Consider the following 97,283-nt stretch of genomic DNA (forward strand, 5'->3'; position numbering starts at 1 on the left):
TCCGGCGCCACCGGCAATGACTGGCGCGCTTTGAACTCCAGCCGGGACACGTCCACCGGCAACGACGCCTGTTGCGCAGCAAGAGGGCCAACAACACCCAAAACAAAAATGAAAACGAGTACAGCTTTCTTCATAGATATACGATCAGGGAACACTTCCATAGCACCAGCGAAAGCACAGCGGCAATTACATGCGACCGGCCTTAAACAACAGGTTGATCTCCAGCGATAATATCAGCGATACAATCAAAGGCATAGCAGGAAAGTGTGGTTAATAAATGGTTACCCAATGGCTACACTGCATCCGAAAAAGTTAACACAACTAACCAAATATAATCATTTTTCACGTGCACGATTATTCTTTTTTCCTGCCCGACATCATCCCAAAATGAATAAAATGAATAGCCTCCATATCCCCTATCCGCTGTACCTTCAGCGTCTGAAACAAACCCGTCCTATATTCATGAACAACCCGACCTTTTTCACCTGGATTACCCTCTGCTGCTGGTTCATATTTATCTGCTGCTGGTTCATGCTCCGCAACCGCACCAAAGAGAATATACAGTACAGGACCAACCGCCAACGCTGGCTGGCGGCCATCGGATACCTTCTCATCTTTACCGCATTATACCTGCCGCTGCTGACAGGCACCCGGCTGTTGCCCGCGTGGTGGCCGTTGCTGGCCGCCGGCACTGCACTTTGTATTGCCGGCATCGGGCTGTGTATCTGGTCGCGGCTATTGCTCGGAGCCAACTGGAGCGGCGGCGTGGCCGCCAAAAGAAACCACGAGCTGGTCATCAAAGGACCCTACCGGGTGGTAAGGCATCCCATCTATACCGGCTTCCTGATGGCACTGACGGGCACCAGCCTCGTTACCGGCGGAACACCGGCCATCGTTGTCACCGTCATTTGCTCGCTCGGATTATACCTGAAAATTGCCCGGGAAGAAACACTGCTCAACGATCTATTTCCGGGCGCTTACGCCGCCTACAGCCAACGGACACGCAAATTGATCCCGTTCCTACTTTGATACCGGTATCGAAATGTTGTATCTTCATGGCTCGTTCAACGACTATCTATGCTACAACTCATCAGAACAGACTCCGGCCATCCCGACTTTGTGTCGCTGGTACGGTTGCTCGACCAGGACCTGGCTATCCGTGACGGCAGCGACCACGCCTTCTACGCCCAATTCAACAAAATTGATCTGATCAAACAGGCAGTGGTAGGCTACCTCGACGGTCAACCGGTGGCCTGTGGCGCTATCAAGCCATTTTCAGCAGAACAGGCAGAAGTGAAGCGGATGTTTGTACGTCCCAATTACCGCGGCCGTGGCCTCGCCGGGGAAGTGTTGCGGGAACTGGAGCAATGGGCGCAGGAGCTCGGTTACAACGCCTGCGTACTGGAAACAGGCAAAAAACAACCTGAAGCCATCGCACTCTATCGGAAAAGCGGTTACGCCATCACGGAAAATTATGGTCAGTACATTGGTGTAGACAACAGCGTGTGCATGCGGAAAGAACTGCCGGCATAAAAAAACGGGCGCCTTTAAGACGCCCGTTCAATAAGCAAAGCCGGCTGCAATCAGGGTAAGCTGTTCAGGTTCACTGTTGGCGCTACGCCTGTGGCGGTGCGCGTAAAAGTAGTATTGTAGTTTACATAATTGGCGAAGAATCCACCGTTTTTCAGGAAGAAACGGCCGGTGGCATTATCTACGCCGCCGGCATAATCCCTGCGCTGGTCGCTGGTGGCGGTAGCATCTGCCGTAAATCTGGCGCTGGTGATCTCTGTCCACACACCGGCAGTGGAACGTATCCACTGGTTGTTATACTGCCCGCTCCTGCCAAGGTAACCGTTTTTATCGCTGAAATTTTCCAGGAAAGAATATAACCCTGCATGATAGGTGGTGGTATTAGGCCGCTTCCAGGTGGCGATAAAACGCCATGTACCTGTCTCCGGCGTGTACACCCACGCAGAAAAATTGGTAGCCCCTCCACTGTCTGGAAGAACGCGCGTCAGGAACTTGTAAGTAGTGCCTGCCGACCAGTTGAACACGAGGTAACTTTGTCCGCCGGTACCCTCGCCCCCGAAAGCATTGTCCACCACGCCCGGCCCTTTCCGCACCAGTGTCGTCTTACCTGTGGCAGGGTCCCAGATGGAAAACAGCACCCTTCTTTCGGTGGCGCTGTTCACCTGTATACCGAAATAACCACCGTTAAAACCATTGCTCATAAAGTAAGATCCGATCTTGTCTTCTCCCGCCGGCACAGTCACTTCGTTATAAAACCATTCGGCGTTCACCCCGGAAGGGATGGGATAGTTCAGATGCACGGAAGGACCGCGCCTGGACCAGTAATAGTTAGCAGCATCATTTGCGTACACCACATTGTTGGTGGTGGCGCTGCCGCTGATGATGATATGGGACACGTCGCCGAAGTAACTGCCGGTTTTACTAACACCCTGCAGATCTACTTTTACATATCCCGCGGCGGTAACATTTACCGTCCCGATCGTGAAATCCGTATAGGCGGTACCGGTAACCGTTTTGTTGAAAGCGGTACCGTTGACCGTCACTTTGATGGTACTGCTGCCGGAAGGTACTTTCATCCGCACAGCTACGTTGAGCTGACCGGTTTGGCCCAGCCGGAAATAGGCGCTGGTGATGCTGTTGGCGTTGGTCCAGTTGCCCAGGCCATTGTCCGTGATCACTTCCGCGCCACCTGCCGGCAACGTGGTCACAAAACCGTTGCCTGCCAGGGCTACGGCGTAACTGGAATCAGGAGGAACAAGCGATGCCTTTTTATCATTACCGGAAGCGGCATCGGCAGGAAGGGCGTCCTGCATATTTTTAGCGCAGGACGAAATGGCCATGGCAGCCATGAGCATAAAGATAAGGTGTGCTTTTTTCATTGGATCGCAATTTGATGGTTGCAGACTAACAGCTTTGCTTATACGATTTTTCAACGCACAAAACTTTCCGCAGCCTGCTTACAGGCCCGTCAGTACTAGTGCTGATGGTAATACTCAATAAGGTTAACAGCCACTATTACCCTTTCCATTGTTCACGCCGATAATGTTTGCACGGGAATATAATTCACTGTTGGTAGTAAAGGTTCAGCTATTTTGGTTGTATTGATGATCCTGTAATTTAAGACAGGATCATCAAATAAAATAATTTATTTATGGTCTGTTGCCGGTGCGATTTTCCGGCAGGCAACACAACATAACGGCGACTACCAGCAGGCACACCATACCCGCTGCCAGACCGTATTGCAGTGCCTCCGTATAGGCATTCGGGTGTATGTCCGACGCCAGCGCAGCAAAAAATACACCGCCGATAATACTGATGCCCAGCCCCGATGCCGTTTGCTGAAAAGTAGAAAATATACCGGAAGCGGCGCCGGCATCTTCCACCGGCACCTTGTCCAACACGATGTTCAACAGGAAAGGCAGCACCATACCATTGCCCAGCCCGTACAGCGCTATCAGCGAAATGGTCCCCGCAGCATCGCCGACACCCAAAAACTGTATCACAAAAGATACAAAGATCATCAGCAGTCCTGCCAGTAATACCTTCTTTCCATATTTTACCAGCAAACGGGAAGCCACTACCGACGACAACATAAACAACAACGCATGCGGTATAAAACCCGCACCGCAGGCCAGCGCCGACAGCCCCAGGCCATTTTGCAGGTATACCGCCATCATCAGCAGATAAGCCGTATGCAGCATAAAATGAAACAACACTGCCAGCAACCCGATGTTAAAGGCAGGCTGCTTAAACAACCGGAGATTGATCAGCGCACTTTTATCAGCCTGTTTTACCTGCTGTATCCGCAGAAACACCAGCGAGAGCACTGCAAACAACGCCAGCAATATAAAACTCCACACCGGCCAGTGCTGCTCCCGGCCTTCCGTAATGGCATAAATAAGGCATCCCAGCGCCCCCGTCAGCACCACCGCCCCGGCATAGTCGAATTTCACGCCGACAGTCCTCTCTGTCTCCGGCAGGTAACGGTGGATCGCCCACATAGCCGCAACACCTACCGGCAGGTTAATAAAAAAGGTCAGCCGCCACCCTTCAATGACGCCATGGGTCTCCGCCAGGTAACCACCCAGCATCTGCCCGATAATAGCTGCAATGCTCAGCGTAATACCATACCAGCCGATGGCTTTGGCCCGCTCCGCCGCTACGGGAAACAACACCTGTATCAGCGCAATGGACTGCGTCACCATAAACGCGGAACTAACCCCCTGGAAAAAACGGGCAATATTCAGTTGCAACGGCGTCTGCGCCAGTCCGCAGATACAGGAGGCAAGGGTAAACCAACCCATGCCGAGGAAGAATACTTTTTTCTTGCCAAGATAATCTCCCGCCCTGCCGCCGGTGATCAAAAAACAGGCGCTGCCCAGCAGGTAGGCGGCAATCACCAGCTGCACCTCGCCGTCGGTCGCATGCAGGCTTCCCTTGATAACAGGGATGGCAATGTTGATAATAAAAATGTCGATAACGTACAACATGGGCGCCGTCAGGACAATAAGCAGCGCATACCACCTGTTGATGGTGGATGTAGTGATGATCATAAAATAAAAAGGAAAAAGTTAGCGGTCGTTGTTCCTCTCAAATTCCAGCAGCCATTGTTTGCGCCAGATACCGCCACCATAGCCGGTCATAGAGCCGTCGGCCCCAATGATGCGGTGACAGGGAACGAGGATGGAGATCTTATTCATGCCATTGGCATTGGCCACTGCGCGGATCGCTTCAGGTTTTCCCAGCGCCGCCGCCTGGTCTTTATAGGAGCGGGTGGCGCCATAAGGCACCTCCTGCAATATACGCCATACAGACTGCTGAAAGGCAGACCCCGGCATGTACAATGGTACGGTAAAGGTTTGCCGCTGTCCATCGAAATATGCTTTCAGCTGGGCTTCCAGCGTGGCGAAGTGGGGATTGTCGCCCTGTACGATGGTAGCGTTCAGCACCCGCGATAAATACAGGAATTCTGTTTCCAGCATCTTGCGGTCGGTAAACTCCAGCAGGCAGACACCCTCTTCCACCGCGCAGGCGTACATAGTGCCCAGCGGCGTTTCCAGCCGTTTCAGGTCAATCACCCTTTGGGCCTTGCTTTTTTTGGGAGACACCCCGAAGATGTTCTTAAAAGAGTCTCCGAAACCACTGAGAGATTCGAAACCCGCGTCAAAGGCGGCGCCGCTCACGGACTCACCCTGCTGTATCTTTTTAAACGCCGAATTAATACGGAACATACGCTGGTAAGCATGGAAAGTAATCCCGTGGTTCTTCAGGAACCAACGCCGTATCTGGTGCGGCTCTATGCCCCGCAGCAGCAGGTCCGCGTCCTTTATTTTCAGTCCCGGTTCATCAGCCAGGTTCTGCAGCAGCTGCCGGATATTATCCGGCGTCTGGTCCAGCTGTTCCAGCGGCCGGCACACCTTACAGGGCCGGTAACCTTTCAGGATACATTCTTTGGAAGTAGGAAAGAACTCAATATTCTCAGGCTTCGGTTTCCGGGCACGGCAGGACGGCCGGCAGAAAATGCCGGTGGTCTTTACCGCCGTAAAAAATACGCCTTCAAAAGCCACATCTTTCTCCAGCGAAGCCTGGTACATCCTGTCAAAGCTCAATTGCATGGTGTATTGTATTAATTTCCCGACAAAAGTAGGACTACCCCGTCCGCCGGACAACCGGAAAATTGACAACTATTTTTTTCAATACAATTTTACGGAATAAAAGCGGCTCCGGGCACACGGAGAAGTTCCGCGCCCGGCAACGATGACCGCAGGTCCTTGCTACGACGCGGCAATGCCGTTATCTTTGCGCTTATGCACGATTTTACCGATATCGCTTATCTGCAAAACGGCCCCACCTTCCATCAACAGGTGTACGATCTGCTCACGCGCCGGCAGCTGCTCTCCGGCCTGAGCGCGTTCTCTCCCGTCTTCGCCGGCAGTATTCCCATCAACGTGCACACCGCCGGCAGCGACATCGATATCATTTGCTGTTTTGACAACAAGGAGTTGTTTATCACCTGCGTAACAGAATTGTTCCAACAATACCCCGATTTTGCCCTCCGGGAGATTACCATCCGGGAGATACCTGCCGTGGTGGCTAACTTTACGACAGACGGACAGCCGGTCGAGGTATTTGGCCAGGCTATCCCCGTGAAAGAACAAATGGCCTACCGCCACCTGCTGATCGAAGCGGCCATCCTGCAACAAAAAGGGGAAGATTTCAGACGGCAGGTCATCTCCCTGAAAGCACAGGGATATAATACGGAAGCGGCCTTTTGTCACCTGCTGGACATCCCTGGCGATCCGTTCCTGGAATTGCTGAAATGGAAGCCTTAAAATTTTAAGGGCCCCCGCCGGGAGCCCTTTGCTTAAAAACGTTCTTCGGGGCCGGACTGATGAACCGTTCCCAGAAACCCGCAGCTTTGGTATCCGGTGTTTTTTTCCTGTCCTCGCTGTACAACACGGATAAAATAAAATGCAGCGGTCCGCCACCGGTGAAAACCCGCCATTCACCGACAATACGCTGCCTCCCGCACGGGTACTCTTCTCTATCCCCCCGGGATGGTATTGTTTTGCAAAACAAATTAAAAGACATGAACATCCGGGAACTGGCAGCAATGTTAATTAACCCATATAACCATCAGTCTTTGCATCCTGTAGGAGAACAGCACCTGGAAGATGTTTCGGGCAACCGTATCCCTGTGGTCAACGGCATTCCTGATTTCCTGGCGCTGGAAAAGATCGGCGGCATGAATAAAAAACATCAACGCCTATACGATAATCTCAGTCCCTTTAATGATATTGCCGAACGGGTGGTTTCGCTTTTTGTAGATATGGACAAGCTCCGGCGGGAATGGCTGGCAGACGTAGAGGTGAAACCAGGCGATAAAATATTGGAGACCTCCGTAGGCAGTGGCTGGAATATCAAAGCCCTCCCCCGCTTCGGCGACTACTACGGGTTGGATATCTCCGGCGGCATGCTGCGGCAGGCCGCCCGCAACATGACCAAATGGAACCGTACCGTCCAACTGTTCAGGGGTAACGCGGAATATCTCCCTTTCAAGGACCATACCTTTGACTGTGTATTCCATGCAGGCGGGCTGCACTTTTTCGACAACCGCGTGCGGGCCATCCGGGAGATGGTAAGGGTAGCCCGTCGTGGTAGCCGTATTGTCATCATCGATGAAACGGCCCCGCATATACGAAAACAATACAGGCGTCTTCCATCTGTAAAAGGTTATCTTAACAACGGCGCCAACGAAGCCATGAGGGCGCTGGTGCCGCTGGAACTGATACCGGGCAATATGCGGGAGCTGGAAGTGAAACTACTGGACCATGGCAGGATGTACCAGCTCAGCTTCAGGACGGCATAACAACGGCGGGCGTCCGTGTGTTGCGGATGCCCGCCGGCAAGCTTTTATTTTCTGAGCAGTAACACTTTGGTTTCCATGCCATCCATTTTCTGATTGGCGGCATCGGCGGTAACAGCGTTGTTGCAGGCCCATTCCAGCAGGGCGTTATCATGTTTGGCGGCTGCCAGCTGCGCAATACGGTAATAGGTATACGCCAGCAGGTCCTGGGAGCGGGTGGCACTTTGCAGCGCATGCCGGTACCAGCTGATGGCTTCATCCGGTTTGTTCCGGATAGCGGTGATTCGCCCCATCATGTAATACAAGCCGAATTCCACGCCGTACTGATCGTTGGGAATACCTTCAGCGAGATAGGATTTGGCCAGCGCCATCGCTTCGTCCGGCTTCTGTTGTATACGCAGGTTGTATACCCGTGCCACTTTCGACTGTGCCAAAGCGATGGGTGTCAGTGCTTCGTCCCAGTGCAGCACCCTAAAGTAAGGGTCTATCTGAACGGAATCCACGATACCGTTTACCGGCAGCTGCAGCTGGCTGGTACGCTCTTCCACGGTGATATGTTGTAAAGCGGTGGCGCCGTTGCGATATACCACCAGCACTTCCAGCGGCAGCCGGTACAGGCTGTCTTTCTGGGTAACTGTGAGCTGCAGCGTGTTGCCCTGTTGTTTCCAGTTGCTTTCCCAGGCCGGCGCGCCGGTACGGTCAAACCACTGGCGGTAAAACCAATCGAGGCTGCTGCCATGCGCTGCGGACACCTCCTGTAAGAATTGCTGCCAGGTGACGCCATCATGGCTGTATTTGTCGCCGATATTGCGCAGTGCCTTATGAAATACCGGTTTACCTGCTACGGAAGCCAGCAGCTCCAGCGCCATAAAGCCTTTGCTGTCGCCGAGGATATGGCCGTTTTTGCTGCTGAGGGTGGCGAGCGGTTCGTCGTTGCCGGCGGCGGCATTTTTTAGGTAGCCGAGGCCGCTCTGGTCCGACAGGTAGCCGGGGTAGCCTTTTTTGCGGTAAAGGATGGCACGTGTGCTGTCGAAATGTTCTACCACCTGCAGCGAGCCATACTGGGCCATCGCCTCAGACATCATTTCAGCGCCCATGCTCCCCTTCGACAGGATCTTGTTGCCCCACCACTGGTGGCCTATCTCATGGCCGAACAATGCATAGTTGAATTCCCGCAGCGCCCCGGTAGGCATTACCACGCCGCCGAGGATACTGGCGCCGCCGATACCGGTTAGCTCCGCTACCGCCTCGGGAAATTCGATCACAGAAAAGTTAGGGATCGTCAGCGGCCCGAATTCACCTGTCAGGAATTCCAGCACTGATGAGGCTTTACGGGATATCTCTTCCCCGTTGATCGCCCTGCTCAGACTATAGGTGTAAAACGGTATTTTACCGGAAGATTCCTGCCGGGTATATTTTCCGATATACAGCGAGAAAATATCAGGCTGCGCATAATGAAACTCGAACGTCTGTGTACCGGCGCCTTTCGTGGTTTTGACGGTAGCAGCAGCCATCACGGCCATCAACGGCTGCGGCACTGTCACCCGCAGGGTACCGGTGCCCCGCATGTAATCATCCGTACCGTCATTGGCGCGGACCATCACCTGCGGATACCATGCGGAACCATAACCGCCGGCCATACAAAAGCTGCTGTCGACATAATATTGAAAAGTAGGGGCATCGCCGCGTTCGTAGGTGAAGGTGTACTGCAGGCGGGTGCCGGCAGGTACTGGCCTTTTAAAATGCCAGTGATAGAGAATATCACCGGAGGTGCTGAGACTTGTATCCATTGTGGCGGCAACGCCCCCCTGTAGTTGTAGTTTGGCCGGGCCTCTCCCCTTGCTGATCATTATCCTGACTGAATCGGCGGTAGCCGCAGTCGTTTCAAAAGAAAGGCTACCCTGAACGGCGAAAGTCTTTTTCTCCAGGTCAGCCTGTACCTGCAACTGGTAATCCACCTTTTGCTGGGCAACAAGCCATAACGGCGAAAACAAATATAAAAGGGTGATAAGTCGGCGCATGTTCTTCTTTTTTATGCAAAGTAACGCCGGCAGGAAGACAAAAAATAGTATCAGATTAACCATTCAGTTGCCGCCGGAACTGGTGAGGCGTGCAACGGTAAAAAGAGCGGAATACCCTTATCAGATGGGAGGTGTCGGAGAACCCGGCGGTAAAGGCGATATCCGTTACGGGCAGCCGCGTGGTAAAAAGCAGTTCCATCGCTTTCTCCGCCCGCATTTTTAACTGGTACGCCCCAATAGTCATTCCTTCCTTTTCGCGGAAGGCGCGCGCCAGGTATATCGGATGAACAAACACCCTGCCGGCAATAGATTGAATGGTATGATGCGTATCAAACTCATTTTGCAGGATCTCTTTGGCTTGTGTAAACCACGGCAGACGGCTGGCGATCTTCACGTCTGTCACAGCAGACAGCCAGTTGACGATATACTCTTCCGGCAAACAGTCGGCAGGCTTCTTCAAAAAAGCATATAGCAGCTGGTACAGTTCATTGAAAACACCCGGCTTGTAAATCATCAGCCGCTGCGGAAGAGAACCCTTCAGCGTAAGCGCTTCTATCCCCGAGGGCTTGAACTCGATATTCAGGCAGCGCCCAGGCACTTCCCGGAAATGGTTGGCATGCGTATACCCTGCAGGTCTGAACAGCAGCTGACCCGGCAACACCTCGTCGGTACGGCGGCTCACCTCACGATAACCACCCGCTACCAAAAGACTCAAATAAGCATTCTCATGGTAATGCGCGCCAATATTCGTATCCGGCTGATAAGCCGTGATATTCAGTTTGAAGAAAGCGTTTTCGTTGAATTGCTGCTCCTTACCAAAGTAATGCCCGGGTGAAAGAATGATACTCATAAGCCTGGCCCTGTGTAAACCGACAGTAAATATACGGTATATAATGGCATGATCTGTGAAAGACCGGATGATCAAAAAAATATATCTTGCAGGCATTCCATCACCCGATAATCAAATAACAGATGAATTTAATCAGGCCTTTCCGGCTGTCGGCCGGCGACAAAGTCGCCACTATCTCCCTCTCCTGGGGCGGAGCGGGTGAACTCCCGCACCGGTACCGGAAAGGCAAAGAACAATTGGAACAACAGTTTGGCCTTACCGTTACCGAAACAAAAAACGCCCTCAGGCCCGCACAATGGATCTACGAAAACCCGCAGGCAAGAGCGGAAGATCTCATGGAGGCTTTCGCCGACAATTCCATCAAAGCTATTATTTCCAACATTGGCGGGGACGACAGTATCCGGATACTGAAGTATATCGATATCGACGTTATCCGGAACAACCCCAAAATATTCCTGGGATTCTCCGACAGCACCACCACGCATCTGCTCTGCCTCAAGGCAGGGCTCACCTCCTTTTATGGCACTTCCCTCCTGGTAGGCTTTGCGGAAAACGGCGGCATGTTTCCCTACCAGGTGGACGATTTCAGGCAAACTTTTTTCTCCGGCGCGCCTGTGCGCCCTATCCTGCCTACCGGCGGCTGGACTTCCGAACGGCTGGAATGGTTCGATCCATCTCTACAGGACGTCAAAAGGAAGCTACAGCCCCACACCGGATGGAAATTCCTGCAGGGCGAAGGCGTAGTACAGGGACGGCTCATCGGCGGCTGCCTCGACGTGCTGGAGTTTCTGAAAGGTACGGCCTGGTGGCCGGAAGACGATCACTGGAACGACAGCATCCTGTTTTTTGAAACATCCGAAGAAATGGCCCGCCCGGAGCTTATCCGCTACTGGATGAGAAATTACGCCGCGCTGGGTATCCTCCGGAAGGCGAAAGCCATCCTGCTGGGCCGTCCTTATGACAACCAATATGCAGCGGAATATGAAACCGCCATTCTACAGGTGCTGCGGGAAGAAGGTTTAACAGACATGCTGGTGGTCACCCAAATGGACTTTGGCCATACCTGCCCCGCGTTCACGCTTCCCTATGGGGTGCTGGCAGAGGTCAACTGTACCGAAAAGACATTCACCCTGCTGGAGTCAGGCGTGCAGTAAAGGTTTGTAAGCGTGGCGCTTACAAACCTTCCGCTTACCGTTCATCCATCATTTCCCTTTTTCGCAAATCTTTCTCCGCTTTACATAAACGATCCGTTTCCTTCCCTGCTGATCTTTGCAGCTGACCAACTTATGTTACTGTAGCATGTTTAGGAAACCATCAGGATATCTTCTGTGGATAGTTATCCCTTTTACGACCGGCGCTTTTGCGCAGACTAACCCCGGCGCCTACACGGTGCGCGGCGTAGTAGCCGATTCCGCATCCCGGCAGGTCATCCCCTATGTCACCATCGGTATTACTGACGAGCAGCAGACACCCGCTGCCTCCGCCTACAGCGGCGAAAACGGCGCCTTTAAAATGTCGCTGGCCAAAGCCGGCCGCTATCAGCTGGTACTGTCGTCTGTGGGGTACCGCCCCGTCAGCCGGCCACTGCTGATCGATAAAGACAAACCCACCCATCAGCTGGACACTGTTTTCCTGAGCGGCAGCACCGTGCAGCTCAGCGGCATACAGGTGATTTCCCAGCGGCAGCTGATAGAGCAGAAACCCGGGATGCTGGTATATAACGCCGAAAGCGACATCAGCAACCGCGGCGGCACCGCAGCCGATGTGCTCCGCAAAGCACCGGCGCTGAACGTAGACCCACAGGGCAACGTGACCATGCGGGGCAGCGGCACGCTCAAGATACTGATTGACGGAAAATACTCCGGGCAGATCGCCCGCAGCCCGGCCGACGCCCTTAACATGATGCCTGCCAATATCATCCGTTCCGTAGAAATCATCACCTCCCCCTCCGCCCGGTACGACGCGGAAGGCGCCGCCGGCGTGATCAACATCATCACCAAAAAAGGCAACAAAAGCTTCAGCGGCAACCTGGAAGCGATGGCCAGCAACCGGGAACAGGCCTTTAATCCCCGCATCTCCATGTCGAGGAACAAATGGAACATGAGCCTGCACGGACACCTGCACCGCATACAGGACAAATCTTCCGCCGAAATGGAAAGGACCGTGCTCAACAACGGCCAGCCTGCAATGGTGATCCAACAGGAAACACGCCGCAACAATATTATGCCGCACAGCTCCGGAGAACTGGCACTCGGCTTCCTGCCAGACTCACTCAGCGAAATCTCCCTGTCTGTCAACGGCTGGCTGGGCAACTGGCCGGACAACAGCCGCCAGCATACGCTCATCACCCAGCCCGACGGCACCATCACCGATCAATACCAGCAGCAGATAAAATCAAAAGAGAAATTCACCGGCGCCGATATCGCGCTCGGCTATACGCGCAGACTAAAGAGAGACGGACAGGAAATTACCCTGCTGGCACAGTTCTCGCCCTCCAAAGAAAACACCTCTTACAATAGTGAACAGAACAGCGATGATAAAATCCGCTACCGGGAGGATAACGTTAACCACACTACGAACCGGGAATGGACCTTCCAGGCGGACTATACGCATCCGCTCACCACAGACGGCCGGTATACCCTGCAAAGCGGGCTGAAATCCATCTTCCGGCACGCCGACAAACAATACCAGGTGTGGGCAGCGGACGGTCCGCCACCGGCAGCCATGGTACCGCAGCAAGACCGCTCCGATCATTTCATCTACTCCCAGGATGTACTCGCCGGTTACCTGCTGTTGAAAATGAAACTGCCCCGCGGCTGGAACGCAGAAGCCGGCTCCCGGCTGGAAAACACACACATCAAAGGGAAGTTCAACGCACCTGGCTCCGCTTTCTCGAATGATTTCCTGAACTTCATCCCTACTGCCAACATCAGCAAAAAACTGAATGAAGCACAAACCATCACCCTCAGCTATACGCAGCGCCTTACCCGGCCGTATATCTGGGACCTGAACCCCAATGCCAACGCCAGCGATCCGCGCAACATCACCGTGGGCAATCCGCAGCTGCGTCCGGAAACGATGCACCAGGGAGAACTATCCTACGGCTGGACTTCCCCCGCCGGCACATTTATCAACGCTGCTGCGTTCCTGAAAAAAACAGACAACACCATCATCGACATGACCACCACCAATGCGGCCGGTATCGCCACCACCCGCAAAGAAAACCTGGCAGGCAATACCCAGTACGGACTGAATCTGAGCGGGTCCGTAAGCCCCGCCCCCAACTGGAGCTTCAACAGCAATGTCAACATCAACCATCTCAACTTCGAAAGTGATGCGCTGATGGTGGTCAACACCGGATGGGCGGCCGACTTTAATCTCAACGCACTCTATAAATTACCGGGCGCCGTGAGCCTGCAGGCCTTCGGCGAATACGATACCCGCATCGTTACCCTGCAGGGACATAAAACACCACGGTTCTACTACAGCTTCTCCGCGAAAAAAGAAATCAAAGCCACACGGATGACCGTAACCATGGCGGCGATCAATCCGTTTAACCAGACCATCCGGCAAAAGGAATACATACAGGCAGCGTCTTTCCGCTCAGGAGTGCTGAACAGGTATTATAACCAGGCGCTGAAAATTACGCTCAACTGGGAATTCGGGTCGATGTTCGAACAGCGGGAGAAAAAGAAAATCAGTAATGACGACGTGAGAGAGCAAGGGAAGGGATAATCAAAACAACAGCTGTTTGGCGGGAACATATCCCGCCAAACAGTAATAAAGTCAGACAGTTTGTTTTTGCCTATTGAGAGCCGGTTTCTTTTTCTTCTTTTTCTTTCCCCACCAGATATAAAAACCGGTAACCGGCAGGCTGGCCGCCACTAACGAGCCAAAGAAAAACAGTATTTTACCCGGAATCCCCCAGATAGACCCTACGTGCAAAGAATAGTTTAATCTCCGCAGCTTATCTCCTCCGTTGGCCTCCCGGAAAGGCATTACATCTACGCCGCCACCCTGCAGTTTTTTGCCGGTATACTGATCAAAATAGTGCGCCTGGTAATAAGCGCCTTCCATATTCGTATAGGCGTATACGGAAGCCTCTTTTCCCGGAGGCATGCCGATCAGTACAGCAGGACTCTTTTTATCCGCCAGCTCGTTCACACATTGCCGCCAGATGCCGTCCAGCACAACCCATTTGGGACCGGCAGCAGCCGTTGTGGTATCAGAAGGCGGTTCATAGTAAGCCGGCATAGACTTCCCGCCGGAAGCCACCGTGTATACGGAGCGCGACAGCCAGCCGAAACCCATGTACAATCCGGAATAAGCGATGATCAGCGCTACCGGGAGGGTATAAAATCCCAGCACGTTATGTAAATCGTAATTGACTCTTTTGAATTTCCCTTTCCATAAAATCGTGAAAGCGTTGCGGATATTATGCCGGTTCCATTTTGGGGGCCACCACAACACTATACCGGTAATGAGCAGGACCGTGAAAATAAGCGTGGCATACACCACGATGCGGGAGCCTATTTTGCGGGGCAGCCACAGGTGAACGTGCCCTTCTTCCACTTCATGAAAAAAATCTTCATGGTCTACCACGGCAGCCACTTCCGCCGTATAGGGATTCACGTAAACGATAGAATCAGACTGGAAGTTGACCTGGGTGGTTTTTCCCGGCAGACGGTATTCGATGGACCGTGCCGGCAGCCCGCCCATAGCCTTTTCTGCTGCGGAGATCAGCGCGGAGGGCGGCAGCATGGCGCCGTTATTGGTGATAGCCGCCTTTCGGTAGGGATACAGCAGGTCTTTAAGATCATGTTCAAACACCAGTATACAACCGGTGATGGAAACAATAAAAACGATGATCCCGGATATGAGTCCGAGCCACAGGTGTAGCCATGCGTTGATTTTTGAAAATTTCATGATACAGTATAAAAGACAATACTTTCCCGGCAGGCGGGAAAGTATTGTGGTTAAATGGTTGGTAGTTATTTCAGCTTGTCGATGCGCAGCAGGTAATCGTAGCCGCCGGCTATTTCCAGCCCGGTGTTGACAGTGCCATTGGCGATGTCATATATCCAGACATAATCTTTCCCTGTTTCAGCATTGACCATAATGTAGGCGTTGTTGCCCTCCACCATCACGGTTTGCAGCGACTCGCCCTTGTCCAGCGGTAGTTCGGTGAGTTTGCGTACTACCGTGGCGCGTACCAGGTCTACGATGGCATAGCCGTAAATATGGCCTTCATCGGTGTTGGCTTCTCCTGCCGCTTTGTATTTAACGATAGCGCGGCCGTTGCCAATGCTGTACATAGAGAAAGCAGGGCCGCCCAGCGCCTGGTTCATATTAAAGAAATAGGAAGCATCGTATTGCTGCTGGCCGGCGGATATTTTATACACCGCCGATGGCAGAGAGGGTGACAGCCAGCCGGGTGAAGAAAGAAGATAATAATCGCCCTTGTCGTCCAGTACTGTACCAGACATCCACATATTGGCCTGTCCCATGCCTACGGATCTGCCGTCTTCCAGTTGCGCCACCAGTTTCATGGAAGGATAGTCGAAAATCGCCACGATGGCTTTTGGGTAAGCCGGCGCCGGCCAATCGGCCGTATACACCAAACCAACGTAGAGTTTACCATTGATGTAATCCAGGCTGCGGGACATCATCCCCGCATAACCCGCCGGGACAGGGTTTACCGGCAGTTCCATATTTTTTATAGCGAGGGTGTTGGCATCCACCACTGAGCAAAGCAGCTTGTTTCCCCGGCCGTTGGTACCCATCAGCACGAGTGTGGCGTCGTCCACCCAGGTATAACTGCTGACACCTGTCTGATAGGTAAAAGGTACTTCTTTGATAGTCGTCAGCTGATTATCTTTCAGCGAGTATTTTGATAAACGGCCGTTGGTAGAGTTGGTGCTGGGATAATAGTAGTACCCTTTGTGCGGGATAATACCATAGTCCGCTTTGGACGTAACTTCCACGCCATTGCCTTTCAGGCTGACGGCGCCGGATGTGAGTGATGATGCGCCCACTACATATTGGGTAGTATTAGGCCAGGAACCCAGCTGCATCCATATGGCATAGTTGTCGGAACCGTTGCCGGGGTTGCCGGAAACGATATCGTCGTCATACTTCTCGCAGGCGCTGAAGCCAGTCAGCACCGACAACAACGCGGCCGCACAAAATAATTTTCTGGTAAGAATAGACATGATATAATAAGGTGATGATTATTTAATGAAGTACCGCATTTTTACATAATAAGCCCTTCCCGGCTTCTGCAGGCGGAAATTGTCATATGCCCGCTGGTCGGTGAAGTTCCTGCATTCAGCGGAGATATTGTATTTCCCGTTTTGCAGGGAGTAAGTAAGACCGAGGTTCTGAATGTATTGGTTGGGCACCCTGTTTTTCGTAGCGGCGGCGCCGTACGCCTCCCAGGTCAGGTAGAACCAATGTACGTACTGCATGTCCCAGTTGAGCTGCAACCTGGTGTCTTTGCCCAGCAGGTTATTCCTGCCGAGGCTGGCCAGCGCGTTGCCAAACAGCCAGGGCTGGTTGGGGATCTTGTTGCGATAGGTGGCTTCCACCGTACCGCCGTTGCTACCGGGAGCATACTTCGTGTTATTCAGCGCCTGCTGGTAGCTAACGTTCACGGTCGTATGAAAAATGTCACGGAAATCGTATTGTAATTCTCCTTCAACGCCATTGATCTGTACTTTGGAGGTATTTTCATAGCGGCTTACCCTGGAATTGGATTGATACACCACGGCGTAGATGAAGTCGGCCGCGTTGCGGAAGTACCAGCTACCTTCCGCATAGAAGCGGTGCTGTCCCTTTTTGAGCGTCACAAAAGCGCCGGCGTTCACGTTATTGCTGGATTCCGGTTTCAGTTTGGTATTGCCGATCTGATCATAGCCGTTACCAAACAACTCTCCTACTTCCTGCAGGCGGTAGGCCTTTTCATAAGAGGCTTTCACGCCCAGTACCGGCAGGATATTGAAACGGCTGGCCATACCGTATCCGAAGTAGGATTTGAAACCGGAAGCGGAGACATAGGAACCGTTACCGGAGAGCATTTCCGGCTGCTGTAACTGCATGCCGTACCATTTACCGAAGAAGGTGTTGGTAAGCCGGCTGTTCAACAGGGTTTGCTGATACCCCAGCCCTACCATGTGTTTCCCGATCTTGCCCGGGTTATGGTCTTTATCGGTCAGCAGTTCGTTGTAGTTTTTATTGGTTACCTGGTCGAAAGTATAGTTCAGATTGAAGCCATGCATGGGGTTCAGTGTGTAACTGAAATTGGCGCGGGCAAAGTTCCGGGGACGGCTGATGTGTGTCCTTTGTTTGATGGCGCCCATTTCGGCCTGGTTGCCAGGTACGCGGGAGCCGTCCCAGAAATAGCGGTACGCAGTGGTGTCGGTGATGGTATACTTATCTTCTGTATGCGCTGCAAACACGCTCAGGTTGAGGCCATCGGTGAAGAGATGATCTTTGCGGTAACGCAGCGTGGTGTTGAAGGCGTGGCCGTTCTGCATGGCGGCGCCGTACACATTGTCCTGGTTGCTGCCGGTCTGTATTTCGCGGTCGGTGGCGGAGAATCCTGCCCCCACGAAAAAGGCGTCCGCCCATTTTTTATTCATCACGCCCACTTCTGCCTGCGTCATATAAGAGCGGTACTGATCGTGGAAACGGCGCACATCCTTTTTTACATAGAGCTGTTTGTCCTCGTCCCACAGCTCCATGGCTTTCATGATGTAGTTGTTGTCTGAATAGTTGAGGAAAGCGCTCACGCGGGCTACGATACCGGATTTGCCTGTCACCTGACCTGTTACGGCTGCCCTGTGTGTGTTGAAGGAACCGAAGCTGTAGCTCGCGTCAAGGTAGTTTTTGATGTTTTGATTAGTGACCAGGTTAACCGCGCCCCCCAGTGCATCAGCACCAAGGGATACCGGTAATACGCCTTTGTAGATCTCTACCCGCTCTGCAAGGTTGACCGGAATGTTATTAAGTGTCATAGACGAACCCATGACTTCCGTAGGGATGCCGTCGATGAAGAACCGCACCGCCCTGCCGGAAAGGCCGTTGATGGAAAAGTTAAACTCTGATCCCATACCGCCCTGCTCGCGGACTTTCACGCCGGTGGTCCTGTTCAGCACACTGTTGATATCTGAAGTGGTATTGGCAAAACGTTTGGTATCGATGGCGTTTACCGCATAACCGCTTTCTTTCAGCTGGCGGCTCTGGGTTTTACCGGTAACGGTGACGCCCTCACGGGAAAGACTTTCTTCCGCCAGGGTAAAACGTAAAGTGATCGTTTTTCCGGCAGTTACGGTAACAGCCTGTTCCTGGCGGGTATACCCCAGCATACTGGCTACGACGGTATAGGAGCCCGCTGGCACCTGATCGACAAGATAATTTCCATCTTTTTTCGTATAGGCGCCCTTGTTGGTGCCCTTCAAGGTAATGGCCACATCGCCCAGCGGCTGACCCGTGGCCGAGCGCACAGCACCCGCGATACTGCCCGTCTGTTGGGCACTTGCTGATATTACCATCAGCATAAAAAATACAGTAAAAACAAAATGGTTGGATAGATGACGCATGATAATCGCTGCTACATGATTTGAGCGGCAAAGGTGGCTCAATGCAGATAGATAATCAGATCCGATGCGGAAAAAGTTTTATCAAATCGGAAAAACAAGTCGTATGTACTATCTGAGGTATTTTTTCCAAAATGCAACACCATTGCATTTGTACCATATTTGTTTTCTTATACTACAAACCATGACATCATTCGAAAACCATGCAGGGCTGGCAGCACTGGCGACCTGTATCATCCTCTCCTGCGAAGTAAATGCGCAGATGATCACCAACAAGAAAAGTATGGATACCACCCGCAACAGCCGGCTACAATATCACTCACTTCAGCGACTGCCGGAATGCCAGCGGAGACAGGTTGGTTTTGGCCTTAAAAAGTTTACTGAAAGATTGTGAGTGCTCAAACCCAAGCTCATAGGCAATTTCACTGACGGTCAGCGTTGTGCCGATCAACTTGTCCTTTGCTTTCCCGATCAGTTTTTCATGGATGTGTTGCTGGGTATTCAATCCTGTAGCTACTTTCAACAGGGAGCTGAGATAGTCGGGGGTGAGGTTCAGCTGCCCGGCCAGGTAGTTGACCGTGGGCAGGCCCTCTTTATGCGTATGCTCAAAATAGTCATCCAACAGCGTCTCCAGCTTTTCCAACACCTGGTGGTTGGCCACTTCGCGGGTAAGGAACTGTCGTTGGTAAAACCGCTCCGCATAACCGAGCAGGGCTTCAATCTGGGAGATAATAATCTGCTGGCTGAATTTATCAATGTTGCCCCGGTATTCCTGTTGTATATTCTGAACAATGCCGGTGAGCACTGCTTCTTCCTTTTCAGAAAGAAACAGCGCTTCCCGGACAGAATATCCGAAGTATTTATATTTTTTGATGTCCTGCGCCAACGGCCGGTTCCTGAAGAAGTCGGGATGTATCAGCAGCATCCAGCCGGATTTACCGGGTGCATCCTGTACGACTTCTATCTGAAATACCTGTCCGGGTGCTATAAAGAACATGGTGCCCTCATCAAAATCGTACTGCAGCTGGCCGTATTTCAACTTGGCATCCAGTCCTTTTTTCATGGCGATCATGTAAAAGTCATATACCCAGGCAACGTCGTTGAACTCGCGGGTATGCCTGATATCACGATAATCTATCAGGCTTATCAGCGGATGTTCCGGGGCCGGCAGGCTACGGGTACGGTGATACTCGCTGAGCGATTTTAGTCGCCGGATATTATTGTTTGTCATGAACCACGTTTTTAATAACGGTTACCAAAGCACTTCTCCTCCGTCCTGGAAGAATTTACCGGTGATCGTCCTGTCTGAAGACAGCGCCAGTTGCACAATGGGCCTTGCCCCTTCCTCCACGGTCTTAAAGCCACTGAAAGCATTCAGATCGGTAGCTGTATAGCCTGGCGTAACACTGTTGACCGTAATGTTCTGTGCGCGCAGCTCATTGGCCAGCATTACCGTAAACGCATTCAGCGCCGTTTTTGTGGCGCCGTAGGCCGAGTAGCTATTCCAGTTGGTACGTCTGTCTGGAGCGGAATGCATCGCCAAGGAACCCACTTCGCTGGACACATTGATAATAGCCGGTGCTGCTGACAACCTCAACAAAGGCAGCAGCAACTGTGTAGTCTGTACCGCACCGAAAAAATTTGTCTCGAACAGGTTACGCAGGTTTTCCATACTGCCATCCGCCAGCTGCTGCGGCTGCTCCCCGGCAATGCCGCTGTTATTGATCAGCACGTCCAGCACGCCGCTTTGCGCGCTCAACGTTTCTTTAGCGCTCCTGATAGAAGCAATGTCGGTCACATCTATCTGAACAGCCGCTACGTTGGTGATGCCCGCAGCCTTCAGCGTGTCTGCCGCCTTTTGGCCGTTAGTCATGTCCCTGCTGCCGATATAAACAAAATTGCCCTGCTGCGCCAGCTGCCTGGCTGTTTCAAAACCGATGCCTTTATTGGCGCCGGTGATCAGAACCGTCTTCATACAATTCAGTATTAAAATTAGAAAATCCATCGCAAATATCAGGAGGCGCAGCAAGGCAGCTGTAGTCTAATCCTGATAGTTTGTAGCCAAATGCGGGATCTTGCTTGATATACTAAATCGGATAGGCAGTATCGCTTTTCGCCTCCGACAGCACGAAAAAGCTTTGAATCGTTGTGATCGTGGAAATGGCCGCCAGTTTCCGGTAAAAAGTATGGTACTCTTCCATGTCTGTAGTAGCAATGCGTAAAATGAAATCAAAGGTACCCGTCATCTGAACACATTCCATCACCTCGGGGAACTGCACCACGGCTTCTTCAAAGGAGCTTAGCGTATGAGCGGAATGGTCTTTCAGCAATACGTGGCTGAAGGCGATCAGGCCCTTGCCGATCATCCTTCTGTCCAGGATGGCGACCACCCGTTTGATGTAGCCTTCCTGTTTCAGGCGGCGTATCCTTTCGTGGATCGTTGCCACGGATTTATGCAGTTTGACAGAGATTTCCTTGTTGGTCAGCTCTGCATCGACCTGCAAAAGGCGTAAAATTTCGATATCGGTAGAATCCAGTGCCATATGTCAATTGTGAGAAAATTCGGATTTGGTGATGACCACCAGCATTTCACACCCGAAAAATATCCGTTTTTCACCAAAAAACCGAATATTTTCTGGTTTTTTAACCAACTACTGTTTATATCACAATTTTTTTTGAATTTCACTGTAATAATTACAGCGATTCAAAAACCAGTCGTCGTACAAATTTCCGAGCAAAAACCGATAGATTTCAAAAACCAACCAGATGCATTACGGGCCCCCGTAACAGGGGGTCCTATGCTTATTCAGAAAAAAACACTTCAAATAAAATGGAACAAACCGTTTACCTTGATAATGCTGCGACCACTTGCCTGGACAAAGAAGTACTCGAAGCTATGATGCCTTATCTGACAGAGTTATACGGCAACCCTTCTTCTACTTATTCGTACGGCCGTACCGCCCGTCTCGCGATAGAAACAGCCCGCAAATCCGTGGCTGCTTCTCTGGGAGTAAAACCCAAAAGCATCCTGTTCACCAGCTGTGGTACGGAAAGCAACAATATGGCTATTGCCGCTGCTATCCGTGATCTCGGCTGCACTCACATCATCACCTCTCCTATTGAGCACCACGCGGTGCTGCACGCAGTGGAACATTTCACAGCGATACACCAGGTGTCATCTTCCTTTGTGACGTTGAAAGAAGAAGGATTGGTGGATTATGCCGACCTGGAAGCGCAACTGGAACAATACACCAAAGAAGGGAAGAAATGCCTGGTATCACTGATGCATGCCAATAACGAAATCGGCAACCTGCTGGACATGCAGCGGGTAGGTGAACTATGCGGAAAGTTTGCGGCTATTTTTCATGCCGACTGTGTACAAACCATCGGGCACTATCCGCTTGCATTCGATAACCTCGGCGTTCACTTTGCTTCCGGCTCCGGCCATAAATTCCATGGCCCCAAAGGAACAGGTATCCTGTATATCGCTCCTTCCCTGGAGATCCGGCCGTTTATCCAGGGTGGCGGCCAGGAGCGCAACCTGCGCGCAGGCACGGAGAACGTTGCCGGCATCGTTGGGTTTGCAAAGGCGCTGGCACTCGCCACCGCCAACTTCGAAAAAGAACAGGCTGCCATTGGCGCGCTGAAAGCCTATATGAAACAACAGCTACAGACCACCGTACCGCAGGTTTCTTTCAATGGTTCCGACGACACGCTGTATACCGTCCTGAGCGTATGTTTCCCGAAATCAGCAGAAAGTGATGCGCTCTTATTGCAGCTCGACATGGAAGGCATCTGCGTATCCGGCGGAAGCGCCTGCAGCAGCGGCGGCGGCGGTTCTCACGTAATGCGTGCGCTGAACAAAGGAACAGGATGCAACACCATCCGGTTTTCTTTCAGCAAGTATAATACACAGCAGGATGTAGACCGCACCATTGAAGTACTGGAGCGGGTGCTGACAGCCAATCCTGTAGCTACCGCTTAAACGATACCCCATACACCAAAACAGCCCGCCGGGCATTTCCTGTTACCGCATATCACATACAAAGGCGCCGTTAACGATGTTAACGGCGCCTGCTTTTTGGAAGGTCTGTTTATTTACGAAGCGATTTAAACGCCGCCCGCAGCTCTGCTGCATACAACCCCGGCTCTTCCCAGGATGCAAAGTGGCCTCCTTTATTGACTTCATTGAAGTAAACCAGTTTCGGATACGCGCGCTCTGCCCAGGTTTTAGACGCCTGGTAAATCTCGCCCGGGAACACCGTAATGGCGACCGGCACTTTTATGTCGGTAGTTTTCTGTTCTACCGCGTTAAAGTTGTTATTGTTATTTTCCCAGTACAACTGTGCGCTGGAAACAGCTGTATTGGTCAGCCAGTACAGGGTGATGTCATCCAGTATTTCATCTTTGGTCAGCGACTTCTCCGCATTCCCGCCACTGTAGGTCCATTCATTCATTTTATCGGGGAAGAAGTAATAATAATCCGGTAGCTATTTTGTTTTTCAGGTAGCTATTTTTGTTCTTCATGATGTCTGTTATTTTGTTGGGTGTAATGATTTACTGACCCAAAATAACAGCAGTCAGACCGGCCTGGCAATCAGCACTCAGTCGGAATGGACGAAAAGGGAGTTGAGCTAGTCATTCAGGCCGGCGGCTAAAAACTGTATCCATCGAAAAACACGAAACTGAGCCCTCTTTTTTCTTGCGCCGCTGCTACTTTTGTGAAGTCATTCTTAAACAATATTCGATGAGCGTCAGTATTTCAAAGGAAAATGCCGGAGGCGGCTGGCTTAATGGCTTTATGGGGGTGTTGTTATTCAGTGGTTCACTGCCCGCTACAAGGGTAGCGGTTTTATCCTTCAGCCCTGTATTCCTGACGACGGCCAGAGCATCCATTGCAGGCATGCTTGCCATGACGGCATTGTTGGTCTTCAGGGAGAAACGTCCTGCCCGGGAACATGTTTTACCACTGCTGATCGTCGCCCTTGGCGTAGTCATCGGGTTTCCGTTGTTGACCGCTATGGCATTACAATACATCACATCGGCGCATTCCATCGTGTTCCTGGGCTTACTGCCGCTTGCGACGGCCGTCTTTGGCATCATCCGGGGTGGCGAGCGCCCCAGGCCGGTATTCTGGGCTTTTTCCGTGACCGGCAGTTTGCTGGTGATGGGTTATGCCGTAGCACAGGGGCTGTCGGCTTCACCGGTGGGCGATCTCCTGATGGTGGCTGCGATCGTCCTCTGCGGTTTAGGATATGCTGAAGGCGCCAAGCTTACCAAAACATTGGGCGGATGGCAGGTGATTTCCTGGGCGCTGGTGCTGGCGCTCCCCGTGATGCTGCCGATAATGCTGATCGTAATGCCGCCCTCTTTTACAGGAATTCCTGCGGATGCCTGGGTAAGCCTCGCTTATGTGTCGCTGTTCAGCATGTTTATCGGTTTCATCTTTTGGTATCGTGGCCTGGCGCAGGGTGGTACTGCTACCGTGGGCCAACTGCAGCTGTTGCAGCCATTTTTTGGGCTGGCATTGGCGGCTTCCCTCCTCCACGAAAGGGTAAGTATGGGCATGCTGGCGGTAACGGTGGGCGTGATCCTCTGTGTGGCCGGGACAAAGAGATTTGCCAGATAATTTTTCCGGGACAATAAAAAAACGGCTTGCAGGTAATCCTTACAAGCCGTTTTTTTTGTTTTCCTGCGCTCTTGTCACGGGTCTATCCTTGTCTCCAGGCTGTCCTGTAAAGAAGGTCGGAGGCTGGACAATAAATTATAACCTGTCGCACTTTCAATATTGCGGACCGTCGTTTTATATTGGGTCCAGTCGGTATCGATATCGTTGCGGTTGGGCGTATTGACAGCGATCACGCGGGTATTGCCATTGATCCTGCTCAGGTCATTGCTGCCGTTGGGAATGACCACCACCACTTTCCAGATGCTGGCAGGAACGGTCACACGGCCGTTGTCAATGGTGGTGGTAACACCGCCCAGTGAGCCGGTGCCGCCTTGTCCGTAGGAACCGCAGATAACATACACTTCATTGCCAGCCCTTACGAGGTCGCGGGTGTAGTTCTCAAGGCTGGCCCAGGTTTGCTGGTTATTGTTCGGCGCCTGTGGCATCATGTTCGTCATCAGGAAAGTAGCGGAATTGGCGGCAACAGTGGCTGTTCTGTCGGCCGACGGACAATTATGCCCGCGATCAAAGCCGGAGCCTGAATAGCTGCTGTTCTGTACCTGGTACCAGCCGGCAGGCAGATCAGTGTCTGCCCGGAAGTCGTTGGTGCGGGATACGGAGCCCAGATCTGCCGACTGTATATGCCAGCTCACCCAGTTGGGCGTTCCACGGCCGCGGCTATACGATAAAGCGAAATAAGGTTTTACCATCAGGTAATTATTTTCAGAAGAGACATCCGCCAGCGCGTTGCTGGGGTTGCCCAGCAGCAGGTTGCTATCGTCGCCGGGATTTGAGCCGCCGGGATCGGTGCCACCACCGCTGCCGGCGGTAACGGTAACGTCGTCGATATTGATCCTGTTGGTGCCGCCGGACGTTTTACGGATGGAGATACGCAGGCTGCCGGTGGCCGAGAGGCTGAACGTAGCGGTCTGCAGGCTGTTGGAAGTAGTGATGGTGTTGCCCAGCTGTGCCCAGGTCTGCCCGTTATCGGCCGAGGTCCACAGCTGCCAGCTGCTGTTCCCGTCTGAACCGTAGGTGCCATGTTTCACGGTGATGGTAACAGCGCCGGTGGCGTTGCTGATACTGAAATTGGTAGTGACGGTACCAGTATTTCTCACACGGACAGATTTGGCGCCATTTTTCAGATCGCCCGCCAGGTTTCCGATCAACGCATCCTCCAGCATCCAGGAGCCGCTGCCCAGCGATACGCTGCCGGCAGCGTAGGCAGTCTTACTGCCTGATTCAAAGTCTTCATTCAGGAGAACAACGGATTCTGTAGCAGCGATTCGTGGATTTTCAATTTCCCGGGGTTCGATGACCGCTTCTTTTTTACAGGCAGAAAATAACAGTCCGCCCAGGCAAATGACAATACAATGCCTGATGAATAGTTTCATAATGCAGGTTTTTTTAAGGGTTTCTGTAATATGTGCTGATGGGTTACGATTCTATCGCCGTGGTAGCCAGCGCAATGCAGGTCCCATCCGGTTGATGACAAACGATGTACACCGGAATGCGGGTACCGTTCTCCACCCGGACCACCTGGAGGCTGGTAAAATGTTCGTTCAGAAACTGATGCAGGGCTTTAAACTTCTGCGCGTTCGCTGCAATGGGTGCGTCAGCAGGATCAGCTACCCGCTCTACCTCGTGGAAAAAAGCTGCTGTATCCACGGGTTTTACAACGTTGGCATCCACCCCGTGCAAGGCGGCGATCTTTGCCGGCACTGCCACTGCGGAAAGCACTCCCCATTGTTCGATGGTCAGCGGGTATTCCGATTCGCTGTAGTATAAGATACTATCGATGTTGCTGGCCAGGTTTTCCAATAAAGTTATCAGTTGCATGTAATGAAATTAGTTATTTCCCGGTAAGGATTTTTATCAGGATAAGAATGGTAACAATAGGTTAATGTGAGAAGAGGAAGCTCCCAGGTTTGAAAAAAATTCCCTATATTTAATAGCATAATCCGAGCCATAGCGCCACTGTTTGTGAAGTGCGTATATCCCTGTGCGAGACGCCGGTTATCATCGAATCTTTATCCTGAAGCTTTTTCTGACCTATACATTGTTGCTATGTTTTGTAGATCCCTCACTCCCGGTTTGTTCCTATGCATGTTATTTTTTCATGCCACCGCCCAATTTCAAAATGCCATCCCACAGGTCAAGCCGCTTTCGCCAGATGCAGCGTCACTATTTAAGATGCTGGAGCGCCCCGTTGGTAATTACACCGGAACAGTCCCTGTCAGTTTTCCTTTGATAAGTATACAGAGCGGGCCTCTGAGTGCGGCATTATCGCTGGAATACAACAGCACCGGGGGGATCAGGGTGGAAGAAGCGCCTGGGTGCGTAGGCCTGGGTTTTAGCCTCTCCGATGGGGCGGGGAGAATTGTGCAAACGGTCAATGGACTGGCAGACGACAGAACCGCCGGCCGGTTAAGAAATATATACAAGCCTTCTGCCTTTGGTTGCAGCGACATGCTGGACGTGCAGGCCGCCACCAACAGCCCCCGTGACCTGGAACCCGACATCTTCTATTATAACTTCAACGGTAAGAGCGGAAAATTCCTGTTCCGCGAAGACGGAAGCATCGCGCTGTCTGATAACTCCGGAATTAAGATAGAATATGATACCGCCAATATTCCCAACAACGGTATCCGGCAATGGATTATCACCGATGAATACGGCCGGAAATACTATTTCGGCAAAAGTAAAAATCAGGCAACCACCTATTACACCACCAGCAGCAACACTTACACCAGTGTTAATAACTCCGGCAATACAAAGCCGGGTGTCGCTTCCTATAGCTGGTACCTTACAGAAGTATATGATATGAACGAGGAAAACCTGCTGAAATACAGTTACGTATCTTCTGCCGGAATAATGACGACCGCCTCCGGCGGCTTCTGGCCGGTGGCGATTCTGGGAGACGTTACCGGGTTTAATACTACCGGGGATGTAGCAATGGTACAAACAGGGATCAATGAATATCAGCTTTCCCGGATTGACGGCAGCAATGGTTACATCCTGCTAAATACCGACACTAACCGCCAGGACGGACAGATCTGGGCGAGGAAGGTGAACAGTATCGAGCTATATGATTTAAACGGGACCCTCAGAAAGCGGGTGGCGTTTAACTTCGGCTATTTCAGTGCTGTTGCAGATGTTTCAGTCAGAAGGCTTAAACTGAACGGCTTTACGGAATCTGGTGGCGTGGGGTCTGACAGTGCAGTATATAAATTTGACTACAATGAGATGGACAATCTGCCCGCGAGAGGGTCCAATGCAGTGGATCATTGGGGGTATTTCAATAACAAATATAACCCCCACTCATTTTCCGGATTTGTATACCAGTACGGTGGTGTCACCTACAGGCGTTCAGGTATAGACAGGTCGGCCGTACCGGCCTATGCAGCAGCCAACATTCTCACAAAGATCACCTTCCCCACGGGAGGGTACCGTGAGTTTGTGTATGAAGGCAATACAGCGCTGCAGAACACTGTATTTGAACATTACCAGGACGAGCAGTATACGCCGCAACGTGGTTTCACCCGGACAGACTTCATTAACTATAACAACGATCCCCTCCCCTGTATGCGGCACGAATTCGCCGTTAACAGCACTGATGGGGGAGCCATATTCAACTACACCCTCAACAGCGCTGGTTGCAGCAACTATCACGTTAAGTTGTTTTGGCTCAGCTATCCCGGCGATGCTTCCGGCACTCAGTTATACGATCTTATCAATATGCCCGCGATGAAATGGGACCTGCCCAATGGATATTACCGGATAGAAATATATAAAAGCGACGCCTTCTGCACAATGGCCTCGCTTACAGGCAACTGGGCCGAATCCACTTTAAGCACAGCCAGCATTACCACCCCTAACGGCACCTTTAATAAAAACAATCTCCGCGTTGGCGGGGTAAGGGTAAAAGAGATAAGGGACTACGATCCGGTGAGCAATCAAGTCAATACCATACAATACAAATACCAACTCTACTCCACCGATTCAGCCTATACCAGCGGGTTGTTAATCACACCCCTGCATCTGATCACATTCCAGAATCCGGGGGCGATGAATGGTCATTTCCTCGCGTTACATACCTCTTCTGCTTATCCGCTGGCATCGCAGGGAGGGTCATACGTGGTGTATCCACAGGTAAGAACGATAGAAGCAGGCAATGGATGGGTAGACAGGACCTACAGCTTCACGCCCGACGGCCTCTCCGACGCATTCCCCCTGGTCCCTCCGGCGGACAATAGTCATTTGCGAGGATGGTTGCTGAAGGAACGCTTTTATAATGAGAGCGGAACGATGGTAAAAAGTACGACCTACAGCTATGAGGTCGGTTACCAGGGAGCGGCTCCCGGAGTAAGATTTAAACCGTATTACAAAGATATCATGGATAACGCCGGCACTTGCAGAGAATGGCCCCGCAATACGAGCGAGATACCCTACAATGCTACCTGCAATTACTACTACACCACCGTAAGCAGTTATCTGCCCTATAGCAAAACAGACTCTCTGTTTACACCTGCCGGTACTTTTGTGACCACGTCGACCAATAATTATGACATCTATAAAGACCAACGGCTGCTTCGTAAAGTACTAGCTACCCAGAGTGATGGTATGGTGAAAAGCAATACCTATCATTATCCGTATACAGTTAACAGCGCTTTTGTGTGGGGACTTACGCCCGCCGAGCAAAGTATGAAAACTACCTTGCTGAGCAAAAACTATCTGCAGCCGCTGGAAAACGTGGACTCCACAGGAGCATCCATCACCGGTGGCGGGAAAATCAGCCTCAGTTTATTCAACGGAACTAAAATCCATCCCGGTGTTTACCGTCAGTACAATACCCCTCAGGGTTACACGGAAACGAATTTCTCCGCTTACGATGTTAAGGGCAATCTCACCGAACAATATAAAACCGGTGACACCAAAGAAGTCTACCTCTGGGGCTACAGCAACAGTTATCCTGTGGCGAAAGTCACCGGCAGTACTTATGCAGCTGTAGCTGCATTGGTTAACAATGCAGTCCTGCAACAAAACAACATCACCGATGCTGCTATGCGCACAGAACTCAATAAGATCCGTACCGGTCTTGCCGGCACCGCCGCGCAGGTTACGACTTACACCTATGCACCGCAATTGGGCATGACATCGGTCACAGATCCATCGGGGAAGATCATCTTTTATGAATACGACAGCAATGGCAGGTTGAAACTGATCCGTGATCAGGACGGCAATATCCTGAAACAGCTGGGCTATCAATACCAGCAGTCCGTAACCCAATAAGGTTCACTGTTAACCAATCTGTATGCGTAAGTCCATTCTTTCCTCATGGCTACTGTCTTTATGCCTGCTGCCCGCCATTATTCTCCCTGCACAAAATAAGCCCGGAGGCACCAGAATTGAGTTATGACCAGGGGTTTACTGCCAAGCAGTTGAATGGCAATATTGCCGGCGTCAAATGGAAAAGCCGCAGCGATGGTATTGCCCGCGCCTACGGTTACAGCTATGACGCTGCGAGCCGGCTCACCATAACGGATTTCACCCAGCAAAATACCGGTAGCACCAACTGGGCCCGCGACCAGATCGATTTCTCTGTAAAAGATCTTTCCTATGATGCTAACGGGAATATCATGTCCCTGACGCAGAAAGGAATGGCCGCAAACCTGATACAAACGATCGATAGCCTGAAATATGGATATGCAGCGAATAGCAACAAACTGTCTTTTGTCACTGATCGCAGGAACAATGTTCAGAGCCTGCTGGGAGATTTCAGGGAAACCGACAACAACGAGCGTGTTGACTATAGCTATGATCAGAATGGCAACCTTACGGCAGATAATAACAAACATATCACAGGTATTACCTATAATCATTTAAACCTTCCGCAGACTATTACCATTCCCGGCAAAGGCAATATCCGTTATCAATACGACGCGCTTGGCAACAAACTGAGAAAGGAAGTAACGGATATCAGTAGTGGTGTTTCTAAAATCACCACCACCGATTACATAGCAGGCATGGTCTATCAAAATGATACGCTGCAATTCCTCATTCATGAAGAAGGCCGTATCAGGGCGTTAATAACGGAAGGAAACCCGGTAGTTTTCTGTTACGATTACTTTCTCAAAGACCATCTCGGCAATGTACGGACCGTACTGACGGAACAAACGGACTTTTCCATCTATACGGCCACCATGGAGGTCAGCGCCGCTGCAAAAGAAAACACCTTATTCAGTAATATCGACAATACGCGGGTAAACAAGCCCGCAGGCTACCCCGCCGACGACAGCGCAGGCGATAATGCTGCAGTGGCCAAGCTTTCCTCTGCAGAGGGCAGCCGGAAGATCGGCCCCTCTCTCGTACTCCGCGTAATGGCAGGCGATACCGTCCAATTAGGAGTAAAAGCATTTTACAAATCATTAGCTTCCGACAGAAAATCCCCCACCGAAATCCCGGTAGAAGTCACGCTGGCAGACCTGGTCCGTACCTTTACGTCCGGAGAACAGTTAACCGCAACACATGGATCGGCAACCGATCGCCCCTTCTTCCCTTTCAATGAAAATTTCTACAATAACCACTATCAACAGCTAAAAAACAACAACACCGATAAGAATCAACCGTCACGCCCACACGCCTATTTAAATTTTGTGATGTTTGACGAACAGTTTAAATTAGTAGAAAGCAACAGTGGTGTTCGACAAGTCCAGGCAATCCCGGATCAGCTCCAGACATTAGCTACCGACAAAATCGCCATTCAACGGAATGGCTATCTGTACGTATATACGAGCAATGAGACGCAAGAAGCATTGTTTTTTGACAATTTAGTGGTGAGCCAGATTAGCGGACCACTGCTGGAAGAAACGCATTATTATCCGTTTGGGTTAACGATGGCAGGCATAAGTTCGAATGCGTTGAAGGGAACGAAATATGCTGAGAATTACCTGAAGTATAACGGAAAAGAGCTACAGCATGAAGAGTTCAGTGATGGAAGTGGGTTGGAGTGGTATGATTATGGAGCAAGAACATATGATGTGCAATTGGGACGATGGCCGATCATTGATCAGCTGGCAGAAAAATATGACGCATGGAGTCCATATCACTTTGCCTATAATAATCCAATAAGGTTTTGGGATCCTAATGGAAAAGAAATAATAAATAGTAATCCTAAAGGGTCTGAAAACTATAAAAGAACTCAAAATGCACTTTCGATCTTGCAGCAAACAAATCCGGAAGCCTACAGAATATTAAATGAATCTGCCGTCAAGGTGTATGTATCAACAAGTTTATTGAATTCACCAGAAAGGTATGAAAAGTCATACACTGGTAATTTTACAAAAGGAGTAACAAATGTAAAAAGAAGGGTACCCAGCTCCTTTGGGGTAACTAACATCCTCAGAAAAGGAGGAAATCCCATCTCTGCTGATATAGAGGGTAGTTACTTAGGGCCTGAACGGCTAGAAAGGGACGCAAAAGGCATAGATCCTAAATCAAAGAAGATTTATACCATTCAAGAGGCTGATGAGTTTATTACCATGGACGATATAGATGTAATTATCGACGAATCGATTACTGACTTGAAAGCATTCACAATTGTTCTGGGCCACGAATTTGGACACGCCCGATATGCTGTTCAGAACAAAGTTGAGGCCTGGAAATGGGGAGAACTGGATAATGAGAACAACTCACTCAACCCAGGACATACACCTGGCAATCCCAGTGGACATGCGGCAAACATGGAAGAAAATACGGTGAAAAATAATTATACCGAGGCTTGGAAACAAATAATATCAAGAATTATGCAATACATAAATGCGGGCAAACCATGAAATATAGATTTTTCCTCCCAGCCGTATTGCTCTTATTTTCTAGTAATAAGACATCAGCACAATCCCTTGATCGGAAGAATCTTACTATATTGGAGCATAACATCATCAGTTATCACATTCGAAATGCCGTTCCGGCTGACCTCCCAGTAGGAAAAAACGACGTCCTTTTCCCCAATGGAAAACCGCTTTTTCAACAACTAATGCCGATCAATGGGAAATTGAGAATAGTAATAGAGCCTTACAAAGGAAATATCAAGTACCCCGATGCGGATTATCAGATATTTACGATTCTGCTCCCGGGTTTTAAATATGATCTTGCAGATAGTACTTCTTATTCTGTACACTTGTTAGGTTTTCCTTTTGACGAAAACTATTTAGTGGCCTATAATCATAAAAATTGCTCCATAAAATACATCAGCGGAAATTTTTTCAAATCGAGAGTGGCAGAAGACTTTAATCTCAACCCGGAGAACATTGCCTCATTCAATGATTATTTGATGCTGAGATGCTACAACATGCTTCCTGACAGCATATCTTATAACAGAAAAGACGCCACTGGCATCTATTTTAAACTACGTAGCAAAGTAGTGGAGTGCGACATGGAAGTTTTTATTAGTTACGATGACTACGAAGTTGTTAAACAAATTGGAAAAATAAAACAGAAAAATAAAAATCCCCTTTAATATTCTAACAGACCTTAAATTTAAATAAACGATGAAAGTGAAATGTTTGAGTGAGAGGATTGATACTCATTTCCCTAATGAGAAGCTCGTTGATTGGGCCAAGAGAAATGAACTAGAGAAATGCACGGGCAATAATTTCATTTATTTCTCATCACTGACATCACCCCCTCATGAACAAAGCAGAACAAATATTAAGAGATCATATGTAATTGACCTATCTTTAACCTCCAATTCAAAAAAACATGTCAGCTTCTCTTCCGGTCCAGCTTGCAGCAGGCACTTACGTGGGCACCAAGGTGAAAGAGCGTATATTCGGCGCTGTTATCACCAGCGAAACCTCGTTCGCGCCGCATATGGCGTCCGACTGGCACTTTCATGTAAACCCCCACTTTTCCCATATCCTGGAAGGCGGCAGCAAAGAAGCCCGGAAAGGCGGAACAGACCGGCAGTATGCCGGCACTGGCCTCTACTACCATCCCGGCGTTGCACATCAGAACGCAGACTATCTCCCCGGCACCCGCATTTTTAATATAGAACTGACCGGCGATTTCTTCCGGACCTTTGAACTGGCATGCCCTCCCCCGTCGCTGATGCTGGGAGACAAGGCGCAGCTCAACACCAACGGGCTGGTCCGGATCATGAAAGAACATTATCTTAATGATACGGCCTCGGCGATCGCGATGGACCAGCTGTGCATTGACCTCATCGCGCCCCGTCAGCAGGACTTTCACTGTTTCCCGGAGTGGACGGAGAAAATCAGGGATATCATGCACGACCACTGGGACACACCATTATCACTCCCCTTTCTTGCCACCGAGCTGGGACTGCATCCGGTGACCATCTCGCGTTACTTCTCCCGTTATTTCGGCTGCTCCGCAGGAGAATATCTCCGTAAAATAAAAGTCGAGCGGGCTATCTCCCTGATAAAAAAAGAGCAGACGTCGCTCACCGCCATCGCCTATGAATGCGGGTTTACCGACCAGGCCCATTTCATCAGGACCTTCCGGCGTATCACGGGTATGCTGCCCAACCAATACAGAAAGATCTGACCTCCGCCAGCAGAAGGTTAATCCCGTACAATTTTAGCTGCCAGCGGCTGACTAGCTTTGTGGCATGATGACCATCACTACCATAAGACCACTGCAGGAAAGCGATAACCAACAACTAGGCGCTATCATACAACAGGTGCTGGAGGAATTCAAGGCCAACAAGCCAGGCACGGCCTACTTTGATAAAAATCTCTTTGAACTGTACAGTGCCTTCACCATCCCCAACGCCGCCTATTGGATTGCGGAAGCGGCCGGCCGCTTAGTGGGAGGCGCCGGCATATTCCCGGTACCCGGCCTGCCGCCGGCACACTGCGAACTGGTGAAGCTCTATCTGTTGCCCGAAGCACGGGGGCTGGGGCTGGGCAGACAACTGATAGCACACTGCCTGCAATCAGCCAGCGCACTGGGCTACAGTCATGTATACCTGGAAACCATGCCGGAACTGAAACAGGCCATACCGCTATACGAGAAAATGGGATTTAGTTACTTACCTGCACCATTAGGAGCTGCCGTCCATTTCGGCTGCAGTATCTGGATGATCAAAGCCATATAACGACGATGAAAAGAGTAATCACCTGCCTGCTGATGCTGGCCGCTACCGCTGCTGACGCGCAGCAAAATAACCCGCAGCTGCACCGGCTGTTTGATAATTATTACAACGAGCGGATGCAACTGTTTCCGACAGACGCCACCGCCGCCGGCTTTCACCAATACGACGACCGGCTGGCCATTGAAGGCTCCGCGCCTCATATCGCCGCCACGAAAACATTCTACCGGAAATATCTCGGGGAACTGAAAAAATTCGGTCCCGTTTCCCTGAACACCGGTGACCGGCTTTCTCTTGAAACACTCATATATACGCTGCAGTCCGACCTGGAGGCCCAGTCGCTTCACCTCGAATATCTCCCGATGAACCAGTTTATTTCCACACCGCTGGTACTGGCTTCTTTTGGTTCGGGCGACGGCGACCAGCCGTTCCACACCGTGAAAGATTACGAGCGCTGGGCCAGGCGAATGACTGTTTTTACCGTGTGGACAGACACCTGCATCGCCAACTTAAACAAAGGCATACAGGCCGGTGTAGTGCTGCCCAAAGCGCTGGTAAAACTGATGATTCCACAGATGGAAGCACTGGCGGAAAAAGATACGGCGAAAAACATCTTTTACAAGCCATTGTCGAAATTCCCGGCCTCTTTTAGCGCGCCCGAGAAACAGCGCATCACACAGCTGTACCATACGGTGATTGCCACTCACATGCGCCCTGCCTACGCCAGGCTGGCCGCCTATCTGAAAGAGCAATATCTGCCCGCGGCACAGGACAAGGCGGGACTTTTTGCCCTGCCAGGCGGAGACCGTATCTACCGCTATTATGTCAACTACTTTACCACCGCGCCCGACCTGACGCCCGGGCAGATCTACCAAACCGGGTTAACAGAAGTAGCGAGAATTCGCGCGGCGATGGAACAGATAAAAACACAAACAGGCTTTAAAGGCGATTTACCGGCGTTTTTCTCCTATCTGAAGACCAACCCCTCCCTTATGCCTTTTAAAAAGCCGGAAGAGGTACTGGAAGCTTACAGGGCCATCTACCGGAAAGTGTTGCCTTATATTCCGCAGCTATTTGGCCACCAGCCCCAAACACCCATGGAAGTGCGCCGCGTGGAAGCCTACCGGGAAGCTGCCAGCGCAGGCCCTTTTTATATCAAAGGAGATATCGCAGGGAAAAGGGCGGCGATCCTCTACGTACCCGTACCGGATGCTACCAAAGTAAATGTCACCTTTTATGGCATGGAAGCCACCTTTCTTCATGAAGGCATACCAGGGCATCATTTCCAGATCGCTTTGCAGCAGGAAAACAAAGCGATACCCGCTTTCCGGCGGCAGCCCTCCTTCAGCGCCTACTTTGAAGGCTGGGCATTGTACGTGGAATCACTGGGCGAACAACTGGGATGCTATCAGGAACCCTACCAGAAAATGGGCGCACTGAACAACGAAATCCACCGTGCCATCCGCCTGGTACTGGACGTAGCCATCCACACCGGTAAAATGACCCGCGAGGAAGCCATCGACTACATGATGGCCAATGAAGCTGTCAGTAAGACTATCGCTACTGCAGAAGTGGAACGTTATATGGCTATGCCCGGGCAGGCACTGTCTTACAAAACGGGCGAGATACGCTTAAAAGCACTGCGGGACAAACTGGCGGCACAGCTGGGCGATCGCTTCAGCCTGCGCGACTTCCACGACGCCCTGCTGGCATACGGCGACATGCCACTGCAAGTGCTGGAAAAATATATGAATGACTGGGCAGCCCACTACGGGCAACGCTAAAATCAGTATATCAGTGTCATCTTTTTCTCCAGGAACCCGTCGCCATAAGCGACATCAATACGGTCCCCTTTTTTGATGACTACCTTTTCATGGTCCAGCAACAAGGACGACGGAGTCGTTTTCAGGATGCCTGTAAAAACCGTATCGTGTTCCTTCAGCAGGATTTCTCCTCTCCGCTCACCGTTGACAAACACGGTGAGCGGTAGTGTTCCGGTCACCGGCGCCTGCCACAAAACCTCCAGTCCTGCTTTAGAACGGGTAATGGACACCGGGTGATTGTCATACCAGTTCAGCACCGCCAGGCTCATATTCCACGCGGTATTGTGGGCAATCCATCCTTCCAGGTGGCGGTCTTTGCCCTGCGGGTTAAAAGGATACATTTCCGATCCGGGCAAACAGCTCAGTGATCCGCGACACAGCTCCAGCCGCGCGGTGACGTCATCAAAATAACCTTTGGGATAACCTTTGGAAATGCCCCGGAAGCCTTTTTCAGGATGATGCGCTGCATGCACGTTCAGCGGATTACGACCGTACAGGTTATCAAAATGCGCATACGCGACCTGCTCCAGCCGTTGTTTTTTCGCGGCATCTTTTACGGTAGATGCCGCCAGCAGCGCGGAAGCCGGAAAACCGGCCACATTGCCCACCTCATTGTATACGGGCACCGTCCAGCTGGTGTCTTTATCATCGTATTTGCGGAAATCCCACGCATTGTCAGACCGGCGGACCACTACGTCTGCCCACTGCGCGATCTTCTGTTGCAACCCTGCAGGCGCCTGGTCTTTGTAACGCAACAGGTAAACCGCCATGCCGGACATCAGCATATGCTCACTCATACGTTGTCCCTTCGTGACGATCGGATCTTCCATGTTCAGTGAAGCGATCATCCACGCAACCTGCCTGTGAGCCGCCTGCAGGTACGCGGCGGTATCGGGCAGGCGCTCCCTCCTGGCCACTTCATACATCAGCAGGTTAGGCAGCACCGAGAACCCCGGCGCATGACGCCCCTTGGATGTGCCTACTTCCCGCCGGATATCCAGCAAACCCACCCTCGCCCAGTGATCACGGGTGAACTGTAACGCCTGCTGATAGAACTTCCGGGAAAACCACTGATCGATATAGGGGTATGCATACAGGAAAAAAGCAAACTGCGCCAATGTTTGCGGATGCAGCTGTCGTGGCAGTGAATCTCCGCTGGGGTCCTGCGTTTCAGGGTTCATGAGATAGTACCCGATGCCCCAGTGCACATTCATCAGCAGGTCCGGGATATCGTTACGCAAGGGTTTATCTACTTCAGTAAAATACTTCCGGGCAGAACTCAACACGGTTGAATCCAACAGCCCCGGCACCAACCTGAAACCAGGGGCCATCACCATCGCCTTCAGGCTGTCGTAGGAAATGGTAGCGGGCATCGCGTTGTATGCCGCCGGATTGGAAAGATACATCCATATCATAGACGGCACCTCGTACGAATAATAGGTACCGTCTCTCCAGGGACAACCTCCATAGGCGGAATGATGCACGCCTGTCACACTCCGGCTGTCGTTCATGAACCATACGGAAGGCGCCAGCCCTTCTTTCTCTATCAGGAAAGGCGCGATGCGGAAAGGATAAGAACGGCCTTCCCGCAAATGCCCTCCTTTCACATGGACCACGTAAGATGCCTGCGGGCCTGCCGGTCTGAAACCGGTGAAATCACCCGTCCCCTGCCGGGTCTTGCCCTTATACAGCGGTTTGTTATCGCCGGCCCTGGTGATGTAAAAATCGACGCCGCCCTGCAGCGCAGTAGGCACTGTAAAACGTTTGGGCGCCCCGGTGTTGTAACCAGTCTGGTTAACACACACCCGATGCGCAGCGCTGTCCTGCGCATCAGCCGGTAGCACAGCGGATAGTAACGTGGAAACAGCCAGCACTGCTGACCGGAGTTTTTGTATCATATTGACGGATTAAAAAACATTTTTTCACAGCGCTCAGGTAACAATGATCTGGCTGTCTGCCAACAGCCGCGCGCTCAGCAACGCATAAGGCACGTCCTGTACAGCGGTATTCCTTTCTATGGCAAGGCTCGCCGCCGTGGCGGCGGACTGCCCCAGCACCATAAAAACGGGCTCCATCCTGACAGACCCATAGGCCGCATGGGTGACGGACACACAGACAGGCACCAGCAGGTTCCTGCATTCGCCCCGCTTCGGAACGATGGCACGGTAGCTGATGCCAAAAGGTGCGGGGATATGAACGAACATGCCGCCCTCACTGGTGACGTAACCATTGGGCCCCACAAAAAGTTTTATCGCATGAGAATCCATATGGTAGGAACCCAGCGCCACAGGATCAGGCGCCACCTCCCTTCCCAGCGCGGTATGCTCTGTGATCACCACATCACCCACCATCCGCCGCGCTTCGCGGATATACAGCTGAAACGGCCAGTGACCGTTATCGGTAAATTCATCTTTCGCCAGTCCCCACGGCGCATAACGGTGACGCACCTCCGCAGGGATACGCGGATGATGCTGCAACGTCCAGATAAAACCCCGCTGCCACTGCTCATGCATGACAGCGATCCGGGCGCGGACAGCATAGTCTGCCTCGGGGTAGTCCCAGTTCATGCCCACAAAATCCGTAGAGATATAACCGTTATTATTGGTATCCGTCTTCCTGTTGGGCAACGGGTCCGGCTTGAGAAAGCTACCGCCCAGCGCGTTCCTGAAAAAGTCGCTGTTCATACCGCCTGCTGCGATAAAGCGGAACAGCAGTTCATATTGTTCGTCCTGGTAACCGGCAGGCTTTTCAAAAGGCACGCGGTTTTCTGGCAGGTTGGTGAGGCATAGCCGGTAGTTGTATGCCTGCACACCTTTATCGCCTTCGCCCGGTTTACCACCCCAACCGGGATACACGCGGGGGAGCAGGCCGCTCCGGGGATCACCTTTTACCCGGTAAGGATCGACGCCATCGGGGAAACGGCCCGCCGCCGGCAAAGGCCGGATACCATTATTGACTTCATGATACCGGCTGTTGGGCTCGCGGCCCACCACATAGGAGACTTTTGCAGCAGCCATCAGGTCGCCTTCATAGGTAGCGTCGATAAACATTTTGGCCCGAAACACACGCCCCGACTCCATCGTCATGGCGGTGACCTGTCCGTTTTTCAGGTCCACCCCTGTCCGGCGGTCCAGCCTTTCGTTCTTTACTACCGTCACCCGGGCTTCGGCAACCATCTGATCGAACAACTGTTCAGCTACAGACGGCTCCAGGATCCACATGGTCTGATCATCAGGCGCCAGCGGTGCATGTTGCTCCGCCATGGTATGCCTTTTCTCCCATTTCCAGGCAGCGTCATCCTGGTAGTGTTTCCACACACGGTGAAAATACTCGCGTGCCAATCCGCCGATAGTCTTCGGATCACCCACGTCCACCCAGCCCAGGCCGCCGCTGGTAAGGCCTCCCAGGTGTTTGCCCGGCTCTATCAACGCTACGGTCCTACCCATGCGGGCCGCCTGCACCGCCGCCATCACACCGCCACTCGTTCCGCCGTAAACAACAATATCATATTCCGCACATTCTTCAAGAAAATGCTGTGAAAAGGACTTCCATGGAATGGCTGCGCCCAGCGCCAGCATTCCGGTCGTTCGTATAAAATGACGTCTGTTTAACGGGTCCATCTGTTAGTCAAAAGAAGAAACAAGCACACTATCGGTTCTAATTTTGACAAAGAATTTGATGGAACAAAATATTCCGGGAGATATTTTTCATGGGAACGCTCCCATTGTGCTGGGAGTGTTCCCAAAATGCTCCGGCTTAAAACCCGTTTTCCGCCAGGGAAAATAAGTATAGCCGTACCCGTAGCATGCTGTTTCCGGGGAAAATAAGGGAGAAGCGTTGGCTGGGAAACCCCGGTCACGCGTCCGTCGGCATCGGTTTGTTCTGTGAAGCCTGCCGGCGCAGCGCGGGCGTCGGTCACCTGCTTTTCATACAGCGGGATCGCCATCTGTTGTGCTATGACCTGCTGCCAGCCAACGATGGTCATACATAGCGCGATAAAACTTCCGGATTTAAGGAACGGGATCATCATACTTCTGGTCAATAAATAGCCGAAGGTACACGCGCCGGCACACTGGCCTTATACTGAAATGCTCAAATTATCCGTCCGCCCGGAAACGGGTGGGTTGTACACCGTAGGCGGATTTAAACGCCCTGCTGAATGCGGCCGGATTTTCAAATCCGCAGGTCCAGGCAATTTCCTGCACCGGCTCTTCTGTACGCTGCAGCAGGTCGGCCGCCTGTTGCAGCCGGATACCGGTCAGATAACGGTAGGGGGTGGTATGAAAAACAGTTTTGAAGTGCCGTACCAGTTGCGGCACCGACAGCCCTGCAGCGGCGCCGACTTTCCTTAAGTCAATATCGTCGCCATGCGCGGTATGCAGCACATCCTTTGCAATGCATAACCGTTTATATATCTCTTTCCGGGTACCGGCTTTCAACGCTTTTACCAGGCCGGTGCGCTTCATGTCCGACCTGTGTGCGTCCACCAGGTTACCCAGCAGAAAGACAAGATACTCGTCCGTCATGGCCTCGTTATACCCTTCGGTTTCCAGCAGGTGGACCAACCCGGATAGTTGCCGGTCCATGTCCGGCGTTACCGGGCGAAGGGTCTGAAAAAACTCCGGCATGGTACCGGCTTCCATAGCCGGATTGTCCAGCAAATAATCCTCATCATGGAGGGCGTCGGACAACACTGCCGAAGCAAACTCGTTTTTAAAGAACACTGATAAAGTCCGCGCCTTTTCCTGACTGCTGATACGGCAGGAGTAGCGCTGCTCATTATTCAGCAACAGGAACTGCCCGCGCCGGACGGGCAGTTGCCGCCCATCAACGCCATAGGTCTCCTCCCCCCTCAGCACTGTCTTAATGGAAAGACAGCCTACGTGATCATCACAATAGCTGTTGCCGCTCTCTGCATGAAAAATAATGTTGTGCTTTTTGAACTGATTAAAATGCTGCGCTTCATCGAAGCCGGGTTGGGTATGATCTGGCAAACGGGTAAAATACATGGTAATTGGCAAGCCGGGTTTGTGTCATACAAGGTACTACTTTAGTCCGACTTTTTCCTGTACCTTAAATTTGAGCATTTAAGCACAGTGTCACCGCACCGGCTGATCGTATTTTACGCACTATGAAACGTTTGACTTTTTTTATGCTGATGAACGTCCTGGCAGCAAATGCCGCACTTGCACAGGAAACCTGGATCACGAACGCCAGCCTTGTAGACCCTGCTAAACAGACCATCCGGCAGAGCATGACAGTAGTCCTGAAAGATGGCCTTATTACCGCCGTCCATAAAAAGAAAGCGCCTCCGCAGGCTACCACCATCGATGCGGCAGGAAAATACCTGATGCCCGGGCTAACGGACGCCCACGTACATTTTTTCCAAAGCGGCGGGCTGTACACACGGCCGGACATCATCGATCTTCGTAAAATCCGGCCCTATGCCGATGAAATAAAAGCAGTACATGCCGGCTTCGAACAACAATTGCGACGGTATGTTCAAAACGGCATCACCACTGTATTTGACGTAGGTACCACCCGGCGCTTCCTGACACGAAGACAAGCCATCGAAGGATGGGCTGCCGCACCACAGGTGTACATGGCCGGCCCTATTATCACCACTGGCCTGATCCACCGTTATGACAGCCTGCAGGACGACACCCCTTTTATTCTGGCCACCGACGCCGCAGCTGGTCGCAGGCTGGTACAGGAACAGCTGCCCTGGCAGCCGGACCTGATCAAACTGCTGATATCATCCGATAGCGAAGCACCGAAAAACTACCTGCCCATCGTGGAGGCTGTCATCGACGAAGCGCATCACCACGGTCTCCGGGTGGCTGTACATGCCACCACGCTGGAGACCGCCCGCCAGGCGGCGGAAGCAGACGCCGATTACCTCGTTCACAACGTGGAATCCGAAACTATCGACGACGCCTTCGTGGCGCTGCTCAAAAAGAAGAAAATAGTCGTCTGCCCTGCCCTGTCGGTTAAAAACGGCTACCTGCACACCTTCGACCAGTCACGCGTATTCACTACCCGCGAACTGAATTATGCCGAACCATTTGCACTGGGCAGCGTGTATGACATGAAACAGCTGCCGGATACCGCCATCGCCCGCCTGTATAAAATGAAGGCCGATGAGCGGCAGGAACGGACCGCAGCAGCAGTACGCCTCAACCAGCAGAACCTCAAAAAACTAAGCGATGCCGGCGTACACATCGTCAGCGGGTCCGATGCGGGCAACATCGGCACACTACACGCCGTCAGCCTCCTGCCGGAGCTGCTGCTGATGCAGCAAAGCGGCATGAGCAACTGGCAGGTAATACAGGCCGCCACCATCAACGCCGCTGGTATCCTGGACCGCCCCGGCTACACCGGCAACATCACGGCAGGACAACCCGCCAATATGCTGTTGCTGGAGGGCGACCCCACCACCGATCTCGGACAGTTGGAGCATATCCGCCTCGTTATCCGGAAAGGACAGGTAATAAGTCCGGACACCCTGGTGCATCATAGTACGGAATCACTCGTACAGCAACAGCTCAACGCCTATAATACGCGCAACATGGAAGCTTTCCTGGAACCCTACGCAGAAGACGTGGAATTGTTTGCCTTTCCCGACAAACTGGTATGCCGCGGAAAGGAACAAATGCGGAAAGTATATCACTTTTTTAACCTGGCCAGCCTGCTTCATTGCCGCATTGAGAAACGCATCATCGAGGGGAACTTTGTGATCGACGAAGAACATATTCTCGATGACCACGGCAGGAAAAGAGGTACTGCTGTTTACCACATACAAAACGGGAAAATCAGGAAAGTGTTTTTTATCAATTAATGGTCATTAATAGTCCAAATAACCAAAGGGATGCTGAGGCATCCCTTTTCGTTTATAAGCCTGTGGGTCGATATACAATTTGTCCCTTGCTGATCAGCGACCTGACCGGCGATACCCGGGATACCGCTTCTGCCGAACAACCGGCGTGTATCAGCACCATATCCGCTGCATCGCCGGCTTTGGATACAGGAGCGAAAGTATCCCTTCAAAATTGCAACATGGTTATTATAATAGTTCTTTATCTGTATGCAAAATGTGTTATTTTTGTTCCAGTGAGATTTTTTGCAGTCATATTGAGCATTGTCCTGTTGGCGCTTGGCACGATATCGTGCAGCGATGAGTTGCCGCTGTCCGGTATGGCAGGCAGCAGCTACCAGGCGGACAACACCACGCATCAGCATGAGCATAAAGATTTCTGTTCCCCGTTTTGTGCCTGCAGCTGTTGCGCTGCGCCCGTGATTATCTCTCTTGTATATTTCGCACCGGTTCCGGCCTCCCATACCATTTTTAGTTACTCCGAAATGCCCGCCGGCATTATTTCTGACCTTCCACAGCCTGTATGGCAGCCTCCCCGGGCCTGATCCATCACTTTCCCTACTGATTGATTGTCTTTTGCCTGCAAATGCGGCAAACAGCTTCCCGTAAACTTCCGTGTCATTGTTGTCATTGGTGAAAAGCAGCATCGTACCCGTTCGTGCAACGGACTTCCCATGCCTGTAAACAGCCGGCAATGACGAAGTGTATGAACGTTTTTCAGCGCTCATCGGGCCTATCCTTTTTATACAATTTACCATTACGTATGCTGAACAGAATTATTCATTTTAGTATAAAGAACAAGTTGATCATCGGCCTGTTCACACTCGCGCTGATTGTCTGGGGTGTCTGGAGCGCCCTGCGTTTGCCGGTGGACGCCGTACCGGATATCACCAACAACCAGGTACAGATCATCACCCAAACGCCTACACTCGCAGCACAGGAAACAGAGCAACTGGTCACCTACCCGATTGAACAAAGCCTGGCCAACCTGCCGGACCTGGTGGAAATGCGTTCCATTTCCAGGTTTGGCCTGTCCGTCATCACCGTGGTGTTCGAAGACGATGTGGACATCTATTTTGCCCGTCAGCTTATCGGCGAAAAACTGAAGGAAGCGGAACAGAGGATACCCAAAGGCATCGGCACGCCTGAGCTGGCACCGGTCAGCACCGGGCTGGGCGAAGTGTATCAATATATCCTTCACCCCAAAAAAGGGTCAGAAAACAAGTATACCGCCATGGACCTCCGCACCATGCAGGACTGGATCGTGGCCCGGCAGTTGTATGGCACCAAGGGCATCGCAGAAGTGAACAGCTTCGGCGGACTGCTGAAGCAGTACGAAGTGGCGGTCAACCCGGCCAAACTCAAAGGCATGAACATCACCATGTCTGAGATTTTTAATGCGCTGGCCAAAAACAATGAAAATACCGGCGGCGCCTATATCGATAAAAAGCCCAGTGCCTACTTTATCAGAGGTATTGGTCTTGTCGGCAATATGGAAGACATCCGCAACATCGCCGTCAAGTCCGTAAACGGTATTCCCGTGCTGGTAAGAGATGTGGCAGACGTGAGGCTAGGCAACGCTATCCGCTATGGTTCCGTTACCTACAACGGAGAGAAGGAAGTCGTAGGCGGCATCGTGATGATGCTGAAAGGCGCTAACAGTGCCGCTGTTGTTACCCGCGTAAAGGAAAAACTCAAAACCATCCAAAAATCTTTACCCGAAGATGTGGTGATCGAGGCGTATCTTGACAGGACCAACCTGGTGGACAGGGCGATCAACACCGTAAAAACCAACCTCATCGAAGGCGCCCTGATCGTTATTTTCGTACTGGTACTGTTCCTCGGCAATTTCCGGGCAGGGCTGATCGTGGCGTCTGCCATCCCCCTGTCTATGTTGTTTGCGCTGGGGATGATGAACGCCTTTGGCGTCAGCGCCAACCTGATGAGTCTCGGCGCTATTGACTTCGGGCTGATCGTGGACGGCGCCGTGATCATTGTGGAAGCCACGCTGCATCACCTGGCGCTGCGGACATCCACCCAAAAACTCACGCAGGCGGAAATGGACGAGGAAGTTTATCTTTCTGCTTCCAGGATACGTAACAGCGCTGCTTTCGGGGAGATCATCATCATGATCGTGTATATCCCTATCCTCACGCTGGTAGGCATAGAAGGTAAGATGTTCAAGCCTATGGCGCAGACCGTGGCCTTCGCCATCCTGGGAGCGCTGATATTGTCGCTGACCTACATCCCGATGGTGAGTGCGCTGATACTCCCGAAAACGGTATCGCATAAAAAGAATTTCTCCGACAGGATCATGGACTTCTTCCATAAGTTATACGCGCCGGTACTGGCCTGGGCTATCCGTTTCAAAGTAGCGGTGATAGCGGTTACCGTCGCCATCTTCGGCATCGCGGTATTGCTCTTCGCCCGTATGGGCGGCGAGTTTATCCCGCAACTGGAAGAAGGGGATTTTGCTTTTCACTGTATCCTGCCGCAGGGCACTTCCCTGTCGCAGAGCATTGAAACGTCCATGCAGGCCAGCCGGATCATCCGCACTTTCCCTGAAGTGAAAATGGTGGTGGGCAAAACCGGCAGCGCCGAAGTGCCTACCGATCCGATGCCGCCGGAAGCGACCGACCTGATGGTGCTGCTGAAACCGAAGTCAGCATGGACGACGGTGAAGACCTACAACCAGCTGGCCGACTCCATTATGGAGAAGCTGGAGGTAATACCCGGCGTGTTCTTTGAGGCCAACCAGCCTATTCAGATGCGTTTCAACGAACTGATGACCGGTGTAAGGCAGGATGTGGCCATCAAGATCTTTGGCGAGAATATAGACACGCTGGCTGCCCTGGCGCCGAAAGTAGCCGCTATCGTGCAATCGGTGAAAGGCGCCACAGAGCCGCAGATCGAAAGGACCACCGGCCTGCCGCAGATCACCATACAATACGACCGGGCCAAGATAGCGGCTTACGGCATGAATGTGGAAGACATCAACCGTACCGTACGCACCGCTTTTGCCGGTGAAGCTGCAGGCGTCGTTTTCGAGAACGAACGTAAGTTCGATATGGTTGTAAGGCTGGACAGCGCGAGCCGTTCCTCCATTGACGATGTGCGCGACCTGTTTGTGGCGCTGCCTGACGGCAACCAGATCCCGCTGTCCCAGCTGGCGAATATCTCTTTTAAGGAAGGGCCGGCGCAGATCAGCCGTGAAGGGGGCCGGCGCCGTATTGTGGTGGGCTTCAACGTCAAAAACAGGGACGTACAAAGTGTGGTGAAAGATATACAACAGCAACTGGGAGCTGCCAATCTTCTGCCGTCAGGCTATTATTATACTTACGGCGGTACCTTCGAAAACCTTCAGAAGGCATCCGCCCGGCTGATGATTGCCGTACCGGTAGCCCTGGCGCTGATATTTATGCTGCTGTATTTCACCTTCCGCTCCATTAAAGAGTCGGTACTGATCTTTACAGCGATCCCTATGAGCGCCATCGGCGGAGTGTTTGCGCTGCTGCTGAGAGGTATGCCTTTCAGCATATCCGCCGGCGTAGGCTTCATCGCTTTGTTTGGCGTAGCAGTATTGAACGGGATCGTGCTGATCAGCACCTTCAATAATCTCGAGAAAGAAGGTTTCACTGACGTTATCAAACGGGTGATCGAAGGAACGAAGATCAGGCTGCGTCCTGTATTGATGACCGCCACCGTGGCTTCTTTCGGCTTTCTGCCCATGGCCTTGTCCCGCGGTGCGGGTGCGGAAGTGCAACGGCCGCTGGCGACGGTGGTGATCGGCGGACTGGTAACGGCCACCTTCCTGACGCTGGTAGTGCTGCCGTTGTTATACATCCTCTTCAGCGAAGGCTTCAAACGCCAATTACCACCGGCCGTCGCGGCGGCTGCGTTGCTTGGCTTGCTGATCGTTCCCGGCGCCGTTTCCGCACAGGGAGTACCGGGCAAACGGTTAGGCGTAAACGAAGTATTGTCGATGGCGCAACAGAACCTGCAATATAACATCAACGCCGCACAGGTGAACCGGACGAAGGTACAGGTCCGTTCTGCGGGCATGTTGCCTAAGACCGGTGTATTTGCAGAGAATGAAGACCTGCGGCCCAGCGACCATACCGGCATCCTGAAAGTGGGCGTGTCCCAGGGGGTGGCCTGGCCGGGACTGTACAAGGCACAGAAAAAACTGTACACGGAACAGGCGAAGTATTATGAAGTGAATGGCGCTGTATTGAATGTGTCTGTCAAGAGAGATATCCGGCAGGTGTATTATCAACTGTGGTACCTGAATGAAAAATCGAACCTCTACCTGCAGCTGGACAGTATCTACCAATCCCTGTCCGACGCAGCGGTGCTGCGGGTACGGGCAGGCGAAAATCCGGGATTGGACAGTATCTCGGCGCAGGCCAAACAGAAAGAACTACAGGCACAGCTGCAACAGCTGCATGACGATATGACCATCCAGCAGCAGTCCCTGAAACAGTTGCTGAATACCGAAGACGCCATTCTTCCGGTGAATCAGCCCCTCGAAAAAATCGGGTTCGTTTTTGCCGGTCCGGCCACTGACACCGTACACCCTACCCTCGCGCTGCAACAGCAGAACGTGAATATCGCCTCGGCGGGCGTAGCGGTGGCGAAGAATGAAAACCGCCCTGAATTTTCCGGCAGGTTTTTCAGTCAGCGGCTCTATGGCGTAAAAGATCCTTTCAGTGGCTTTTCCGTAACAGCCTCTGTGCCGCTGTTTGGCCTCGGCGCCTACCGGAACAAGGTAAGGGCCGCGCAGGCGGAAGCGGATGTGCAGCAGCAACAGCTGGCCTATAATAAACAGGTATTCAGTACCCAACAGTCACAGATGACGAAGGAAGTGGAGAAGAACAACCGCATGCTCGTCTTTTATGAGAGCTCCGGCCTTAAACAGGCGCAGGAGATCATCAAAGCGGCAGCCCTGGCCTACCGTTCAGGCGAAATCAGTTTTGCCGAGCTGTCTCAGTTCCTTACACAGGCGATTACGATCAGGCAGAACTACCTCGACGTACTGAATGCCTACAATCAGGCGGTTATTCAACACAACTATTTCAACAATCTGTAAATAATTTAAGCTTTGTATACAATGAGCAGGAAAATTATCATCACCACCTTATGTGCAGGCGCCCTCTGGCTGACCGCATGCTCCGGCAACGGCGGAGCAGAAAAAGAAGCGCAGGCCAATGATGAAAAAGGACATAAAGAAGAGCATGAAAACCCCAATACGGTCACATTTTCCCGGAACCAGATCAACAGTATCGGGATCAGTATTGGCGGCATAGAAAGCAAACAACTGACCTCATCGCTCAAAACCAATGGTACGTTACGGGTGCCCAATCAGAACAAGGCGACGGTCAACTCGCTCTACAGCGGGGTCATTAAGACGCTACTGATCCAGCCGGGCAACACCGTTAAAAAAGGTCAGGTGATTGCCACCATCAGCAATCCTTCTTTCGTACAGTCGCAAAGTGATTACCTTAGTGTCATGACCAGGCTGAAACTGGCGGAACAGGAAGTAACGCGTCAACGCGAACTGACGGCCGGCAATGCAGGCGCCCTGAAGAACCTGCAGGCAGCAGAAACAGCCTTCAAAACCTTACAGACCGAGAAGTCTACCTTAGGCCAGCAAATCAGGATGATGGGCATCAACCCTGAGCGGCTGTCAAATGGCAAACTGATCTCCAGCCTTTCTGTGCTCAGTCCTATCAGTGGCGTCGTCAGCGATGTAAAGGTGCAGATCGGCAGCTATGTAGACCTTACCTCCACCATTGCGGACATCGTAGACAACAGTCAGCTTCACCTGGATTTGTTTGTGTACGAAAAAGATCTCTCCAAACTGAAAGACGGACAGACGATCCACTTCACCCTGACCAACAATCCAGGCAAAGAGTACGACGCAGAGATCTTTTCGCTGGGCGCTACTTTTGAAGGGGAATCAAAGGCGGTGACCGTACACGCCAAAGTAAAAGGTGACAAGGCCGGCTTAATAGACGGGATGAACATCACCGCTGTTATCAGCCTGGAAAAGGCCACCGTGCAGGCGATACCGACTGATGCCATTGTCAGCTACCAGGGACAGGATTATATCTTCTTTGTTACTGATGAACACGCAGAAGACGAACATCACCAGGGGACGGAAAGCGGCCATGACCACAGTTCCGGAGAAGCGCATGACCATAAGGAAGAAGGTGGTAAAAAAGCAGAGAGCAATCACGGTACCGGCATGACATTCGAGAAAATACCCGTGGCAAAAGGCACTACCGACATCGGCTATACGGAAATTACGTTGCTGAAGGAAATACCCGCCGGCTCGAAGATCGTGGTGAAAGGCGCTTTTTTTGTGCTGGCAAAAATGACGAATGCCGGCGAAGGGCATGAACATTAAGCCGGACGAAAAGATAAAACCTAAAAAAGGCCGCTCCCACAACAGGAGGCGGCCTTTTCCATAGGGGAGTTTTTCCAATTTCCCGAAAAACGAGCGCGACCATTATTAAGCCTGTCGTTTTTTTGTTATTTTTATGATTAAACCTTTTCTGAAGGTTTTAGTGATGAGATTTAACATAACCTGAAATGAAAATAATTGTTGAGAAGCTCCCACTTTCCGATAATACCTCGTTTGTCGCACGAACTTATAGTACCCCCAATTTCGAAGTACCCTGGCACAGGCACATCGAACTGGAATTAATTTTAATAAAAGAAGGTGCTGGAATTAGTTTTATCGGTAACCATGTTGGAAGATTTGAAACAGGTGACATCTTCTTCATTGGGTCAAATGTTCCACATACTTTCCAGAGAAATCCCGACCAGGCTACAAGCGCTGTGGTCGTGCAATTCAAAGCAGACTTTTTAGGAAATGTTTTTTTGAAATTGCCGGAAAGCAAAGACCTTTTGAAGTTGTTTGAAATCTCTTTGCATGGACTTGCCATTGAGGGTAAAAGTAAGCCCGCGCTGGCTTCGCTGATCCTTTCGCTGGAAAACCAAACAGGGCTAAAGCGTATCATATTATTATGTGAATGCCTTGATCTCATTACGAGAAGTAAAGATTATACTTTACTTTCCACGCAAATGGAGACAGGATTGAATGCAGAAAAGCAGGAACGTATTGATCAGATCTTCCAGTTCACATTGGAGCACTTCAAACGGCCCATTCAAATTTCGGAAATTGCAAAAACGGTTGGATTAAGCGTTCCCACTTTTTGTAATTATTTCAAAAAGTGTACAAAGAAAAAATACATTGACTTTTTGAACGAAATAAGGATAGGATATGCCTGTAAACTATTGATAGACACCCAGAAAAGTATCTCCGATATCTGTTACGAGAGTGGCTTCAACACGTTGGCCCATTTCAATAATCAGTTCCGTAAGTTTCATAACACAACCCCTTCAGGTTACAGGAAAGCCTTTCTTAGCGCGGGAGACCTGGAAAAGATATCACTTGTTGACAGGGAAGTATATGAAACGGGGAATGAGTGACCCCTCCCCCTGATTAAAATACTTTATATTTTCAATAAAATACCATTTGTCGGGACCTTTGTTTGACCCTAATTTTAGCCAGGAATTAGAGGATAACTTATGTTATGGTTATCTATTCCATTTTAGAATCCACGATATGAAAACGGAATCTCCGGATAGCAGTAGCTTATCAAGCCGTTTTATTTACTCAATTTGAAAATTCGACTCTTGTCCAGAGTCTGGAGGATTTTTGTCTATGTCCGATAATAGCTATGATGCAATTGTTGTTGGTTCTGGCATCAGTGGTGGATGGGCCGCAAAAGAACTGACCGAAAAAGGGTTAAAAGTACTGATGCTGGAACGGGGTAAAGATGTAAAGCACATACAAGATTATGTAAATGCCACCAAGGGGCCATGGGAGTTTCCACACCATGGGAATATTACATTGGCGCAAAAAATAGCGAACCCTAACCGCATCAGAGGTTTCGGACCGAGTGAAATAAATCCCGACTGGTGGGCAAACGATGCAGAAACGCCCTATTCCGAGGTAAAACAATTTAACTGGTTTCGCGGGTATCAGGTAGGAGGACGGTCCCTGTTATGGGGAAAACAAACCTACCGCTGGAGCGATATTGACTTTGAAGCCAATAGCAAGGATGGGCTGGCAGTTGACTGGCCTGTCCGGTATAAAGAGATCGCTCCATGGTACGATCATGTCGAAAAGTTCATAGGAGTTAGTGGCAGTATTGAAAATCTGCCGCAACTACCCGATGGTCAGTTCTTACCTCCTATGGAAATGAACATTGTAGAAAAAGATATTGCAGCGCGTGTGAAAGAAGCCTATAAAGATATTGATCAACGCAGAATTATCATAGGAAGGTGTGCACATCTCACAGAGACACTGCCTGGCCGCAGCAAATGCCAGTATCGAAATAAATGCCATCTGGGTTGTCCTTTTGGCGCCTATTTTAGTACACAATCTTCCACCTTGCCCGCAGCGATGAAAACGGGGAATTTGACACTAAGGCCCTGGAGCATAGTGACGAAAGTATTATATGACAAAGATAAAAAGCGGGCAACAGGTGTAGAAGTACTAGACGCCGAGACAAACAAAACGTATGAATTCAAAGCAAAAATCATCTTCCTGAATGCGTCTACACTTAATAGCACATGGATATTACTCAATTCAGCCACGGACATATGGCCTGGGGGCCTCGGCAGTAGCAGCGGCGAGCTTGGACACAATCTGATGGACCATCATCTGGGTTCGGGCGCTGCCGGCAGTGTTGAGGGGTATGAGGACAAGATCGTCTATGGCCGCCGGCCCAATGGGATTTATATCCCACGCTACAGAAATTTAAATAATGAAAAAAGAGACTATATCCGTGGATTCGGATACCAGGGCGGAGCAGGTAGAGGAAGAGGCACAAAGGCCGCAGAGGAAATAGCTGTAGGCGCAGGTTTAAAACAGGCATTGACAGAATTTGGCGGATGGAGTATATCGATCGGCGGCTTTGGAGAAGTATTGCCTTACCATGAAAATATGGTAACGCTTGACAAGACCAATAAGGACAAGTGGGGACTGAACATTTTAGCTATTGATGCAGAGTTGAAGGAGAATGAATTAAATATGCGTAAGGAGATCATCAGCGATGGGAAAGAGATGTTGGAAAAAGCCGGCGTGAAAAATGTGCATGGATTCGATAGTAGTGGCATCATGGGACAGGGTATTCACGAGATGGGCACAGCACGCATGGGAAGCGATCCCAAAACATCGGTATTGAATAAGTGGAATCAGTTATGGGATGCACCCAATGTATTTGTAACCGACGGTGCATTCATGACATCCGCCGGCTGTGTAAATCCTTCATTGACGTATATGGCATTTACCGCGCGTGCAGTGGACCACGCGATAAACGAGCTAAAGAAACAGCAGATATGAACGCGGCGTATCAAATAACGATAGCATTAAATATCCAATCATGAATAGAAGAGAAGCATTGTCATATGTGGGCATTTTGCTTGGTGGAACGATTATCGGCGCTGATGCCTTTCTTGCCGGATGCAAGCCATCTGTAAAAAAGGAAGGGGTATTCAAGCCGGAAGACCTGGCACTGCTGGACGAAATTGCTGAAACCATTATTCCCGCGACTCCTGATTCAGGAGGTGGAAAGGCCGCTGATCTGACGATGTTTATGAGCTTAATCATTACGGATTGTTATACGGAAAATGAACGGAACGTTATTCTAAAGGGTATTGACAAACTGAAGGAAGACTGCCTTGCAAAGCATAAAAAGGATTTTATAAACCTCACCAATTCAGAAAAAGAAACCTTTCTTACTCAATTATATGAGGAAGCCATCAGCTATGTTAAAACAGATGCCTACCATAAGGCGAAAGAGGATTTTGACAGACAACAGGACAATTGGATCAAATCAGAAAAGGAGAGAAAGAACTTTGGCGCATCTTATTTAAGAGAGAGTTTCCCACCCCATTATTTTACAATGATAAGGCAATTAACACTTTGGGGATATTTTAGTTCTGAAGTCGGTATGACAAAAGCACTGCGATACATCGATACACCAGGCCACTATGATGGCGCCTATCCTTATAAAAAAGGAGACAAGGCGTGGGCCATCTAATTGAACAACCGGATCTGTTCGATAACAAAAAAATAGCCCCCCACTGCACCTGCCGCCGGGTTTGATACCGTTAACAACTAGTCAACCAGGTAGTTATTTTTTGGCCACCCGATTTAATTACAACGAAAATACAGACACGATGAGCGTAGGGAAAGGTTCGGGCACACCAATAAAGACAAAGCCCTGCAGGAATCTCCTGCAAGGCTTTCATAGCCCGCCACCGTTTCCGGCGCTATCAATAATAGATGTCTACGATACCGTTTGGCGTACCGTTTGCCACCACAGTAGAATGCTGCCCGCAGTCGGTCACAGGATTGGCCACTGACCATGACAGGGGCGCCGCAGCGCCGCCTACTCTCAGGTCGATGCCACTGAACCTTGTTTTGGCGGTGTTGGGATAATTGGAGCAGGTCCCCACCCCATACGCCTCCATGGATTCCGCGGCCCAGTACAGCGTGGGGATATTGTTTACTGTCAGGTTGATAGAAGGATACCCGGTGAAGACGGACGAGTAGCTGCGGGTGCTGCCGCTGCCGCCGATGAGGCTCATTACGCCCTGCAGGTTGGTACCCGGGTTCACGCGTATCAGGCTGCTGTATACGGTATTTCCGCCCACATACCAGTTGGCAATGGCCCAGTAGTTGCCCCCGCCGGCAGCGGAAGGCCCCCACTGCAATACCGGTTGCAGGATATTGCCGGAATTCTGCAGGCCGTTGAACAGGAAGATGGTCTGGCCCGAGATCACCGCCGGTGCAGGCGGCACGGTCCAGCTGGTGGCAAAATAAGAGATCGCTGATGAAGTGCTGTTGGTCCAGTGTGTGTAGGTGATCCAGCCGGAGCCCAGCGGGAATATGTCTTTGCCGGGCCTTGGGTTATTACCGGGATAGAACGGCGTTTTCCGGGCATCCTGTTCGATGACGCCATAGTCCGCCAGCACTTTGCCGTTGCGGTCATACTTCCGGAGCCGGTTGCCTTCTCCGCTCAGGTATTCACCTGTTTCAACGTGGTGTACTTTTGATTTGGACACCCAGCCAACCGGCGTCAATACTTCGTCCTGATGGTTATTTGTCTGCACTTTTTCAGCAGGTGCCACTGCGTTATCAGCTGAAGTGCTGTGCTGCTCTTTCTTACAGGCAGCTAATATCATAGCACTCAACAGCAACAGGGAGATGATATGTTTGCTCATAAATAGGGGATTTGGGTTAAGAAATATAAGAAATGGAGAAACGGATAGTTCGGGCTGCCACTAAAGTAAGATAAGTTACTGCGAGTGGGCAGTAGGCTTCCGGTGGCGGGGCTTCTTCTTGTATGATTTTGTTTTTTCCTGGTATTGTCTTCTCAAATCCACATTTCACCAAACGATGGCACCAACAGTCTGTTGAGCAGTGCCGGGCTCAAAACCGGTGATGTGACCCGCATGGCAGACGGAAGATCCGTCAAATCTGTCAGCCAGCTATTGGGCATTGTGAAAGAAGTGTCGTGGAAGTGTCAGCTGCGGTTGTCTGTTATCCGCCAGCAACAGCCAGTGGAGGTCGTGTTAAGACTGAAGTAACCTGTGTGGTACGGTTGTTTAAAAACAGCCGTACCCGTTGTTTGCAAAGTTGAAGTTAACCGCAGCACACGGCAGTAATACTCTGTACGCAGCCGGAGAAGCTGCGCAGATAAAGGAAAAGAGATCCCTTTACCCCTTTTCAGGGGCTTGTTGGCATTAGTTCCTTATGAAAAAGAATGCAAAAAAACAACACTGGTATGCATGAAGAGGCCACGCAGCATTACTGCTGACAAGCACTTTCAATACATAACTGCTTATTTTGCTTTCGCCTGCCGGGTGATTTTCTGCAGACTTACGTTCTCGCTGACAGCATACACTGCGTAGAAGAACATCAGCATAAAGATGGTGTACTTGCTGGTATTAGCCCTGTTCACCACTGCATAGACGGTAATGCCTGCGAGGCAAAGCATCATTCTGCTGATCATGGCGCCGTAAACACGGAGCATAAATACACTGTTGCTTTCAGCCTCAACGCCTTTGCGGCTCATGTTGTAGGTAAATGCTGAAAGTAAGGCTAAGGCAAGGTTCCCGAAGAGTAGTACGTTGTGATGTACTCCATTGTCCAACATCCAGTCTTTGAATAAAAATAACGCGCCGTTCAATAAAATAAAAACGCTAATGACTCTAAAGTAAAATCTATCCCACATTTCTGTTCTATAACATTTGGTAATGAGGGCGCAAAGTTATGATCAAAACAATTAACTGCAAAATGTCTGCAGTGAAAAAACAACCTTTTTGCATAAGAATAATGCAGTGAGAAAGGATAGTACGGTAAGTGTTAACCGGAAGTTAACATCTGAACGAGGTTACAGAGATTATGGTGGAGAACAACCTGATTGTGAAATACCGTTTACTGGAAGAAGGATATGGATTGGTGGTGGCGTTGCAGGGTAAATAAAAAACCTCACGCTAAGCGTGAGGTTTCTCTATAAAAAATATTCAACTTATGCGATTTGGTCCAATGTTTCGTTTTGCTTGCTAACCTTGTCGTTATTTTCTTTTTTCAATGCTGCAAGCATCTGTCTGATGGTGCTGTTACTCGTGCCCAAAATCTGTACCGCCAATAACCCGGCATTACGGGCGCCATTAACACTCATAGTAGCGACAGGTATGTCCCCCGGCATCTGCACGATAGACAAAAGGGAATCCCAGCCATCGAGAGAGTTGGAGGATTTAATAGGTACGCCAATGACCGGCAGGGTAGTAATAGCAGCCACCATACCGGGAAGATGTGCCGCTCCGCCAGCGCCTGCGATGATGATTTTCAAACCACGTTCTTCGGCGGTAGCTGCGTATTCAAACATTCTTTGAGGGCTTCTGTGTGCTGATACAACGCTAAACTCATACCCTATATCAAACTTCTTTAAAACCTCTATTGCCTGACGCATAATAGGTGCATCTGAGCTACTACCCATAATAATACCTACCTCGACCTGTTTCATATTTTTTAATTTAAAATTTTTCGTATTGTTTCAGCTTTGGCCATTACGTTTTCCATTGTATTGCCTGTCACCGTTACGTGTCCGATTTTTCGCCCTGGCCTGCCACCCTTTTTACCATACCAGTGAAGGTGAGCGCCGGGTATTTCCAACAGGCCCTTCAGCTTCCCTGGTCTATCCGCATTTAACGCATCGTTTTCCAGTATGTTCAGCATTAAAGACGGGAGGTGAAGTTCAGTGGCTCCCAGCGGTAGTCCGAGTATAGCACGGAGCAATTGCTCATATTGAGATGTAGTGCTGGCTTCTATGGTGTGATGACCGCTATTGTGTGGCCTTGGGGCCAGTTCATTCACTAAAAGCTTCCCATCTTTGGTGATAAACATTTCCACGGCGAGAATGCCAACCAGCTTGAGTGCTTCTGCTATTTTCCTGGCGAGCGCTGTCGCTTCCTTTACTATTTCTTCGTCCAGCTGAGCGGGCGCTATCTGATAATCAAGTATGAACTTTTCTTCAGAAAACGCCATCATCACAGGGTCATAGCACGCAACGCCGCCCTGTTCATTTCTTGCTACGATGACAGAAATTTCGTGTTTAATCTCAACTAATTCTTCTACTACACACGGCGCATCAAAAGCTGCTGCAATATCTTCTTTTGTCTTCAACACCATCACGCCATAACCATCGTACCCGTCACGACGTTTTTTCAGACAACGAGGCAACTTATTTTCGTATTGATACAGTTCATTTTTGCCCTGGATGGCTTCGCCAGGTACTACAGGCACCCGGTGTGACAGTAAAAACTGCTTTTGCGTAAATTTGTCCTGGATCACTTCTATGGTATCAGGCGACGGAAAAACCTTTACGCCCTGCTTTTCGAGCTGACGTAAAGCAGCGATATTCACCGCTTCCTTTTCTATTGTAATAACATCAAGACCTTTACCAAACTCCAAAACGGCTTCAAAAGAAGCAGGATCGCCACAAAAAAAAGAAGAAGTATAACGTGAACAAGGTGCATGCGCGTCATTGTCCATAAACGAAACACTGAGGCCAAAATCTATGGCATGCCGCATTAACATCGCACCCAACTGACCGCCCCCTAAAATTCCTATTTTCAAATTTTCAAGCATAATCTTCAATTGCCGCAAAGATATAAAACTATTTCATAGTAAATGAAGGGAACAAGAGTCGTCTGCCACTAATATAGTGGCCCACCGGATTGAATCTGCCGTTTGACAGAAAACAAAAAGAGGCTTGCAAGTTAAAAACTTACAAGCCTCTTTTTTAAGTGCCCAGAACTGGATTCGAACCAGCACACCCTTGCAGGCGCTGCGACCTGAACACAGTGCGTCTACCAATTTCGCCATCTGGGCAACTGATATTGTGATCAGGGAGCGCAAAGATAAGCACTCATTTTTATTCACCAAATAAAAAGTAAAGTTTTTTTCACAATAACGAGAAAGTATGTACTAATAATTATGGATAAAACTAAAGGAAGTTACGCTGAAAGCCACGCCTCCTTTGGCTACAATGTACAGATCATGTACACCTTCCGCGTGCCGCAGATTGCCGGTCAGCTTAAGGGCGTAGGTACTGTCGCCCGTGTAGGGAATGTCCAGGGAGCCAATCATCTTGCCTTTGGGTTTGTCAATACGGAACTCCAGCTTTGACCCGCTTTTTTTATGCTCACAGGCTACTTCCACCTGAAACCCGATCTCCCCCATACTGAGGTTCACCTGCGCAAAAGCCAGGTAGGCACCTTCCTTCATCTGAAACTCCGTGGCCCGGTTCCCCTTTTTAGCCGTCGGCTTAGCCGTCTGTCCGTAAACAGTCAGCTGCACGAAGGCAAAAACCAGGAACAACAACAGCCTCATAGGTTAGGATAGGTTTATCGTTTAACACAACGGGATCATTTCCCGCCCTGAAAAATAATGAAAAACTTAAAATTAAGGAATTATGTAATATTATATCAAAATGAATACATAAAATATGTGCCAGGAGAAAAAATAGTACATTTGTACTAATGGTAGACACAAAAGAGAAAATACGGAACGCCGCCCTCAAATTGTTCAATGATCAGGGCATCGATGTCATCACAATACGGCATATCGCCAAAGACCTGGACATCAGCCACGGCAATCTCCAGTATCACTATAAAAACACCAATGACATCATCCTGGTACTCTTCAACGAGCTTAACGATGGCTTCTCCCGTGTTTTTATGCAACGGGAGACCATCCAACACATCACCCTGGACCATTTCCGGCAATGGATAACAGCGCTGATTGAACTCATATGGCAATACCGCTTTATCTTCCTCCATTTCGTAGAGGTGACCCGCCGCGTACCGGAAATCAAAACCATTTACAACAGCTGGGACAAAGCCCGCGAGGAGCAGTTCCTCCTCCTCTTCAACACGCTTATCAAAGAAGACATCTTCCGGAATGACATTCCCTCCCACATCTGGAAAAACCTCATCATCCAACAATACATCATGGCAGACTTCGCCCTGTCGCACAATGAAATCAAAATGCACCTCAAAGGCAAAAAAGCCGTCCAGTACTACAGCCAGGTCCTGTTCAACCAGTTCTACCCCTACCTCACCGCCAAAGGACGCAGACAGGCTGACGAACATCAGTCCGCCAACTGACCCTTGTCATTTTTCAGGTGCGCATTTCCACGCATTTTTGTATGGTAAAACGCGATAAACATTACCGGTTGCGGATTGTTTAACACCAGAAAAACCAAGGATACTATGGAACAAGCACTGATTAAACTAAGCCAGTACACCGGCGCGCCGGCTGTCACCATCCTGCTGTCTACCCACCGCACCTTCCCGGACAACAAACAGGACAGCATCCACCTGAAAAACCTTATCACCCAGGTGGAGAAAGAACTATACGAACAGTACGATAAACGGACCGTGTGGCCCGTAATCGATAAAATAAAGGAAGCTGAAAACGACATCAATCACGCCTACAACCTTGATACGCTGGCGCTCTTTGCCTGCAGTGACTTTGTTCAGGTAAAACGCCTGCCCATCACCACTACCGACCGGTACGTGATCGGCGACCGTTTCGAAATCCGCCCCCTGCTGAAAGCCGTCCAGCAAAGCGAGCACTATTACATTCTCTCCGTTTCACGCCAGAAAATAAGGCTGCTGGAAGCATTCAACGATAAAATAGAACACGAGGTACAAAACGCCGACTTTCCATACACCAATAGCTACTATACAACCGATCCCATGCGTCAGCAACAAGACCTGATCGTGGACAACCTCCTGAGAGAATTCTTTAATACAGCGGACAAACGATTTAAAAAGTACTACGCGGAGAACCCCCTGCCAGTGATTTTGCTGGGGGAAGAGAAAAATCTCACCTATTACCAGGAGGTAATGGACATCAAGGGACTGGTAGTGGCTACCCATCATGGCAGCTTTGACGACACTTCCGATGCGGAAATTGCCACAGTAACCTTCCCGCTGATCCTGAAATACATCGCCGGTAAACAGGAAACCGCCATGCAGGCTATCAACACTGCACAGTCTGCTCAACGGCTACTGGTAGACCTGAATGATATTTATACCGCCGCGGAAAACGGGCAGGCGGACACACTTTACATCGAACAAACCTTCCTTCCCACCGGCCATATCGATAACGGCACCATCAGCGTGGGCGACGGCAACGGCTCCTCGGACATTACATTGCCCGTCATCGACGCGGTGATCAACAAAGGAGGAAACGTGGTATTTCTCGATGAAAACGCCCTGAACGAGTATCAGGGTATTGCATTGGTTACAAGATTTTAATCATACGACAACGACAACAACAGGGAAAGCCGCACTGGTGTTTACCAGCGCGGCTCATTTTTTCTGGTCATTTAACTATTTAAGCGCCGCCAGCCGGGCATAGATCTCCATCATACCAGCCTGCCCCAGCAATTCCTTCTCCGGACGCTTCCCTAGCATATCAGCGCCGGCATCCCGGTCATCTTCCCATACCTTATCTGCGTAGCGCTGCATAGCGTCTACATACCGCCGGTCCTTGTCCTCCCGGTACAACGCCAGGTACCCGCGCAACAGCACAGCATTAAACCAGTACGACGAATGAAAACGGCCGTCCTTATAAAAACGTTGCAGCGTACCGGCCGCGATCTGCTGCGCCTCCTTCAGGTACTGTGGCTGCCGCGTAATACGGTACAGCTTCACATTGGCTTCCAGCATGGTACCGCTGTTATAGGTATACGTCGCGGAATCGATCCGGTTGTTTTCCTGCGGCTTGATCGCATCCCAGAACACGCCATGGGCATTCCGCAGATGTTTGTTGGTCCAGTGGTACAGCAACAAAGCCGTATCGAGGTAACTTTTCCGGTGCGTGGCTTCATACAGCTGCAGCGCCAGCAGGATACCCGGACCATTGGAACAGGTGTTCTTAGTGGTCTTATCTCCTTCTTTCCAGTACAGCCCTCCCCCGCTCACGGTATCGTAACCGGTCATCATAAAACGATAGATCTCCGCTCCTTTCTCCAGGAACAGCTGCTGCTTAGTGCGAGTGAAGGCATCAAGATAAGCAATCCCAATCCACTGGTTATCGTCATAATAACGGTCTTCCCGTCTTTCCTTTACTACGTAAGACGCGTATCCCGGCGCAGGCGGTATCGGGTCGTAATATTGGTCAATAGCCCGCACCACCGGCTTCAGATAACCTTTCCCGGGATGCAGCCGCTCCATCTCATTGGCGGCCTGCACCAGCGCACAGAGTCCCCACAAGTCGGCATGCGGATTATGGTTTTTGGCGGGGTCGCTGGTCTGGATGTAAAGGCCGGTGCGCGGTTCATACAAATGTTTGTCAACCGCCGCCTGTAACAGGCCGGCGCGCTGCTCGTTGCGCTGGGCAAACGAGGTGGACGCAAACAGTATATACGCCACCGTTAGCCATACTGAACGGTACATAAGCATTATTTTATAAGTCCCATCGCTTTCAGCCTGGCGGCAGCCTCCATCAGCATGGCCCCGCTCAGCTGTGTGGTCAGGTCACTGGCAGCATTCGTGGTCTGCCAGTTGCTGTTAAACAATAGCTGCGGCCGGAAGGTGCCCTTCAGCCACAACGTTTCTGCATTCTGTTGCAGGAAACCGGCAAACCGCGCGGCATCACTGCTGTTGATGCTGCCATCGGTGATCAGCAGCATCAGGTAACGTACCAGCACTCCTTTAAACAACCCGCCGTCACCACCTCCCTCGTCTTTGAGGATGTTGTTTTGCGTGAAAGAACCCAGCGCATTGCCGGCAGTACGCAACGCATCATTGAGATAGGACTGCTCTCCGGTGAGCTTATACAATTCCACCCCTGCGCCGATGAACACCCCCTGGTTGTAGGTAAACAACCAGGTCTTGTTGACCGTACCACTACCGTCCTGGTTGATACCGTCCCACACCATGCCCGACGCCGGATCTACCAGCGTGGCCTTCTGCCACTGGTAGATTTTCCGCGCCCAGGCGAGATCATCAGGATTACGGGTCACGCCGTACATCCTGCAGGCGATGATACAGGCCGGCGCATTTGCCGGCGTATTCTTGTAGTTCCTGCTTTTGTCTTTGTTCCAGTGGAAACCGCCACCCCATACATCATCCCAGCCGCCCTTGATATCGTTCCAGATAAGCTGGGCCGCCTCTTTATAACGAGTATCGCCCGTGGCTTCAAAAGCACGCAGACAGGCCAGCGTCATCCACTCCATATCATCGTAAAAAAAATTGATGTAGCTGTTGCCGTTCTTCGTTTTCACCCCCTCCAGCAACGCGCCCATCCTGGTTTTCAGCGCGGCGTCGTTGGTGCGCACGTAACCGTCTGTCAGCACATCCAGCGCGTGCGCGCTGGGCCAATAGTGAAACGTGGCATTCCCGGCACTGTTCTGATTAAAATATCCCGCCTGGTTCCAGAAGTTGCTGACCAGCGAGACCTGCGACGAATCAGCTATCTTACTCCAGTCAAAAACATACCGCGCTTTGCCGGGATTAGGCCCCGGCCCGTCATCTACCGGCTCTTTCAGGCAGGCGGCGCTGCTCAACAGCGTCACTAAAACTAAACAATATCGTATACACTTCATAGTTATCTTATTTAACGATCACTTCGTGGGTGTAATTTTTATCCGGTGCGAAATACACTTTCACATCACAGTTCTTGTTATCTGCTTCTGTAGCGAACTTGTAACAGTAATTCCACTGGTCGTTGTTAGCGATGGGCTTCAATTCCCAATAAGACAATGGCGAAGAACCAGTGGGCCGGTTGTTGTCGGCATTGCTGCTGCCCATCCATTCGTCTGCTGCGGTGCCATCACTACCGGTCACGGCCATACGGAATTTATAGCGCTCATCACGGCCCCAGGACTCCTGCTTGAACACGATTTGCTGGCCCAGCGCCGCCCAGGTACTATTGCCCTGATAGCTCAGCTCAAACAGAAACTTGTTCAGCGGCGCAAACCACAGCCCGATGCTGTTGATCTGGGTCACGGTAATCGCCGCGTTGTTGAAATCCAGGCGCAGACGGTATACCCTGGTCCCGGCCGTCTGCTCCGTTTCGCCGCCCTCTTTCAGCGCACTGCCGCTCCAGGAGTAGGTGGCAGGCGTACCACTGTTACGTGCGGCAAAATGATACTTCCCGTTTTTCAGGGACGTATAGATCTCAAACACACCAGGAGCAGTCGCTTTCATCTTCATCGCCTTGCTCAGGTCCGCACCGGCTTCTGTTGCTTCCCCGGTAAGGAACATATCCGCCGGCACTTCTGCAAAGCCCGCCGGCCGCTCCACTTCCAGCAGCTTCGTCTCCGCCGCTTGCCGGATGTTATACCCCTTGGCAGCCAGCACGGTCCACTTCAGTTTACCTACGCCCAACGAGGGAATGCCTGCCTTACCGGCAATGCTGTTCAGGTCTTTGTGGGACAACGTGAGCCTGTTTTGCACGCCGCCGCCGTCAGAAGTATACCGCGCTACAGGAGCAGAGAAATCACCGTTGGGTGTATCAAAGGCCACCTCATATTGTACAAGGGAACCGTCTTCGGCGCGGGCCTGGTCCCATTCAAACGTAACACTGGCGCTGGTAGTAGGCTGCAGCTTCACATACTTGTTATCTGCCGGCGCGGTCAGCCGCGGCACCGGCTGCATATTGGTATTGAGCCGGTAGTCGTCTTTTTTACAGGCGGTCAGCAGCAGACCGAGGATACAAGAGAGATAGATAATATATGACTTCATGTGATGACTTTTTTTGGTGAGATGGATTTACCAGTCCTGGTTTTGTGAGAGATTTTTGTTCTGATCCCGCTCAAAGGTGGGCACCGGCCACTGGTAGTGTTTGGGATTGACAAACACCCGGTTTTCCACGATAATATACCCCTGCGGATCTTTGTTGAAAGACCCGCTGGTAACTTTAATACCTCTCACCGGCCGGCTCAGCACCTGATCGGCGATCTTCCAGCGACGAATATCGAAAATACGTTGCCCTTCGAACGCCAGTTCTGCACGGCGCTCGCGGCGGATAATGGTCCGCTGCTCCGACTGCGACCAGCCACCGTCGAAAGTGAGCGCCGCCCCGTCAGTGAAACCGGCGCGGGCGCGCAAGGCGCGGACGGTCTGGTCCCACACCCCTGCCGTTAGCTGCCCCAGCTCCATCTTCGCTTCCGCATACATCAGCAACACATCGGCGTAACGGATCAGGATGAGGTTGAGGCCCGACTGGTACACGGTAGCGGTACGGTCATAGTACTTATAGAAATAGTACCCTGTGGGAGAAGCCCCCTGATCGTCCACTGTATTGGTGGCAGGCACCGAACCGGGCTGTGTAAGAATGGTCTGTTCCACACCGCTGAAATCCACGATCTTAGAGCCATGATGCAGGATAGTAGCCTCAAAGCGGGGATCACGGCCCGTATAGGGATTGTTCTCATTGTAACCGGAACCTGCCTCGCGGATACCTTTCCCGTTGAGCATCACATAATCGTCTACCAGGTCCTGCGTAGGCACCAGCACACTTCTCAGCGCGGCCACCGTCTGCGGCAGGAACTGCCGTTGTTTGTCGTACGTACGCCCCCCGCCGTATTGCAGGTCCAGTATCACTTCGGGATTGTATTCATTGGCAACGGTGAACTGGCTGCTGTAGCCGGCGAACAGCTGATAAGCGCCGTTGTCTGTTTTGCCGATGAGCTTTTCACAGTCGGTCACCACGGCGGCCCATTCGCTGCGGAACAAATGTACCCGGGCACTCAGCGCAATGGCCGCACCACGGGACACCCTGCCCCTGTCTTTCTCCGCTATCTGCGTATTCAGCGGCAGATCGGGCTGTATCGCTGTCAGCTCCTGCAACACAAACTGCTGGATGGTGTTTTTATCCGTACGGGAGATAGTCCTCGACTCATCGATAGACAGTACTTTGGTGGTGAAAGGCACATCGCCGTACCAGGCGGTGAGCTGGAAATAAGCGTAAGCACGGATAAAGCGGGCCTCGGCCACGATCCGTTTTTTCAGCGCGGCGTCCATGGCCGGCACCCGGTCTATGTTTTCCACCACAATATTGCAACGGCGCACAGTAGTAAAATAGTAGCCCCACGTATCACGGTCACGGGCATTAGAAGCGTCGTAGCTGCCATTGGCGATCCTCGTCACCGCCAGCATACCGTCGCCGCTCACATAGGCGTTGTCGCTCAGCGCTTCATCCCCGAAAAAATAATCGTCTTTGGCCAGGTGCTCATAACAGGCGGTGAGCGCATCCAGCGCGTCCTGTGCATTACGCCAGTAGGCAGTCTCTGTAAACTCGCTGGTAATAGGCTGGTCCAGCTTGCGACAGCTGACAACCACACCGGCGAGTAATATCATGATGGTTAATTTTTTCATACAATAACACATTTAAGCATCAAAACTTAACATCCAGTCCCACCGCAAAAGTCCGCGCGTTGGGATAGTTACGGCCTGCCACCGGGTTGTAGTTAGACATGGACATATGGTCGTCAAACTGCGTAAACTCGGGATCTACGCCCAGTTCGCGGAAACGTACCGGCATAATCGTGATCAGGTTCTGCGCACTTACGTACAGGCGTACCTGTTGTACTTTTGCCCGGTTGGTCCAGGCAGTGGGGAGATTATAACCCAGCTGTACGTTCTTCAGTCGCAGGTATTTGGTGTCAAACAACCAATAGTCGGAATAGGCGAAGTTATTGGCGTTGGCGGCCCCGATGGTCAGCCTCGGGTAACTGGCGCCGGGATTAAGCGGCGTCCAGCGGTCCAGGTGCTGCAGCATAGCGTGGTCTTCGTTGTTATGGAACGCTTCCACAATATCGCCGCGCAGGAACTGCGACCGTTTACCGACGCCCTGCCAGAACATGGAGAAATCGAAGTTCTTCCAGCTCACATTGTAATTGAAGCCGAAGGTGTAGCGCGGGAAAGGATTCCCGAACACGTAGCGGTCGTTTTCGTCGATCACGCCGTCACCATTGCGGTCAATGTATTTCACGTCGCCGGGCATCACCTGCTGATTATAAGCGAAGGGGACTTTCGGCGCGTTTTTGATGTCATCGAGGTTCTGATACAAACCATCGGACCTGTAGCCGTAATAGGAAGCGATGGGGAACCCTTCTTTAATAATGAACTGCACATCAGAACCACGGATGGATTCCTGCCCGAACCGGATCACCTTGTTCAGGTTGTCGGCAATATTAAAACCAAAGGCATGGCGGAATGCGCCGGTATTCAGGCGATAGGTGAGTGCCAGTTCCCATCCTTTGTTGTCCACTTTACCCACGTTTTCCAGCGGGGCGTCGATACCGGCGGTACCGGGCACGGTCTGGAACAGGTAGATGCCGGTGGTCATCTTATCAAAATAATCGAAAGAAGCGGTCAGCTTCCCGTTGAAAAAATCGGCGTCGATACCGTAGTTGCTCATCGTGGAAATTTCCCATTGCAACAGATCGTTGTAGGTAGAAAAAGTAGCGCCGGTGGCCGGTGTATTATTAAAGGAATAGTTGCCTCTTCTGAAATCGCCGTCTCCGTCGGTGAGGCGCACCCTGGCGAGATAGTTGAACCCGCCGATGTTGGAGTTGCCCACACGCCCCCACGAATAACGCAGCTTCACATTACCGATATGTTCCTTCACGTATTCCATAAAGGCTTCGTCAGTAACGCGCCATCCCAGCGAAAAGGCGGGAAAGAACTGCCAGCGGTGACCAGGCGCCAGCTTGGAAGAACCGTCATAACGCCAGGTGAACTCCGCCAGGTAACGGTCTTTGAAAGCGTAGTTCAGCCTGCCGAAAAGGGAGTTCAATGCATACAGGTTGGGATTGGAGAAATCGTTGTAGTCGTTGATGTTACCATAGTTGAAAGTACCGTCAGGATTGGGTTTGTAGCCCCCGCCGATAGACCAGTCGCCGTCCAGGTTGGTGGTGCCGAAGCGGTCCATACGGAAACCGTAATGTTCATCCACCGCGTCGCTGCGCAGGCCTACCTGTCCTTTGACATAGTGCTGCCCGAAAGTATTTTCATATTCCGTAGTAGCATACACGTTAGTATAGAGGTCTTTGTATTCCGATTTGTGCAGTTCATTGAACTGCGGCGCGGTAGCGGTAGTATAATACGGCGCATAGCTGTACTTATTGATGCGGCGTGTTTCGGCGTTGATATTATAATTACCCGACGCGTTGAGGTTTATTTTCAGGTGCGGTACGGGTGTGATCACTACATCCAGTCCGCCCATCAGGTTGTCAATGATATTCTGTTTGTAACCGCCTTCTCCGAGCTGGGCAAACACGCTGTTGCTGGTAAGCGCAGGCACCACCCAGTTGCCCAGCGAGTCTTTCACGGGGTAAATACGGGGCACACGCATGGCGTCGCGCATGAGCAGGCCCATATCAAAAGCCTGCGTGCGGATATTGGAGCGGGTGTAGGCCACGTTACCGGACACTTTCACGTATTTACCGATATCGACAGATACGTTAAGGCGTGCGTTATATCGTTTGTAGTAAAAGTCCTGGCCGGAAGGGAGCCAGCGGTTCTGCAGCATATTGCCCTGATCGAGGTAACCCAGTGACAGCAGGTAGCTGCTGGTTTTACCGCCGCCGGTAACGCTGAGGCTATGATTTTGCTGCGGTGTATAACGGCGGACCATCTCCCGCAGCATGGCAGGCTGCGAACCACGGTCATGCCAGAACGCTATTTCCGAGGGGGCGAACTGCGGTGTTTTACCCGAGTTCACCAGCGCTTCATTTTTAAGCGTCATGTATTCCCATGCCTCCACCTGCCGGGGCAGCGTGGTGGGCGTTTGCCAGCCATACAGGCCGTTGTATTGTACCGTGGGGCGTTCGTCTTTTTTTCCTCTTTTGGTGGTGATGTAGATGACGCCGTTGGCCGCCTGGGAGCCGTAGATAGCCGCTGATGCAGCGTCTTTGAGCACGGAGATATTCTCCACATCGTAAGGGTTGAGGTTTTGCAAGGCGGTAGTGCCGCCCTGCACGCCGTCTACGATCACCAGGGGCGCGTTGCCGGTAAGACTGCCCACCCCGCGGATATTAAGATTGATGGCCGCTCCCGGTTCTGCTACGTTTTGCTGGATGATCAGGTTGGGCGCCAGTCCCTGTAAAGCCTGGAACATATTGGTAGTGGGGCGACTGGTGATGTCCTTGTTGGAAATAGTGCTGATGGCGGCCGTCACCTGCGTCTTTTTCTGCTGGCCATAGGCGGTGACAACGATCTCACTGAGGTCTTTGGCGTCGGCGGTGAGCATAGCCACGATGCTGGTGCGGCCGTTGATATTGATTTCGGACGGCACATATCCCACCGATGAAAATACCAGGGTACCGTTGGCCTGAGCCGGTGGCACCTTCAGCGTCCAGTTGCCGCGTGTATCCGTTACCGTGCCGATGCTCTGGCCCTGCAGCCGTACGTTGACATTGGCGATGCCTTCGCCTTTGTTGTTGACCACCCGCCCGGCGATGACCAGCTCCTGTTGTTGCCGGCTAAGGTCCACTGCGGTGGCATCTTTCAGAATGATTTTGTTGTTGATGAATTCATACCGGATGTTCAACGGCAGCAACAGCATCTGCAACACGTCGTCCAGTTTGTTGTTTTTTACGTTGAGCGTGATTTTGCGGGAAGCTTTGATGTCTTCGTTGGCATATACGAAGACAAGGGCCGTTTGTTGTTCTATTTTCTCCAGTACGGCAGCCAGCGGCAGGTCTTCCACCTGGAGGCTGACGGCATAGTCAGGAACACGGGCGGACGCCTGTCCCTCTGCTCCTGTCAGCTGGCGGCGGGTGGCGGAGGCATAGGCGACCTGGGCATCCAGGTCCAATACGCTCAGCAGCACAACGCACAGCACCAGTGAAAAGAAGGGAGGCCGGACCGTGCGCGCGTAAAGCGCTTTGATCAGTTCTTTTCTCATAACGTAGTGGTCAATTAGTAAATCGGTGAATGAATGGCATTTATTCGGATATCACCAGCGTACTGTCGGTGATGGTATAATGGAATGGTTTGGAACGGCTCAGGTAGTACATGATGTCCTGCAGGGAATTGTTCCTGAAAGCGCCTGTCATCCGGTATTGCCGTGGTGCATCGGCTTCAAACACCACATGTTTGCCGAAATTGCGCTCAAGGCTGGCGCAGATCTCTTCCAGCGTGTTGTTACGGAACACGAGGCGTCCTTCCGTCCAGGCTTTGTCGTCCAGGCTGGTGGTGGTGTCTTTGACAAGGGTGCCGGTACGGGAGGTGTAAGACACTTTCACATCGGGCGTGATCAGGATGGTATCCCGTGTTTGTTTGGCATCGTTGTACCTGGGGATAAATGCTACTTTCCCGCTTACGACGGCAGTCTGCACCGGTTCGTTGTGATAAGCCCGGATATTAAACGCGGTGCCCAGTACTTTAACGGTGCCCTCCCGCAGGTGCACGATGAACGGACGTTTTACGTCGTCCGCCACTTCGAGGAACGCCTCTCCTTCCAGGTATACTTCGCGGCTGTCGCCGAACTGCCGCGGGTATTTGAGTTCACTTTCCGCGTTCAGCCAGATGCGGGTACCGTCGGCCAGTGTCAGGAAGGATTTGATGCCTTTGGGATTGGCCTGCTGCCGCCATTGCAGGGAGTTGCCTGCCAGCGGCGAGGTAGCGGGGTGCGGCCGGAACAACAGGAATACACCGGCGGCCAGCCCGGATACCACCGCCGCTGCCGCCGCCCATTGCCAGCGGAAGGTTTTTCTTTTTTCTTTTTCGGGAGATAAGGGGGCCGCCTTTATTTTAGACAACGTGCGTTGCAGCACCAGTTCCGCGTTGCTGGCCTCCCGGTGAGGAGCCTCCGCAAAGTAGCGGGACAACTGATGGTAGCGGGTCTTTAGCTCCGGGTATTGCTCCAGCAGGGCATCCAGTTCCCTTATCTCATCGGGAGTGGCCACCCCGGCCAGTTTACGCGTGATCAGCTGTATAAATGCATCGTTTGGCATGATAAAATGGAATCCAGTACAATACAAGGACAGGTAAACCGGTCACAATTACTTACAGGCGAAAAAATTTTTTTTGGAAGCGCTTTCAGAGGAGCTGGGCGGATATATAAAAGAGGACGAGGAGCGGCGGCAGCATGTTGTTGCCTTTATGGAGCTTCGACAGGCCTTCCTGCAGCCGGCGCATAGCCCGGAAGAGCTGTGTTTCCACGGTACGTGGGGATATGTTCAGTATTTCGGCCACCTCCTTATATTTAAGTCCATCCTCTTTGATCAGTTTAAAGATGCGCCGGCATTGCTCCGGCAGGGCGGCCACGATCTGGTCCATCTTAAAACGCAGCTCCTTCCATTCGAGGTCCTGTTCCGGGTCCGTACTGTGGCGGAGATCGGCCATGCCCGTATCTTCAATGGAGACGATGCGCAGTTTGGAATACTGTTCGAGGTAATTCAGCGAATGGTTTTTGACGGCCACAAAAAGATATACCTGCAGGTTGGCTACTTTTTCCAGCTCATGGCGGCGATGCCATAGCTTCACAAATACATCCGACACAATTTCTTCCGCCACTTCCCGCGCATGTACATATTGCTCGCAGAAGTGCAGCAGCCGGTCATAAAAATGCCGGAACAAACAGGCGAAAGCCTGCTCATCGTCATAACGGGAAATGCTCGTTTGCCATTCACCAACGCTGGACATACGGAAGCGGTTATATTTACAGGACAATAATAACCAATAGGATCTATAAATGCAACAAGGCCTTTACCTGTTTCACCTGTGAGGTGGTGACCCTCGTTTTGTCGTAAGCCAGGTAAATGGTCTGGCAGGGAGCCTGGGCGTCTGTCCAGAGTTGTTTCAGTTCTTTTTTACGCAGCAGGTCTTTTACCAGGTAGTCTGCCACGACGGTCACACCACTACCGGCAGCCAGCGCTTTCAGTATGCCGTCATAGTCCGGTATTACAAAGCGGGGCTTTATCTGCGGGCGTCTGTTGAAATTCTCCAGCCAGAAGCGGCGGGTAGCGGGAATATCGCTGCTGTAGGCATACCATGTTTGTTCACTCAGCCACGCTTCTGCTGCTGCGCTGTCTTTTTTCCGGATAGCTTTACGGAAGATGGTATCGTCCAGCCCGGCATTGCTGACCAACACCTGCTTTTCTTCCAGTACCGGCTCATACTGGATGTTTTTTTCCTGGCCACAGGCGGTCGTCAGCGTAAAATACATGTCTCCCCGGACAACCTTTTCCAGCATCAGTTTCGTGTCTCCGAACTCAAAGATGAAGTTGGCGGCCGACTGGCTGATACGCGGGGCGATCACCGTCTGAAAAAATTCTTTCGGCGCCCCGATACAGGTAAGCGGCACCTCACGGGCGCAGGTGTTCCGGAAGTCCGTTTCCACGTTCTCCAGTTTCTCCACCGCATCGATGATCTGCGTATATAACAGTTTGCCGTAGTCGGTAGGTACCATGCGGCGCGGCTGTCTCTCAAACAGCGGATGACAGATATAAGCCTCCAGCGAGGCCAGGTGCTGGCTTACATTGGGCTGGGAAATGAGCAGCTCATGCGCCGCGCCTGTCAGCGTACCTGTCTGGTAGATAGCTTTAAAAGTTCTGAACCATTCAAAATTGACCATCAGCAAATATATAAATTATTTTATGGTTCGGTATAAGTTATCCTATTTCCTTTATACCAAAAAGTGGCGCATTTTTGTGCTGTCAAACAAAAAATACAAACTACATCATGAAAAAGTATATGACTACTGTCATTACCGCACTGGTAGTGGCCCTTACTTCCTATGCCCAGTCCGGATTGGACGTACAGCGGACTTCCCGTATCGACGATGTGATCAATCGCCATATAGCCGCAGGGCATATTCCCGGCGCCACCGCCCTGGTTATCCGCCACGGGCAGGTTGTTTATAACAAAGCTTTCGGCTACGCCGATGTGGCGGCCCGCAAGCCCATGCAAACCGACCATATCTTCCGCATTGCTTCGCAGACAAAAGCCATTACCAGTCTGGGCGTAATGATACTCTGGGAAGAAGGTAAGTTCCAGCTGGATGATCCGGTATCGAAGTTCATTCCGGCGTTTAAGCATCCGCGGGTGAAAGTATCCTTTGATCCGAAGGACAGCAGCTACACCACGCGCCCTGCCAGCCGGGAGATCACGGTACGCGACCTGCTCCGTCATACCTCCGGTATCGCCTATGCTGCCGTGTTCAGCGATCCACAGATGCAGGCCATCTACGCCAAAGCGGGGGTCGGCAGCGGCATCGGCACGATGGCGTCTGACCTGAAAACAAAAATGGCACTGCTGGCACAGCAGCCGCTGATGCACGATCCTGGCCAGGCATTCACCTACGGCCTCAACACCGACCTACTGGGTTATCTCATCGAAATATGGAGCGGTCAGCGGCTGGACGTGTTCCTGCAACAGCGCATATTCGCGCCGCTGGACATGCAGGACACTTATTTTCATCTGCCGGCGGGCAAACAACAAAAGCTGGTCACCCTTTATGAGGACGTCAACGGTAAAATGCAGCCTGTCAACCATCCTATCTACGAAGGTGTAGACCCGCTGTTCCCCCTTCGTCAGGGCACGTATCTCTCCGGCGGCGCGGGACTGGTATCCACCACAGGGGATTACGCCAAATTCCTGACGCTTCTTCTGCAAAAGGGAAAGTATTATAACAAGACCATTGTCAGTCCTGCTACGGTGGCGCTGATGCTTACCAATCAGCTTGAAACCGGCGTACGTCCGTCTCCCCTGCCGGCGCAGCCCGAACCCTTCAGCTTTGGATTTGGCTTCTCCCTGGAGACAAAAGAAAACGACCACCTTATGCCTTATAATATCGGCACCTTCAGCTGGGGTGGCGCTTTCAATTCCCACTACTGGGCAGATCCAAAAGAAGGGCTGATCGGGCTGATATTTACGCAGGAGTATCTATCTCCCTACTGGAGTATCGGCGATGAGTTTAAAGTGGCGGTGTACCAGGCGTTGGAAAACCGGGCAAAGTAGCTCCTGAAACAGCGCACGGGTTTTAAATGTAAGCCTGTCCCTTTGTAACCAATATATTTTTTCCCGGGGCGTAAGCCCTGGGATTTTATGCATCGTGGCACCGTCATTTTGTGTGGCGGTAATCATGCCCAGGACTGCGCGACAGTCCCGGACCCGGGAAGTTTTCGTATCTTTGCACCCGTCATGTTACAGTTTTTATCATATCACACCAGGCAACATCGTGCGCTTTCCGTTCCTGTAGCGGATATAGCGACCACTATCTCCTTTTGTTGCTTTTGTAAAAAGCTGTACTTCATTTCCAATTTCAAGGACTTCCATATACCAACCCCGGGCTGTTAAGCTTTTACAGCCGCGCATCGGGGACTCCATATTTATTTTATTATTTTTTATATGTTTCATTTCCGGCGGGAATTGAGGCGGCTTCTTTTTTTCACTCAACCGTGAAGCATTATGTATATCGACATTTGCAAAAAAGAGATCAGGCAGGTAAACAAGACGGCTATTTTGCAGCAGACCGCCTACTGGTCGGAGGTAAAGAGCCGGCAGGGCTGGGAAACCAGCGCGTTTGATTTTAAGGTGCGGCGACAGGATTTGTTTGCCGGCGCGGCAGACCAGGGTTATACCGTCAGTGACGTGCTGGTGATCCTGCGGCAGATCAGCGATGAGCATTATATCGCCTACGTGCCTTATGGGCCGGAGATAGAGCCGGACACCGACTGCCAGGGCGTTTTCCTGGAAGCGCTGTCGGAGAGCCTGCGGCCATTGCTGCCGGAGAAATGTATCATGATCCGGTATGACCTGGCGTGGCAATCGCACTGGTCGGGCGAAGACCAGTACTTTGATGAAAACGGCAGCTGGCTGGGGCCACCGGCCAAACAAATGCAGGAGCTGCGTTTTAATTACAGCACCCGTAGCCATAACCTGAAGAAGTCCAACACCGACATACTGCCTTCCAACACCATTTTTATGGACCTTCGGCAGGACGATCAGCTGCTGCTGGACCGGATGAAGGCCAAGACCCGTTACAATATTCAGCTGGCGGGCCGCAAAGGTGTGCAGGTAAAGGCCGCCGGGCTGGAGAATATTGACACGTGGTATAACCTGTACGCACAAACGTGCGCACGCAATGGCATTGTGCAGGAAGACATCAGCTATTTCAGGACCATTTTGACCGCCCGTGCCAATAACAGCACCTCTCCCGCTGACGTAGAGATGTTGCTGGCAGAGGCAGACGGCATTCCGCTGGCCGCCATGTTCCTTGTGGTAGCAGGCCACCGCGGCACATACCTCTACGGGGCGTCTTCCAATACGCACCGCAACTTTATGGGCACGTATATGCTGCAATGGGAAGCCATGCGGCGGGCTAAACGTAAAGGTTGTACGGAGTATGACTTCTTCGGCGTATCCCCTGCGCCTGATCCGCAACATCCGTTGTACGGGCTGTATAAGTTCAAAAACGGCTTCGGCGGAACCCTGTTCCACCGGATGGGCTGCTGGGACTATCCCCTGCTGGAAGCCCCTTACGCCGCCTATACCGCAACAGAGCTGTATAGTAAGGGATACCACCGGTGATCAATAACGAATTACAAATACAGAGGTTTCTGATAGCGTGGTTTGCTGATAATCTTTCTAAAAACACTTTTCCAACAGGTGTTCACTAATGACCCTTCTAAAAGCGCTGACTAATGAATTGTCTAAAAAAGAACTTTCTAATTCGTCATTCGTCATCCGTAATTGATTACATTTGTGACCATTCATTATAAATATAATTTATTTTAAATATAACCGGAAAATGATGAAAAAGCCAACTTTCTGGGCAGGGAACCTGAAGATATTACGCACGCGGAAGAAGCTTTCACAGCAGCATCTGGCAGATCTGCTGGGTATCAACAGAAATAAAATTACAGCGCAGGAAAGCGGCAAAACAAGGAATCCTCGGCTGGAAGACCTGGTACTGATCTCCGATTTTTTCCGGGTGGACCTTGATACGTTTATCAAAAACGACCTGCAGCAAGCCACGGAAGAACAACTGCTGGCGCTGGACGCGGGCAATACGATGGACTTAACGGGCAAGCATATACGCATTCTGCCTATTACGGTGGACCAGGACAATGAAGAGAACATGGAATACGTGCCTGCAAGGGCTAAAGCAGGCTACCGCAGTGGTTTTGCTGATCCGGAGTTCATTGCCGGCCTGCCGAAGTTCACCCTGCCGGAACTGCCCCGTGGTAAAACCATCCGCATGTTCCCCATCTCAGGCGATTCCATGCACCCCATCCCCGACGGCAGCCATATCATTGCGCAATACCTGGAGGACTGGTCTTACCTGAAAGACAACACGGCGTGTGTACTGGTACTGAAAGGCGGGGAGGAAGACATTATCTTCAAACTCGTCAGCAGCCGTATCAAACAAACAGGCACGCTGCTGCTGCGTTCTCTCAACGAAGAATACGATGCCTTTGAAGTGCCGGTGAGTGAAGTACTGGAAATATGGACTTTCATCGGTTACCTGAGCAAACAATTGCCGGAAATAACCGCCATGCAATAATAATACAATGCTTCCCGGGGACAAGCCCCCGGGAGGTGACGATAACCACAAGCTTCCTCTTCCCCATTCCCCAAATTGCGCCGCCTCTATATAAAAAAGAAAGAGGCTGCCCTACAGTCAGGACAACCCCTTTTTCTAGCAACCGCAACAATTGCTTAGTTATAATTTACTGTAACCGGGAAAGGCAGCAGGGAGTTATAGACGCCCGCAGCCTGGTTAGGCCCTACAAACAGGGTAGCACCTACGTTCAGCGCCTGGGAGCCGCCAGTCAGCAAACCACCGGTAATCACGGATGGAGAACTGGTGAAAGCTGATGCCAGCATAAATGCACCGGGAACAGTAGTGTTGTTCAAAACTACCGGAAGGATAGGCAGTGTAATGGCGTAAGTGTAGCCATTTTCACCTGCCACGGAGAAGAGCGCAGGCGTAACGGTACCAGTAGTAGGCAAGGTGGAGACACCGCCTGTAGTGGTACGGATACCGGCAGGGCTGAGCTTCAGCGTTCCCGGGATAGGGGAAGAAGCCAGGATACCGAAGTTCATGTCCAGCGTTTTGGTCAGGGTGATGGGGGTGATGATAGTAGCAGATGCATTGGCTGTTGCGGTAGCGGATGTTTGTGCAACTGCTTTACCAGCGAAGATAGCTGAAACGATAACCATTAATGATAACACCTTTTTCATAAAATTTGGGTTTTAAAAAATGAATAATAAATGAGTGATTAAATAAAAAGTTTTGGGGTGATCAAACTATTTTGGAGGGTTAGTGGATAGATTCGAAATAAGCTTAAACAATAGCCCGTCGACGACATCTCCATCCGGGTTTCGTTTAATGGTAACGGTTATTTCAGCGGGTTGGGCTGTCATATGCAGGCGCTGCAGCTGCGCCGGGTCCGGGCTTAAGGTATAGGTGCCGGGACGAAGGCCAAGGTAGCTGAAATAACCGTCTGACTCCGTGAGCACGGAGGCCACAGTGTTGCAGCCGGCATCCAGTATATTCATCCGGATGCGGGACATGCCCTGTTTATTTATACTCCGGACCATGCCGGCTACCTCGCCGGAAACGGTCACGGGGATTTCTACCGGTTTGAACTGGTTGGGCAGCGCCGTCACCCCGATAGAGGTATATTTCAGCTGCCACGCCACGGAAGGGAAACCATCAGGGTTTAAGCGGACCAAATATTTACGGTAAGGTTCGAGATTAAACACCCGGTAAAGGGTATCCTCTTTGCTGAACACGGACACGCCGCCGTTGACCTGAATGGAAAGCCCCTCCAGCCTGGATTCTCCCGCATCTCTTTTACCATTGCCGTTGAGGTCAAGAAACGCCAGCACGGTGAGCTGTGCCCGGCCTACGCTGCCCAGGTTGCTGGCCATCAGGTAATGGCTCTCCCGGTCATACAGCAGGCTCCCGCCCGCCGTAGCGGTGACGGACGAATTACGGCCCGCTATCATCGTGTTCAACCCCACCTTGGCAAACCTGAAATCATAACGGAGGGTGATACCGCCCATAAACTGCTGATAGACGAAGTCTCTTTCGAAAGACAGTCTTACGTAGGTTCGTTCCCGTATGTACCGCTCCAATTCCAGCCGCGCATTGGTAAACTGGTGACTGTCGAAGGAATACTGCAGCCGGGGCATTAAAAACATATTGGAGAAAAGCCGGTATGTCTGCGACAAGGCGGTGTAGATCATTGGTTCCGCCCCTTCCCTGAAATTACAGAAAGTGGTCACATTGGTATTCACATTGCCGATCGTGCCGGAATTTATCCATTCTACGGTAGTGTATTTCACTGGCGGAACGGCGGGTGTTCCGGGAATTTTTTCTGTCACCGGCAGCTGTTCTGCCGGCGGCATGGTGATCTGATCCGCTGTCAACCGGGAGAAGAGGGAAAACCCTGGTTTGCGCACCGGCAGCGTCAGTGAAAGTTTTCGCTCTTCCTGGTAGTTGTATTTCACTGCCTGCTGCCCCGGTTGGTAGCGCAGGTACTGCGCATCTACTTCCAGGTCGAAAGGCAGCCGCCAGAAGAAAGATGCTTTACTTCTCACCTGATGCGCGTATTCACCGCTGATGATGAGGTTGTCTGTTAGTCTCCATGCCGCGTGCACAAAAGGAATGGGTTTACCGCCCGGAATGGAGGAAAGGTATTCTGTACCTGCTCCCACGGTGATCCGCCTGGTGATGCCGTAGTGCAAGGTGCCCATGGCGTAACGGCTGCTTTGACCATCGAGCAGCATACCGCCGGTCAATGTATATTCCATTTCTCCGGCAGGCAGGAAATTAAAAGGCACCATAATTTGCCGTTGTTCGCTGCGTACTTCACCGAAAGGGCCGTAAAAGCGAAGGGTCACCGTCGTATTGCCATAGATAATGGGTACGTTGAAAGCAAAGAAGCCGGAGGCGTCCGCCTGCTGATAATCAATCAGCTCCTGATTGATATACAGCTCCACTTTCCATCCGGGGGTGGTGATGTCGGTCAACCGGTAGGTACCGAAGGCTGTCCTGCTGAGCGTGGGTGCATTGGTAAACTGCACGCCGGCCAGCGGATATAATACAGACGCGATGCCCATACTATTGATTTTGCCCGCGGTAACCTGCCGTAACAATGGATGATCATTGTTCACATAATGCCATATGAACTGTTGATTACGCACGTCGAGGCTTCCATCGATATAATTCAGTTGCAGGTTGGTTTCGCCGCCGGCCATTTGTCCGCCGAGCGACAGGTTGAGGTTCACGCTGTTGGTATGCTGTTGCCGGGCGGCCATCACGGCCCAGTCGGCAGCATTCACGCTGAAAGCGTTGGTTTTCCTGCGGATAATGGTATCCGCTTTCTCCTCCCCTTTCAACCGGTTAATATTATCGCGCAGTTTTTGTTGCTTTATTTCCCGGATAACGGGCAGCTCACGTTGAGTCGTTACGGTTACATACAGGTCGCGGAAGCGGAAAACACAATTCAGCCCGAACATGTCTCCCCAGCTGGTAGAGCGAAGATAGAATCCCGCAGGTGTGCAGCGTAGTTTATCAGTGTTCATGGTGAATGTTTTTTTGTTGTATGTAATCGTCCTTGTTGTCTTTTCGATGATATACCGGTCATCCGGGCCGGTGATAAACCCTGACAGGGTATCTGCCTGAGGGGACATGATATTTTTAACTTGCAGGAAATCGAACAGGTCACTCACTGACAGGTAAATATCCTGGTTATGGATAATGGCAGATATCTCAGCGTTCCCCAGTTCCTGCATCCCCACGGTCACTACCAGCTCTTCGTCTGCAGCGGGGCTTTGCGCATAACATCCGGCCCGTGTTCCCGCGAGGAGGAATATTATACCGAGCACGCCAAACAAAGCGGGCATGATCATATCGTGAAGACGTTTCATGGTGCATGGTTTCTCGATAAGCGACGGGTTACTCGCCTGCTAAAAAAGTGATGAAAACCTGTCCGTTATACTTTCCTGAAGCTGTTTGTCCGGGCTTGCTGATGGTTAATGTGCCGCCGATATGGATGCTCGTCCGCGCTGTTTTGGTAATGAAAGGCATCACCGGGTCGGAGGCTTTGATGCGCAGGGACAGGGAATTACCGTTACCGCCTTTCAGCAGCGAGTTGGTTTCCAGGATGCTGATCCTGCTGCCAACAGGCGCTTGCAGTTCTATCACCGCCGGTGTGGCCATAGACCCTTTACCGATGGGAATTACATCTCCGGTAGTGGTGGTAGCGCCGTCTGTGTTAACGCTGATGGTGCCGCCGCTTTGTCCTGCGCAGAAAGTACCAAAACTAAGTTGCTGGACGATGGTGGGAGTCACCTGTGCTATAGCGGGCAGACAATACATCAGACACAAGATGCCCGTCGCAGCCCACCCGGCAGGGTGCTGTACAAAATGCATACACATGATCGGGTTATTACTAAGGGGTTAATCAATGATTGCTGACCTCAGCGAAGGACCAGTTCCTGCCTGGCCAGTGTGGCCGGTTTGGCGGAAACGGTTTCATAATTTACTTCCAGCCTGCCCTGATGATAATCCAATTTGGCGGTGTTATCCAGATCAATCCTGACTTTCCTTTTCAGCAGCGGCGTGTACACCGCCACACCTCTGGCTGCCGCGGCCCGCGTTCGCTGGCCTGACGGCGAGATATAATCGATCGTCAGATCGCCGTAGGCCGACATATTACCGTTGCGGTTCAGCGAAAACATCAGCTGTGGTTGTTGGGGGTTGTTGAAGTCCACGCCCATTTCGGAGATAACGACGGCAGTGGAGTCAGCGCCCACACGGATGATGACAGGTACGGTGACACCGAATACGGGCACCAGTTTCACTTCCAGGCTACTGGTATCTTTTGGCCGCATTAAAGGTATTTCACCGGCAGGTAAGGGACGAGGGACAGCCCTGAAATAAACATGAGATCTGTACTCACCGGGAGGAAGGCTACCGGTGTTAATCACCTGCAGTTTCACCGCTTGTGATTCTTTAGGCGCAATAGAAACGGTACGGGGAAAAATACGGAGGTTGTTGCTGGCGAAGCTTTGTCCGGAATCCGGCTGCTCTATGTTTTCAAAGGAGCCATCTTCCTTCATCCGGATCTGCACAAAAGACACCTGGTAGGTGGCAGTATCTGTGCCGGTATTAGCCAGGCCGAGGTCCTGCGTTCTTTTGGCGCCGTCAAATACAACGCGTTTCGGATAGATCATTACGTCGCCCTGCGCGTGCACAGTGACCGTGGACAGTAACAAAGAGAGGGCGAATGCGGTGGCAGAGACTATCTCATATCTCCGCTGCACGCGCAGGGTTAGTGGTTTCATAAGCATGGTTGCATACATCTTTCAAAAAATTTTGGGTTGCTGACAGGGATACCAAAGGCCTGCACCCAGGTGAAGTACAGGACCTTTTGGTTTTAGCCGGAATTGCCGATCAGTTTTCGTTGGCGACTAGCCACTTTCACCTGGTACTGCAACAATGACGGCGTTGATGGTACTTCGTTCAAGATAAAAAGCAATCCTGCGGGTGGCGCCAGGAGCCGGCTTCACAACACCAGCTGTCCCGGAAGGCGCCGTGTTGCCAAAACTCATGTTACCGGTAGTCCGCAAAAACGTGACAGGAGCCGTCACTGCCGCGGAGACATTCGCTGTAGCCGCCGGCACAGGCGCATGCGCCTCCACCTGCGAGACCACAGCAAGCATGGTCCAGGATAGGATCTTCTTTTCCATCAGAAGTCAGATTTAAAACAATAAGCTAAGTTTTAAAGAACGGAAAAACAAGCAGCGTGCAGCAGGGATAAGCGCTACACTTCCATATGTACGTAACCATACATTACGTAAACATTCACATGCACACACAATAAAAATCCGGGTTCCCAACAGACACTAGCGGATAGCACTGATAACAGTTACCGTAGCGAAGGGATATTATTTGTAAAACCTATGGAATTGTATTTCAGGATATAGCCAATCTCAGTATAAGTATAGTTTCTGGGGTATAAAACGATATTCAAATGCTTTGGGACAACTTTGGGACAATTGTTCAACAGACTGTTTGGATAAGTGAAGCGAAGATAAATAAGATTCCGATTTCACCAAATTTTTTTTCATAAAATTTCAAAAGATTAACAAAACAGCACCTGTAAACAACCATCAAACAAGCCACCACAAAGCATTACAACACAATAAATAATTGAATATTATAATTAGTTTTCCTGACTATTATACAGTACAGTCATTTTTTACACAAGTATCGGTTCATCTAATCTTTCACGTATATCCATTTCCGTTATATCGCCATAACGCGCCATTATTGTTATCACCTGCATCGCTGTTATGGCTGTACCGGTATGCAGCAAAGTTACTTCCAACAACCTCCGCCATGTAACGAACGGTTGCGGAAAATCTGCGTCTTCAAAGGAGATCCCCAGCTCCTCCTCTATCGCCAGTATCAGCTCCAGGAACCCCGCATACCATTTATGCTCCTCCAGCGCCTTACCAACACGTTCCCGCACCTCCGGCGGATTCATCTTCACAAAGCCACATTCATGGCAGTGGATTTCGGGCGACAACATGGCCGATACCTGAAAATAATTTTTTGCGCCACATTGCGGGCAGGTATATAACCATGGTCCCATTCGCAGATCAGTTTCAGCGAAGATAGGTGTAAAATACCTGAAGCCCTCGTTCATCACCTCTTCGTTGCATCGTCGCCGATTATATTTCGTTTCAGAAAAACCACCGCCCTTATGGGCGTGCCGATCGGCAACATGCATTTGTTACCAACACGCCACAAAAACCCGTGAAAAATTTTTTTTGAAAAAAACGTAAGTATTCACTTACATTTTATATATTTGTAAGCAAATACTTACACAATGGAAAAAAGAAGGGATATCTATCAGGCCATAGCAGACCCTACCCGGCGGGAAATCATCTCGCTGATAGCCCGGCAGTCCATGAACCTGAACGCCATCGCAGACAATTTCGACGCCAGCCGGCCGGCCATCTCCCAGCATATTAAAGTGTTGACAGAATGCGGGCTGGTCATGATCCGGCAGCAAGGCAGGGAACGTTATTGTGAACTGAAAATAGATAAGCTGAAGGAAGTCACCACCTGGGTGGAAGAATGCCGCAAATACTGGAACGCCACTATCGACTCCATGGAAAATTATCTGCAGGAACTACAATCTAAAAATAAAAAGCATGGCAAACGTTAATCAACAGGATACGTTTATCTCCCGTATCATCAACGCACCGCAGGAACTGGTATTTGAAGCCTGGACCAGCGAAGAACATCTCCAGCACTGGTATGCGCCGAAAGGTTGCACCATTCATTTCGCCGATGTTGATATCCGCCCGGGCGGCGGCTTCCTCTCCTGTATCCGGAATCCGGCCGGCGCTTACAAAGACTGCTGGGCCAGAACCACCTTCCTGGAAATCACACGGCCGGAGAAAATAGTCTGTAAACTACAGGTGGCAGATGCCAGCGGACGCCTGATCACTTCCCGCGAAGCAGGCATGGACCCCGACTGGCCGGATGAAACCATCCTCACTGTCACTTTTACCGCACAAGGTGATAAAACGCTCTTCACCCTGCACCAGACGGTAGACACGGCATTGGCTAAACGAACCGGCGCCTACCCAGGCTGGGAACAGATGCTCGACATACTGGAAGCACACCTGCAACCCACGGGCGCCCGTTAATCTCCCTTTATAAAAAACAGTTTTATGTTAAAAAGTATTTTTCTGGCCATCGCCATCGGCTATGCCATGCCCGGAACGGCCACTCCTTTGCCTGCAACGGTCACCGACACTGTCAGCAGTTACGCTACCGTCAACGGCATCAAAATGTACTACGAGATACACGGCAGCGGCAGCCCGCTGATATTGATACACGGCGGCGGCTCTACCATCCGCACCACCTTCGGCCAGGTGCTGAATGATTTTGCCAAACACCACCAGGTGATTGCCGTAGAAATGCAGGGTCACGGGCATAGCGACAGACGCCCCGGCCCTACGACCTTTGAACAGGATGCCGACGATATAGCAGCCCTGTTGCAGACATTGCACATCTCACAGGCAGACATCCTCGGCTTCAGCAACGGCGGCTGTACCGCCCTGCAAATCGGCATCCGTCACCCGCAGCTGGTGCGCCGTATCGTCTCCATCTCTTCGTTTTACAAAAGAGAAGGACTGCACCCGGCTGTTTGGGAGATGATGCGTAAAGCGCATTTCAGCGATATGCCGCAGCCTTTTAAAGACGCGTACCTCGCGGTACGCAAAGACCCTGAAGGACTGCAAGCGATGTTCAACCAGGACCACGACCGGATGCTGGCCTTTAAAGACTGGCCCGACGACATGATCCGCTCCATTAAAGCACCTACGCTGGTGATCATCAGCGACCAGGACGCCACACAGCCGGAGCACGCCACAGCCATGTACCGGCTGCTTCCCAAAGGGCGCCTCGCCATACTGCCCGGCCAGCACGGCGAATTCCTCGGTGAAGTGCTGACCGCCAAACCCGGCAGCCGTATGCCAGCACTGGCAGTAGCCATGATAGAAGATTTTCTCAGAGAACCATGAAAAAAGCCGGGCGTCAACCCGGCTTCCTTCTCTTTTGCTATTCCAGCATCTTTTTCAATCCTGCCTCGTAGTTGGCTATCTCAGCGGAAAGACTGTCTACCAGCGGTTTTCTGCCGGCCTTATCTCCCTCCAGGATAATGCTCCAGCGCACCACCGACACATCGTCCTTGTCCGGCAGCGATTCCACCAGCGCGGTCACAATCGCTTTACTGATACCTGCCGGCAACGGGTCTGTCACATGAAACACAAAGAACTTATACTGATCATGTATCTGTTCTATTTCATCGGTACGCTTACGGCCATCACTAAACGTCAGATCGCGGTACTTCGTATCGTTCACCGTCCGGACATTCACCTCCCGGACCGTTCCGTTGGAATATTCCTTCACCTGCGGCAGATCGCGGATCACCCGCCATATTTTCACCGGCGTGCTTTTGATCTGCGTTTCATGGGTATAATCGGGAATAATTTTCTTCGCAGCCTGCATCTGGGCCATGGACACACTGCTCCAGCAGATGCTCAACAATAATAACAATCGCTTCATAACGCTTCTTTACAGTTTTATTTTAACACTATTTACCAAAGATTTCTTCCAGTTTTTTTGTCAGTTCCTCACCCCGGAGGTCTTTGGCAACAATTTTACCATCCTTGTCGATCAGGAAATTGCTGGGTACCGCACGGATATTGTATTCTTTCGCCACTTCATTTTTCCAGCCTTTCAGGTCGCTCACGTGCTCCCAGGTAAGACCGTCGTCTTTAATGGCTTTTACCCACGCGTCTTTTTTATCATCCAGCGATACGGCGAGAATTTCCAGCCCTTTGCTGTGATACTTTTCATAGTTATCCAGCACGTTGGGGTTCTCTGCCCTGCAGGGACCGCACCAGCTGGCCCAGAAATCGAGCAGTACGTATTTCCCCCGATAGTCTTTCAGCTGAACCGCTTTACCACTCACGTTGTTCTGTGCGAAGTTCATAGCAGTAGCGCCAATACCGGTTTTGCGGGCAATCTCTTCTGCCTTTACAATGTCTGCCTGTTTTCGTCTGGCTTCTTCGAGATAAGGATATTTCTTTACCAGTTTAGCCAGTTCTGTATTGATCAACTCTTTGTCCTTCCGGGGATGCAGATAGTCCAGCGCATACAATAGTACCGGTGTATTGGGGTACATTTTAACCAGCAGCTTTATACGCTCACCCATATCATCAAACAACCAATCATACTGGCCCTGCATACGCCGCTCCAGGGCAGTATCTTTTGCCAGTGACGCCTGGTACTGTAACTGGCCGTTCTGGATCATCGCCTGATAATTACGATAGTTAATAAAATTCACCTGGTTGATCAGGTTGTTTTCCTCGCTGCCGTGAATGTATACATACGGAGGGTTTTTAATTCTGATCTTCGCAGTATCTTCTCCTCTGAAGTCGATCTGCAAATTATCTTTATTAGCCCAGATGGTCAGCCTGTCCTCTTCAAACTCATTCAGGATATAAAACTGCGGGCGCGTAGCGTCAATCTTCACGCTATAGGAGCCATCTGGCTTCAGGCGGATGGTATCAATGGTAACACGATCGTCTCCCACCTGTTTTTGTACAAGAAAAGGGAATTTTTCTTGTTGCGCTTTTGGCGGGGGGAATTTAATTTTCCCGCTAACGGTGATAAACCTTTTTGTCTGCGCTGCCGCCGGCAGCGTCATGGAAACTGCAAGCAGCGCCAGCAACCATGATCGTTGATTTTTTCTCATGTAGATGGTTTATGAAATTATTGCATAGGTGTCATAGGCATCGCCTTGATCACTTTACCTTCTGTTTTTGGTTTCTCCTCCGCTTTTTTCACGGCGCCGCCAAACAGAGAAGCCAGTTTCTTTTCGATGTTACCGTTGCCGGTTTCATCGAACCCGATTTCTTTCATCATTATTTTCCCGTCGGGAGCAATCAGGTAAGTGGTTGGCACGCCGGTGATCGCAAACCCGCTGCCGGCCACATTGATATTGTCCAGCGACTGCAACCAGGGGTTGTTCTCCTCTCCTACGGCCTTCAGCCAGTCTGTTTTGCTCTTATCAATAGAAATACTGTAGATGACGAAGTTCTGGTCTTTGTACTGCTGATACACCTCGCGCATATGCGGGAAAGACTTGCGGCAGGGCGCGCACCAGCTGGCCCAGAAGTCGATCAGCACATATTTTCCTTTCAGGCTACTGAAAGGGATCAATTTACCCTGCGGGTCCGGCAGGCTGAAATCCCTTACCTGTTTACCGATCGCGGAGTTACGGATACCATCGGTGAACTGATGGAATTCTTTTGCGGGCGCGGAAGCCTGCATCTCTATGGACAACATGGCGTATAGGCGGGCCTGTTGGTCCACCGTAGCGATCTGGCGGGCATCATTCAGACTGAATACCGTCGCATAGGAATTGGGATGTTGTTTCACCAATTTTTCCAGCAGCGGCAGCAGGTATTGTTTTTGTAGTTCTTCCTGTCTTTTTTGAAAAGCCTCATATTGCGGATCGTTTTCCTGTACCCACGGTTTGCCGAATTCCTTTTTCAGGGTGGCGCTGATGGTTTTCCAGGCGGCAGCTTTCTCTTTACCGTAGGCCTGGTACAGCTCGGGCGCTTCAGAGCCCTTTACGGTCGAAGCATTCATGCCTTTGGTAATATCGCTGGTAACGGTATAGGTGGTGGGTTTGTCCATCAATACACCATAGGGTACGTACATTTGGCGTTCCGCCTGAATGTATTCCGGAAGCAGCATCATGAACACCGGTCCGCTGAAAGGAATTTTAAAGGAATAGTGCCCATTCTCCATGACGGTGGAGTCTTTATAGGTACGGGTATAGATATACATTTTGTGATGCCCTTTCAGGTCTCCGCTGATATTGCCCTGCAGGGTGATCTGCTGTCCCGACTGCGCCAGGCTGCCGAGTGCCAGGCAGGCCCCTGAGAGGGTGGTGATAATTTTCTTCATGGTTTATCGTTTATACTTTTACGTTATTGCACATAACCGGGGTTCTGTACGATCAGGCCATTGGTGATATCGATCTCCCGTTGTGGAATGGGCATGGCGTACTTGTTGGCCGGCAGCAGCGGATTAGGCTGCTGACCGCTGCGAATGGCATCGAAACGGGCAAACCCTTCAAAGGCCAGTTCCCGTTTCCGTTCCAGCAGAATGCGGTCTACCAGCTGCTGTTTGGTGGTAAAGTCAGCCACGGTATATACTTTGGGCACCGGGCTTTTCGTGTAGGCGCGTGCGTATACACGGTTAAGCAGGTCTACAGAGGCAGCATTCACTCCTGAGGTCTGCGCCATCGCTTCGGCGGCCGTCAGCATCACTTCCGGCAGGCGGACCATGTTCACATTGTCCATTATTTTAGGATCGGTGAATTTGCGCATTTGCTGGGTGGCAGTCAGCATGTCTGTCAGCCTTTCATCTGTTGCTTCATAGATGGCTACAAAATCAGGCAGTGGTTTATAATAGCCGTAGGAATAATAAATACCATGATTACCATAGACGGTGCTGTTCCAGCTTTCCGGGAAGGCGAACACAATCTCACTGCTGAGCGGGTACTTACCGTTACCCTTTGCATTATCCGGCCACAACGCCACAAAAGAAGGCTGAAGGTTGTAAAGCTGCGCAGCCAGTACACTGTTGGCATAAACAGCTGCTTTCGCATAGTCCTGCCTGTACAGGCATACCCTTGCCGCCAGGGCGGCAGCAGCGCCTTTGGTGGCGCGGCTCGCCTGCGCCACCGGATCGGTTCTTTTTTCCGGCAGGGCTGCAATCGCCTCGTCCAGATCTTTCAGTATCTGCGTGTATACCTCTGCGTTGGTACTACGGGCTTTGTTCTGGGAGCCATCGTAACCATCAAAGGACTGCAGCATTAAAGGGATGCCCATGTTATTGGGCTTGTTCTGCAAAGCGCCGTCACCATATAGCTGCAACAGCAGCAGGTGCCCGAAAGCACGGATAAACTTCGCTTCTGCCATAAACTGTTGCTGGAGTGCAGCATCAAAGTCAGCATGTTTCGGTAGCTGGGTAATGATCACATTTGCCTGGTTGATGGTGGCGTAAGGTGTAGACCACAGTGCGTCGTAGTTGTTGTCCCGCGGGTCTACAGCGCCTTTCACCAGCGCCTGGTCGAAGCTGCTCGCCACGTTGCCGGTCACATCTCCGAAAATAAAGGCATTGCCGCCTGCGCTCTTCATCAGCTGCAGGTAGGTATCTGCCAGAAAACTCTCGGTGGTCTGTTTATTTTTCAGCAGGTCGGCTTCTACCATGGTCCCTTCCGGCTTCAGGTCCAGCTGCCGGCTGCAGGCCCCCAGGGTGGCCAGCAGCAGTGCAGCATATATATAACAGGAATATCTTTTCATAATCTCATTTTAAAAAGATGCTTTAATACCTACTCTCCACGTACGCGGCGACGGCATGGTGAGTTCATCAAATCCCATATTCAGTGCAGAAGAGCCATAGGCACTCACCTCAGGGTCCAGTCCGGAGTAGTTGGTCAGGATCAGCAGGTTATTGCCTTCTGCGAATACACGCAGCGATTTCACCGTTTCGCTATGTCTCAGCAGGCGGCTGAAATTGTACGTGAGCGTCACGCTTCTCAGCTTCACAAAGGAAGCATCTTCCAGGAAGCGGGAATTCTGACGGCTGAGCGTATAGTCGTAGGAGCTGCCGAAGCCTGCAGAAGCTGCGTTGGACTTATTGATCAGCGCCGGGATATCCGTCTGCTGCCCCGGGTACTGCCAGTATTGCAGGATTTCCGGTGAAAGGTTGTATACGTTATTCGCAGTGGAAGAACTTCCCAGGTAGCTGTACTGCGCTGCTTTGGCGCCGTTGATGATCTTATTGCCCGCAGAGAAAGACAGGAAGCAGTTCAACTCGAGGTCTTTATAGGTAAAGGTATTGCCCATACCGCCGAACACCACCGGCATGGCGTCGCCCATGTATTCGCGGTGTACATATGGCGCGTTGGGATACTGTTGCTGAATGGGCTTGTCGGAACTTTTACCGCTATTGTCGATCCAAAGCGGCTGACCGTTGTCCGGATTAACACCGCCCCAGTTGTACAGGTAGAAGGCAGTAGCGGAATGCCCTACCCGCCAGAACCTGTTGCCATCAATTTCGTTCTGATTGGCCAGCTGGTCTTCGCTGATTTTATGGAGACGGATAATTTTGTTCCTGTTACCGGAGATGTTGAAGTTGGTGGTCCAGCTGAAATTCTTGCGGACCATATTCTGACTGGTGACGCTGAACTCAATACCATTATTACTGAGGTCTGCCAGGTTTTGTTTCTGCATGGCGAAGCCCATGAAGTAAGGCAGTACGGAGCCGAGGATGGCGTTGGATGTCTGTCTTCTGTAGTAATCCAGTGTAGCGCTGATACGGCCGTCAAGCATACTGAGGTCCATCCCTACGTTCCAGGTAGTGGTACGTTCCCATTGCAGGTTGGGATTGGCCGGTTGTTTCACACCGATGGCAGACACACTGCCATAGGAGGCGCCGTACACGTCTACCACGTACTGGCCCTGGTTTCCGTAGTAGCCGTTGCCGCCGTCGCTACCGGTAAAGCCTACACTACCCCGTATTTTCAGTTGCTCGATGAGTTTGCTGCCTTTCAGGAAATGCTCTTCGCTGGGTATCCATCCCACAGCGAAAGAGGGAAAACCTACGTAGCGGTGGTTGGCAGAGAAGCGGGAAGAGCCGTCCATACGATAAGTAACGCCCACCAGGTAGCGGTGCCTATATTCGTAATTGACCCTGCTGAGGAAAGACACCTGTGCCCACTGTTGTTGCAGGGAGTTCACCACCCGTTTGTTTTTGGCGGTGGAGATGCTCAGCATTTCGTCGTTCAGGAAGCCGTCGCCCGCCACGGAGTTGACGTTCTCTACTGATTTTTCGAAGCTCTGGCCCAGCATGGCGCTGATAGCATGACCGCCATCAAAAGCTTTGTTGATATCGAGGCGGTTGTTGGTCACCCATTTACGCAGCTGTTGCTGAGATTCGGTGGCGTTGCCGCCGGGCATCTGGGGCCGGCCAATAATACGGTTGTAAGACCGGGAACTGATCCAGTCCACCCCGAAATCACTGTGCAGGCTAAGCCAGGAGCGCAGTTTCAGGTCGGCGAACACGTTGCCCAGCACACGGCTGTCGGTAGAATAGTTTTTACCGGTGGTAGCCTGAGCGACGGGGTTGACCACCGCTTCCGGCCCGGTGGGATTGTTGCCGAAGCGCCAGTTGAAATTGCCGGTGCTGTCGTAGATCCCGATGTTGGGCGCTTTCTGGATAGCGTTGCGGTATACTTCCTGTGCGTTCAGCGAATTATTTTTAGCCTGGTTCATCGACATGCTCACACCTACTTTCAGGGCGCTGGTCATCTGGTTGTCGAAGTTGACACGGCCCTGGTAGCGGGCGAAGTCGTTATTAACGATATAAGACTGCTGCTGATCATATCCCAGGCTCACATAGTAGTTGCTTTTTTCTGTGCCGCCGCTGAGCGAAACGTTGGCATCGCTGCCTACCGCATTGCGGGTCACTTCGTCCAGCCACCGGGTGTTTACGCCTTTGGGGAATTGGTAGTTCAGCGGACGGTAAAAAGGATTCCCTGCTTTGCCGATAGAGTCTTTCAGGGCAAACAGCCGGGTATAGAAATCGGCGTACTGGTCGCCTGTCATGAGGGACGGTAGTTTACGGGGGGCTGCGATGGAAGCGCCCAGCTGCACGTCTACCCGCGATTTACCGCGTTTCCCTTTTTTAGTGGTGATGAGTATCACGCCGCCGGAGCCGCGGGAGCCGTAGATGGCGGTGGAATAAGCATCTTTCAGTACTTCGATGGATTCAATATCATCAGGATTGAGGGTGGCCAGCGGGTTCTTCTCGAAAGTGGTCGGCTGACGGTATTCATTCACCACCTGGTTACCTCCGAAGCTGAAGCCTTGTGAGGCGCCTTTATTATAATCCACGGTGTTGAGGTTGGGATCGATGCCGTAGATGGGTACACCGTCCACCACGATCAGCGGCGTATTCCCGTTGGCGTTAAGGGTACTGATACCACGGATGGTGATGTTGCTGGCAGCTCCGGGCACGCCGCTGGAGGGCGCGATGAATACGCCGGGCAGTTTACCCACCATGGCTTCATCCACGGAGATGGGCATCTGGCCGGGCAATTCGCTGGCTTTGAAGCTGGTTACCGAGCCGAGGAGATTGCGGCGTTCCTGTACACCGTAACCGATCACTACGGTCTCGGTTAAACGGGAAGCTTTCACCACCAGGGCTACAGGTACCGCTGCCACAGCGGCGGACGTCACCTTCACGGCGGGTTTTATTTCTTCCTGGTAACCGATAAAAGAGTACTGAAGCGCATAATTACCGGGAGGCAAAACCAGTTCATATTCCCCTTCCGGATTGGAGACGGCATAATATTTAGCGCCGGCCACGCGCACGGTCACTCCTGGAACGGGATTACTGGTAGCGGCATCTGTTATACGGCCACGGATTTTACCGGACGACGTTGTGGCCATCGCCGGTACTGACGGCTGTTTCACGATCAGGTAAACACCGTTTTTAGACTGGAAAGTAAATGCTGTTTTCCTAAGGAGGGCTGCCAGCACCTTCTCCAGCGGTTCATTGACAAAATGTTGTTTATCGATCCGGTATTGGGACAATTCCTGGCTGTCGTAGCCGAAAGACAGGTGGTAGCTGCGTTCCAGTTTTTTAAGACAAGACGCCAGCGTTTCATTTTCAAAAGCAGCGGTAACGGCGACCGGCTGCACGGACTGACTATATACCTGTGGAGAAAGGAAGCTGATATTTCCCAGTGAGAACACTGTGAACGCGACGCTCCATCTCACTAAGCTCCGTATATACGTTAGCGAAAGCGATTTTTGCATATCTTTGGTTGATTTTAGTGTTTTACTAAATGCATACAAACATTGTATGATCCAAACCGTGTCTGCTGCAACAGACGCGGTTTTTTTTTTGTACACATATGGTCATAGCGGCGCCAGGGATGATCTGACTGCTGTCATCCCGGTGTTAATAGCTGGTGCAACCTCCTGGGTGCTACATTAGTTTTTGCGGTGAATAGTAATCTCGTTGTCCTTTATATCATATAGTATCGGATGTATACTGCTGATGATGTCCAGTACTTGTGTGACCGACAGTTGTTTACTGCATCGCAGGGTATATTCGAATGTTTTCATCTCCGCCGGATTATACCGGATGCGCACGCCGTACTGGTTTTCCAGGGTGAGCGCCACTTCAGCGAAGCCGGCTTGCGACAGGCTGATCATACCGTTGGCCCATTCGTTGATCTGGTCGTTTTCCACGGTGGATTTCATGTATTGCTGCGCAGAACGGCTGTAGGTCAGCTGGTCGTTGGCGCTGAGCACATCGAGGCCCGTCTGATGGTGGAGTACTTTCACCATGCCTGTTTTCACCGTCACCTGCGTTTCATCCAGGGTGTTATAGGCTTTCACATCGAAAGAGGTACCCAGCACCTGTACATTCAGTTCCTGCGTATGCACTTCAAACGGATGCTGTGCATCCGGGTGTATGTCAAAGAATCCTTCCCCTTCCAGCTCCACCGTTCTCACCTCGCTGAAGGTGCGGGGATATTTTAGTTTTGCGCCCGCGTTGAGCCATACCAGGGAGCTGTCGGGTAGCATCAGTTGCCGTTGCTGTCCCGGACCTACCTCCACCAGCAGTAGGGTGTGCTGCTGCCGGTAGTCGTGCCATAACCAGGCACTTACCGATACCACGGCGGCCAGCAGGCCGGCGGCGGCCCACCACTTCTTATAGAAGGGTACTATCCTGCCTTCCGTCACAACAGGCGCCGTATCCAGCTGATCATGGATATGCTGCAGCATCTCTGTGCGGAGCTGCTGCCGGTGGCTTTCATGACGGAACGCTGTACTGTCCTGCATATCCTGGGATTGATACCATTCATGCAGCCATTCCAGTTCTTGTGGAGTACAGGTGCCGGTTTCGAGCCGTGTGATGATCGCTGCTATTTTTTCCTGGTCGTGCACGTTTTTAACCGTTTTCTATAGTAATGACACCGCTCAGAAAAGAAGGTACTAAAGGGGAGAAAAAAATTTTTATTTAAACCCGGCGAGGGCGTCTTTCAGGCGCTTCAGCGCCGTGGTGAGCTGGTTTTTGATGGTCTGCTGGGAAACGCCCAGCTGATCGGCCATTTCCCGGACAGAAAGCTGTTCCTGCCGACTGAGGAGATATACCTGGCGTGTCTTTTCCGGCAGGGCGGCCACCGTCTGAGCGATGATCTGCTGTATTTCCGCCAGGGCGAGGCGGTCGTCCGCCCGGTCAAATACCGCCGGCGGGATAGCGGAAAAGATATCGAGGTGTTTCTGGTAGTTGAGGTGGCTGCGGAGGTGATTAAGCACCCGGTATTTCAGCGCCACATGCAGGTATGACCCCAATGGCCCTTCAATCCGCAGCTCCCGGCGTTTATGCCATAGCGCTACGAAAACTTCCTGCAGACAATCTTTGGCATCTGCTTCCTGCTGCAATCTGGCATATGCGGCCATATAAAGCTGTTCCCAGTAGCGGTGATACAGTTCATCAAAGGCGGCCCTGTCATTATATGCCTGCATACGCTCCAACAACGCGGTATCCGGCAAGTGCTTCAAACAAGAAAGGTTTAGCCATAAAAATAAAAAAAAGCCTTTTACATATGCAAGCCCACCAGGAAAATATTAAAATCCTATTTTTACAGCGAGACAAAACAGGAACCCATGCCCAAGCTCCCTACAGACCTGGCCCACCTGCTGACAGACACCACCTCCGAGCCCGTTACCATCGGTTATTCGGCCGCCGCCGTGTACCGCTACACCAGCGCCCACAGCGTGTTTTACCTGAAAACGCAGGCTTCCGGGCAGGGACTTCGCCTGGAATACGACGTACTCACCTGGCTACAGGACAAACTCCCCGTACCAGTAATACAATACTTCGGCACGCACGACGGCATCGATTACCTGCTCACCACCGCCGTAGACGGCGACATGCTCTGTGCCGGCCACTACCTCGACAACCCCGAACTGACGGTCAAGCTATTGGCAGACGGCATACAACTACTCTCTGCACTACCCATCCACGATTGCCCCTTCGACAACAGCCTCGACAAGAAACTGGCAGCCGCGGCGTATAATGTACAACACGGACTCGTAGACACCTCCGACTGGGAAGGCCATAACCACTTCCCTACCCCACAGGCACTGCTGGATCATCTCATTGCAAACAAGCCAGCGCACTACACGCCGGTATTCACGCATGGCGATTACTGTCTGCCGAATATCTTCGGTAAACAGGGACAGGTGAGCGGGTTCATTGATATCGGCGGCGCAGGCGTGGCGGATATTTACCAGGATATTGCGCTGTGTGTAAGGTCGCTGAAGCATAATTTCGGAACCGATGACTATGCGGCGGGGTTGTTTGAGAGATTAGGGAGGGAAAGGGACGAGGAACGGGTGGCGTATTATGTGATGCTGGATGAATTGTTTTGAGAGGCGGTGTAAAGTAAGCTGTGTCAACGTTTCCAGGGTAGTATTACATAAAGTGTGTCACAGTGATTAAAGATTAAGTTTCAATCGATCACTAAATATAATTGATATTGCGCCAATGTCTGATTCCAGTTGTGTACTGGCTTGTTCCACTTGGCACATATATTCTCCTGGACAAGGAATAAGAGTTTCATAAGGGCGTCTTCCGATTGGAAGGCGCCTTTTGATTTTGTAACAGCACGAAGCCGCCGATGGAATCCTTCAATAATATTGGTTGTATACATGATTCGGCGGATGTCTTTGTTGTACTGAAAATAGCTACTGAGTCGTGGCCAGTTCTTTCGCCAGGATTCGATCACCTTGGGATATCGGGTACCCCAGTTAGATTCCAGTTGATCAAGACTACGCTCTGCCTGGTCAGCGGTACTCTCGACAGATCTCAGCTACGGACACTTCCGACTCTTGTCCCTTCAGGATTCAGAATGCCGATGATTTGGCTTTCTGTGAATTTTGACTTTTTCATTTCCTTTAAAATTAAGCGTTTTTATATTTTTGATCGCTATCTTTTAAAGGTGAGCTTACACCCCGTCTTTGCCAAACAGGGACTTACCAGAGCGCAATTACTCCAATGTCTTCCGTTTGAGTTCTTCGTAGTCAAATTTTCCATTTTGTTCCATAAAAAAACTGTATTAAGGGTCTTAATTTTTTAGCCTTTGACACAATCCATTTTACAGTCTCGACAATATACCTACGGCTTTTGCTTATATTGTAGAACAAACCAGTATTATAAACAATCCCTAGATTGATACAAATACAGTAACAATTGTATTATATTGGTCAACCCAAAGCTGTAACCCTAAACAATCCACATCATAAACATCTTGCTCACTTCCATCAAAAAAGTAAACCTTTTCCATCTTAATATTAGACACAGCAATTTTAAATACAGCCCAAAAATCTTCAATATTCATTCCTATCAACATCTGCCCTTCTAAAAAACAATCACTTCTACAAGATATAGATTCAATAATACTATCAGATGTATATATATCTATCCCCCCCCCCCTGTAGCTATATGTGTCCCAACTTTCGCCATCTCCTTTAGGATAAAAATTAAAGTTATCTCCATCCAGATACCTTGATATACTTGTATTGAATTCAAACTGACCAACACGTTTGAAAGGAATTATTTCATACATACATTATCGTTTATTTGCTCTGCTATGTTCCTCTCCTTTTGCTTTCTGTGCCGCATCTCTTTGAACATTTTTAATCTTCTGTTCTATTTGCTTTTTCTCTCTTCCTGTGGCAGTCTTTAACTGTTCTCTATATTGCTCTATTTGCTTTTCCGCCTTCGACTTTGCCCTACCCCCGTCGCCATGCCTTTCATTTTTGGAACTTCCTCCATTAGGCTTAGGAGCATCCGGCGTTGTTGTTGACTCCATTTTCTCCAACTTCTCAGCCAGCTCAGGAGATACTTTCGGCTTCGCCTTCTCATCAATGGCTTTCTCTGGCACTGGAAGTCGAACTGCAGTTTCATCTTTAGCAGCAGGCGCTACTTCTTTATCCTTAGGCTTAGCTCCGTTTTTACCAGTTGCTTCTGATAATAAATTCATTGCAGTACTTAATGTAGCATGTGCACGATAACCAAACCAAAGAGCTTCTCCAAATTCAATCACAGCTACTACTATAGGAATCACAATTGGTATTCTTCCATCAGGATCACTAAACCTAACGGGATTGTTATACGCAAAATGGTAGGGCGTATAATCTTCCTGATTATTTTCTATTAATGGATCTATCTGTATAAACCTTCCTATTTGCTGATCATAAGTTCTTGCATTGAAGTCGAACCATTCTAACCCGCTACCGTCACTGAACTCTTTGAACTGCAACTCATTTCCGTTATACTTCCTACGATTCTCCGGATAGTTCTTCCCCACCAACGCATTCGAACTAATCCCCGCCATCGTCAGCCCAAATGGATAATAATGCGTCTCCTCCAGCACCGGGCCACTCATTTGCGCTACCATCAGGTTATCAAAGAACACCTCTTGCGTACTTTCATTACTGGTGTAAACATACAAAAATCCGCTCTTTTCCATGACCATCTTATCCTGAGAAAGTGTCTGCAACTGATCAGGCTCGGCTTTCACCTGCTTCACTCCGCTGTTTTGCTCTACCATTTTAAACTGATCATCGAACAAAACGTAGTTCAGATAAGCTTTCGGCTTACCGGGCTGCTGATCGGGGTTCTTCTCTTTCAGCTGACGATAATCATGATTGTAAAAATTGGCATTGAAAGGCGTGCTCGCCACTGATGCAGGAGCGCCGTGTGTAGCGTCCGTGGGGGTAGCACCACCAAATGCATTGAGCAGGTCCGCTAACATATTCTCGGCGGGAACAACGGGGTTATTCTTGTCAACCGGACCGTTGGATTTATAAAAAGCCTTGCTGCTCAACTGGATAGTATCACCCGCCATTACCCTTAACACCAGCGAAGGGCCGATCTTTTTCCCAGTGCCGGTAGCGGTCAATTTAGCGACAGATTCATTTTTACCGGCGCTTTCGTCTGCCGGGTACCCTACTGGTTTATTACTCCGGGTATTGTCGATATTACTGAACAACAGGTTCTCTGTCGCTGCATTGGGCGTTTCCATGGTAGCGGCATACATGGTGAAGTTCGTCTGCTCCGTGAGTACCAGCCGGGTGTTGCCCAGATGGTCTTTTACAAAATAGTCGTAGACAAATGTCGGCGCCTGACCCGCCTGGTAAACAGTCCGAATCCGTCCTTCTTCATGTCCGGCAAAACGCAGACTGTCATTTTCATAGACAAAGCCGCCCAGGTAGTCTGTGGTGGTCACCTTAGCGGTTCCGGTAGTATTATCGGTAACGATCTTACGGACCTTATTACCACCCGCATCGTACATAAACCGTATATTTCCCTTCCCGGTAACGGTTATCAGTTCCGGCAGGTTAAGGTAGTTGTAGCTGATGGATGCGATTTGTTTATTCCCGTCACGGGTAAGGTTACCCACTCCGTCATAGGCATAATCAACGCCATCCGTCTGGCTATCGGTAAAATCACCCAGGCCGGTTTTAGCCCTTACCGTATCATAGACCGATTTCAGCTGGTTGCTGTTGTCATTATAACGGTAGCTCAATTTATCTACATCTCCTGCCGCATTATTCACCTGGCCGCGTTGTTTCATTGCCAACAGGTTACCATTGGCATCATAATTTATATTG

79 protein-coding genes, 1 tRNA gene and 1 pseudogene (1 of these 81 cut by a window edge) are annotated in these 97,283 nt (G+C 51.0%); 31 read left to right on the forward strand and 50 right to left on the reverse strand.

Features of this window, described 5'->3' with window-relative positions; all coding sequences use genetic code 11:
• A protein-coding gene (locus B5D63_RS32940; protein WP_143313289.1) for a DUF5977 domain-containing protein crosses the window boundary here: on the reverse strand, positions 1-134 show its start. It extends 3,703 nt beyond the left edge of the window; 134 of the gene's 3,837 nt are visible here — the first part of the coding sequence; it begins with the start codon at positions 132-134; its stop codon lies off the left edge, out of view.
• 262 nt (positions 135-396) lie between these two features.
• Here B5D63_RS32940 and B5D63_RS32945 point away from each other — a divergent pair, with 262 nt between their 5' ends.
• Together B5D63_RS32945 and B5D63_RS32950 are read left to right on the forward strand one after the other, a co-directional pair.
• Positions 397-1,029 (forward strand): methyltransferase family protein, encoded by a 633-nt coding sequence (locus B5D63_RS32945; RefSeq protein ID WP_200817151.1) that lies wholly within the window; start codon positions 397-399, stop codon positions 1,027-1,029.
• A gap of 48 nt (positions 1,030-1,077) precedes the next feature.
• Positions 1,078-1,533, forward strand: a complete 456-nt coding sequence (locus B5D63_RS32950; RefSeq protein WP_078673154.1) for a GNAT family N-acetyltransferase — start codon at positions 1,078-1,080, stop codon at positions 1,531-1,533.
• A gap of 50 nt (positions 1,534-1,583) precedes the next feature.
• Here B5D63_RS32950 and B5D63_RS32955 read toward each other — a convergent pair whose 3' ends face one another.
• From B5D63_RS32955 to B5D63_RS32965, 3 genes are all read right to left on the reverse strand, one after another.
• A complete protein-coding gene (locus B5D63_RS32955; protein ID WP_078673155.1) occupies positions 1,584-2,909 on the reverse strand; it encodes a DUF3472 domain-containing protein in 1,326 nt (441 codons plus the stop codon).
• A 270-nt stretch (positions 2,910-3,179) separates the two neighbouring features.
• Positions 3,180-4,583: an MFS transporter gene (locus B5D63_RS32960; protein WP_078673156.1), complete on the reverse strand. Its 1,404-nt coding sequence runs from the start codon at positions 4,581-4,583 to the stop codon at positions 3,180-3,182.
• An 18-nt stretch (positions 4,584-4,601) separates the two neighbouring features.
• Positions 4,602-5,645 carry a bifunctional transcriptional activator/DNA repair enzyme AdaA gene (locus B5D63_RS32965; RefSeq protein WP_078673157.1) on the reverse strand — a complete coding sequence of 348 codons (1,044 nt, stop codon included), beginning with the start codon at positions 5,643-5,645 and terminating at the stop codon, positions 4,602-4,604.
• Between the two features lie 192 nt (positions 5,646-5,837).
• Here B5D63_RS32965 and B5D63_RS32970 point away from each other — a divergent pair, with 192 nt between their 5' ends.
• Both B5D63_RS32970 and B5D63_RS32975 read left to right on the forward strand, forming a co-directional pair.
• A complete protein-coding gene (locus B5D63_RS32970) occupies positions 5,838-6,362 on the forward strand; it encodes a DUF4269 domain-containing protein (RefSeq protein WP_078673158.1) in 525 nt (174 codons plus the stop codon).
• A 257-nt stretch (positions 6,363-6,619) separates the two neighbouring features.
• Complete coding sequence (locus B5D63_RS32975) at positions 6,620-7,399, forward strand: class I SAM-dependent methyltransferase (RefSeq protein ID WP_159456257.1); 780 nt, start codon at positions 6,620-6,622, stop codon at positions 7,397-7,399.
• Between the two features lie 44 nt (positions 7,400-7,443).
• Here B5D63_RS32975 and B5D63_RS32980 read toward each other — a convergent pair whose 3' ends face one another.
• Together B5D63_RS32980 and B5D63_RS32985 are read right to left on the reverse strand one after the other, a co-directional pair.
• Positions 7,444-9,417: a M1 family aminopeptidase gene (locus B5D63_RS32980; RefSeq protein WP_078673160.1), complete on the reverse strand. Its 1,974-nt coding sequence runs from the start codon at positions 9,415-9,417 to the stop codon at positions 7,444-7,446.
• Positions 9,418-9,472: 55 nt separating this feature from the next.
• Positions 9,473-10,267 (reverse strand): helix-turn-helix transcriptional regulator, encoded by a 795-nt coding sequence (locus B5D63_RS32985; RefSeq protein ID WP_159456258.1) that lies wholly within the window; start codon positions 10,265-10,267, stop codon positions 9,473-9,475.
• Positions 10,268-10,389: 122 nt separating this feature from the next.
• Between B5D63_RS32985 and B5D63_RS32990 the strand changes: the two genes are divergently transcribed.
• Both B5D63_RS32990 and B5D63_RS32995 read left to right on the forward strand, forming a co-directional pair.
• Positions 10,390-11,421 (forward strand): S66 family peptidase, encoded by a 1,032-nt coding sequence (locus B5D63_RS32990; RefSeq protein WP_078673162.1) that lies wholly within the window; start codon positions 10,390-10,392, stop codon positions 11,419-11,421.
• 145 nt (positions 11,422-11,566) lie between these two features.
• A complete protein-coding gene (locus B5D63_RS32995; protein ID WP_078673163.1) occupies positions 11,567-14,002 on the forward strand; it encodes a TonB-dependent receptor in 2,436 nt (811 codons plus the stop codon).
• 51 nt (positions 14,003-14,053) lie between these two features.
• Here B5D63_RS32995 and B5D63_RS33000 read toward each other — a convergent pair whose 3' ends face one another.
• The 6 genes from B5D63_RS33000 to B5D63_RS33025 form a co-directional block, all read right to left on the reverse strand.
• Positions 14,054-15,193, reverse strand: coding sequence for a PepSY-associated TM helix domain-containing protein (locus B5D63_RS33000; RefSeq protein ID WP_078673164.1), 1,140 nt, complete (start codon positions 15,191-15,193; stop codon positions 14,054-14,056).
• A gap of 65 nt (positions 15,194-15,258) precedes the next feature.
• Entirely contained in the window at positions 15,259-16,479 is a 1,221-nt protein-coding gene (locus tag B5D63_RS33005; protein WP_143313291.1) for a hypothetical protein, read from the reverse strand.
• Positions 16,480-16,497: 18 nt separating this feature from the next.
• Entirely contained in the window at positions 16,498-18,819 is a 2,322-nt protein-coding gene (locus tag B5D63_RS33010) for a TonB-dependent receptor (protein ID WP_159456259.1), read from the reverse strand.
• 364 nt (positions 18,820-19,183) lie between these two features.
• Positions 19,184-20,095, reverse strand: a complete 912-nt coding sequence (locus B5D63_RS33015) for a helix-turn-helix domain-containing protein (RefSeq protein ID WP_078673167.1) — start codon at positions 20,093-20,095, stop codon at positions 19,184-19,186.
• Positions 20,096-20,116: 21 nt separating this feature from the next.
• On the reverse strand, positions 20,117-20,839 hold the full coding sequence (locus tag B5D63_RS33020) for an SDR family NAD(P)-dependent oxidoreductase (protein WP_078673168.1): 723 nt from the start codon (positions 20,837-20,839) through the stop codon (positions 20,117-20,119).
• Between the two features lie 112 nt (positions 20,840-20,951).
• Positions 20,952-21,407, reverse strand: coding sequence for an Lrp/AsnC family transcriptional regulator (locus tag B5D63_RS33025; RefSeq protein WP_078673169.1), 456 nt, complete (start codon positions 21,405-21,407; stop codon positions 20,952-20,954).
• Between the two features lie 287 nt (positions 21,408-21,694).
• Between B5D63_RS33025 and B5D63_RS33035 the strand changes: the two genes are divergently transcribed.
• A complete protein-coding gene (locus B5D63_RS33035) occupies positions 21,695-22,849 on the forward strand; it encodes a cysteine desulfurase family protein (RefSeq protein ID WP_078673171.1) in 1,155 nt (384 codons plus the stop codon).
• A 109-nt stretch (positions 22,850-22,958) separates the two neighbouring features.
• On the opposite strand, the gene B5D63_RS33040 is transcribed toward B5D63_RS33035, so the two are convergent.
• Positions 22,959-23,321, reverse strand: coding sequence for a hypothetical protein (locus B5D63_RS33040; protein ID WP_200817152.1), 363 nt, complete (start codon positions 23,319-23,321; stop codon positions 22,959-22,961).
• A gap of 290 nt (positions 23,322-23,611) precedes the next feature.
• Here B5D63_RS33040 and B5D63_RS33045 point away from each other — a divergent pair, with 290 nt between their 5' ends.
• Positions 23,612-24,493, forward strand: a complete 882-nt coding sequence (locus B5D63_RS33045; protein WP_078673172.1) for a DMT family transporter — start codon at positions 23,612-23,614, stop codon at positions 24,491-24,493.
• Between the two features lie 74 nt (positions 24,494-24,567).
• Here the strand turns inward: B5D63_RS33045 and B5D63_RS33050 are convergent, their stop codons facing one another.
• On the reverse strand, positions 24,568-25,926 hold the full coding sequence (locus B5D63_RS33050; protein WP_078673173.1) for a DNA/RNA non-specific endonuclease: 1,359 nt from the start codon (positions 25,924-25,926) through the stop codon (positions 24,568-24,570).
• Between the two features lie 43 nt (positions 25,927-25,969).
• Positions 25,970-26,371: a nuclease A inhibitor family protein gene (locus B5D63_RS33055; protein ID WP_078673174.1), complete on the reverse strand. Its 402-nt coding sequence runs from the start codon at positions 26,369-26,371 to the stop codon at positions 25,970-25,972.
• Between the two features lie 408 nt (positions 26,372-26,779).
• Here B5D63_RS33055 and B5D63_RS33060 point away from each other — a divergent pair, with 408 nt between their 5' ends.
• From B5D63_RS33060 to B5D63_RS33085, 6 genes are all read left to right on the forward strand, one after another.
• Complete coding sequence (locus B5D63_RS33060) at positions 26,780-29,824, forward strand: RHS repeat domain-containing protein (RefSeq protein WP_159456260.1); 3,045 nt, start codon at positions 26,780-26,782, stop codon at positions 29,822-29,824.
• Between the two features lie 116 nt (positions 29,825-29,940).
• Positions 29,941-32,367 (forward strand): RHS repeat protein, encoded by a 2,427-nt coding sequence (locus B5D63_RS33065; RefSeq protein ID WP_078673176.1) that lies wholly within the window; start codon positions 29,941-29,943, stop codon positions 32,365-32,367.
• A complete protein-coding gene (locus B5D63_RS33070; protein ID WP_078673177.1) occupies positions 32,364-33,050 on the forward strand; it encodes a hypothetical protein in 687 nt (228 codons plus the stop codon). The genes B5D63_RS33065 and B5D63_RS33070 overlap by 4 nt, the downstream gene beginning before the upstream one ends.
• 242 nt (positions 33,051-33,292) lie before the next feature.
• Positions 33,293-34,099 (forward strand): helix-turn-helix domain-containing protein, encoded by an 807-nt coding sequence (locus B5D63_RS33075; protein ID WP_078673178.1) that lies wholly within the window; start codon positions 33,293-33,295, stop codon positions 34,097-34,099.
• A 64-nt stretch (positions 34,100-34,163) separates the two neighbouring features.
• The gene (locus B5D63_RS33080) at positions 34,164-34,652 is read left to right on the forward strand and encodes a GNAT family N-acetyltransferase (protein WP_235021694.1); all 489 of its coding nucleotides are present in this window, start codon (positions 34,164-34,166) and stop codon (positions 34,650-34,652) included.
• Positions 34,653-34,657: 5 nt separating this feature from the next.
• Entirely contained in the window at positions 34,658-36,430 is a 1,773-nt protein-coding gene (locus tag B5D63_RS33085) for a DUF885 domain-containing protein (protein WP_078673179.1), read from the forward strand.
• Between the two features lie 2 nt (positions 36,431-36,432).
• On the opposite strand, the gene B5D63_RS33090 is transcribed toward B5D63_RS33085, so the two are convergent.
• From B5D63_RS33090 to B5D63_RS33105, 4 genes are all read right to left on the reverse strand, one after another.
• Positions 36,433-38,367 (reverse strand): early set domain-containing protein, encoded by a 1,935-nt coding sequence (locus B5D63_RS33090; protein ID WP_078673180.1) that lies wholly within the window; start codon positions 38,365-38,367, stop codon positions 36,433-36,435.
• A gap of 33 nt (positions 38,368-38,400) precedes the next feature.
• Positions 38,401-40,089, reverse strand: coding sequence for an FAD-dependent oxidoreductase (locus tag B5D63_RS33095; protein ID WP_078673181.1), 1,689 nt, complete (start codon positions 40,087-40,089; stop codon positions 38,401-38,403).
• Positions 40,077-40,499 (reverse strand): hypothetical protein, encoded by a 423-nt coding sequence (locus B5D63_RS33100; RefSeq protein WP_143313293.1) that lies wholly within the window; start codon positions 40,497-40,499, stop codon positions 40,077-40,079. The genes B5D63_RS33095 and B5D63_RS33100 overlap by 13 nt, the downstream gene beginning before the upstream one ends.
• Before the next feature lie 67 nt (positions 40,500-40,566).
• Positions 40,567-41,463, reverse strand: a complete 897-nt coding sequence (locus tag B5D63_RS33105) for an AraC family transcriptional regulator (protein ID WP_159456261.1) — start codon at positions 41,461-41,463, stop codon at positions 40,567-40,569.
• 137 nt (positions 41,464-41,600) lie between these two features.
• On the opposite strand from B5D63_RS33105, the gene B5D63_RS33110 reads away from it, so the two are divergent.
• The 7 genes from B5D63_RS33110 to B5D63_RS33140 all read left to right on the forward strand — a co-directional run bounded on the left by B5D63_RS33110 (position 41,601) and on the right by B5D63_RS33140 (position 53,461).
• On the forward strand, positions 41,601-43,307 hold the full coding sequence (locus tag B5D63_RS33110; protein ID WP_078673184.1) for an amidohydrolase family protein: 1,707 nt from the start codon (positions 41,601-41,603) through the stop codon (positions 43,305-43,307).
• 218 nt (positions 43,308-43,525) lie between these two features.
• Positions 43,526-43,888, forward strand: coding sequence for a DUF6660 family protein (locus B5D63_RS35865; protein WP_394333858.1), 363 nt, complete (start codon positions 43,526-43,528; stop codon positions 43,886-43,888).
• A gap of 218 nt (positions 43,889-44,106) precedes the next feature.
• Positions 44,107-48,432 (forward strand): CusA/CzcA family heavy metal efflux RND transporter, encoded by a 4,326-nt coding sequence (locus tag B5D63_RS33120; RefSeq protein WP_078673186.1) that lies wholly within the window; start codon positions 44,107-44,109, stop codon positions 48,430-48,432.
• A gap of 21 nt (positions 48,433-48,453) precedes the next feature.
• Positions 48,454-49,752 carry an efflux RND transporter periplasmic adaptor subunit gene (locus B5D63_RS33125; RefSeq protein WP_078673187.1) on the forward strand — a complete coding sequence of 433 codons (1,299 nt, stop codon included), beginning with the start codon at positions 48,454-48,456 and terminating at the stop codon, positions 49,750-49,752.
• Between the two features lie 185 nt (positions 49,753-49,937).
• Entirely contained in the window at positions 49,938-50,840 is a 903-nt protein-coding gene (locus tag B5D63_RS33130) for an AraC family transcriptional regulator (RefSeq protein ID WP_078673188.1), read from the forward strand.
• Between the two features lie 235 nt (positions 50,841-51,075).
• On the forward strand, positions 51,076-52,761 hold the full coding sequence (locus B5D63_RS33135) for a GMC oxidoreductase (protein WP_078673235.1): 1,686 nt from the start codon (positions 51,076-51,078) through the stop codon (positions 52,759-52,761).
• 40 nt (positions 52,762-52,801) lie between these two features.
• The gene (locus B5D63_RS33140; protein WP_078673189.1) at positions 52,802-53,461 is read left to right on the forward strand and encodes a gluconate 2-dehydrogenase subunit 3 family protein; all 660 of its coding nucleotides are present in this window, start codon (positions 52,802-52,804) and stop codon (positions 53,459-53,461) included.
• Positions 53,462-53,696: 235 nt separating this feature from the next.
• Here the strand turns inward: B5D63_RS33140 and B5D63_RS33145 are convergent, their stop codons facing one another.
• Positions 53,697-54,647, reverse strand: a complete 951-nt coding sequence (locus B5D63_RS33145; protein ID WP_078673190.1) for a hypothetical protein — start codon at positions 54,645-54,647, stop codon at positions 53,697-53,699.
• Between the two features lie 144 nt (positions 54,648-54,791).
• Here B5D63_RS33145 and B5D63_RS34855 point away from each other — a divergent pair, with 144 nt between their 5' ends.
• On the forward strand, positions 54,792-55,013 hold the full coding sequence (locus B5D63_RS34855) for a PDZ domain-containing protein (RefSeq protein ID WP_143313295.1): 222 nt from the start codon (positions 54,792-54,794) through the stop codon (positions 55,011-55,013).
• Positions 55,014-55,267: 254 nt separating this feature from the next.
• Here B5D63_RS34855 and B5D63_RS33150 read toward each other — a convergent pair whose 3' ends face one another.
• The 5 genes from B5D63_RS33150 to B5D63_RS33170 all read right to left on the reverse strand — a co-directional run bounded on the left by B5D63_RS33150 (position 55,268) and on the right by B5D63_RS33170 (position 58,323).
• On the reverse strand, positions 55,268-55,582 hold the full coding sequence (locus B5D63_RS33150) for a hypothetical protein (RefSeq protein ID WP_143313297.1): 315 nt from the start codon (positions 55,580-55,582) through the stop codon (positions 55,268-55,270).
• 375 nt (positions 55,583-55,957) lie between these two features.
• A complete protein-coding gene (gene purE / locus B5D63_RS33155; RefSeq protein WP_078673192.1) occupies positions 55,958-56,455 on the reverse strand; it encodes a 5-(carboxyamino)imidazole ribonucleotide mutase in 498 nt (165 codons plus the stop codon).
• 5 nt (positions 56,456-56,460) lie between these two features.
• Complete coding sequence (locus B5D63_RS33160) at positions 56,461-57,579, reverse strand: 5-(carboxyamino)imidazole ribonucleotide synthase (RefSeq protein ID WP_078673193.1); 1,119 nt, start codon at positions 57,577-57,579, stop codon at positions 56,461-56,463.
• Positions 57,580-57,738: 159 nt separating this feature from the next.
• Positions 57,739-57,822 (reverse strand) — tRNA-Leu (locus B5D63_RS33165).
• 96 nt (positions 57,823-57,918) lie between these two features.
• The gene (locus tag B5D63_RS33170; RefSeq protein WP_078673194.1) at positions 57,919-58,323 is read right to left on the reverse strand and encodes a carbohydrate-binding protein; all 405 of its coding nucleotides are present in this window, start codon (positions 58,321-58,323) and stop codon (positions 57,919-57,921) included.
• Positions 58,324-58,472: 149 nt separating this feature from the next.
• Here B5D63_RS33170 and B5D63_RS33175 point away from each other — a divergent pair, with 149 nt between their 5' ends.
• Together B5D63_RS33175 and B5D63_RS33180 are read left to right on the forward strand one after the other, a co-directional pair.
• Positions 58,473-59,099: a TetR/AcrR family transcriptional regulator gene (locus B5D63_RS33175; protein WP_078673195.1), complete on the forward strand. Its 627-nt coding sequence runs from the start codon at positions 58,473-58,475 to the stop codon at positions 59,097-59,099.
• Between the two features lie 105 nt (positions 59,100-59,204).
• Positions 59,205-60,257: an AOC03_06830 family ribosome hibernation factor gene (locus B5D63_RS33180; protein WP_143313299.1), complete on the forward strand. Its 1,053-nt coding sequence runs from the start codon at positions 59,205-59,207 to the stop codon at positions 60,255-60,257.
• A gap of 75 nt (positions 60,258-60,332) precedes the next feature.
• Here the strand turns inward: B5D63_RS33180 and B5D63_RS33185 are convergent, their stop codons facing one another.
• From B5D63_RS33185 to B5D63_RS33220, 8 genes are all read right to left on the reverse strand, one after another.
• Positions 60,333-61,400 (reverse strand): glycoside hydrolase family 76 protein, encoded by a 1,068-nt coding sequence (locus B5D63_RS33185; protein WP_078673236.1) that lies wholly within the window; start codon positions 61,398-61,400, stop codon positions 60,333-60,335.
• 5 nt (positions 61,401-61,405) lie between these two features.
• A complete protein-coding gene (locus B5D63_RS33190) occupies positions 61,406-62,551 on the reverse strand; it encodes a glycoside hydrolase family 76 protein (RefSeq protein WP_078673197.1) in 1,146 nt (381 codons plus the stop codon).
• A gap of 7 nt (positions 62,552-62,558) precedes the next feature.
• Complete coding sequence (locus B5D63_RS33195; protein WP_078673198.1) at positions 62,559-63,692, reverse strand: SusE domain-containing protein; 1,134 nt, start codon at positions 63,690-63,692, stop codon at positions 62,559-62,561.
• 27 nt (positions 63,693-63,719) lie between these two features.
• Positions 63,720-65,327 carry a RagB/SusD family nutrient uptake outer membrane protein gene (locus B5D63_RS33200; RefSeq protein WP_159456262.1) on the reverse strand — a complete coding sequence of 536 codons (1,608 nt, stop codon included), beginning with the start codon at positions 65,325-65,327 and terminating at the stop codon, positions 63,720-63,722.
• A 19-nt stretch (positions 65,328-65,346) separates the two neighbouring features.
• Complete coding sequence (locus B5D63_RS33205) at positions 65,347-68,862, reverse strand: TonB-dependent receptor (protein WP_078673200.1); 3,516 nt, start codon at positions 68,860-68,862, stop codon at positions 65,347-65,349.
• A 40-nt stretch (positions 68,863-68,902) separates the two neighbouring features.
• Positions 68,903-69,913 (reverse strand): FecR family protein, encoded by a 1,011-nt coding sequence (locus tag B5D63_RS33210; protein WP_078673201.1) that lies wholly within the window; start codon positions 69,911-69,913, stop codon positions 68,903-68,905.
• A gap of 85 nt (positions 69,914-69,998) precedes the next feature.
• A complete protein-coding gene (locus B5D63_RS33215) occupies positions 69,999-70,604 on the reverse strand; it encodes an RNA polymerase sigma-70 factor (RefSeq protein ID WP_078673202.1) in 606 nt (201 codons plus the stop codon).
• Between the two features lie 43 nt (positions 70,605-70,647).
• Positions 70,648-71,535 (reverse strand): LysR family transcriptional regulator, encoded by an 888-nt coding sequence (locus B5D63_RS33220; protein ID WP_143313301.1) that lies wholly within the window; start codon positions 71,533-71,535, stop codon positions 70,648-70,650.
• A 107-nt stretch (positions 71,536-71,642) separates the two neighbouring features.
• Here B5D63_RS33220 and B5D63_RS33225 point away from each other — a divergent pair, with 107 nt between their 5' ends.
• Complete coding sequence (locus B5D63_RS33225) at positions 71,643-72,920, forward strand: serine hydrolase domain-containing protein (RefSeq protein ID WP_078673204.1); 1,278 nt, start codon at positions 71,643-71,645, stop codon at positions 72,918-72,920.
• Positions 72,921-73,118: 198 nt separating this feature from the next.
• On the opposite strand, the gene B5D63_RS33230 is transcribed toward B5D63_RS33225, so the two are convergent.
• The gene (locus B5D63_RS33230; RefSeq protein WP_078673205.1) at positions 73,119-73,319 is read right to left on the reverse strand and encodes a hypothetical protein; all 201 of its coding nucleotides are present in this window, start codon (positions 73,317-73,319) and stop codon (positions 73,119-73,121) included.
• A 51-nt stretch (positions 73,320-73,370) separates the two neighbouring features.
• On the opposite strand from B5D63_RS33230, the gene B5D63_RS33235 reads away from it, so the two are divergent.
• Together B5D63_RS33235 and B5D63_RS33240 are read left to right on the forward strand one after the other, a co-directional pair.
• Positions 73,371-74,492 carry a lipid II:glycine glycyltransferase FemX gene (locus tag B5D63_RS33235; RefSeq protein ID WP_078673206.1) on the forward strand — a complete coding sequence of 374 codons (1,122 nt, stop codon included), beginning with the start codon at positions 73,371-73,373 and terminating at the stop codon, positions 74,490-74,492.
• 220 nt (positions 74,493-74,712) lie between these two features.
• Complete coding sequence (locus tag B5D63_RS33240) at positions 74,713-75,468, forward strand: XRE family transcriptional regulator (RefSeq protein WP_078673207.1); 756 nt, start codon at positions 74,713-74,715, stop codon at positions 75,466-75,468.
• 155 nt (positions 75,469-75,623) lie between these two features.
• Here B5D63_RS33240 and B5D63_RS33245 read toward each other — a convergent pair whose 3' ends face one another.
• From B5D63_RS33245 to B5D63_RS33270, 6 genes are all read right to left on the reverse strand, one after another.
• A complete protein-coding gene (locus tag B5D63_RS33245; protein ID WP_078673208.1) occupies positions 75,624-76,148 on the reverse strand; it encodes a DUF4402 domain-containing protein in 525 nt (174 codons plus the stop codon).
• A 66-nt stretch (positions 76,149-76,214) separates the two neighbouring features.
• Complete coding sequence (locus B5D63_RS33250; RefSeq protein WP_143313304.1) at positions 76,215-78,845, reverse strand: carboxypeptidase-like regulatory domain-containing protein; 2,631 nt, start codon at positions 78,843-78,845, stop codon at positions 76,215-76,217.
• A gap of 28 nt (positions 78,846-78,873) precedes the next feature.
• Positions 78,874-79,350: a DUF4402 domain-containing protein gene (locus B5D63_RS33255; protein WP_159456263.1), complete on the reverse strand. Its 477-nt coding sequence runs from the start codon at positions 79,348-79,350 to the stop codon at positions 78,874-78,876.
• Positions 79,351-79,397: 47 nt separating this feature from the next.
• Positions 79,398-80,264, reverse strand: coding sequence for a fimbrial biogenesis chaperone (locus B5D63_RS33260; RefSeq protein ID WP_143313306.1), 867 nt, complete (start codon positions 80,262-80,264; stop codon positions 79,398-79,400).
• Positions 80,265-80,390: 126 nt separating this feature from the next.
• Entirely contained in the window at positions 80,391-80,642 is a 252-nt protein-coding gene (locus tag B5D63_RS33265; RefSeq protein ID WP_143313308.1) for a hypothetical protein, read from the reverse strand.
• A gap of 539 nt (positions 80,643-81,181) precedes the next feature.
• Positions 81,182-81,577 (reverse strand): hypothetical protein, encoded by a 396-nt coding sequence (locus B5D63_RS33270; protein WP_143313310.1) that lies wholly within the window; start codon positions 81,575-81,577, stop codon positions 81,182-81,184.
• Between the two features lie 237 nt (positions 81,578-81,814).
• Between B5D63_RS33270 and B5D63_RS33275 the strand changes: the two genes are divergently transcribed.
• Genes B5D63_RS33275 through B5D63_RS33285 form a run of 3 tightly spaced genes read left to right on the forward strand, consistent with a single transcriptional unit; the run spans position 81,815 to position 83,522 of the window.
• Positions 81,815-82,156, forward strand: a complete 342-nt coding sequence (locus B5D63_RS33275) for an ArsR/SmtB family transcription factor (protein WP_078673214.1) — start codon at positions 81,815-81,817, stop codon at positions 82,154-82,156.
• Positions 82,143-82,643, forward strand: coding sequence for an SRPBCC domain-containing protein (locus tag B5D63_RS33280; protein ID WP_078673215.1), 501 nt, complete (start codon positions 82,143-82,145; stop codon positions 82,641-82,643). The genes B5D63_RS33275 and B5D63_RS33280 overlap by 14 nt, the downstream gene beginning before the upstream one ends.
• Before the next feature lie 24 nt (positions 82,644-82,667).
• Positions 82,668-83,522: an alpha/beta fold hydrolase gene (locus B5D63_RS33285; protein ID WP_078673216.1), complete on the forward strand. Its 855-nt coding sequence runs from the start codon at positions 82,668-82,670 to the stop codon at positions 83,520-83,522.
• A gap of 37 nt (positions 83,523-83,559) precedes the next feature.
• Here the strand turns inward: B5D63_RS33285 and B5D63_RS33290 are convergent, their stop codons facing one another.
• From B5D63_RS33290 to B5D63_RS33320, 7 genes are all read right to left on the reverse strand, one after another.
• The gene (locus B5D63_RS33290; RefSeq protein ID WP_143313312.1) at positions 83,560-84,066 is read right to left on the reverse strand and encodes an SRPBCC family protein; all 507 of its coding nucleotides are present in this window, start codon (positions 84,064-84,066) and stop codon (positions 83,560-83,562) included.
• A gap of 28 nt (positions 84,067-84,094) precedes the next feature.
• On the reverse strand, positions 84,095-85,261 hold the full coding sequence (locus B5D63_RS35550) for a peroxiredoxin family protein (protein ID WP_143313314.1): 1,167 nt from the start codon (positions 85,259-85,261) through the stop codon (positions 84,095-84,097).
• 17 nt (positions 85,262-85,278) lie between these two features.
• Positions 85,279-86,481, reverse strand: coding sequence for a TlpA disulfide reductase family protein (locus tag B5D63_RS33300; RefSeq protein WP_078673218.1), 1,203 nt, complete (start codon positions 86,479-86,481; stop codon positions 85,279-85,281).
• A gap of 23 nt (positions 86,482-86,504) precedes the next feature.
• On the reverse strand, positions 86,505-87,884 hold the full coding sequence (locus B5D63_RS33305) for a RagB/SusD family nutrient uptake outer membrane protein (protein ID WP_078673219.1): 1,380 nt from the start codon (positions 87,882-87,884) through the stop codon (positions 86,505-86,507).
• A 9-nt stretch (positions 87,885-87,893) separates the two neighbouring features.
• Positions 87,894-91,406 (reverse strand): SusC/RagA family TonB-linked outer membrane protein, encoded by a 3,513-nt coding sequence (locus B5D63_RS33310; protein WP_078673220.1) that lies wholly within the window; start codon positions 91,404-91,406, stop codon positions 87,894-87,896.
• Positions 91,407-91,583: 177 nt separating this feature from the next.
• Positions 91,584-92,546, reverse strand: coding sequence for a FecR family protein (locus B5D63_RS33315; RefSeq protein WP_078673221.1), 963 nt, complete (start codon positions 92,544-92,546; stop codon positions 91,584-91,586).
• 69 nt (positions 92,547-92,615) lie between these two features.
• A complete protein-coding gene (locus tag B5D63_RS33320; protein ID WP_143313316.1) occupies positions 92,616-93,164 on the reverse strand; it encodes an RNA polymerase sigma-70 factor in 549 nt (182 codons plus the stop codon).
• Positions 93,165-93,269: 105 nt separating this feature from the next.
• Here B5D63_RS33320 and B5D63_RS33325 point away from each other — a divergent pair, with 105 nt between their 5' ends.
• Positions 93,270-94,037: an APH(3') family aminoglycoside O-phosphotransferase gene (locus tag B5D63_RS33325; protein WP_078673223.1), complete on the forward strand. Its 768-nt coding sequence runs from the start codon at positions 93,270-93,272 to the stop codon at positions 94,035-94,037.
• Between the two features lie 66 nt (positions 94,038-94,103).
• Here B5D63_RS33325 and B5D63_RS35870 read toward each other — a convergent pair.
• The 3 genes and pseudogenes from B5D63_RS35870 to B5D63_RS33345 form a co-directional block, all read right to left on the reverse strand.
• A pseudogene (locus tag B5D63_RS35870) lies at positions 94,104-94,462 on the reverse strand (transposase); the annotation flags it as partial.
• A gap of 369 nt (positions 94,463-94,831) precedes the next feature.
• Positions 94,832-95,233 (reverse strand): hypothetical protein, encoded by a 402-nt coding sequence (locus B5D63_RS33340; RefSeq protein ID WP_078673226.1) that lies wholly within the window; start codon positions 95,231-95,233, stop codon positions 94,832-94,834.
• A gap of 3 nt (positions 95,234-95,236) precedes the next feature.
• Positions 95,237-97,283, reverse strand: a 2,047-nt coding sequence (locus B5D63_RS33345; RefSeq protein ID WP_317044829.1) for an RHS repeat domain-containing protein, incomplete at its 5' end; no start/stop codon positions are given.

Origin of the sequence: Chitinophaga eiseniae, assembly GCF_900167135.1 — a bacterium.
Taxonomy (GTDB): Bacteria; Bacteroidota; Bacteroidia; order Chitinophagales; family Chitinophagaceae; genus Chitinophaga; species Chitinophaga eiseniae.

What these genes read in the sequence shown, in the direction of transcription:
- B5D63_RS33020 (WP_078673168.1), bottom strand. Translation starts at nt 20,839, where the DNA reads ATGAAGACGGTTCTGATCACCGGCGCCAATAAAGGCATCGGTTTTGAA.
- B5D63_RS32945 (WP_200817151.1), top strand. Translation starts at nt 397, where the DNA reads ATGAATAGCCTCCATATCCCCTATCCGCTGTACCTTCAGCGTCTGAAA.
- B5D63_RS32985 (WP_159456258.1), bottom strand. Translation starts at nt 10,267, where the DNA reads ATGAGTATCATTCTTTCACCCGGGCATTACTTTGGTAAGGAGCAGCAA.
- B5D63_RS33285 (WP_078673216.1), top strand. Translation starts at nt 82,668, where the DNA reads ATGTTAAAAAGTATTTTTCTGGCCATCGCCATCGGCTATGCCATGCCC.
- B5D63_RS33005 (WP_143313291.1), bottom strand. Translation starts at nt 16,479, where the DNA reads ATGTCTATTCTTACCAGAAAATTATTTTGTGCGGCCGCGTTGTTGTCG.
- B5D63_RS33200 (WP_159456262.1), bottom strand. Translation starts at nt 65,327, where the DNA reads ATGAAAAAATTAACCATCATGATATTACTCGCCGGTGTGGTTGTCAGC.
- B5D63_RS33310 (WP_078673220.1), bottom strand. Translation starts at nt 91,406, where the DNA reads ATGCAAAAATCGCTTTCGCTAACGTATATACGGAGCTTAGTGAGATGG.
- B5D63_RS33325 (WP_078673223.1), top strand. Translation starts at nt 93,270, where the DNA reads ATGCCCAAGCTCCCTACAGACCTGGCCCACCTGCTGACAGACACCACC.
- B5D63_RS35550 (WP_143313314.1), bottom strand. Translation starts at nt 85,261, where the DNA reads ATGAGAAAAAATCAACGATCATGGTTGCTGGCGCTGCTTGCAGTTTCC.
- B5D63_RS33075 (WP_078673178.1), top strand. Translation starts at nt 33,293, where the DNA reads ATGTCAGCTTCTCTTCCGGTCCAGCTTGCAGCAGGCACTTACGTGGGC.
- B5D63_RS32980 (WP_078673160.1), bottom strand. Translation starts at nt 9,417, where the DNA reads ATGCGCCGACTTATCACCCTTTTATATTTGTTTTCGCCGTTATGGCTT.
- B5D63_RS33190 (WP_078673197.1), bottom strand. Translation starts at nt 62,551, where the DNA reads ATGAAGTGTATACGATATTGTTTAGTTTTAGTGACGCTGTTGAGCAGC.
- B5D63_RS33110 (WP_078673184.1), top strand. Translation starts at nt 41,601, where the DNA reads ATGAAACGTTTGACTTTTTTTATGCTGATGAACGTCCTGGCAGCAAAT.
- B5D63_RS33035 (WP_078673171.1), top strand. Translation starts at nt 21,695, where the DNA reads ATGGAACAAACCGTTTACCTTGATAATGCTGCGACCACTTGCCTGGAC.
- B5D63_RS33140 (WP_078673189.1), top strand. Translation starts at nt 52,802, where the DNA reads ATGAATAGAAGAGAAGCATTGTCATATGTGGGCATTTTGCTTGGTGGA.
- B5D63_RS33170 (WP_078673194.1), bottom strand. Translation starts at nt 58,323, where the DNA reads ATGAGGCTGTTGTTGTTCCTGGTTTTTGCCTTCGTGCAGCTGACTGTT.
- B5D63_RS33270 (WP_143313310.1), bottom strand. Translation starts at nt 81,577, where the DNA reads ATGGGACCATGGTTATATACCTGCCCGCAATGTGGCGCAAAAAATTAT.
- B5D63_RS33280 (WP_078673215.1), top strand. Translation starts at nt 82,143, where the DNA reads ATGGCAAACGTTAATCAACAGGATACGTTTATCTCCCGTATCATCAAC.
- B5D63_RS33050 (WP_078673173.1), bottom strand. Translation starts at nt 25,926, where the DNA reads ATGAAACTATTCATCAGGCATTGTATTGTCATTTGCCTGGGCGGACTG.
- B5D63_RS33025 (WP_078673169.1), bottom strand. Translation starts at nt 21,407, where the DNA reads ATGGCACTGGATTCTACCGATATCGAAATTTTACGCCTTTTGCAGGTC.
- B5D63_RS33235 (WP_078673206.1), top strand. Translation starts at nt 73,371, where the DNA reads ATGTATATCGACATTTGCAAAAAAGAGATCAGGCAGGTAAACAAGACG.
- B5D63_RS33340 (WP_078673226.1), bottom strand. Translation starts at nt 95,233, where the DNA reads ATGTATGAAATAATTCCTTTCAAACGTGTTGGTCAGTTTGAATTCAAT.
- B5D63_RS33145 (WP_078673190.1), bottom strand. Translation starts at nt 54,647, where the DNA reads ATGAGCAAACATATCATCTCCCTGTTGCTGTTGAGTGCTATGATATTA.
- B5D63_RS33250 (WP_143313304.1), bottom strand. Translation starts at nt 78,845, where the DNA reads ATGAAACGTCTTCACGATATGATCATGCCCGCTTTGTTTGGCGTGCTC.
- B5D63_RS33180 (WP_143313299.1), top strand. Translation starts at nt 59,205, where the DNA reads ATGGAACAAGCACTGATTAAACTAAGCCAGTACACCGGCGCGCCGGCT.
- B5D63_RS33160 (WP_078673193.1), bottom strand. Translation starts at nt 57,579, where the DNA reads ATGCTTGAAAATTTGAAAATAGGAATTTTAGGGGGCGGTCAGTTGGGT.
- B5D63_RS32975 (WP_159456257.1), top strand. Translation starts at nt 6,620, where the DNA reads ATGAACATCCGGGAACTGGCAGCAATGTTAATTAACCCATATAACCAT.
- B5D63_RS33150 (WP_143313297.1), bottom strand. Translation starts at nt 55,582, where the DNA reads ATGTTGGACAATGGAGTACATCACAACGTACTACTCTTCGGGAACCTT.
- B5D63_RS33120 (WP_078673186.1), top strand. Translation starts at nt 44,107, where the DNA reads ATGCTGAACAGAATTATTCATTTTAGTATAAAGAACAAGTTGATCATC.
- B5D63_RS33220 (WP_143313301.1), bottom strand. Translation starts at nt 71,535, where the DNA reads ATGGTCAATTTTGAATGGTTCAGAACTTTTAAAGCTATCTACCAGACA.
- B5D63_RS33205 (WP_078673200.1), bottom strand. Translation starts at nt 68,862, where the DNA reads ATGAGAAAAGAACTGATCAAAGCGCTTTACGCGCGCACGGTCCGGCCT.
- B5D63_RS33240 (WP_078673207.1), top strand. Translation starts at nt 74,713, where the DNA reads ATGATGAAAAAGCCAACTTTCTGGGCAGGGAACCTGAAGATATTACGC.
- B5D63_RS33100 (WP_143313293.1), bottom strand. Translation starts at nt 40,499, where the DNA reads ATGATGATCCCGTTCCTTAAATCCGGAAGTTTTATCGCGCTATGTATG.
- B5D63_RS33130 (WP_078673188.1), top strand. Translation starts at nt 49,938, where the DNA reads ATGAAAATAATTGTTGAGAAGCTCCCACTTTCCGATAATACCTCGTTT.
- B5D63_RS33255 (WP_159456263.1), bottom strand. Translation starts at nt 79,350, where the DNA reads ATGCATTTTGTACAGCACCCTGCCGGGTGGGCTGCGACGGGCATCTTG.
- B5D63_RS33125 (WP_078673187.1), top strand. Translation starts at nt 48,454, where the DNA reads ATGAGCAGGAAAATTATCATCACCACCTTATGTGCAGGCGCCCTCTGG.
- B5D63_RS33000 (WP_078673164.1), bottom strand. Translation starts at nt 15,193, where the DNA reads ATGAAATTTTCAAAAATCAACGCATGGCTACACCTGTGGCTCGGACTC.
- B5D63_RS32970 (WP_078673158.1), top strand. Translation starts at nt 5,838, where the DNA reads ATGCACGATTTTACCGATATCGCTTATCTGCAAAACGGCCCCACCTTC.
- B5D63_RS33175 (WP_078673195.1), top strand. Translation starts at nt 58,473, where the DNA reads ATGGTAGACACAAAAGAGAAAATACGGAACGCCGCCCTCAAATTGTTC.
- B5D63_RS33300 (WP_078673218.1), bottom strand. Translation starts at nt 86,481, where the DNA reads ATGAAGAAAATTATCACCACCCTCTCAGGGGCCTGCCTGGCACTCGGC.
- B5D63_RS33215 (WP_078673202.1), bottom strand. Translation starts at nt 70,604, where the DNA reads ATGTCCAGCGTTGGTGAATGGCAAACGAGCATTTCCCGTTATGACGAT.
- B5D63_RS33305 (WP_078673219.1), bottom strand. Translation starts at nt 87,884, where the DNA reads ATGAAAAGATATTCCTGTTATATATATGCTGCACTGCTGCTGGCCACC.
- B5D63_RS35865 (WP_394333858.1), top strand. Translation starts at nt 43,526, where the DNA reads ATGGTTATTATAATAGTTCTTTATCTGTATGCAAAATGTGTTATTTTT.
- B5D63_RS32995 (WP_078673163.1), top strand. Translation starts at nt 11,567, where the DNA reads ATGTTTAGGAAACCATCAGGATATCTTCTGTGGATAGTTATCCCTTTT.
- B5D63_RS33135 (WP_078673235.1), top strand. Translation starts at nt 51,076, where the DNA reads ATGTCCGATAATAGCTATGATGCAATTGTTGTTGGTTCTGGCATCAGT.
- B5D63_RS32955 (WP_078673155.1), bottom strand. Translation starts at nt 2,909, where the DNA reads ATGAAAAAAGCACACCTTATCTTTATGCTCATGGCTGCCATGGCCATT.
- purE (WP_078673192.1), bottom strand. Translation starts at nt 56,455, where the DNA reads ATGAAACAGGTCGAGGTAGGTATTATTATGGGTAGTAGCTCAGATGCA.
- B5D63_RS33015 (WP_078673167.1), bottom strand. Translation starts at nt 20,095, where the DNA reads ATGACAAACAATAATATCCGGCGACTAAAATCGCTCAGCGAGTATCAC.
- B5D63_RS33230 (WP_078673205.1), bottom strand. Translation starts at nt 73,319, where the DNA reads ATGAAACATATAAAAAATAATAAAATAAATATGGAGTCCCCGATGCGC.
- B5D63_RS33245 (WP_078673208.1), bottom strand. Translation starts at nt 76,148, where the DNA reads ATGAAAAAGGTGTTATCATTAATGGTTATCGTTTCAGCTATCTTCGCT.
- B5D63_RS33275 (WP_078673214.1), top strand. Translation starts at nt 81,815, where the DNA reads ATGGAAAAAAGAAGGGATATCTATCAGGCCATAGCAGACCCTACCCGG.
- B5D63_RS32950 (WP_078673154.1), top strand. Translation starts at nt 1,078, where the DNA reads ATGCTACAACTCATCAGAACAGACTCCGGCCATCCCGACTTTGTGTCG.
- B5D63_RS32990 (WP_078673162.1), top strand. Translation starts at nt 10,390, where the DNA reads ATGAATTTAATCAGGCCTTTCCGGCTGTCGGCCGGCGACAAAGTCGCC.
- B5D63_RS32965 (WP_078673157.1), bottom strand. Translation starts at nt 5,645, where the DNA reads ATGCAATTGAGCTTTGACAGGATGTACCAGGCTTCGCTGGAGAAAGAT.
- B5D63_RS33085 (WP_078673179.1), top strand. Translation starts at nt 34,658, where the DNA reads ATGAAAAGAGTAATCACCTGCCTGCTGATGCTGGCCGCTACCGCTGCT.
- B5D63_RS33185 (WP_078673236.1), bottom strand. Translation starts at nt 61,400, where the DNA reads ATGTACCGTTCAGTATGGCTAACGGTGGCGTATATACTGTTTGCGTCC.
- B5D63_RS32960 (WP_078673156.1), bottom strand. Translation starts at nt 4,583, where the DNA reads ATGATCATCACTACATCCACCATCAACAGGTGGTATGCGCTGCTTATT.
- B5D63_RS33080 (WP_235021694.1), top strand. Translation starts at nt 34,164, where the DNA reads ATGATGACCATCACTACCATAAGACCACTGCAGGAAAGCGATAACCAA.
- B5D63_RS33195 (WP_078673198.1), bottom strand. Translation starts at nt 63,692, where the DNA reads ATGAAGTCATATATTATCTATCTCTCTTGTATCCTCGGTCTGCTGCTG.
- B5D63_RS33045 (WP_078673172.1), top strand. Translation starts at nt 23,612, where the DNA reads ATGAGCGTCAGTATTTCAAAGGAAAATGCCGGAGGCGGCTGGCTTAAT.
- B5D63_RS33040 (WP_200817152.1), bottom strand. Translation starts at nt 23,321, where the DNA reads ATGAATGAATGGACCTACAGTGGCGGGAATGCGGAGAAGTCGCTGACC.
- B5D63_RS33070 (WP_078673177.1), top strand. Translation starts at nt 32,364, where the DNA reads ATGAAATATAGATTTTTCCTCCCAGCCGTATTGCTCTTATTTTCTAGT.
- B5D63_RS33290 (WP_143313312.1), bottom strand. Translation starts at nt 84,066, where the DNA reads ATGAAGCGATTGTTATTATTGTTGAGCATCTGCTGGAGCAGTGTGTCC.
- B5D63_RS33010 (WP_159456259.1), bottom strand. Translation starts at nt 18,819, where the DNA reads ATGGTAATATCAGCAAGTGCCCAACAGACGGGCAGTATCGCGGGTGCT.
- B5D63_RS33225 (WP_078673204.1), top strand. Translation starts at nt 71,643, where the DNA reads ATGAAAAAGTATATGACTACTGTCATTACCGCACTGGTAGTGGCCCTT.
- B5D63_RS33265 (WP_143313308.1), bottom strand. Translation starts at nt 80,642, where the DNA reads ATGCTTGCTGTGGTCTCGCAGGTGGAGGCGCATGCGCCTGTGCCGGCG.
- B5D63_RS33090 (WP_078673180.1), bottom strand. Translation starts at nt 38,367, where the DNA reads ATGATACAAAAACTCCGGTCAGCAGTGCTGGCTGTTTCCACGTTACTA.
- B5D63_RS33055 (WP_078673174.1), bottom strand. Translation starts at nt 26,371, where the DNA reads ATGCAACTGATAACTTTATTGGAAAACCTGGCCAGCAACATCGATAGT.
- B5D63_RS33095 (WP_078673181.1), bottom strand. Translation starts at nt 40,089, where the DNA reads ATGGACCCGTTAAACAGACGTCATTTTATACGAACGACCGGAATGCTG.
- B5D63_RS33260 (WP_143313306.1), bottom strand. Translation starts at nt 80,264, where the DNA reads ATGAAACCACTAACCCTGCGCGTGCAGCGGAGATATGAGATAGTCTCT.
- B5D63_RS33210 (WP_078673201.1), bottom strand. Translation starts at nt 69,913, where the DNA reads ATGCCAAACGATGCATTTATACAGCTGATCACGCGTAAACTGGCCGGG.